The organism is Clostridium rectalis, assembly GCF_900626095.1.
GTDB lineage: Bacteria > Bacillota > Clostridia > Clostridiales > Clostridiaceae > Clostridium_AS > Clostridium_AS rectalis.
The window spans coordinates 173,014-288,356 of the sequence record NZ_UYZZ01000004.1 but is presented as its reverse complement, the minus strand read 5'-3'; the positions used below and the strand labels follow the sequence as shown (position 1 = coordinate 288,356).

Below are 115,343 nucleotides of genomic sequence, written 5' to 3'. Positions count from 1 at the left end.
AATAAATAATATAAGGACCAAAATAAATGATCCTTATATTACCTTTAAATTATTTTCTAAGAGATTTTGGTTCCTTTGGCTGATAGAAACTTAAAGTACAAGCTGAAGCTGATGTTGACTTAGCCATAGTCTTGCAAACTTTTGCAACCTCTTTCATTACCTTGTTTTTCATGTAATTCCCTCCTTAATCCTTATATAATTTTTAATATAACTGTTTTTATAGCAGTTATACTATATATTACAAAGGAATTTTTCTACTTTCGTATTATAATTATAATTTAAGTAGAAGTTACCTTTGAAAACATAACTAATCCCCATAAAATATATAACATTAATCCCTATTACTTTTAAAAAACTCCCTTTACTTCTTAGTGAATCCCCATTCACCACAATATCTATAACACTTTTTTAAACTGGAATATAATATATCAAAAAAACTACTCATACTCTTTTTTTAAGATAATATGTGCTACTGGGCTTAAAGTAAATGCTTGCCATGCAATACCCAAATACATACACTGAACAATGTTTAGCATATTATGGTTTTTATATTTATATCCTATAAAAATTAATACAATTATAAATAATGAAAAAATATTAATTAAATTAAAAGATGATTTTTTTAAGCTTTCTCTAATTTCAATATTGGTAATTGGTTTTTCTTTACTATCTACTGGTACAAATTTATAAATCATAAAGTATGCAAATGCTAAAACAATTGTGCTTATAACAATTATGCTAATTATACTCATGTTATAAAGAAGATATTTTACAATAAGACCAAATCCAATAGCTATAATAGCCCCTACAATTATACATATAATAGGCGAAGATGCATGTACACCTCCTGAGCGTTTTCTAAACATTGCAATAACAAAAGTTACAACTAAAGACTCTACTAATACTTTAAATATAAGTCCAAAAACTATAACCCATAACAATGCTAAAGTAGTTTGAATTAAATTAAATGCCCCATATACTATAACTTCTTTGTTGTCCTCATCTAAATTCAACTTTTTAGCTACAACGCAGCCTATTTTTTCCGAAATTCTTTCAACCAATGACACTTTCATCCCTCTTTTTATTTTTATATATTGAAACATAAAATATTAAAATTATTAAAGCAAATAAAATTAAAGATGGTATAAAATTTAGCACCTTCGTCAAAGAATTATTTAGCATTGATTCAATATCTAATTTTAATATGCTTTCCAATATAAAGAAATTAACCAGTTCACAAATTGATAATATAGTTGCGGCAAATAATGAAGCTGTAATTGATTGTATTACTGGTATTTTGTTTAATGTGGCAATTATTAAAATGCAAATTATTATATTTATAATAGTATGTACACCATAATGTATTGGTAACATCCTTATTATATAAATACACATTGCAAGAACCATACTTGAAGTACAATAAGTTTTTTTATCAATATTCTTTTTAGCAAATAAATACCCAGTTAAGACAAATAAAAAAGATTCTGGAATAGTTCGTGTAAAAAATTCCATTAATGATATTTTTAGCATATTATTGTTCCTTTCAATATTTTACTTCTAAGTAATTGTATTTATATCTTAATTATACCATTATTTTAGCAAAAAGAAACCATTTTGGTAAATTTTTTGAATTTTTTTGTAATAGTTTTATTTAAATATAAAAAATCAATATTTATCTATAGTTTTTATATATTGGTTTTATTTCATTATACTACAAAATATGTGCAATTTAAATTTTATGTAATTTTTTAATTATCTAAAATTTTTCCCAAATTAAAAAGCTATCCCAATTTTTTATTGAGATAGCTTTTTAAATAAATTTTACTAATTTTTATCTACATCATAATATTATGCCATCATAGCTTCTATTTTATTTCTTAATGAATATAGTATTAATCCACATAATATGGATATGCATGCTATTCCTCCAAAAATACTTAAAGCTCCTAAGCTTCCTACATAAGATGCTAGATATCCTGCTAATATATTAGCTATACCATTACTTGATAGCCATACCCCCATAAGTAAAGAAGCATACTTAGGTGGTGCTATCTTACTTACCATTGAAAGTCCTATAGGAGATAAACAAAGCTCCCCTAATGTATGAAAGAAATATGTCCCTACAAGCCATATCATATTGGCTTTTACAGTAACATCATCTCCCGCATTTCCTCTCTGCAATACTGCTCCAACCATAAGTAAAAATCCTACTCCAAGTAGTATCATACCTAATGACATTTTTTTAGGTATACTTAAATCCCCTTCTGGTCTATTAGCTAACTTTAACCATAATATTGACATTATTGGTCCCAAAGAAACTATAAAAAACGGATTTAATGATTGAAACCATGATACTGCAAGTTCCTTCCCAAATATATCTCTATTTATAAAATCCTTAGTATATATTGTAAGAGAACTTCCTGCCTGTTCAAATCCAGTCCAAAATACTATAACAAATAAAGTAATTATAATTATAACCGCAGTTCTCTTTTTTTCTTGTAATGTTAGAGGTTTATTATTATCTTCTTTTAATTTTCCATTAGAATCTACTACAGTATGTTTTCCTATATCTCCAAGATACTTTTGTGATAATGCCATAAAAATAATCTGGCTTAATATCATACCAATTCCTGCAGCTAGAAATCCATATTTAAACCCATACTGCATTATTTCTCCCGCCTTTTTAACTGCAAAAATATTTTCAGCTAAAGTACCACAAACTAATGGCGCTAAAAAGGCTCCTACATTTATACCCATATAAAATATTGTAAAGGCTGAATCTTTTCTCTTATCACCATCTGAATAAAGTTTACCTACAAGTGTAGAAATATTAGGCTTGAAAAATCCATTACCTATTACAAGTAAAAACAAACCGATAAATAAAAATGTTTTCGTCTGCTGAGCAAATAATGCAAACTGTCCTAATGCCATTATTGTGGCACCTACAACTATTGCCTTTCTTTGTCCCAAGAATCTATCAGATATGTATCCTCCTATTAGTGGAGTAATATAGGTAAGTCCTGTATACCAACCATAAATTAGAGCTGCTGTTGCTGGATCAAATGCTAATCCACCTCTTACAAATTCTGTAGTTAAATAAAGTATAAGTAAAGCTCTCATTCCATAGTAGCTAAATCTTTCCCACATTTCTGTAAGAAACAACATATACAATCCTGGTGGATGTTTTTCCTTTGACGCTTCATTTTTTTCAATTTTATGCATCATTTCATCTTCATTATTTTTAACTTGCATACTAACCCTCTTCCTTGTATTTAAGTGTCAAAGCTATTGTACCATTTTGTTGGTATTTTGACAAGGTAACATTTTCTTTAACATATTATGCAATTTTTCACCCATATCCCCTTCATAGTACTAATCTCAACAGTTATACTCTTACATTATTTTATATTTAAACTATGTAATTTAAAAAATTCAATTATTTTTAACAAAATTCACTGTTTATTTCCACAATATCTTTCATACCTTATATTAAAATTTTACTCATTTAATGTACTATAGTGTAAATTTGAAAATATTATAGCCACAAATTATATATAATGAAACAATTACTTCATTTTAACAGTCTTTAGTGGATTTTAGTATATCCCTAATCTCCTCTAATAATAATTCTTCCCTATTTTTCTTCTCTTCTTCTATTTTTTCCTCTTTCTTTTTAAAAGTATTTATAGCTTTTATAAATAAAAATATAGAAAAAGATATAATGGTAAAATCAACAACGGATTGTATAAACTGACCATATTTTATAGCCACCTCTGATCCATTCTTAATTCCTATAACTATCTTTAAATTAGTAAAATCTATTCCCCCTATTAAAACTCCCACAGCAGGCATTATAATATCATTTACCAATGAGGAAACTATTTTTGAAAAAGCCCCTCCTATAACCACACCTATTGCTAAATCAATAGCATTTCCTTTTACTGCAAAGTCCTTAAATTCACAAGCAATTTTTTTAAACAATAAAATCAACTCCTATCTTATAAATTTTACTTTTACAAACTAAAAATATTTTCCCCATATATTTTACTAATAAACTAAATATAAATCATTTAAAAGACTCACCATAAAAAAATAAAGCACTAACAATTAGGCAGCGCCCTATGTACTTAATAGGGTACTTACTACAAGTAAAGTGCTTAAAAAGATATTTTATTTTACAAAATTTCTATATCATCATATTTTCCAAACTCTTTTAATATATCCTCTATTATATTGTGTTCTAAATTTCTAAAATTTCTTGATCCACATATAAACCTTAATGTAAGAACTATTTTTCCATCTTTTAAAGAGGTATACACAGTATGAGAGAGATTTTCATAATATATAGGGTGTGTCTTTGAAGCTATTCCTAGGGCTTCCTTAGCTTTATCTTCTATATTACCAAGCTCTTTGAAGGCGCTGTCCAAAATTATTTTTTTAGCCCTTTGCCAGTTACTCTTAGTTGTAACTGGTATATCTATTTCATTCCAAGTATAAGGAAATGTATTGGTTTCATTTACTGCTTCTGTAGTAAGTAATTTTATATTAGGTATATGAGTAAGTCTTCCTGTACTTTGACCATAGGTTTTATTTGCCTCTGTAACCTCTATTATAGTAGTATAAAACCATTCGATTTCAAGTACATCCCCTATATTATCACCTATCTTAATTCTATCTCCCACTTCAAAAGGTTTATGGGAGTTAATTATTATCCACCCTAAAAAATTTGATACTAAATCCTTAAATGCAAATGCCATTCCTGCTGAAAAAAGACCTAAGAATGTTAAAATATCCTTTGATTCATAAATCCATATAGGGATTATAATAATAATAAAAAATATATTTTCTACAAATGAAGTTATTTTTTTTAATTTTATGGTTCTTTTAGAAGTTAAATCTGCCTTATCAATATAACCAAATATTACTTTATTTCCCCAATGTATAAATATAAACAATCCTATTGTTAATAACAATTTAGGTAATACATCTATATGTTTAAATTGCAAACTAATGTTTTGAAAAACATATGTAACTTTCATAAAAAAATCTTTCATATAAAGTCACCTTTCATATATTACTTTTATATCATTCTAATTCTTCTATCTCAAATTTATCAAATTCTATCTCCTCCACGAAATTATCCTTATTAAATGAAGTTTTAGCTCTTCTATTGAATTCATCTAAATTAGTTGGTAACCAATATGGCTTTGATATATCAAATTGTTCACATATTTCTATAATACATCTTTTCAAATTTTCCTGATAATTTTCTCCTTCATGAGAATTTGATACCATATCTTTTATTATTTTATTATCTTTAATTAACTTACCCCATATTTTAAGCATTTTTTACCTCCAACCTTATATATTTAATATGTGAAACCATATAAATATATCTAGAATATTTTATATCAATCTAACTTTAATTAATATAAATATATATTTATTTTTGTAGTTTTGCAAATATATATTTCATTAAAGAATAATTTTAATTTTACCAAGTATTTAAAAAATAATTTCTAAGCTTTATAAGTATGGTTCTCAAGTTCCTTAGTTTTTATAAAATCAAAAAACCCTATAAGAATAAATCTTATAGGGTATATAGTACAAATTTATATACTATCTTCTGAATCCTCTGTTGTTCTGTTGTTTTCTTGCTCTTCTACAATCAGGACATCTTACTGGATCATTTTCAAATCCTTTTTCTTTGTAGAATTCCTGTTCTCCTTCAGTGAATACGAATTCTTTTCCGCAGTCTTTACATAATATAGTCTTATCTGCCATTTCAACATTCCTCCTTAAAATTAAGATTTAAAATTTGATTCACATAACGTTCCAAAATAAGAGGGAATGTTGTTCATCATATTAAATCTTTTCATAAACATTTAATTTTTATTACTTAACAACTATAACATATACTTAAATAATAATCAATAGAAAAACTCTAAATTCCTAAGCATTTTTATAATTATAGCTTTTATCTTCTTTAGGTGCGAAATACTGATAAAAATAACATTTAAGTCTTCCATTATAAAGCTTTCTATTTTTATCAGACTTTTTACCAAAACATTTCTCAAAATTTTCATAAGAGGTAATAACAAAATAGGACCAATCATTTAGCTTCTTAAATGTGTTCCCCATAGTTTTATATAGGTTTTCAACTTCGTTAAGCTGCCCTATTCTTTCACCATATGGAGGATTAGTTATTATATATCCTCTTTTCTTCTTAGATGAAAAGTCCGCTACATCTAATTTTTGAAATGCTATATAATCTTCTACCCCTGCTTTTTTAGCATTTTCTCTTGCTGTTTTTACTACCTTTCCACTAATATCTGAAGCAAGTATTCTAAACTCTTTATCATTTATAGAATTTCTAGCAAATTTTCTAATATCTTGCCATAAATCTTGTGGAATAATATCCCATTGTTCTGAAACAAAGCTTCTATTTAATCCTGGAGCAATATTTTTACCAATCATTGCTGCCTCAATTGCTATTGTACCTGAACCACAAAATGGATCTGCAAGTAAATTACCTGGTTCCCATTTACTTAAAAGTACTAGAGCCGCAGCTAAAGTTTCTTTCATAGGTGCTATACCTGCCATTTCTCTATATCCTCTTTTATGTAATCCAGTTCCTGAAGTATCTAAAGTTAAAGTTACTGTATCCTTTAAAATTCCTACTTCTATCTTATATTCAACACCATTTTCTGGGAATAAATCTCTTCTATATTTCCTTTTCATAGCATCTACTACTGCTTTTTTTACAATAGATTGACAATCTGGTACACTATACAACTTAGATTTCACAGATTTACCTGTTACATGCATAAAACCCGTTATAGGTATAATGTCTCCCCACTCCACAGCTAAAGTTCCTTGAAACAAATCCTCAAAACTCTCCGCTTTAAACTCAGCCATTTTAATAAGTACTCTATCTGCAGTTCTAAGCCACATATTACATGTAACAATATCCATCTCATCACCTTTAAAGGTAACTTTTCCATTTTCTATTTTCAATTCTTCATATCCTAGTTCTTTAAGTTCATTTGCTACAACCTTCTCAAGACCAAAAGTTGCAGTGGCAATTAAAGTATATTCCATATATATTCTCTCCCGTACAATTTTAATTTCTATTCTATAGTATATCTTATTTCTGTTATTTTAGGCTATAAAAAATGAAAAAAGTTATCAACTAATTATACGCTAATAACTTTTTATACTCTATTTTAATTAACTTTTTCTATATTCTTTAATATGCTATCTTTAAAAAATATGCCTATTAAAACTATTACCACTATTATTATAGTCGCAATAAGTACTATTGATTTATTACCTAATGCTATATTATGCCCATAATAACAGGATAAAGTTAAAGCTGGTATTCTTCCAAGGGTTGAATATAGCATATAATCTTTAAATGATATTTCAGATAGTGCACATAAAAAAATCATAGCATCCTTAGGCATTCCAGGTAAAAGATATAGAAGGAAAACCACTAAATTTAATTTCTTTGAATTTAAGGTTTTTTCTAAGGAGTTCTTAATTTTTACTGGAACAACTTTATTAACTAATTTACTTCTATATTTTTTTGTCACTAAAAATAATATAGTAGCTCCCATATCTATTCCAATTATGGAAACCAAAGTTGCTTGCCAAGTGCCAAATGCATATCCTCCTACGGCTTGAATTACCTCACCTGGTATGAAAAATATCACAACTTGAAGTACTTGCATTATTCCAAAAACCACTATAGCTAATGGACCAAAGGATAGTAAATACTCTTTAAATTGATCCTGATTTTTTAATAAACTAAAAACATATTCAATTTCATATCTATACAAATAACATAATGCACCTACGAAAGCTAATATTACAGTCAAAATAATAATACTTTTATACTTTTTTAAAGTTTCCTCTAATCTTTCCATATTCCCTCACCTATCGTATAAAATTTATTCTCTATGTATATAATTTACTATATGACTCTTAATTACTTCATATTAAATTCTTAAAATTTTATTAAATCTTTATTAATTATTTATAATAAAAGACTGCGGATAATTTTTATTTATCTGCAGCCCTATAATATAAAGCAATTAAGCAACCTATTTCCTAATTAGATTTATTAGTGGTAATAATTTTAAATAATTTATGATCATATCCTTTGAGGGCTTATTATTACTATTATTATATTCCATAGGTACAGATGCAGTGGTATTTTCAACAAATATTACACCATCAAAACACTCACTAGGAACTATTCCCGCAAAACTATATGCTGGTGTAGTCTCACTATATGCCGCTCCAATAGCATGCACTCCCTGAGGTTTTAACAGCCATTCCTTAATATGTTTGTCCTTTGAAGCATTTTTAAAATCCATGAAAAATATTGGCGTATTAGCTTCCTTTAAAATCGAAGAAAATGTATTTGGAAAATCCTCAGTTATATTAAAATTTTTCATAGAAGTACTATCTCCCAATGGTAGAGCTCTAAATCCGCCTTTATTAAACTCCTGGCCTATAATATACATATCATCTTTAAACATATTTCTAAGATGTCCCCCCATGGGGTTATAACCATTTATTTTAGTACTTACATGACCATTATGTGCCCAAAGCATTATCTTATCATTACCAAATTGCTTTTCATAATCTAATATCCATTTAACATTTTCCGCCATAGATATATCTCTGTAATTTACATAGGAACCACCATTTCTTGTTACATACTGTAAATTTATAAACTTATATATTGTATCTAAATTCTTTTGTACAATCTCATATTCACTTTTAGAAGATTTTTTTATATATTTATCTTTATTACTTTGGAATATTTTCATTAGACCTTCTAAAGTATCTTTAAGGTTTTTTACTTCTTCATCTTTTAATATAAATGCATTGTCACATTTTATAAAAGCCTGGTTAAATTTTTCTACCCCTTGTATATCAACAATCCCTAAATATTCCAAAACCTTTTTTTTATCTATTTGTATAGTTTGTATGTCAAATCCATAAAATTTAATTTTTTTCTTATGCTGAGGATTCTCATTATATTTTCTCATCCAATTAACCATATCTAAAACTTCTTCAGTAGTCCACACCCAATATAATAATTGCTTTACCGCACCCTTTGCAGTTCCTTTTCCATTCAATATGTAATCATTTACTACCCTAGCATCGCCAAATCCTGCTTCCATGGCAAATAATGTGTATCCCATTTCCTCCACTAAAAATTCAAACATTCTATGCTTTGCCTGAAAAAATTCTTTTGTACCATGGGTAGCTTCCCCTACTGAAACTATTTTTTTATTTTTCAATATATTTTTTAAAGGTAACAAATCCTCAAAACCATTTTCAGCTTGTACTGTTTTTAATGGAATAATATTTTCCTTCAAATTAAGTTTTTTACTATCCTTAGCCTTTACCACATTAGGATTTATAAGAATACTAACGGTAAAAATTCCCACTATTCATTATTATACACTATTTCTAAAAAATTTATATAATCCTAATATATGTTTTATTAATATATCATAGTAAAAATAGTAATATTTTATCACATTATTTTTAAATTTAGTCCTACTCTAATATCAAATGATTATTAAACTCACATGGAGTCTATTTATGAAAATCCCTCTCTAAATCTTATATTTAGAAAAAATTATCTAGGGTCGCGCCAACAGATATCCCCATATATAACAGATGTGAATGCTACTTATAATAGCCAAAAGATAAAAAGACTTGGATAATATTTTTATCCAAGTCTTTGTTTATTTAACTGCTTTTTGAACTCTAACTTCTTTCCCCTTTATATTCTTTTTATGAAGACTTCTTATGACTAAATTCCCTTTTCCATTAAGAATATCTACATAAGAATGGGTATCATTAACATCAATTATTCCAATATCCTCAGCGTAAACACCGTCTATATTACTAATGGCACCTACAATATCTCCTGGTCTTATCTTTTTTTTCTTCCCTGCGCTTATATATATTTTAGTAATTTCATTATCTAATTTATTATTTTTTAATTTTGGTTTAACCTTATGTTTTAATTTATATTCGAAATCTTTTTTACCCTCTTGTACCTGAATTTCTGAAGGAGTATCTTTTTTAACCATATCATGACCAATATACTCTTTTATATTTTTCAAAAATTTAAGCTCATAATTATATGCAAAAGTTATAGCCTTTCCTTCATTTCCTGCACGACCTGTTCTTCCAATTCTGTGTACATAGCTCTCTTTCTCCATAGGAACCTCATAATTAATTACATGAGTTATATTTTCAATATGAATTCCTCTAGCTGCAACATCTGTAGCAACTAAAAACTGAAACTCTCCCTCTTTAAATCTTTTCATAGTCTCTAATCTATCCCTTTGGTCCATACCACCATGAATAGCTTCACAAGAAAACTTACTCTTTTTCATATTATTTAATAAAGTATCTACAGCATCTTTGGTATTACAAAATAAGATACAACTATTAGGACTTTCAGTATATATTATCTTTTTTAAAAGCTGAAACTTACTATCCTTTTCAACTTCATAATACATTTCTTCAATAGTATCTGTAGTAACATTTTCAGGGTGAATTTCTATTTTACTTGGATTTACCATATATTTTTTACAAAGCCTTTCAATTTCCTCAGGCATAGTTGCAGAAAATAACATAGTTACTCTATTTTTAGGCAAAGCATTTATTATGTCCTTTACCTGATCGATAAATCCCATATTTAACATTTCATCTGCCTCATCTAAAATAAAATATTTTATTTTCTCTAAATCTAAATTACCCCTTTTAATATGATCAAAAGTTCTACCAGGAGTTCCAACTACTATATGAACTCTTTGTTTCAACTCACTTTTTTGTAAATTCATAGGCTGTTTCCCAAAAACAGCAGCACATCTTATTTTTTTAAATCTACCTATTTTAAAAATATCCTCTTTTATCTGCACTGCAAGCTCTCTAGTTGGAGTAAGAATTAATACCTGAGGCTTCTTTTCCTCAACATCTATTTTTTCACAAACTGGAATTCCAAAGGCTGCTGTCTTTCCGCTACCAGTTTGAGATTTTACTATAACATCCTTATTTTCAAGTACAAAAGGAATAACCTCTTCCTGAACCTTTGAAGGGTTAATATACCCTAGCCCCTTTAAAGACTTTAATATTTCGTTACTTAATTTAAAATGTTCAAAATTTAATTTACTCATACCTAATCATCCTCATATATTATTTTTGACCCATACCTAGCATCTTTAATATTCAATTCCTTTAGAGGTCAGGGATAAAAAGTTAATAGGTTATAGGTAACAATTTCTAAGGTTTTATAAAATAATACTCCCTTTAAAACCTTAGAACTCTATTTATCTTCTGTTTATATTCTATATACTCTCTGTTTAAATTTTAAATAATCCTCTTTAAAATCAAACTATATAATAGTAACATACAAAAATATAAAAAACTACTTATATAAAATTATTGTAAAAAAGTTGTTTAAAGTAGGGTTTAGAACCATACTTTAAAGGAAAAAGTAATAACTATACACTAAAATAGCTGAAATTTTTATACTCTGCCATACTAATAAAAATATTTTTGAAATTATTATTTATAGTTTAAAATATTTTTATTAATATTATTTTTTTAAAATATATAGTTTACCGTTTCTGGGTTTTAAAAACCAGTCTCCTGTAAATCCTTTATTTATAAGAATCTTTCTCATTTCATATAATGCTCCTGCATGGCTTACAATAAGAATGTTAGAATCTTTCTCATTTTCTAATATATAATCTATAAAATAATTAATTCTCTTTAAACTTTCTAATCTGCCCTCCGGTTGAGAAGCATGATTTCTACCCCACGCTACTCTACTTAATAAAGACCAAGCATAATAGGGTAGTGGAATAGCTAACTTTATTACCGCCATAGCTGGAATTTCCACCAATTTGTCTGAAATAATTATTTCTCCATCATATAAAGTTTTAGCTGTAATAATAGCCCTAGGTAAGCTACTACAATAGCATTTATCCCAACTTTCATTTATAATAATTTCATTTTTTATAACTTCAGCCTTATCATATTCCCTATTATATTCCCTATACTCATCTGAAGTCATAAAATTTTTCCTTAATAAATCAACTTTAAAATGCCTTATTAATCCTATTCTCATATTTTTCACAGCTCCATATATTAGTATATATTTTCCTATATACTATATGTTTTACCCAATTTTATTTAATATTCTCTATAAATATTAAATAAAAATTCATTGAACTAACCATATAATTACTTTTCTAAAATTTTCAATTATATATTATATTAAAATAAGTCTTTGCCCTTAGTCCTAACAATATTTCTTTATTTAATATAAAATCTTTAAATAACCAATGTATTTTACATTTGTTTCAATATAAAATTCCAATTTAAAAATATTTAATTATAATTTTATCTTAATAAAATTATATTGCAAAATTTTTCAAAAACTTGTACAATAATGTTATAATATGTTATAACATGTTTTAACATTAATTTATAAATTATTAATATATGGTTATAACATGAATTTGAGGAGGAAATGTGGTGAAAAAATTTACATTAAAAGCTATTTGCTGCTTTATCTCAATTATTATGTGTACAACTATACTGGGCTGTGGAAAATCAAAGGATACTGCAACTAATACTAAAAAAGAAGTTAAGGAAAATGTTGAAGAAACTAAAGTAGTAAAAAGTAAAGATAATCTTTGTCAGATTACTGTTCCTAAATCTTATACAACTGAAAATCTTCAAAACCCACAAGCTACTATTCAATTAGCAGATAAACTTAAAGAAAAATGTGTACTTGCAATATCTGAATCAAAAAAAGATTTTGCATCATCCTTTACATTAGATAAGTATTTTAATTTGCTAACTACAGAAATGAAAAAATCTGTTAAAAATTCAAAAGTAACTAATGCAAAAGACATTAAAATTAATGGAAATAAATCAAAGCAATATGAATTTTCTGGAGAAATAGGTGAAATAAAAATTAAATATAATATTGCTTTAATTGAGGGTAAAAAGGGCTTTTACCAAATCACTACATGGACAAGCCAAAGTAAATTTGATAAAAGCAAAGCTGAATTAGATAAAATTATAAATAGTTTTAAAGAACTTTAAAGAATAAGGAACCATTAAAACATGGTTCCTTATTTTTATTCTGTATATTTATATAAATAATAGTAAATCACTCTATATTTTTTAAAAAATATATTGCAAGTTGTGTTCTATCCCTTAATTGTAATTTTTCAAGCAAATTCGTTACATAATTTCTAATAGTACCTTCGCTTAAATAAAGCTTTTTTGAAATTTCCCTATTGGATAATCCTTGCCCTATTAGTTTTAGTACTTGAAATTCCCTTTCTGTTAGAAGTATTTTTTCTTCAGTTTTTTTATTTTCTCCTATCATACCCATTATTGAATTTAGAATTTCACTTTGAAATACTCCATTACCATTATAAACTGTTCTAATACTATTTATAATATTATCTGATGATTGATTTTTAAGTATATATCCCTCAGCTCCATTTTTTATTGCCTGAGCTATATATTCATCATCTTTAAAGGTAGTTAATATAATAACTTTAATACTCGGATTTTCCTTTTTTATTTCTTTTGTGGCCAAAACTCCATCTAAAATTGGCATTCTTACATCCATAAGTACTATATCAGCCTCATTTTTTCTACAAAACTCTATTGCCTCATTACCATTAGATACTGTGCCAATAACCTTAATATCTCCTTCAAGCTCTAAAATTAATTTAAGACTGTCTCTTATCAACCCATCATCATCAGCTATTACAATCTTCAAAAATATTCACCTCTAACTCCCCAATTGGAATAATACATACTATTAAAAACCCCTCTTTAGAATCTATAGAAATACTCCCTCCAATATTTTTTATCCTCTCCTTCATACCACTAATACCTAACCCCTCTTTTATCTCATTGCACCCTACTCCATTATCCTTTATATATAATCTTATATATTTTTCGTTTCTTTCTAAATTTATATAAATTTTTTCTGCATTAGAGTATTTTGAAGCGTTTGTTAATGATTCTTTAATGTTTGTAGCTATAATTTCCATTATATTTGAAGGAATATTATTAAAATCTCCTCTGTAATTAAAATTAACCTTACAATAATTAAAGTTTTCTATTATTTTATTTATATAATTTATTCCAGTAGTCTCTAAGGATTTTATATTATACACCGTCTCTTTTAATAGACTTAAAGCCTTAGAAAGCTCTTCAATAGATTTGTCCAATAACTCATAAGACTTTTCTTGATTTATATTTTTTAGTTTAGATGCTGCTTGTAATTGCATATAAATACCTGCAATATTATGCCCTACTTTATCATGTATTTCTCTTGCTATTCTGTTTCTTTCTCTTACTTCTGTTAAATGTTCTATCTTTATATATGAATTAATAAGCCTATTTTTTGTTCCTTCTAACTCATAAGTTATTCTTCTTTCAGAATCATATAATCTCTTATATTTTTTCTGTTCTTTTATATATTTACTGTAAGTATATCCATAAAAAATTACTATAAAAAATAACAGTGTATAAATTGGTATCTCTTCTATATTTAAATTTATAACAAAAGGTATTATTAAGAATAAACCACTATATTCCTCCCTCTTTATTAATTCATAAGAACAAATGCATAAAAAAACACTAAATTCCTTTATATAATAACTTATAAAAATTATTATTAAAGATTCTAAATATATAACTGCTTTAGATTTTACATATCTTTCTATTAAGATATCCATAATCATTGCTATTAATATAGAAGCAATAAAAAAGTAAGATATATTCCATTTTATTATACCTATTGCAATTATAAAAGCATAGAAACCCAATTTAAATAATTTTTCCAAAATATTCCCACCCTTTACCCTGGTTTTAATTTTTAACGAAAACTAGAAGTATATATATTATAAGGTTGCTAAAAGCCTAATACAAATAAATAAACCTTTCTAATTAAAATAGTGAAGAAAAAAAATTTCTGCACTATTTTAACTATACTTTAAATTATTATATCTTCTTTTCTCCAGCAGGCTAATAGAAGAAATACTATTGTAAAAAGAGATAATATTGATATTTCTGGCAATATATTGTATAAGCTATTATTATACATAAGTTTATTTACAGCCCTTAACATCCAGGTTATAGGAATAAAATTAGAAATTTTCTGTAGTATTTCTGGCATAATCTCTATTGGCCAAAAGCACCCTCCTAGCATTGCCATTGGAGTAATTGTAATGTTTGAAATGGTAGAAACAGTCCTTAAATCCTTTGAATTACTGCATAAAAATAATGCAAAGGATACAATAAACACAGAATAAAACATAAACAATAAAAAAGTTTCAAAAAGAGAGGGGATTTGCATTTTTAATATCCCTATAATAAAAGCAAATATCACTATAATTTGTAATAATAAAACTACTAAGAAACTTAATAAATTTTGAATAGTATACTTTTTAGGACTAACTGGTGCTGTAAATATTCTATAATATATTTTACTTTGTTTGTCTTTCAAAACTATAGAAGTAATATTAACACCTAGCATTAACATATTAAATGCCAAAAATCCCAAGGAAAAAGATATATTTTTCTTACTTACTAAAGTATTATTAGTATTTTTATTTTGTACATTAAGTATTCCTTCATTATATTTATCAATTGCTTTATAAAAAGTATCCTCATCTCCTTTAGAAGATATCGCTATAGTTTTTGCAGAATTTACAAAACTCTCCATGCTGTATTTAGGGGCTTTAGAAGCATTAGTTCCATTTATAAAAAAACCTTTTATTTTTACATCCTGTCCCCTTATTATATCCTTAGTAAAATTCTTTGGAATTTCAATTATATAGTCATTTTTTAAATTTAATAAAAAATCTTTTATTTCAGACTGATCTATATAATTTATTTTATTTTCCTTCTCTATTTGGTTTATAAAAGCTTCTGTAAGTTTAGTATTATCATTGTCTATAACTCCAATAGAAATTTTAGCCTCTCCATTATTAAATGAAATAAGAATTATAATAAGAATTATAGGAAAGATGACCATAAATATAAAATTAGATTTAGATTTAAATATTCTTTTTAAATTATTCATAAAAATAACCATTAAATTGCTCTCCTTTTTTCAGCTATTAAAGATACTCCTAAACACAAAGCTGTTCCAATCCACATAGCTAAAATATTTGAAATAATTATTTCATTATTGCCACCATATATAGAATTAAACATTGCATTATGCGCCATGCCATTGGGTATAAATCTAATTATTTTGTCATAAAAATTACTATTTATAGGAAATTTAACATATCCCCCAGAAACTAAAGTACAAGCCACAATAAATATATTCAAAATATCTGCAGATTTATCATCTTTTCTAACTAATGTGCCTACTGCCATACCTATAAAATTAGTAAATACAGACATACTAAATATAATAAATATTATTAAAGCTATATCCTTACCATAATTAGCTTTAAAAATATACTTTGCAATAAACATTAGTAATAGCCCTTCTAAAAACACTGTAACTATAGATGAAGTAATATATCCAATTAAAATATCTATTCCTTTTGTTGGCGTATTTTTAACCCTTATTCCCTCCTCTTCGTATATCTCTCTTATAGAATACCTTCCATAAAGGGATCCATACATAAGGGTCATAACTAACATAGTTACTGAATAGTAGTCTATAGCCTTTGGTATTTTTCCATGAATATCTATAGAAGAATCCACTATACTATTTTTATCTACTATAGCTCCACCCTTTGCACCCATAGTATAAGAAGCATACATTGTATTAGCTCCATTTACAAATCCATTTAAAACATTTTTAACTATTTCTTTTTGAATAGTGTCTCTCTCACTATATAAGAATATATTAGATTTTTTACCACTTAAAATATTTGCTAAAGTCCCCTTATCTATAAATATAAAACTACTTCTTTCATCTACTGCTATAAAATTTAACCCTTCTTCCTTACTATTTACCTTTTTTACTTCTATTAAATCCTTTAATTTATTTGAAGTTATATAACTCTCAAAGTTATTAGAAAGCTCTCCTTCATCCTTAATACAATAATACACCTTTGACCTTTTTATATTTCCAGGTGTAAAATCACTTTTTAAAGCTGTTCCTAAAATTAATATCAAAATCACAGGAAGTAGTAACATATTAATTAAGCTTTTCTTGTTTCTAAGATTTATTTTTAATTTATAAAATATAATATATATAATTTTCATAAATATATCTCCTAATCCCTTAATTTTCTACCTGTAAGTGTTAAAAAAACTCCTTCTAAAGTTGGCTTATCCACATTTATTTTATTTATATCCACATTATTGTTTACAATTACATCTATAATTGCTCCTAAATTTCTACTATTATTCTTTGATACTACTTCTAAGAATTTTTCATTTACTATACAGTCCTTTACCCCCTGTATCTTTTTTATACTATCTACTATAGTGTAATTCATTCCAGAAAGTTCCATAGTTATTTTATCTTCAGTTGAAATTAGGGACTTTAATTCTTCATTTGTCCCTCTTGCAATTATTTTCCCTTTATCCATTATTACTATTTCATCACATATTTCTTCTATCTCTTCCATGTAGTGAGATGTATATATTACTGTTGATCCCATTTTATTTAGTTTTTTTACAGATGATAAAATGTGTTTTCTAGACTGTGGATCTATTCCAACGGTAGGCTCATCCATAATTATTAACTTAGGTTTATGAACTATAGCACAAGCTATATTAAGCCTTCTTCTCATTCCTCCAGAATATTGCTGAGGATAGCTCTCTTTCCTATCCCATAACCCTGTAAATTCTAAAGCATCCTTTACACTGTTTTTTAGATTTTCGCCTTTAAGGCCATATAGTCTTCCAAAGAAGGTCACATTTTCATATGCCTTTAAATCATCAAATAAAGCAACCTCTTGTGGCACAATTCCTATCTTAGACTTTATCTCCATCTCATACTTATATAACTCCTTGCCAAAAACGAATATTTTACCAGAATCTATTTTAGAAAGTGCCATTATTGTATTTATGGTAGTAGTCTTACCTGCACCATTAGGACCCAAAAGTCCAACTATTTTTCCCTCTTTTATAGCTAAATTAACATTATCAACAGCTAGAAAATCACCATACCTTTTCACTAAGTTTTTTATTTCAAGTATCATAAAATCCCTTCTTTCACTTTAAAATAAAATATCTTTTCTTCTCTATGATAATAGATTACTAAAATTAACCTTTTCTTTGTAGTGATAAAAATAACAACTGTATAGTGACATTTATCATATTAAATTACTTTATTTTCATATAATATGTACAAAAATAGAGGAACCTTAAACTCATGATTCCTCTTTATAACTATATATATTTAATTCTAGCTTTAAATAAAAAACTATTCTCTATTATGAGAATAGTTTTTTATACTACTTAACGGAAGCATCCTTTTTTCTCCTTTAAAAATACATACACCCATGAAATATATAATAAGTTTTTAATCTGTTATTACTCTTCCCCTCTTATATTTTCTATTATATTTTCTCTGTTTATTTTTCTTAGCGGTATATAAGTAGAAGCTAAAGATATTATAATTACTCCAACTACCGCAGTTAGTATTTCCTTTTTAGGAATTGCCCATTGAAACTCTCTTATGTCTGTCATTATTTTAAATAATCTATAGGAAAGTGCTGTTCCAATAATGCCTCCATATATAGATGCAATTATGCCATAATATATTCCTTCAAGACATACCATCTTAGTCATCTTGCTTTTATTCATTCCTACGGCTCTTAGCATAGCTAATTCTCTTTTTCTTAGAATCAAATTAGTACTTATAGTATTTATAATATTTAATGCTCCAATTAAGCTTATTACCACTACAAAACCATATAAACATATATTTACGGCTATAGCTCCATCTCTATTCTTTTTAGATTCCTCCATATGGTCAATATAATTATATCTAGGATCTTTCTCACTTAAAACTTTTAAATAACTTGCAACACTGTCTTTATTTGCACCTTCCTTTAGCTGGATAAATACTGTGCTAATATTACTATTTCCAATGATATTTTTATAAATCTTTTCTGAAGTTATAAGACTTACTGACTCATTAAAATTATATTCATGGTCTAAAACTCCTTTATCTAAAATTCCTAAAACTTTAACTTTTTTAATTTTAGATATATCTATTTTATTACTATCACCTAATTTATCATCAATTATATCAATATAATCTCCAACTTTATAATCTGTTGTATCCATAATAATGGGTTTATGGGTAGCATCATCAATTAATTTACTAGTTTTTAAAAGTATTACTCCATTTTCATTATTTAATTTTTCTATATCTACAGCTCCTTCTTTAATATATTTTTTTAGCTCGGGTAATACCTTATCTCCATACGAAATTATATTATTATTACGAAAACAAAACTTACCATCTTTTTTTTCTTCATTTATAAATGGCATTGCTTTAAACATTCTCGGATTTACTTTTTCCTCAGGTACTAAAATACACCTTGATTCTTTCCTAACTGCGTATGTTTTTTCAACCTCTTTAAATTTTTGAATATCATTTAAAACAGATAAACTTATTTCCTTTTGTGGTTGCCCATACTTCCATAAAACAAAATCTTTTAAGTCCTTCTCTTGTGCTGCTCCAAATTTGTAAACATAGGTTGCAAAACTTCCAAAAACCACATAAAGTACTATACTTATAATTAAAGAAAATACAGTAATTCTAAATTTCTTTCTATTCCTCTTAAGGTTTTTATAAGCAATTTCTCCTTCAATACCAAAGATTTTATTTGCTAGTCTAGATTTTTTTACTTTCTTTATATTTTCCTTTTTAAAACTTCCCGCATTTCTAACTGCCTCTAGTGGAGACACTTTAGCTGCCTTTCTGGCAGGGCCTATAACTGATAAATAAATTGTTATTAACCCAATTAAAGCACTTATTATAAAAACTACAGGAGATAAAACTACCTTAATCTCATTTCTTAGCAATACTCCCAATATACGAATTACTACTTCCATAGCCAAAATTCCACTTAAAAGTCCCAAAGGAATACCTATTAAACTTAAAATAAAAGCCTCCTTTAAAACCAAACCCTTTATTTGATTAGGTGCTGCTCCTGTACATCTAAGTATACCAAATTGCGAAACTCTCTCTAAAACCGATATATTAAATATATTATAAATAACTGCTGCAGTACTTATAATAATTAAAACAACTATAAACACAACTACAGATGTTAATCCTCTATTTAAAGATTCATTTATGCTTTCTGCATAAAATCTTAAAAGCCCTTCATTGTATTCGATATTATAGTTATATTTTCCATTTTGATTCACTATTTTCTTAAGTTCTAGATTATTAGCTATTCTTTCACACTTTTCATGAACACCTTTTGGAGAAACCATCTTTGTAAATACACTATATTTAAATTCATTTAATATATTAAATTCATTTAAAAAAGTTATTCCTTTTGTATTGTAGCCTCCCGGATATGAAATAGATAACTCATATGTACCTACTATTTTATATTCCTTTTCTCCCTTTTTATTAAATATATCTTTTTCAATAATTTCTTTATTTTTGCTTTTAGTTTTATTAACCTCTTTTTCACCTACAACCAATTTAATTTTATCTCCTATTTTAGGTTTTAAAGGTAAATAATCAAGAGCCCAATACTCTAATAATATTTCATTTTCATTTCTAGGAAGTCTACCATCCTTTAATTTAATAGGTAGCATTTCAAAAGCCCTATTGTCATAACCTTCTATATTTAAATATCGATACATAGGTGCTTTAGGATTTACAACTCTTTCCTCTTCTTTTACATTAGAAAGTATTCCAGAGCCCTCATCACTTACTACCGCAATTTTTTCTATTTCCACATTGTTATTTAATTTGTTAACTAAATCATTATTAAGTTCCATAAACTTTGCATGATAGTGGCCTTTTGCTTTTATAGCACTTTCTATATATTGTCCCCTTATACTTACAAGCATAGTCCCTATAGCACTAATTAATGCAACTGCAAGAACTATACCTAGTATAGTAAGTATAGTTCTTTTTTTCTGCCCTTTTAAATATCTAAAAGTGATAGTGTTATACTTTTTCATCTCTTAATCACCTCATCTTTAACCACACACCCATCCTCTATAGTTATTATTCTATCTGCCTGAGATGCAATATTTAAGTCATGAGTTATGATTATTAATGTTTGATGATATTTTTGAACAGAAAATCTAAGTAAATCTATTATTTCCTTACTATTCTTACTGTCTAAGTTCCCTGTTGGCTCATCTGCTAATATTATTGCAGGTTTATATGAAAGTGCTCTTCCAATAGATACCCTTTGTTGTTGTCCTCCTGAAAGCTCCGATGGTAAATGATTTTTCCTATCTTTAAGACCTAAAATATTTAATAACTCATCCTTATATTTTTTATCAACTTTCTTATTATCTAAAAGTATTGGAAGAGTTATATTCTCCTCTGCTGTAAGTACAGGTATTAAATTATAAAACTGAAATATAAATCCTACCTTTCTCCTCCTAAAAACAGCAAGTTCTTTTTCATTTAGCTTGTATATATTTTCTTTATCAATTATTACTTTTCCCGAAGTAGGCTTATCCACTCCACCTAACAAATGTAATAAAGTGCTTTTACCTGAGCCACTTGCCCCTACTACTGCTACAAATTCTCCTTCATTAATAGATATATTTACATTCTTTAAAGCTTCAACTTTTGTATCTCCAAACCCATAACTTTTACATAAATCTATTGTTTTTAAAACTTCCATTACCATTTCCTCCCTATTGACTATTAAGTGATTCTACCCATGTAAAATTTAGTTATTCTTGTGATAACTCCTCTTTTAATCTGAATCCTAAAAAAACTTATCCAGTGGATATCAACCCTTTTTTCCCATGTAAAAAGGATAAAAGTGCTACAGATGATAGCCCTCAGATAAACTATTTTATATTAATTATAAAACCTAAAACTTACTAGGAGGTGTTTTTTATCTTACTATTTAGTAAGAAAGACCTATGATAATTAAAATACAATAGATAAGTCTTTGATGTAGCTGATTTTAAACCATATTTATTTCAATATTGAAATAAATAAAATGGAAATAAAAAATTTGTTTTGAAATGTTAATATATAATATCTTTATATAAATTAACTTTATTTTAATAACAACTATAAACAAATATACGCAGGGCTATTTCCATCCCTGCGTACAAAGTCTAAGTTATAACTTTAATTTTAATCCTTATTATAACAATCAATATTACATTTATTACAACAAGAATTTTTAGAACAAACCATAAAATATCTACTAGTTTTTATAGTGGCAATTGATGTGTTATTATTTAGATTTGGATCTGGCGTTGTTGACATTACTTTTGCGGTATTTATTATATTAGTTGTACATTTACATTTTGTATCTGATGACACTACCTTACCTCTTATTAAAATAGTTCTTGAAGACATAACTTTTAATGTTCCTATAACAACACTTCCTGTCCATGGATTAAAGGTTACTCCTCCATTTATTGAAAATTCTGGTCTTATAATTTCAGGCGGAATAATATCCATTAAAACAACATTTTCTGCATCTGCCGGTCCTGTATTTGATACTACAATTTTATAGGTTAATATTTCTCCTGTTACTACTGGATTTGGACTTCCTATTTTTATAACTGAAATATCTGCTAATGCATTAACTTCTGTATCCACTGTAGTTTCATTATTGTCCAAATCAGGATCTGGCGTTGATGAAATTACAGCAGCATTATTGGTTATAATTCCTGTAGCTGATGGTGACACTGTCCCTCTTATTAAAATAGTTTTTGTTTCGCTAGCTGGTATTGTTCCTATAATATAAATTATTGGCCATGGATTAAAGGTCACTCCTCCATCTATTGAAAACTCTGCTCCTATAATATCAGGTGGAATGGCATCATCCAAAACAACATTTTGGGCATCTGCTGGTCCTGCATTTGATACATCAATTGTATAAGTTAATATTTCTCCTGTTAATACTGGGTTTGGAATTCCTGTTTTTATAACTGAAATATCTGCTAATGCATTAACTCCTGTACCCACTGTAGTTTCATTATTATCCAAATCAGGATCTGGTGTTGATGAAATTACACTTGCAGTATTACTTATAGTTCCTATAGACGACGGTGACACTGTTCCTCTTATTAAAATAGTTCTTGTTTCACCAGCTGGTAATGTTCCTATAATATATATTGTTGTCCATGGATTAAAGTTTGCTCCTCCATCTATTGAAAATTCTGCTCCTATGATATCAGGTGATATGGCATCATCCAAAACAACATTTTGGGCATCTGCTGGTCCTGCATTTGATACATCAATTGTATAAGTTAATATTTCCCCTGTTACTACTGGATTTGGAGTTCCTGTTTTTATAACTGAAATATCTGCTAATGCATTAACTTCTGTATCCACTGTAGTTTCATTATTATCCAGATCAGGATCTGGTGTTGATGAAGTTATATTGGCAGTATTAGATATAGTTCCTGTAGCTGATTGAGACACTGTTCCTCTTATCAATATAGTTTTTGTTTCACCAGCTAGTATTGTTCCTATATCAAAACTTCCTGACCATGGATCAAAGTTTGCTCCCCCATCTATTGAAAACTCTGCTCCTATAATATCAGATGAAATGAAATCCATTAAAACAACATCCTGAGCATTTGATGGACCTGCATTGAATACATTAATTGTATAAGTCAATATTTCTCCTGGTATTACTGGATTGGGAGCCGATGTTTTTGTAATTGAAACATCTGCAGATGGTACAACTTCCACATCTACTGTAGATGTATTATTGCTTGGATTAGGATCTTGCGTTGCTGAGCTTACCTCTGCAGTATTACTTATAATCCCTGTAACTAATGGTGACACTGTTCCTCTTATTAAAATGTTTCTTGTTTCACCAGATAGTAATGTTCCTATATCCAGACTTCCCGGCCATGGATTAAAATTTGCTCCTCCGTCTGTTGAGAATTCCGCTCCTGTTATTTCAGGTGGTATATTATCCGTTAAAATAACATTTTGGGCATCTGCGGGTCCAAAATTTGATACTTTGATGGAGTAAACTACCATTTCCTCTGGAGTTATCGGATTCATATCTACAGATTTATAAACCCCAACATCTGCTACTTGAGTAGACTCATTAACCTCTATAACCGCTGTTGATGTATTATTACTTAAATTAGGGTCTAATGTTGTTGATGTTACATCTACAGTATTAGTTATAAAGCCTGGACCTACTGGAGCTACTGTTCCTCTTATTATAATAGTTCTTATTTCATCATTTAATAATGTTCCAAGATTAAAACTTCCTGTCCATGGATTAAAGGTTATTCCTCCATCTGTTGAGAATTCTGCTCCTGTTATTTCAGGTGGAATAACATCACTTAAAGTAACATCTTCAGCAAGGGATGGTCCAAAGTTTGATACATCAATTGTATAGGTCAAAGTCTCTCCTGATACTACTGGATTTGGACTTCCTGTTTTTATAACTGAAATATCAGCTAAAGCATTAACTTCTATATCTACTGTTGATGTGTTGTTATCCGGATTAGGATCTGGTGTTGTTGATGTTACATTTGCAGTATTAGATATAATGCCTATTGCTGATGCCGCTACTGTCCCTCTTATTAAAATAGAGCTTGTTTCACCATCTAATAATGTTCCTATATTAAAACTTCCTGGCCATGGATTAAAGGTTACCCCTCCATCTACTGAGAATTCTGCCCCTACAATTTCAGGTGGAATAGCATCCGTTAAAACCACATTTTCAGCATCTGCTGGTCCTGCATTTGATACTTTAATTGTATAAGTTAATATCTCTCCTGGAAATGCTGGATTTAAATCAGATGTTTTTATAACACTAATATCCGCTGTATTAATTTCGGTATCCACTGTTGACATATTATTATCCAAGTTGGGGTCAGGTGTAGATGAAATTACCCCTGCGGTATTACTTATAATACCTATTGCCGATGGTGACACTGTTCCTCTTATTAAAACAGTTCTTGTTTCTCCATTTGATAATGTTCCTATATCAAAACTTCCTGGCCATGGACTAAAGGTTATTCCTCCATCTGTTGAAAATTCTGCTCCAATGATTTCAGGTGGAATGACATCATCCAAAACAACATTCTGGGCATCTGCTGGCCCTGCATTTATTACATCAATTGTATAGGTTAATGTTTCTCCTTGATTTACTGGATTTGGACTTGCCGTTTTCACAACTGAAATATCCGCTAATGCATTAACCTGTGTAAATACTATTGATGTATTATTATTTAGATCTGGATCCGGTGTTGATGAAATTACATTTGCAACATTACTTATAATCCCTGTAGCAAATGATTCTACTATTCCTCTTATTAAAATAGTTATTGTTTTACCAGCTAATAATGTTCCTATATCATAAATCGTTGGCCATGGATTAAAGGTTGCTCCTCCATCTATGGAGAATTCTGGTGCTTTTATAGTAGGTGGAACTTCATCATCTAAAACAACATTTTCAGCATCTGATGGTCCTGCATTCACCACATCAATTTTATAAGTTAATACTTCTCCTGGTATTACTGGATCTGGGTCTGCTGTTTTAACTACAAATATATCTGCCACTGGATCTATTTGTAAATAATAATCTTCAACTTCTCCATCTGATGCTGGTCCTATACTCCTCGTATCCTCAGCCGTTTGTGAAGAATTTTGATTTATTAGCTCATCTGTTGTAACTCTAACCCTTACAAAGGTATGATCTGGTTTCAAATTAACACCTACAGGTACTGTAAAGTTTAATACTACTTGCTGCACCCCTGGATCTGATGGTACTACTACAACTGGTGTAGCCTCATTTCCCTGGAATACACCATTTTTATTAAAATCTATCCATCCATATACATTTCCTGGTAATCCTGTGTTATTTACTACATCTACTGTTAAAGAGTAGGTGGTATCTGTTACTAATAACGGCGTAAGTGGTAAAGTAGTACCATCATCTTGTATCCCCTGTAGTATATCATCTCCTGTAGCATCTGTAGTTAAATTTGCATAAGCATCATTTTCAGCTGTTACTTGAGTTCCTAAAGTTAATTGGTTTATTATTTGATGTCTAGGTCCATTGTTAGCAAGTAGTGTATTATAATTATCTACTCCCGTTCCTGAAGTTGGATCAGGAGCATCACCAAAATCTATTTCAATTAATGAATTATGACACATAGCCCCATCATTTATACTGGTTGGTACAGCCTGAGAAAACCTTTCACCAGTTGCGTTGTTTCCTGAAATTATTATACGGTAGACTCTCCCTGTAGCATTGTTTATAGCATATAAAGTTCCTGATGCATCTATAAAGGTAGCTCCATAGGAAGATACCCCTGGTACCCCTACTGTTGTTAAATTAGTAACATTACCATTAAAGGGATTTACCCTTACTGCAATTCCATCAAAAGTTACACCATATAATTGCCCATCAATTGGATTCCATGACCAATCAGATACACTGATAGGGGTTATTGGTACAGAATTTAAAACTTGACCAAAAGTAGCAGAGTTTTGATTTAAATCAACCTGATAAAAAGTTGCTGTATCATTTATATATATATACAAATTACCTTGATTATCTATATCCCCTGTTGTATAAAATACATTTGGTAATCCCGTAATAGCACCAAAATTTGTTCTACTGCCATCCCTTGAAATTCTTGTTAAATTATTGGTAGTACCAATCGTACCATATATCATATTATCTAAAACATTATATGCTATAGGATTTATCCTAACTCCCATATCTGGATTTATTATATTGTATTTACCTGTTACTAAATTTACTTCTACAAATTCGCTATTTGCAGCTGAGGGTGGTACAGCCACTTGATATCCAATGGGCCTACAAGTAAAAGTTTCCGGATTATCATGACCATAATTTCTACCATTAATGGTAGAGTTATTATCTATTTGGGTTTGAGTTACATTTATTGTTTGTGTTCTAAAAGTACTGGAATTTGTAAACCCTGCTGGTTGCCCAAAATTTGTTGGTGGACAAGTAGCGCCTGGATTTATAGCAGTTTCATAAACAGTATAGTTCCCTGCTAAATTAAGATTTGAAAAGATATATACTCCAGATGCATTGGTTTGAACAGTTGTACATACCCCGTTAGGATCACGTATAACCACATAGGCATTAGGTATTCCTGGTTCCCCTGGATTCAATGTACCATTATTATTTAAGTCATCAAAAACTACTCCTCTAATTGTTGCAGCCATAAAATTTCCTCCATTCTCATATTTTTAAATTATTTAATTCAAATTTTACATATATAGTTTTAGTGTTAAATTTACTTATTTGATATTACTCTTCAGTAATATATGATATGGGAAATTTTACTTTATGACATATAAATATAGACATAACCTACATATTAATATATAAAATCATTTCTTAAATCAATTATCAAATAATGGGAAAAATAATAAATTCCAATTATTTAGAATAATTATCATAACATTGGACATAACTAAAATTATTCATGTATTGTACTTCTTTATATTTTAACAATATTAAAAAACCATGGATTTAGTGTACCCCTATCCATGGTTTTTCTATATTTCTTTATTTAAATACTATTTCAATTGATTATGATTATAATAGTATTTAATACTATCTTAATCATAAATTAAGATTTAAAGTGAACAATACTATACTTATTTATAAATTCCCTATTATATAAAATTAATAATTATCTTAAGTATTACTTAGATAAAGAATTTATAGGAACCCACTGCTGTTTAACTCCTCTGGCTATTAAATACCAACCTTTATGCTCTGCATATATATCTACAACATCACCTTTTTTTAATGTCGCCACAACTGGTGATATCTTATCTGGATAACTTCTAACTTGTAAAGAAGATACATTTACCTTATATCTTTTTTTTATAGGGCTTGCATTTGAATTAACCTGTGGAGCCTTTTCTTTTATATAAGCTGACCTAATCCATTGCTGTTTAACTCCTCTAGCTATTAAAGACCACCACACACCGTCATACTCATATGTCTTATACACATCTATTACTTCACCATGGTTTAATGTTCTTACCACTGATGCTGCATAACATGGCGCATTTCTTATAACTTGAGGCTCTGTTATAACCACATACCTACTTCTTATAGGTGTAGCATACTTAGATGCTGGCTCTACATAAGGACATGATATAATTCTTTTTGCCCCATAGAAATTATACATCTTTGCAACCCTTACCTGATCTCCTGGTTCTGGTGAATGTATTATCTGTCCATCACCTACATAAATCGCCACATGTCCTAAGTGTGCCTCTGGAAAAACTAAATCTCCCGGTTGCAAATTATTTCTTGACACTGGGCTTCCTACTTCATATTGTTGATAACTAGTTCTTGGCAAATATATTCCTGCACAATTTTTATATACATATTGAACAAATCCTGAACAATCAAACCCACTTGGTGTATTTCCATTGTCTGCATATGGTACCCCAATAAACTGCATAGCATAGTCTACAATATCTTGTTTACTTGCTGCTTTAACTTGTCCAACATTTAGTGTTAAAACCATAAAGACACCCAATAAGATACTTAATATAGCTGTCCTCTTTTTCATGTTTTCTCCTCCTATATTATATTTATTTTGATAAATACTCTATAATTATTACATTCTTTACATTTAATAGAAATCCTTCTTTTTAATTTTTACTTTTTATACATTTTATGCATTTTAAATATGATTTATTAAAAATTAAACTTCTGTCTCACTTTAACAAAATACAATAATTGAAATTTTTTAAATGGCTCAAGCCATTGATATTTAAAAATATCAATGGCTTCTTAAATAAATTTACTTAAGTTTTATGTTAAATTTTAAATCATATCTAAACTCCACATTGTTAAAGTCACTTGTAACTATAGTATACTTTTCATTTGAATCTAATGATTGGAATACTTTTATAAATTTATCATTACCTTTAAAAATTTCTTTATTTTCACAATTTAATTTATCCATAGCGTTCATCAATTCTTTTTTATCTTATCTATAAAATTGGACTCATTAATTTTCATAGTTTCCCCCTTTTACATACCCCTCCTCATATAATTTTCAAATAAGAAGCTTTTCATAACCTTATACGAATATACTTAAGTCTTTCTGACAATATATTTAAAATAAATATTCACAAAAACATAAAACAGCTATTTAAACTGCCCCACGGTCTAAATCCCCAAATTTAAACTAATACTTTATAAAATATACAATTTTATATATAATATAATTGTAATTCATTTATTAATAATTTTTTAAAATAATTAAGATTAGGAAAGTAACATTAAAATAGATGAAGTTAAAATATACTTCATCTATTTTAATGTACAATATAGACATATTATGATTATTACTTTACATTGATTTAATAACTTATTTATATGAAAATTATTCTTAATATTTAATACTACATCTAAAATTCATTTAAGGTTTATAAAAACCTATAAACCTTAAATTTTTTGTATGAATAAAAAAGGAGATAGCTATAATGGCAAGAATTTTAAGGGATTTTAAACTATTGGTGAAAAAAGGTTTTTTACATATATTCGGAGCCAACTTTATAAATAAAATTATAAATTTTGGAATAGCTATAGTTTTACCTAGGATTATAAGTCGTAATTTATTTGGTGATTTTACCTATGCTCAAACTATATTAAATACATTTTTATTATTACAAGGCCTTGGAACTGTTCCTGCTATTTTACAATACTGTAGTGAAACAAAAGATGAGTTGAAAAAAATATCCTATTTAAAATACGGAGTGAAAATAGGTATTATAAGCAATTTATGTATATGCTTTTTTATAGTTCTATTTTCCATATTCGGTAACCTATCCATAGAAGGGAGTAGGAAAATTTTATTATACTTAAGTATATTCCCAATTTTTTCTATAGTTTTTGAAGATATACAAGTATATTTAAGAGTTTTATTTCAGAACAAAAAATTTTCTATACTTAGTACCACAAATACACTACTATATTTTTTAGGAACCATACTTTTAGGGTTATTGTTTAGTATATCTGGTATAATTTCTGCTAAATATATCTCATACACATTATCCATTATATTAGGAATAGCCTTTATAAAGGAATATATAGTGAATTTTTTTAAGGTTGATTATCCTAATAAAGATGAGAAAAAAAACTTTTTAAAATTTTCTATAATAGCATCAATTACTAATGCAATTTCACAATTGCTTTTTCAACTAGATATACTTTTAATCGGTAATCTGATTAAAGATACATCTATTATCGCTACATATAAAATTGCTACCTTACTTCCTATGAATATGTTATTTTTACCGTCATCTATTATGATCTTCGTTTATCCATATTTCGCAAAAAATAGTAACGACAAAAATTGGATTAAAGAAAAATATATTAAATTACAAAAATATCTTTTATTTATAAATGGGTTTATTAGTACTTTTTGTATTTTATTTGCCCCATTTATCATAAAAATAGTATTCGGTAATGGATATTTAGACTCTGTAAATGCTTTTAGGATTTTATGGATTGGATATTTTATAGCAGGTACCTTTAGAATCCCTAGTGGAAATATACTATTTAACATCAAAAAAACTAAAGTTAATTTTTATAATTCAATTATTACAGGCGTTTTAAACATAATATTAGATATTGTTTTAATCCTAAACTTTGGGTATAACGGAGCTGCAATAGCTACAGTAATCTCATTTGCAATTTCATCAATTATCTCTAATGTATATTTACATAAATATCTAAAATAATAATTTAACCTTTATATAATTACATTAAGTATATCTAAGTTATATTTAGTAAATACAATCTAATTAATCTAATAATAAAAATCTAAAAATAATATAAACATATAACATAGATGATCAAAAATCTATGTTATATGTTTATTTTTTAAATATTTCTATACTATTACCTTTAAAAAAGTAATTACAAATTTACTTCCTTTATTTTTTTCACTAGTTACTACTATGGTTCCACCTTGACTTTCCACAATTAATTTAGTTAGTGCAAGACCTATCCCTATACTTTCAGCTTCTAAAGAATTGCTTCCCTTATAAAATCTTTTAAATATATGAGGTAAATCTTTTTTATCTATGCCCTCACCATTATCCTCAATAGTTACTCTGCTAAATAAAGGAGTTTCAGAAATACCTATCTTTATTTCCCCTCCTTTTTTAGTATGTTCAATACAATTTTTTATAATATTTAATATTGCCTCAGTAGTCCATTGTTTATCAACATATAAAATCACACTATCTAAGTCCCCGTTTATAATTATATTTTGGTTTTTTTCCTCTGATTTATATTTTAAACTTTCTAAAGCATCTTTTATACACTCTACGGCTAAAATACTCTTCCTTTGGAAATTTATGGCTCCTGCTTCAAGTCTTGCAATCTTTAATAAATTTATAATAAGCCACTCCATCCTATCTAATTGTGAGGAGCTTTTTTCCAAAAAATCTATCCTAATATACTCTTCCATATCCTTTCTTGTAAGTAATAGTTCATTAATTGTAACCAAAGAAGTTAGTGGTGTTTTTAATTGGTGAGATATATCTGATAAAATATTTTTCAAAAAAATTTTTTCCTGCTTTAATTTATAAAAACCTAATTTAAGTCTATTAGACATTAAATTAAAATTATGGGCTAATATTGAGAAATCTCCCTCTTTATTCTCCGGTAAAACCACACTATAGTCATCATCCATAACTTTTTCTGAAGCAAAAGATATCTCCCTTACTTTATAAAACATTTTTTTATACTCAAAAAAAACCACATATAAAATGCATAATACCCCTATTAAAATTGTTAATAAATATTTTAATTTAAATTCCTTATAAAATTCTTTTAAAAGTGGATTAGAATTTCTATTCATATCTTCATAATATCCATACTCACTTAATACCTTTTTTCCTTTAACTATCTGTTCCTTATTTGCACCTTTAGTTATATAACTTACAATTTCTCCTTCTAATTCTGGGTGAGCTAATAATATCTTGCCCATTATAGCGGAGTTTTGATTTACTATATTATCATTCAAATTATAGAATTCACAATAAAAAAACATATATATAATTCCCAAAAATATACTTTGAATTATTAAAAGTTTTATAATTATACTTTTCATTTCAGGATTTTTTACAATTGAATTCATAAAAATACTCCTTCCAAATTTTATATCTATTAACCTTTAAAAACATAATATAACTTCATGACTTCTAACCCTATTTTTTCATAATAAATAAGTATAAATACTAAAGTTATATTACTTTATAATTCCATTTATATCCTAGTCCTCTATATGTAATAATATATTTTGGATTAGCCTTATCATCCTCAATTTTTTCTCTTAACCTTCTAATGTATACCGAAAGGGTATTATCATCTACAAATTCGCCTTCAGTATCCCACAGTCCTTCCAATATAATATTTCTGCTTAATATCTGCTTAGGACTTTTCATCAAAATTAAAAGGAGTTTATATTCAAGTGCTGTAAGGATTATTTCTTTATTATCCTTTTCTACCTTTCCTTGAAGAGTTTGCACCCTTATACTTCCAGAACTTAATACACTTAAATCCTTTAATAACTTTTTATTACGTCTAAGTATAGCTTTTATTCGTGATACTAATTCCTTTATCCTAAAAGGTTTTGTGATATAATCATCCGCCCCTATATCAAGACCTATAACCACATTAGCTTCTTCATCACAAGCAGTTAAAAAAATTATTGGCACTTCAGAGTTTCTCCTTATCTCTTTGCAAAAATCATATCCATTTCCATCTGGAAGCATTACATCTAAAATTATTAAATCAAAGCTATCTTTTTCTATACTTTCTTTAGCTTTTTTTATACTATTAGCACACTTTACGTTAAAACCCTCATCTTTTAAAGTATATTCCACACTATATGCCAAAATATTATCATCTTCAACTAGCAATATACTATTCATAAAATATCCCCCTTAATATATAAAACATTTTAAATAAAAATAAATTACCTTTTATATCAATATTTATTATACAATATATTTAAAATAAATTTTAAATCTTATAAGGAAGATTTTCCAAAAGGTATGTTTATAAATATAGAAAATCCCGCTATTCTTTAAGATATAAAAATTATAATGGTGATAAATATGATGCCTCTAAATATAAGATTTAAATTCATCCAGATATATTTTAAGTATAAAAACCCAGTAGATTATATTAAATCTACTGGGTTTTTTATACTATATTTATTTTGCTAAACCTTCCCAATGCTCATATGCCAAATTTAATTCCACCAAAGATATTGATCTATCCTTTGCCATAATGGCCCCTTTTAACCTAGCAATACTTGCACTTAGCTCATTCATTTCATCTCTTTCTGAGCTGAACTGTATTCTTTTCTCTACTTTATTCCATGCATAATTAAGCTTATTTGCATTCTCACTAGCCAAACTCCACTCTTCCTTATTGACATTATCCATAACCACTCTAATAAGCCCTATTACATCATCATCTGTAGTAATAGGTTTTTTTAAGTAATTTCCACTTAACATAACTACAATAAATAAAGCCAATATAATGATGGGAGTAAATTTAAGACAAAATTTTTTCATTTTACAATCACCTGCCTTTAACATGGACCTTTATACTCTCCGTCATTAGTGGTTTTCTTAATGCAATCATCATATTTATCAATATAAAGATTTCCCGCCTTATCTACAGTAGCTAAAAAAACTTCCTCTGATGATTTTATATTTTGTTTTTTTAACTCTTTCTTTAACCATTTCTTATTTTTATTAAAATACTTTAAATTTTCTTCAATAATGATACCATCATAAATTAGTTCAGTACTTATATAATTAGGTTCCACAGTTTTATCAATGTCATTAGGAGTTAATGGTTGAAATTCAGCCTTTTTAAGTATTGATATTTGTCCATTAGGCTCTATAATTGCAAATTCTACTTGGTTTAAATCAAATATATCTTTATTTCTTAATAACTGTAATATGTCTGAAGCTCTATACTTCATTCTTTTCAATGATTGCTCCATTATTTTACCATTCACAATTATAACTGTAGGCTCCCCATCTATATATTTTGCTGCTCCCCTAAATTTTATAGTAATTAACTCCATTAAATAACCAAGTACTGCCCAGCTAATAAGGGCAACCCAATGAGGCCAAGCTCTACTAGATAAATCTGTACTTAAAGTACTTGCAGTAGATCCTATAGTGATTCCTAAAACATATTCAAAAAAGGTCAACTGACTTATTTGCTGCTTTCCTAAAACTCTTGCAAATATTAAAAGTGAAAAGAAACCTATTATAGATCTAACTGCCACCACTAATCCTTCACTCAAATCCGCACCCCCTTCTTATATATGCACTCTTATTATGCTTCTAAATATCTAATTTATACCAAGTATAATATATAATGAATAATTCCCCCTTTTCTACGGGATACTAATATTGTAAATTAAAATTTAGGAGGGGTAATTATGTCTGTAAAAAAAACTACAAAAACTATAAATCAAGAAGCTGAGGCTTCAACTAATAATAGTAAAAATGCTAAAAATGGTTATATGAATAGAGGAAACTCAAGTAAACAGTACGCAGAAAACGGAACAAGAAATAAGAGCTAGTACAATTTTTGCTATTTTTCCATTATAGTGATATACTATATACATACAATTGTATTATTTAATATTGGCCAGTAAAATATTTAAGGTTATTCTATATTTTAATAATATGGACATTAAATGTTGCACCACCTTTAGATAAGGTGGTTTTATCTTATTATATTTTATTTTAATGTTCGTCCTATATATTTACAGTTCATTTAAAATAATACTAATTAAGATGGAGTTTTTTTGGTTCTATAAAATAAACCTGCCCTTAAATATCATAAAGATATTTACTCTCCACCAAACTTTAGTTTAATGAATCCAATAGCTTACCACAATTTAAATAACCTAAATAACCTAAATCATAAATTGCTTCTCTAAATATTAAGGGAAGTCTTATAATGTTGCACTTAAAACAATTGCTTGGTGTATGGGCTATGATATAAATAATTATATAAAGGAGAATAAATACATGAGAAAGAATTACAAAATGCAAAAAACCATATCAATGAAACGTTTTATTTCAGAATTAGGTGAAGATTTTTCCAAGGATATGAAGGAAAGATTACTAGAGTTAGAAATAAGATGTGTACTAACAAGAAAAGAGCAAAAGCATATTCTTGATATAAAACATGTAGAACACACCCAATATGATTGTCCTTCTACTTCAGAAGAACCATCAGATACGGGTAAAAAAGAATATGCCTATGGTAGATTTATAGTTATGGAAGGAAATTTATACTTTGCGGAAAGTTGTATCCAAAATGATACTGTAATGCAATCTCCAGTAGTAGATAAAATTTATAGTTCTCTAGATAGCCAATGTGTATTATGTGAAGAAGATATTAACTGTAAAAAAATAGATGATACAAATATTGATTTTGTTATAGATTCACTATTAGATGCATGTCCAAATGTTTCTCAACGCTATATAGATATTATGGAAGACGTACTTTCACGTGCAGAAAGCAAGTTTCAAAATACAACTAAATATAAAAAAGTTTATTATTGAATGTGTCTGTAATGGTCTACTGGCTTATTTCCCTTCTACTATAATAAATTAACCATTCATAGAAATAATCTCACCTTTCAAAATATTACACTACTGATAACAATCCAGTATGACCTATAAAATAAAAGCACTGGATTTTCCCAGTGCTTTATGACCTCTATGATAAAAACATTTTCATATCATCATCTACATTTGTTATTCCGCCTATTTTAAAATTGTCCACCAAAACTTTAGTTACATTTGGGGATAAAAATGCCGGAAGAGTAGGCCCTAAGTGAATGTTTTTAACTCCTAAGTGTAATAATGCAAGAAGTACAATGACAGCTTTTTGTTCATACCACGCAATATTATAAGCTATTGGTAATTCATTAATATCCTCTAACTTAAATATTTCCTTTAACTTTAATGCTATTAACACTAAAGAATATGAGTCATTACACTGACCTGCATCAAGTACTCTTGGTATTCCTCCAATATCCCCTAAATTTAATTTGTTATACTTATACTTTGCACACCCTGCCGTAAGAATAACAGTATCTTTTGGAAGCTTTTTAACAAATTCTGTGTAATAGTTTCTATCTTTAGCCCTTCCATCACATCCAGCCATAACAAAAAACTTTCTTATAGCTCCACTTTTTACTGCTTCTACAACCTTATCAGCTAACGCAAATACCTGATTATGTGCAAATCCACCTACAATTTCTCCTTTTTCTATTTCAACTGGAGGTAAAGATTTTTTAGCATGATTTATTATTTGAGAAAAATCTTTCTCTTTTTTTTCATTAGCATCTATATGCTTTACTCCATCAAATCCTACAACGCCTGTAGTATAAATTCTATTCTTATATGACTCTTTTGGGGGAACTAAACAATTTGTTGTCATAAGTATTGGTCCATTGAATTTTTCAAATTCTTCTGTTTGTTTCCACCATGCATTCCCATAATTTCCCGCAAAATGTGGATACTTTTTAAATGCTGGATAGTAATGGGCAGGTAACATTTCACTATGAGTATAAACATCTACTCCAGTTCCTTTTGTCTGCTCTAATAACTGATATAAATCCTGTAAATCATGCCCACTTATTAATATACCTGGATTATTTCTAACTCCTATATTAACCTTGGTAATTTCGGGGTGACCATAACTTTCAGTATTGGCTTTATCCAATAAAGCCATAGCGTCCACTCCAAACTTACCAGTTTGTAATGTTAATGCAACTAAATCATCTATATTTAAAGTATCATCTAAAGTAGCTTTTAATGCTTTATGCATAAATCCATTTATCAACTCATTATTGTATCCTAAATTATTTGCATGTTCACAATATGCAGCCAATCCCTTCACTCCATAAGTTATAAGTTCTCTTAAAGATCTTATATCCTCATTTTCTGTTGCTAATACACCTACAGTTTCTGCTTTTGAATTAAACTCTTCAATATTATCTGCAAACCATAATGCTGCATCAGGTAGTTTATATTCCTCCTCTTTTTTCAATCCAACAGTTGAAAGCATTTTCTTTAACCAGTTTTCATTTGAGTTTGAAGGCTTTATATTTACTCCTGATTTAATAATTTGATTTTTTAGTTCTTCTCTTAAATTTAAACCTTTTTTGATTTTTTTTATAAAAACATTTCTATTAAAATTAGCATTAGTTATAGTAGCAAATAATCCCTCAGTAATAAAATTATCTACTTCTTTATTTATAATACCAACTTCTCTTCCTTTTACACTATAAACACATATCCCTTTTATTATATATATTAATAAATCTTGTGCTTTTGATAAATCCTCAGTCTTTCCACAAACCCCTCTTATTGTACAGCCTTTACATCCAGCTGCCTCTTGACATTGATAACAAAACATACCCATATTTTATTCCTCCTAAAATAAATACTTTGTTTTTTCATTTTCACAATTTAAATTATACTAATTTCATATACATTAAACAGTAACAATGGTTACTAAATTTAAAATTATTATATAATCCTACTTGACAATACATAGTAGTAAAGATATAGTTATATACATACTATTATGCAATACAAAGTAGGTGATTAAATGTCAGATACAACTCAGATATTAAAAGGATTATTAGAAGGCTGTATTTTAAAATTAATACGTACTAATGAAACTTATGGATACGAAATATGTGAAAAGTTAATTCACTATGGATTTGAAAAAATATCAGAGGGAAGTGTGTACCCTATACTAATTAGACTTGAAAAGAAAAAATTGATTTACTCCATTATGAAAAAATCTCCATTTGGACCCATGAGAAAATATTATTATATTACTGAAGAAGGCTCTAAAAAATTAGATGATTTTATAGTTTCTTGGAATATAATAAAAAAAAACATAGATAATGTATTGGAGGGATAAAAATGCTTTACATATGGAAACTTAAAAAAATCAGATTAAAAGAAGAAAAAAGATTAAATAATACTAATTTACATCTATACAAGAGTATAAATAAGTATATTCACAATAGCCAATTAAAACCCTTAGAAAAAGAAGAAATTCTTCAACAAATTATGGATATGATGCTACAGGCTCAAATTGAAAATACATCTATAAGCTTAATAATAGGTAAAGATTATAAAAAATTTTGTGAATCAATCATTCTAGAGTCTAATCTTGACAAAGGAAAAATCTCTATTATTTTTGATTTCATAAAAAGATATCTAATGTACACCACTATTCTTTTAATATCCATGGCAGCATTTAATAATATAACATCCCCATTTTATAACTTTACTATTGATATTAATAATTTTCTTATTGCAAATGTTATTTCCATAATTATTATTCCTGCTTCTAAAAAAGAAAGACAAAAAACTTCCTTTATATCCTCTTTCAAAGAAAGATTGTATATGATAAATCAAGGTTTGGGAAATAATACCTCATGTACTTGCTCTATGATTTTTATATTAATTTTTTCTATATTGTTAAATGAAAATATATTAAACTTAAATCTTTTAAATTATAAATTATCTTTAGCCCCAAGCATACCTTATATAGGTTTAATATTTATCCTTATTAGCACAATTAAAATTTTAAAAGTTTTTTATAGTAAGGGGTAAGAAAATATACAAATATAATTACATAATAATAAAAATATTTATTGATTAATAAGGAGAAGATTTTATGAATATTATTACCAGTGAATTAACCCGCCTATTAAACTATATTTTCACACTAACTGGTGACTTAGGAATCGCCATAATTTTATTGACTATCCTAGTAAGATTATTAATTTTACCTATAACATTAAAACAAAAGATAAGTCTTAGGCAGCAGCAGTTGTTATCAAAAAAAATTGAAGAGTTAAAATCAAAATATAAAAATAACAAAAGAAAATTTGAAATAGAAGTTCAAAAGTATTATAGGCAAAGTGCTAAAAGTATGTTGGGATGCTTTGTAGGTTTATTGCAATTACCAATAATATCTTCATTATATTTTGTAATTATCCGTATGCCTGTGGAAGTAGGAACTATTATAATCCCCTGGGTAACTAATATTAAAATGCCTGATAAATACTTTATAATTCCAATAATATTTTTATTAATCTCCTTAAGTCCAAACTTACTTTCCTGCATTAAATACTTAAAAATAGCGGATCAGGCTAAACTTCAAAAATCAAACCTTATATTTATGAGTATTTTTAATATATTAATAACAATAAAAGCACCAGTTGCCTTAGGAATATATCTTATAACTTCCAGTACATTTTCTTTATTTGAAGAAATAGCCTATAGGTTATATGTGAAAAATAAATGTCTAAATTAATATTTATCCCTTAAAAATTATTGAAAAATCCTCATACTATTTGTAAATAAAGGTAAATACACAAAAATAAAGTGTGGCCTCAATCCACACTTTAAAATTTATTTTTATTTAATGTATAAATCTATATATAGTTAAAGCTTTTTTATAGTAATTTAGAGCCTGTATTTTTCATATCCTCACATTCATTATAAAACTTTTCAATATAATCTTTATTTATGCTTCCTTCAATAATCTTATACTTTTTAGATTTTTGCTTATATTCATCTATTACTAAAATGGTAATATAATTTTTATTTTGTATTGTTACCCTAATCAATGTGCCATCTCTTTCTTGAATACTTAACTTAAAAGCATCAACATTTCTATAAGGTATTCTAAATTTATACTCTAAAAGTTTAAGACTCTTAAAATAACTCATTAATTCATTGATTTTGTCTTCACTCTTAACTACTTTTCTATTAGTACCTTTACATATCTCTATATCCTGAATTTCATTATTAAAATACTTATTTAAAATTAATTTATTAAAAGAACCACTTTTAGGATAGTAATTGTATATTATAATAATTAAAAGCACAGCAGCCATAGTAATTAGAAATTTTTTCAAGTTAGCCACCCTCTAAAATTAATATATTACTTTATACTATTCAACTTATTTAAGTAAATTGCTCTACTATATAATTCTTAATAAATTCATAACAAATATATATAATAATAAATAAAGATTTAAAAATACAATCAATATTTATCTATTATTAACAAACCTAATTTCCCCAAAATTATATTGACCTAAACAGAATCCCTTTTAGTTTTATAATTCTTATAGTCTTCTACATGAGCATAATTTAATCCTACAGTTCTTTCATCTTTTTTTAGTTCTCTAAAGAATGACACCATAGCTGTGGCAATGATTAATACCACCGGAAAGGCCCCTACAATGGAAACAGTCTGAAATGCTTGTAATGGACCATCTACAAGTAGCAATGCTGCTGGTAAAATAGATAAAGCAAATGCCCAGAACAGCCTATTCCATCTTGCTGGTTCCTCATCTGATCTAATTTCTTTAGTAGTTACTGTAGCAATGGTATATGATGCTGAATCAAATGTGGTTGCCATAAATACAACCGCCACAAATATAAATAAAGCTACTGCCAAGTTGCCTAATGGAAGAGTCTGCAATGAATCTATAATTGTATTAGGAGCTCCTTGTTCAACTAAAAGCTTACTTACAGGTAATATATTATTCAAATCTAAATACATACTATAGTTACCCAAAATTATAAAAAATACTGCACATCCTAAACTTCCATATCCTAAAGATCCTAATATTATATTCTTAAATGTTCTCCCTCTTGAAACCTTAGCAATAAATAGTCCCATAAATGGTGAGTATACTATCCACCAAGCCCAATAAAAAACTGTCCATTTTTCTGGAAAGCCTGACCCTATAACTGGATCTAGCCATGTAGACATCCTTATAAAGTTTTGTGCTAAAATCCCTACGGAAGTAGTTCCCATTTTTAATATAAAAACAGTAGGTCCTGCCATAAAAACAAAAAGCAAGAGAATTATCATACCTACTACATTTATATCACTTAAAACCTTAATTCCTTTTTTAAGACCACTATAAGCACTGCATGCAAAAATACAGGTAATAATAATAAGTACAGCCATATTTAAACTAAAGGAATTAGGGATTCCTGTAAGTCTGCTAATCCCTGTGGCCGCAAGTGGTGTACCTAAGCCCAAAGTGGTACCTGCTCCTGCCAAAAGTCCTACAATAAAAAACACATCAATTATTTTTCCCAATATTCCGTCAACTTTATTCCCTAATACTCCTCTACAAACTTCACTAATTTTTAATACAGGCTTTTTTCTTACAAAGTATGAATACCCTAATGGTAATGCACACACTGTATATATAGCCCATGCCATTGGTCCCCAATGGAACATCCCATAAGTTGCAGCAACTTCTGCAGCTTTCCAAGTTCCCGGCTGAATTCCAAGTGGAGGTGCTTTATAATAATAAGCCCATTCAATAACTCCCCAATACATAATACTTGATCCTATACCAGAGCAAAATAGCATAGCTGCCCAACTAAAAGTAGAGAATTGTGGTTTTTCCTTAGGATCCCCTAACATTATTTTTCCGTACTTTCCAAAAGCCACCCATAAAAGCATTATAAATGCTATTATACCAAACCAAATGTATACAAACCCTAAATTATTAGTTGAAAACCCAAAGGCTTTATTTATAATATTTTCTCCCTTTTCAGGGAATAAAACTAAAGGGACAGATATTAATAAAATAATCCCCACAGCTGCTATAAATGTTTGTTTATCTAATGAACTTTTTAACTTCTTTACTTTATTACTCAAACCTTACCTCCCATTTTGATAAAATCTTTTACTTAATTCCTATTTATATGATCTCTTGTAATTTTATGATAAAATAAACCATTCCTTATACTGGATATGGTTATACCTTATACTTCTATTATCCTTTTGTAAAAATAATATTTATTCAAATGTTATTATTTTTATATGACATATTAAATGTGAAATAAATGAATCTAATTGATTATTTTCAAGAAAAATTACTGATATGAATGTTAGGCATCCTTACGGATTCATATATGAGCTATGTTAAAACCTTTGTAATTTAAGTCTTGTACACATTATAATAAACCGATTTTAATTTTCTATATAATTATAATACTACTACACCTCCAGACCCTTTACGAAACTATGAATTATTAACATTTTAACATATATATGAAACTTATCCAAATTAAATTATGTGTTTTATTTAGAATTTTCAATCATTTTTACTCAATTCAGTAGATTAACGTCTTTTATTGTAAAAAAAGCTTCAAAATCTTTTAAATTCATACATAAAACTCTTCTTTCCAATAGTAAAAGGTAAATTAAATGAATAATTTACCTTTTACTATTATTTATACTATCCTTCAATTACAATTTAGACATATGGGAAAAAATTTTTAGTTTTAAATCTACATACCATACTTTCTTTGATATTTATATTAACATTTTTAGTTAGAAACCATATTCCCCTTAGAATCAAATTTAAAATCCTTATAATATATACCATTATAAAAGCTACTTAATGTTTTATCCTCTTTAATATTGTTGCCTATCAAAAATAAAACCTTTAATCCCTTTAAATTATTAAGTGGATTTACATCAGTTATTTTATTATTTGAAAGGGTAAGAAAATCCAATCTATATAATTTAGATAAAGGAGTAATATCACTAATATTATTATCACTTAAAGATATGGATTTTAGGTTATATAATCCACCTAGAGGAGTAATATCAGAAATACTATTTTCTCTTAATTGTAAATTCTCTAATTTAGTTAATGATCTTAATTTACTAATGTCTAAAATTTTATTTTCACTTAAATCTAAAATTTTTAAGCTACCTAGATTAGTTAAACTACTAATATCTCTAATATTATTTTGTTCTAGAGACAAATTTTCCAATTTCGAAAGTTTACTTAATGCACTAATATCTGAAATTTCATTTATACCTAAATATAAAGCCTGTAAATTTAAAAGCTCTCCTAAGAAAGATATATCTTTAATGCCGCAATCTACTGCATTAAGCGTTTGTAATTTACTTAAATTTTTCAGTGGTAAAATATTTTTTACTCTTGTTCCACCCATCCAAAGTCCCACTAAATTTCTCAACTGTTCTATGCCTTGTATGTCTTTTATATTATAATTAACTAAGCATAGATTTGTTATTTTATCCACATCCTTTTGGTACAACGTTCCCGCAGTCTTTTTTATTTTATTCCTTACTGCCTTTTCTAAATTTTTATCAATAAATGTTACAACTGCATTTTCACTTTGATTTCTAATAGTAAAATTTATACTTTTACTATTTTTAAGTTTAATATTATTTTTAGAATAAATATTGTCACCAACAGTTAAAGTGTATTTGTCTCCTACTTTATAACCATTTTCCGGTATACCTACCACTATACTTTTTTTATCTTCTCCTAACTTCATTTTACAATTTAAATATTTACCACTATTATTTTTTATTTTAATCTCATTTTTAGTAAGTTCATTAAACTGTATCTCTTTATTAAATTTAATTGTCCAATTCTTATCCTTATTTACAACATAATTATCTTGAAAAGCCTGTACCTTAATATTACAAAAAATTATTGTAAAGATAAGAGTAGTTACTATTACTTTAAATCTTTTAATCATTGTTAACCTCCTCTTTATATATTGTAATTTATTACCTATATGATTAAATTTCTATAAAATACAACTAACTCCTTTAAAACTAATACTTTAACTTAAACAAAACTTTAAAATTTAGTATCATATCTTACAATAATATATCGAATTTATTTTTATTTCTTTTAATCAGTAATATATTAAATCCCATATAAAAGGAGAGACTACATTTACTAATCTCTCCTCTTACATTATTAAATAACTTAGTTAAAATTAAATTTAATCCTATCTAACCCGCATTATATAATGAAGCATAAATTCCTTCTTTATTTATTAATTTTTCGTGACTTCCTTTTTCCTCTATACCCTCTGGTGTTAACACAATTATTTCATCTGCATTTTTTATTGTAGAAAGCCTATGAGCAACTATTAATGTAGTTCTTCCCTTGGCTAATTCCTCTAATGACTTTTGTATCATAAGTTCCGTAGCATTATCTAAAGCCGATGTTGCTTCATCTAATATTAATATTTTAGGGTTTTTCAAAAAAGCCCTTGCTATAGATAATCTTTGCTTTTGCCCCCCAGATAGTTTTAATCCTTTTTCTCCTACATAAGTATTATATTTTTCTGGTAAACTCATTATATAATCGTGTATATTGGCACTTTTAGCTGCCTTAATTATCTCTTTTTCAGTAGCATCAGGCTTACCATAAAGAATATTCTCTAAAATAGTGCCAGTAAATAAGAATACATCTTGCTGTACTATTCCTATATTTTTTCTTAAAGATTCTCTTTTTATAGTAGATATATCTATTCCATCTATAGTAATTTTCCCTGAATCAATTTCATAAAACCTTGGGATAAGATTACACAAAGTAGTCTTTCCGCCACCTGAAGGTCCTACTAATGCTATGGTTTTTCCAGCCTCTATATTAAGATTTATTCCATTTAATACTCTTTTTTCTTCATCATCATATTTAAAACTTACATTTTTAAATGCAATATCTCCCTTAAAACCATCTACATTAATAGCTCCTATAGAGTCTTTTTCCTCTTCTTCACTCATAATTTCACAAAATCTTTTAAATCCTGTCATACCTGATTGTAACTGCTCAACAAAATTAATAAGTCTTTTTATAGGATTCATAAACATACTTATATACAAAAGATAAGCTACATAATCACCTAAATTAATTTTACCTAGGTAAGTAAAATATCCTCCCAAAAATAATACGACTAAGTTTAAGAAATCAACTATAAAATTCATTCCTGAAAAAAACTCTGCCATAGCTTTATATGCATATTCCCTTGCCTCTTTAAAATTATTATTATCTTTTTCAAACTTTTCTATTTCATAGTCTGAGCTAACAAAAGCCTTAGAAACTCTTGATCCTGCTATAGAATTTTCAAGCGATGCGTTTACTTCCCCTATTTTTACTCTTGTTTCTGTAAAAGCATTTGCCATTTTCACTCTCTTTTTTATGGCAAATATAATAAGTATAGGTATAAAAGCAAAAGTAATTATAGTTAATGGAATATTTATTGTACATAATACTATAAATGAACCAATAAGCATTACCACTGATATAAATAAATCCTCTGGTCCATGGTGAGCTAACTCTGATATATCCATTAAGTCATTAACAATCCTCGACATTATTACTCCAGTTTTATTTTCATCAAAAAATGTGAAGGGTAGTTTTTGAAGATGTTTAAAAATATCTCTTCTCATGTCCCCCTGCATTCTTACGCCTACCACATGTCCCCAATACTGGAGAAAATAATTTAATCCCTTCTTTATTAAATATATAAAAAGTAAAACTACACTCCATATAATTAGAAACTTCAAATTTTTATTTGGTACATAATCATTAATTATACTTCTAGTTATCATTGGATAAAACAAATCACAAATAGATACAAAAAATGCACAAATCAAATCTAAAATAAACAGCTTTTTATGAGGTTTATAATATTTCATAAAATCCCTTACCACTACATACATTCCTCCTTATACTATGACTTTGAAATTTAAATTATATATTTCTACTATTGTTTAGTATACCATATCAGTACATTATTTCATCTATATTTTTATACTTTAATTACAACATATAAAATTAATATTTATACGCTTACTCAAAATTCTAATATAAAATTTATGTCTTAATAATAATCTCTATGAAAAACATGTGATTAAAATAATGTAACGCAAAAGCTGCCCTAAATTTAATTTAGGACAGCTTTCACTTAAAACTTACTACGGTTTTAAACTTATATATCTATAGAAATTTTTATGGAGACTTATTTAATTTATTTTGTTATTCTTATTATGTGCAATTTGTTACTTTAATTATTCTTATTTAATAAACAGTTTTTCCCTGAACTATAGTATTTAAAACATTAAAATCTTTATCAAATATAATTAAATCTGCATCTTTCCCTATATCAATACTTCCCTTTTTGTCATCTATTTTTAAAGCCTTTGCTGGATTTAAAGAGGCCATAGACACTGCTTCCCATAAAAATAAATCTGTACTTTCATAAATATTTTTAACTGCTTTATTTAAAGTTAAAATACTTCCAGCTAAAGTATTATTTCGTAATCTAGCAGAGCCATCCTTTACTATAACCTCTTGTCCTCCTAAACTCCATAATCCATCCTCCATGCCACCAGCTTGCATACAATCAGTTATGAGAATTATTTTATCCTTTCCCTTTATTTTATTTAAAATATTAAAAACAGCTTCATGTACATGTATCTTATCTGCTATAAGTTCGCACTCTATATCACTATTAAATATAGCTCCTATAATTCCTGGTTTTCTATGATTTAATGGGGTCATGGCATTAAAAATATGAGTAGAATGACTTAATCCATCTTCTATAGCCTCAATTGCCTCTTCATAAGTAGCATCTGAATGTCCAATAGACAAAATAATATCTGTTTTCTCTTTTATTTCTTTAATAAAGTCATGGTTTTCATCTTTCTCTGGAGCCAATGTTATAATTTTTATAACATCCTTAAATCCCTCTATAAATTTAAAACTAGGTTTTATAATATAATCAGGTTTTTGAGCACCTTTATACTTTTCATTTATAAAAGGTCCTTCTACATGAGCACCTAAAACTTTAGCCCCACCTAAATTAATCTGCATACTTTCCTTGATTACTGTTAAAGCATTATATATACGATCCTTGCTCATGGTCATAGTTGTAGGTAAAAAAGCAGTAACTCCATTTTTCTTTATGGTATTGCTTATTACTTTCAAACTCTCTAGACTTCCATCCATGGTATCTCTCCCACCAGAACCATGGATATGCAAATCTATAAATCCAGGTGAAATAAAATTTCCATTAGCATTTAATATTTCCTCTAATTGAAATTTACCTAAATCATCTTCATTAGCTATTTGTAATATCTTTTCTCCAAAAATCAACAGCTTATTATGTACTATTCCCTCCTTTGTTATAATCTTACCATTTATTATTCCTCTCAAAATACTCACCTCTAAAAATAACTATTCTATGTTCTCTAAATATTTTTATTTTTGGTTTTAAAAATGCCCAATAAATAACTATTGTATACTTTTTAATACCTCATATACTATCCCATTGCAATTACTTAGTTCTTCCTTTGCTTTTTCTGCGCTCATACCAGTTTTAATCATTATAATTGCTATCTTAGGATTGTACTCACATTGTTTTAATATTTTATCTACAATTACTAACTTCTCTCCTGTTGCTAATTGAACTATCTCTTTAACCCTATTTTCAAGTTTTTTGTTTATAGGCTTTACACTAACCATTAAATTTGAATAAGTTTTGCCAAGCTTTATCATGGAGGTAGTGCTAAGCATATTTAGAACCATCTTTTGAGCTGTTCCCGCTTTCATTCTAGTAGAGCCCATTATAACTTCTGCCCCTACATCAACACATATACTTATATGGGATACTCTCTTTATTTTACCTTCATCACTACACATAATCCCAATAGTTTTACATCCTATTTTATTGCCATATTCCAAAGCACTTTTTACATATGGAGTATTCCCACTAGCACTTATTCCTACTAATATATCTCCTTTTTTTACTCCCCTTTTCTTTATATCCTCTACGGCCAATTCTTCATTGTCTTCTGTGTGTTCAAGCCAACCACTTACAGCCTTTTCTCCTCCAGAGATAATACCTTGAATCATAGAATCATCTACTCCAAAGGTAGGTGGACATTCCGATGCATCAATAACTCCAAGCTTTCCACTAGTACCACTACCTATATAAAACATTCTCCCATTTTTTTTTAAAGCATCTACAATAATCTCTACTGAATCTTTTATATTTTCAAGTTCTTTTTCCACAGCATAAGCTATTTTTTTATCCTCATCATTTATTTTCTTCAGTATTTGTAAAGTACTTATACTATCTAAATCCATTGTATTAAGATTTCTTTTACTCATATCCCCATCCTCTTTCTATAAAAAATTATCTTAATATTATTTCATATTTATATATATCGCTCCTATAAATAGCCTTTGTGTATTCTATAGGAATTTCATTTTCAAGATAAGTGGTCCTCCTAAATAAAAGGGCCGGTGCATTCTCTTCCTGATTCAAAAGAGATGATTCATATTCATTAAGTAATATAGGTTCTATAGTTTGTTTAGCTTGTTTTAAATAATAATTATACTTGTCCCTAAACGTACTATATAAGGACTTATCTGTAATAGTTTCCTCAGTCAAATCCATACATAAATTATGAGGAATCCAAACTGTTTCTATTGCTACAGGTTCTCCAGCACCTCTTCTTAATCTATTTATCTCAATAACTTTATTTTCTCCTATAGGCATACATAACACTGATTTTATCTGTTTTGTAGCATCCTTTATTTGAAAAGATAATATTTGAGTATCAGTATCTAGTCCCTTATCTCTCATTTCTTCAGTGAATCCTCTTAACTGTGATATCTGTTGATTTCTCTTAGGCTTGGACACAAAAGTTCCTTTACCCTGTTCTCTATATAGTAGTCCCTCATTTACCAAAGACATTATAGCTTTGTTTACAGTCATTCTACTTACTTCTTGAAACTCACATAATTCTCTTTCTGTAGGTATGGCATCACCTGGGTTTAACTCCTCATTTTCTATCATTTCCTGCAAAATTTCTTTAATCTGATGGTGTAGCGGTAGTGGACTATTCTTACTCGCTTTTTTCAATTTAAAAGCCTCCCTTATAACTGAGTTTATATACTAAATATATTTATATTGTTTTAACATAACTGTATACAATATACAACTATGTATGTTATTATATCATTATATTGTTAGGTTGTATATACAAATATATTTAGTTTAAAAAAGTTACTAAAATATTGTGTTTATCTAGATATAATATTTTAGATGGGTATTTAATTTGGGACTTTAGGGGGTATATTATATGAAAAATTTATGGCTTACTAACTATGAAGTTGTAAAAGCATTTAATAATAATGTATTATTAGTTAAACAAAACAATGTTGAAAAAATACTTTTTGGAAAAGGCTTAGGCTTTGGTAAACATTCTGGCGATATAATAAATAAAAAATCAAAAATCGATAAAATATTCACTATAGAAAACAAAGAAAATTTTCACAACTTTAAACAACTTATTACAAATATAGATAGCAATATTATAGGATTATGTGAAGAGGTAATTCTTTTAATTTCTAATGAATTGAAAGAACCAATAAATGAAAAAATACATATCTCTTTAACAGATCATATATCCTTTACTCTAAAAAGGCTTATGGCAAATGATGAGATAGAAAATCCCTTTCTTATTGAAACAGAAACCTTATATAAAAAAGAATTTGAGATTGCCAAAAAAGCTGTTAAGATGATTGAGAATCGATTAAGCATAAATATTCCAGATGGAGAAATCGGTTTTATTGCACTACACATTCACTCTGCAAGAAATCAAGGTAAACTATCCAATACCTTAAAATATACTTTTTTGTGTAACACCATAATAGAATTTATAGAAGATGAATTAAATATAGAAATCGATAAAGAATCCTTAGATTACGTTCGTTTTATAACTCACATTAGATTTGCAGTAGAAAGAATATTAAAAAATAACTCAATCAAAAATGATCTTTTAAATACAATTAAAAATCAATATACTAGTACTTTCAATCTTGCAAAACAAGTAAGTAACATAATAGAAAAGGAACTTTACGTAAATGTAGTGGATGACGAAACTGCATATATTGCTATGCATATACAAAAATTTATAAATGCAGCACAATAAAAAAAGCTGTTGACAAATTATTTTGTCAACAGCTTTGAGTTGTATATACAACTCAAATATTTAAATGAAAGGGTTTATCTGATAACTATTAATTCTAATGCTCCCATCTTTTCAAAGTGGTAATATAAAGCATGTATGTCTCTAGATAACAACTTCTAAGGTTTAGAGGGAGTAAAAACCCCCTTTAAGCAAAAACTCTTTTTGTCTATTTCATTTTATAGGTAAATATAGTATCTTTTCCTGAAATTACCTCTATATCTGTTTTATAATTAATATCTTTAAGATTATCCCTATTAGTAACTAATACAGGTGTAATTAAAGAATATCCCGCCTCTTTTATAAATTGCCTATCTATCTTTATTATAGGTTCCCCTACTTTAACTTTGTTTCCTTCGCTTGTTAATCTCTGAAAGCCTTTTCCACTCAATTTAACTGTATCTATCCCAATATGAACTAAAACTTCTGCTCCATTATCAGTAGTAATACCAAAAGCGTGATTGGTTTTAAATATTAATGATAAAGTTCCCTCTATAGGTGAAACTATTACATCATCAAAGCATTCAATAGCCACTCCATCTCCAGCTAGTTTATTTGCAAAAACTTCATCCGGAACTTTTGATAAATTTATAACTTTTCCAGATACAGGAGCTATCATAGCATAAGTTTTCTTAAAGAAATCCAACATAAAAATCCTCCTATTCAATTCCACATTCAATTTAAATTCTTAATATCATATTATCCGACTTATACGACAAAAAAGGCATAAGCCCTAAAACTTATGCCTGATCTAACAGTTACACGTTTTCTTATTATAATAAGTATATATGTATAAAATATATTTGTCAATATTCAAAATATAATCAATTTTATAAAAAATATATTGACATCTTTTTTTAAAGTGTTATAATTAAATTAGGTTATCAGCGTGTAACCATGTTAATTTGGGCAAAAGCTGAAAAGGTTATCCTTTTCGGCTTTTTTTATTTTGTTTATTTATAATAACTTATGAGCGTACGGCATTTGTTATTATAAGTTGTTAATAAATAAATTTTATAAGGGGGATTAAATATGTCCAATGGTACTGGTAATAAGATTTTAGCTAAATTACAACGATTAGGAAAATCTCTTATGACGCCTATAGCTGTATTACCTGCTGCTGCGCTTCTTAATAGACTAGGTGATAAAGACGTATTAAACTTAGCTTGGATGCATAATGCCGGTAATGCTATAACTAAACCTCAAAACTTGGCTATCATATTTGCTATAGGTATAGCTATAGGATTAGCTGAGGAAAATAACGGTGTAGCTGCCGTAGCAGCAATAGTAGGTTACTTTGTAATGTATGAAGTTGCTGGATTCAATCCAAAAACTTTAAATATGGGTGTATTACAAGGATTTATTGTAGGTATTTTAGCCGGTTATTTATATAACAAGTTTAAAGATATAAAACTCCCCGACTTTCTGGGATTCTTTGGTGGCAAACGTTTTGTTCCAATAGTTACTTCATTTTACAGCTTAATTATTGGACTTTTCTTATATTATGTATGGCCACTATGTCAAAATACTGTAAACGCTTTTGGAAACACTATGGCTGCAGCTGGAACATTAGGCTCCGCTTTATTCGGATTATTTAATAGATTACTTATTCCATTTGGTCTTCATCAAGTTCTTAACCCAATATTCTGGACTCAATTTGGTCAATTTACAGATGCTTCTGGTCAAATTATAACTGGTGATATGGCTAGATTCTATGCTCATGATCCAACTGCTGGAATTTACATGACTGGTTTCTTCCCAATAATGATGTTTGCCCTTCCTGCAGCATGTTTTGCTATGATAACTGCTGCTAAAAAGGAAAATAAAAAAGCTGTTACAGGCCTTTTAATAAGTATGGCTGCAACATCATTTTTAACAGGAGTAACTGAACCAATAGAATTTTCATTTATGTTTTTATCACCTTTATTATATGGTATTCACGCACTACTTACTGCAAGCTCCTTGGCAATTACCACCGCCCTGGGCATTAGGATGGGATTTGGATTCTCTGCAGGATTTACTGATTATTTATTAAGCTTTGGAATAGCATCTAAACCATTATTGCTACTTTTAATATGTATAATATATGGAGTAATTTACTACTTTGTATTCTTATTCTTTATCAAAAAGTTTAATATTCCAACTCCAGGTAGAGAAGACGATGCACCACCATCAGAAAATATAAATAACGCTAAAAATTCAGATCTTACCGAAAGAGCATCAAATATTTTAGATGCTATTGGCGGAAAAGAAAATATAGATTCTCTAGACGCTTGTGTAACTAGAATAAGATTGTCAGCTAAGAATCCTCAGCTAATTAACGAAGCTAAATTAAAAAAACTTGGTGCTAGCGGAGTTATGAAGCTTGGAGATAAAAATTTTCAAATAGTTGTTGGCACTATTGCCGACCCATTAGTAACCCATATGAAGTCATTAATAAAAACCCAAAATTAAGTTTCCCTCATGAAAAGCAGAGATATAATTGAATATCAACTATATCTCTGCTTATTATTTAAATTAGTTTATTTTTTCCCATAGAGTAGGAGCATTTATAGGTTCCCATCCTATAAGAGAAGTATGTTCCTGTATGCATCTGTAATTTACTCCCTTATAACTTACAATATCTAAAACCTTATATGAAGTATTAGGTTTCCACTCTCTTTCATCATCCTCAAACTTACTTTGCGCTGATATAACTTTACTCCAATCACTACTTCCTAATGAATTTACTGCTCTAACCTGATAACTATGGATAGATCCTGGTTTAAGATTAATATGTTTATAAGGATTACTAACATTTATTATTAATTTATTATCAACTTTTAAATCATAGCTAGTTGCTCCCGGAACTGAGTTCCATGTTATATTAATTTGTGATTTACCTACCGCTCTTCCCTTTAACCCTGTTGGCACTGCTGGCTTTTCAGTTACTGGGGGTTGTTTAAAGTTATCAAAATATTCCCTATAACTCGTAGAAAATTCATAACCACTTTTTGCATCCCAATTTATTGACCATGTCATTAATCCTTTAAAATTAGGGTATCCATTATTATTTACAAGATTATATTTTCCTCCATAAGGAATGCCTTTCATAAGATAATCTAAAGCCTTTTTCATTTCATTAGGTTTGATATAACCACCGCTAGGTGCTGCAGATGGACAAGCTGGTAAACCTATTAAAACTTGTTCTTGCCTTAAAGGTGGAAATACATTATCCTTATCTCCTGCCACAGGAAACCCTTGTAAAAGCATCTCCGCCATAGCAACTTCATAATCCGCTGTACCTTGTGTATAATTATTTCCATCAAGTGCTGTATTTCCTCCCGCGTTATAATGCTGTACATGAATATAAGTAAGTTTATCCCTTAACCCATGTATTATAGGCAAATAAGCTCCCCAATTTCCTGCATAAGCCACATATCCACCTTGTACATATGCTGTTTCAGGAGCCATACTCAAAATAAAATCCGGGCCGTAGTGATTGCATATAGACCTTACAGCAGAAATAAGATTTACAATTTGAGGAGTTTTAGGATTTTTAAAGTCCTTATCATTATTAATTAGATTTATACCAGATTCAAGATCTATATCTATACCATCAAATCCATATTTATCAATTAACGATATCATAGAATCTATAAAATTATTTTTTGCTTTTTCATCAGGTAATAATACTACACCATTTTGTCCACCAATAGAAAGTACAACTTTCTTTCCAATGCTATTAAGATATGAAATATCCTCCTTAAACTGCTCTTCTGTTCCTATTTCTGGAGAAAACTCTATAGTAGCTCTATCCCCTATAGATTCTCCAAAGGCTACATTTATAACATCCCAATTAGTAGACACATCCTTTAGTCTAATTATTCCAGTACCATTATCAAAGTTATGCCAATATCCTACTAATATTTTGTCAGAAGAATTTGGATTAAAAGCTGCGCAAGTACTAGGCACAAATAAAAATACCAAGATAAATATTAAAGAGATTGGAAATATTTTTTTAAACACCCTTTTCATTTTTCTAATCTCCCTTCATAATTAATACTTCCATACTAATACATAAGATACTACCCATTAAATTATTACAATTATTTTTTTACAAAAAATAAAAAGCCTTATGCATTACTTACATAAGACTTTTAAATCTATATTTATGCCGCTAATTTTAAAAATTTATCCATAGAAATTGAGTATTGTGTTTCTATAGCCAGTTTTTTCTCTTCTACAAATCCAACCTTTTTAAAAACTCTTCTAGATCTTTCATTTTTAAAATTAATCTTCGCAATTACTTCCTCTGATCTCCACTTAAAAAAAGCATGTTTTAATCCTTCTACTATTGCATGTGAGCCTAAACCTTGTCCCCATTTTTCTCTATCTCCAATTACTATAACCATTTCTGCTCCAGTTTGTTTAGGTACACCTACAGGTTCATCCTCCCGACAATTAAGATATCCTACAAATTTACTATCTACTAATATAGTATACAAATGGAGAATTATTTCTGGGTTTATATTCTAATTTAGTTTAAACTTCAGTAAAAAAAAGTCACTAAATATTTATATACCAATTAATTTTACGAAATAATAAATTTAAAAGTTCTTGGTTGTAATTATCAAATAATTATTCTCTAAATTTTGTAAATGGTTTTATTATTAAAAGAGAAGCTTATAAGTTAAAATATAGATTTTCATATATGAATCCAAGCTCTATTTTGCAGGGATAATTAATGTGAAAATCCATATTATTAAAAAATGAACAGGATAAGAACTATATTTTATTATTTTATTAATTTTAAAATCATATTTTTCGAGACACAATATTAATGGAAATGAAAGAACAGAAACACTTTGTATAGCATAATAATCATATTCCATAATGCCAAAAATAGTAATGAAAATTTGCATGAAAAATATTACATATTTATTCTTAAACACATGAAAAATTACTATAAAAGATACTCCATAAATTCCATATTCAACATTTATAACATGTGCTAAAATGAATAAGAAGAATATCATTATGTACTTAATAAAATTATTATATTTTAATTCATATAATTTTAACACGAATAATCCTATTAGAAGACCAAAACATACATTTAAGTAGTCTAATTTAAACAACAAATAATAAGGAAATTGAGAAACTATTGCAACTATCAGCAATCGTAAAGCATATAATTTAAAATTTTGTGTATACTTAAACCCCTTTGCTATGCCATATGCAAATAATGGAAAAGACAGCCTCCCTATTACGTTAAATCTTTCAATATCAGGCAAATAAATTTGACATATATGATCTAGTAGCATTGTTAAAAAAGCAATAACATTTATCATAATACCAATCCTTTTAAATTTTATCTTTAAATACTTTGAATTAAAGAAAGTTATTTTACTAAGAACATAAATTCTTCTAGTCTTTTAGAAATTATGTGCTACGAAATAAGAAAGCAACTAAATTCTTAGATAATTTTAAGGACCCAGAGACTTACATTTGCTGCTAAAGAACTATAAGTGTATTTTTCTCGTAATCAAAACAACAAGAATTAAATTCCATGCTGTCTATCTTATTTTTATCATTAAAGTTGTAAATTTCTAATATAGACTTAGTTTTATCCTCTATAAATTCATCTTTAAATGCAATAAAGTTTTCGTCAATAATATGGACACTCCATCCTTTGTAACTAAATATTTTATCCCTGGTAATAATATCATATATATTGATAAATTCATTATTTTGGATAAATCCATAAAACATTCCATTATAATATTTTATATTATCATAAAAACCTTCTACTGTAATTGTTTTTATCTTATGAGATTCAACATCATAAATCTTTATATCTGTTCTACCTTTTTGAAATGATTGAATTGAATAAATAATTTTACCTTTATAATATCCAATAATTCTTAACCCTTCATGTAAATCACAAGTCTGAATAATATTTTTTTTATGTATTGGTATACCATGTTTTACATTATCTAAAAATTCACTTACCTTACATATAATCAAGTTCTCTAAGCTATCATGCTCCTCCTTAAACTCACCTTTTTGTTTCTGTTCCTCCCAAAATTGTCTTTTTTCAAAATTTCCAATTCTTCCTGTTTTAAACATAATATATTCACCTTTTTGAAAAGGACATATCTGATCCGATCTTAAAATAGTATCTATAGCCCCAATTAAATCAGGTATTTTATAAACCCTCTTTTCAACTGAATCAATTAACAAAGCTTTATAGAAAAATGGTTTTCCAAAACTATATTGAGTATGTGGGAGTAAAAATAGAGCATATCTATCATTAACACCTATTAATCTGCTATCTAATGATAATCTATGAAAACCCCCTTCCTTTTCAACTTCAAATTCAGTACTAAATTCACTAATGTAGCAACTTTTTAAATTATTACAATCCACTTTATATATTTTAACAACATATTTAGAGTTGAATTCATAGATATTTGCATAGTACATGACTTCAGTTGAATTAATACATGAAAATAATTTAATAGGTTTATCAAATTTAATCTTATCTATTTTTTGGTTTTTATAATTAAATTTAACAATATTTTTATTCTCACCTTGTTTTAGAAATAACATATTACGATCACCAAAAAAATTTATTACGCCTATTTCTCCCTTAACTTCTTTACCTATATTAATAACATTTACCATAGATACCCTCCTTGCTTATATTAAAATAAATTAATAAAGTTATCATTTCATCGTATTTACTTTTGCTTGCAATTTAAAACAAACCTCATTGATAAAAAATTACTTTATTTCATTTTTTAATGAGGTTTGTTATTAAAGTTAACAACTAATGTATATAAAATTATTTATTAATTATAATATTTATTATCTTCATAAAAAAAATATATGTCCTCCATTTTTTGCTCTGTCATGAAGATGGTAATGTTTATAATATCCATGAGCACCACCTCCATGAATTTCAGGGCCCACTGGAGTAAAATTCATGCCAAGCCCCGCCGTCCCCGGAAACTGTTCTTTAAGAGCCCAGTATGCTACATCATAAGCATCATCTTCTTTTACACACATTATATCTTTGTTATTTCTTGCCCTTGATTTAGCTTGCTGATAACTTATAGCTGGGCCAACTAAAACATCTCTTTTTCCCCAATCAATATAGGCTTCAAAATAACGCTGTTTTCTTTGACTTGTTAACTCATCAGCTACTGATGATGCTATAGCATATGTAGCATTACTAATAATCATCAATAACCCTAATTCGCCTAACTTTTCTAAGACTTGTGCTCCCAAAATTTCAAGCAATGGTACAGCGGCTGGTGCCTGTGCTTTAACCTTATCGTCATCTTGGATTTTATATTCTTTTTTTGTATCCTTATCAATGATAGTTGCTGAAACTATTCCTGGTTTTTCAGGATTCCTTAATTCATGAATTTCAACCTCATAATTTTTTACTTTATTTTCACTAAAAAGTAAAGAATACACCATGTTTTTAGGCTTTTCAATTGACTTCATAGTAACTTTATTTGTTTTTTTATCAAAAATAGCATGAAGTTCATCACCCTTATACTCACCAACAACTTCACATATATTTTTATCATTTTTTATTACTTTAATATTACCTTTTTTTGATGTCTTTGCAAAAACAAATGACCCACTGAAAAAAGAAAAAGATAAACAAAAGGTCATTAATAAAGATAAAAATTGTTTAAATAACTTTTTATTGTTTTTCATAAACTTGATTCCCCTTTTTATTTAAATAATGTTATTTACACTCACAAACCCTTCACCAAATGTAGAATTTTTACCTATTCCTCCTAAATGTTTTGACATACGTTTCAAAGCATTGTATATATATTCATATGCATAGTTTTCTTGCCCACTAAGCATAAATATTTTTGGATTCTCTAGTATTAATGCAATTACTGCTGAAATATATGGAGTTGCAAAAGATGTACCACTACAATACTCATATCCATTATTGACTGTAGTCGATAATATATTAGTCCCTGGGGCGCTAAAGTCCACTTTCCCCCTCGGTGATGTTTCTCCAATTCTATACTTTGAATCAACTGCTGTAACTGAAATTACCTTATCATAAGAAGCCGGATATCCCACTTCCTGACCGTATGAGTTATAAGTTGAGGCAACAACTAAAATACCTGAATCAATTGCTTTTTTAACTGAATTGTATAATACCGGCTTGTCTTTAAGTATCCCAAAACTCATGTTAATTATTTGAATTTTATTTTCTATACACCAATCAATTCCTTTTGCAATATCATTAATATCCCCTTCCCCATACTTATCTAAAACCTTCACAGGATATATTTCAGCATATGGTGCTATACCAACAATACCAATGCTGTTATTTTGGGCACCAATTACTCCAGCTACAAGGGTACCATGTCCATTGTCATCTATAGGTAATTCTTTTGGATTAATTACGTTATAACCATGTTTTATATTAAGTCCAAAATCAGGATGATTAAATTTAATACCACTGTCCAATATAGCAATTTTTATACCTTTCCCAGTAAATTTGCTTCTTAAATCATCTTTAATTATAGATTTGACCCCCCAAGGAATATACTGACACTTTTTAAGGTCACTAATATTTATTTTATCTTCATAGTGTACACGTCCAAAATAAACATAGGTTAATATACAAAGTATTAGATAAGGTATTACAACAAAACTATATTTTTTCATTTAGTATGACCTTCTTCCTTTACCTTTATGTATATTAGTTATTTTTGATAGATATCTATCTACATATTACTGTTAATATTTACACGTTCTAGAACAACGTAATATTATCATATTTTTTTTACACATTCAACATATTATTTAATAAATACATATTTTTTCAAAATACATCATTTAATTACATATTTTTATAGTAACACCTTTAATTTTGAAGTATACCTAGACCAATATAATGAAAGGTATAAAAGTTTTCCTCCCCAAGTCATATCTGCTTTAATTTTCCATTTATTTTCTTCAACTCTTTTATAAGCCAGTTACATATTTTTTTGATAAAATTCTTTCTAAGGAACCATATTCAAACCCATAAGTTTCTGCTCCTGTCATTGGTTAATACCTATTCTATACTTTAGATTGTGACCATGCTGTATGCACATAAAAAAAGCCTTATGCATTACTTACATAAGACTTCTAAATCTATATTTATGCCGCTAATTTTAAAAATTTAGCCATAGAAATTGAGTATTGTGTTTCTATAGCCAGTTTTTTCTCTTCTACAAATCCAACCTTTTTAAAAACTCTTCTAGATCTTTCATTTTTAAAATTAATCTTCGCAATTACTTCCTCTGATCTCCACTTAAAAAAAGCATGTTTTAATCCTTCTACTATTGCATGTGAGCCTAAACCTTGTCCCCATTTTTCTCTATCTCCAATTACTATAACCATTTCTGCTCCATTTTGTTTAGGTACAAGTCTTAAGAATCCTACAGGCTCATCTTCCTCAGTAGTTATCATAAAAAAACTTCCATTTTGATTAAACAAATGAGTAAGAATAGGCATATTTACCCTTTGTATAACTTGTTTAATGCTTTTTCCCACGTTTTGTCTTTCGTTTAAATATTCAGTCACTTTATCATCTTCTAACCAATGAACAATTTTCCATGCATCAGACTGAAATACTTCCTGTCTCAGCTCTATACTACTTCCTTCCATTAACACTCTCCTCCGTAAACATAATAATAAAATCATATATTAAAAATATATGATTTTTTAATTTAACTATTTGAAAAAATTTGTAAAATTTATGCCCATAAAAAATTATAGTTATGTTTACACATAAATTTTATAAATTCCAATAAAATAAAAAGCCTATTATAGACCTTTTTACATATCTATATATAGGTTTTGTTAAATCCATTGTAAATTATACCAATATATTTTATTTTATACAAATGTTGTAGGGAAGTTTTAATAAGCATTACTTGATATAGTTAAGGTTTACATAAAAATAAAGAAGAAAAGTTGACTTTTACTTGTTAATTCTCCTATTTCATTATGTACTTCTTGTTTTTTCGTTATATTTCTTCAATTAAATTGTAAATATTGCATTTAATTAAAAGCCTCACAAAAATAATTTTTAGGGAAATCAGTAATTTGTCTCTTTCCCTCTTTACAATGACCATTTGTGATATTAAACTATACTTTTACAACTTTTGTAATATTGTACGGAATTCTTAATTATTAATCATAAATTTTGTAATATTTTTAATCTACTATTTATTTATAGAACTTAACTTTGAAAGGACTGAATTCCATGAAAAAATCTACCCTTAGTACAAAAAGAAATAAAAAAATTATCTTTACATCTATTATTATTTTATTTTCAATATTTTTTACCATGTATAAAAAAAGTTATAATCACGAATTAGAGAATAAAATATATAATTTTATGTTAAGTAAAAATAATAGAATTAAAGCTTATAACCAAGCTGTTTCTTTAAACAATGGTGACTCTAGTAATACCTGTGTATACTTTATTTGCGAAGTTTTAAGACTTAATAACGTAAAGATAAACAATAATATTTGCAATACAACTCAAATTCTAGATATAATGAAAAGAGAAGGTTTTAAAAAAGAAAGAGATTATAAGAAATTAAAACCTGGTAATATATGTTTTACAACAGATGAATCATTAAATAAAAACGGAATACCAACCCATACATATATATTTATGGGTTGGTATAAAGAAGGCCAATATGATTATGCATACATATGCGATAATCAGGCTAAAGATTATGATAATAAAATATATCATTTAAGAAACATAAAGAAAGCTATGAATAAAAATGGTCTTATTAAAGAACCTTTTAGCTTCTTTCTTTATAGAAGATAATAATGGAGGCCTATAAAATGAGTAATTATAATGTACTCGTGGTAGATGATGAAAAGGAAATTAGAGATGCTATTGAAGTTTATTTTAGAAGTACAGAAAATATAAACATTATTAAAGCAAGTGATGGTCTAGAGGCTCTAGATGCCTTAAATAAAAATAAAATTCATGTAATACTACTTGATATAATGATGCCTAAACTTGATGGCATAAGAACATGCATAAAAATAAGAGAAAACAAAAACATACCTATAATAATGCTATCTGCTAAAAGTGAAGATACAGATAAAATTCTTGGGCTCAATATTGGGGCTGATGACTATATTACCAAACCATTTAATCCCCTTGAACTAATTGCTAGGGTAAAATCACAAATTAGGAGATATGTAGATTTTGGTAATGCAGTACAGAAAACATCAGATGATTTTGTGGTTATTGACGATATAATTGTAAATAAATCTAGCCATATTGTTACCTTAGGAGGTAAGGAAATAAAATTAACCCCTATAGAATATGATATATTACTCCTCCTTGCAGAAAACAGGGGTAGAGTATTTCCTTCCAATGAAATATATGAACGAGTTTGGAATGAACCTGCCTTCAAAAGTGAAAATACAGTATCTGTCCATATAAGAAGATTGAGAAAAAAACTAGAAATAAACCCCAAAAATCCTAGATATATAAAAGTTGTGTGGGGAGTTGGTTACAAAATTGAAAAATAAGTATATGGATAGTTGTAAAACAAAGGTTTTATATATATTAGAAAAAGCTACATTAATTATGCTACTTTCAATAGTTATTCTTCTTTTTGCATGCTATAAAAATTTATTAAATATGAAACATCAATATGATTATATTACTACTTTAGAGTCAAAAGTTTCATATCAAACAAAGCAAATTAATGACATAGAAAAATATAACTCAGATATGTTCAGCATCCATTGGATAGATTATACTATTTGGCTAAAACAATGTGCAACATTAGGAAATACATATATTTATAACTACACAAATTACTTAAATATGATATCCATAAAATCCCAAGATGAATTAGACGTTATTAGTAAAAAAATTAAAATCACTAAGGGCAACAAAAACTATAACAAACTTGTAAAATTTATAGTAATAGATAAAAGAAGAGGTACTTTTTTAACTAATGACATGGAAAATATAAATACTATTAAAAAAAATATTAGCAGCTTTTTAAATACAGATGATGCCTTATATAATTATGTTTTTAGTAAGGGCAAATGGTTTAACATAACTTATAATACAGACACAGCTCCTTTATATACTAATAAAATTAAAGATCCAAAAAATTTTATACAAGCCTATTGGTTTCCTAAAAATTATATTTATTCAAAAGATGACAATATACTTTTAAAAGATATTCTTCAAAGCTTTAATAAGGAAATTGAAAATGAATTAAATATAAATAAAAAAGGTATTTCACATGTACAGCAAAACATTAAAGGAAATAAAATAAAACTAACATACTCTATAGCTATAATTATTATTATACTAATAGTCTTATTATCTTTAGGAAAAACAAGGTTATTAACAGGGGTTAAAAATTCATACCTAGTCAAATTATTAATTAGTATAAATAACTGGTTTGACAATAGAAAGGCTTTATTTAAAATAACTTTTTATATTTTATCGTCTTCCCTTTTTCTTATTCTACTATATATAATGTTTAATATGAAAAAGTCTAATCCCTATCTTAGTTTTATATGTATAATATATGTTTTTCTCATACTACCTAAAATATTTATATTTTCTAAACAGCTTGATAAAGTAATAAATGGAGCAGACCAAATAACCAATGGTAACTTAGATTATACTATAGATGAAAATGGAGACAAATCCCTTAAAAGACTGGCTAAAAATATTAACAAATTAAATAAGGGTTTTAAAATATCAATTGAAGATCAAATAAAAAATGAAAGATTAAAAAGTGAGTTAATAGCCAATGTATCTCATGATTTAAAGACACCCCTTACCTCAATAATAAACTATACAGATATATTATTAAGAGAAGATATTTCTGAAAAAGAAAAAGAAGATTTCATAAAAATTTTAAATAAAAAAAGTTTAAAATTAAAATCTCTAATAGAAAATCTTTTTGAAATATCAAAAATGAGTAGCGGTAAATTACAATTAAACAAAAGTAATGTAGATATATTAGAACTAGTAAATCAGTCTATAGCAGAGTACTCTGACACAGAATTATATACAGATAAAAATTTAGCCTTTGTAGTTAGAACTTTTAAAGATAATATTCAAATTGATTTAGATGGAAATAGAATGTCTCGAGTTTTTGAAAACCTAATAAATAATGCTCTAAAATATTCAGTAAAAAACACAAGAGTATTTGTAGAAATAGACTCCATTCCTAAAGGTATTAAACTTTCCTTTAAAAACACATCCTTTACTGCTCTTGACTTCGATAAAGAGGAGATATTTGAAAGATTTACTAGGGGCGATGCTTCACGAAACTCAAATATATCTGGCAATGGATTAGGATTAGCCATAGCTAAAAGCATAATAGAGCTTCACGGTGGTATAATGTATATTGATTTTGATGGAGATTTATTTAAATGCATAATAGAGTTATATTACTAAAAATAATAGAAACTTAAAAAATTTTAAACTATTAAAATAACTTTATAACTTACAAATAAAATTTAAAAAAACAAAATATAAAAAGAATGGTTATTAAAACAAACAACCATTCTTTTTATGAATATACTAATGCGGCAATAATAGTTATCTATTTTGCTTCATTTATAAACTCTTTTCTTTGGAATAAATAATAGACTTTCATAAAAATTTTTTCTATACATATTAAAGAGGATAGAGCTAGTAAAAATAATACTGGAAAATTATATCTTTGTTGCCCTTCAAATACAAAACTTATTAATATGAAAAAAGAAATATTTATAACTGGAATGGATACTAAATAGTCTATTTTTTTACCTTTCTTAAATACAGAAGTAATTATATCTTTTATATTTAAGAATATAAATATAAAAGATATCAGGCTTATTATATAAATTTCCTTGGAAAAAGCCTTTCTTAAAAATTCACTTTTTAAAAAACTTGTATACTTATTCTCCTCTATACTGTTCATTCCCCAAGCATAGATATCCCCTGCACCATTAAAAAATGTATTTTTTATTCTAATTAGACCTAATTTTAAAAATTGTATTGGATGATTTTTTATCCACTTTTTACCTTCTTTTTTAAATATTTTATCTAATGCGGGACTCAACATTACCTGATCTATTTCATTTTTTGTTGAATCTTTATATGCAAAATTATTATTTATAAGTTTTTCTTTAAAATCTAAAGAAACGTCTATATCTTTTATAGCCATCCAAGCTCCATTTTTATTATTACTATTATTATTTATAAAAAGTACATATCCCCCATTATGAGATACAGGAATTATTAAATTAAATTTTTTATAATTCCTATAAGTCCATGGTAAAACTACTATACACATGAAAATAAAAGATATATTAAACAATTTACCTGCCTCTTTTATGTTCTTATGCTTTAACCACATAATTACCGCAATAATAATAGGATAACATAAAAAAAATGGTTTAGTTAAAGCAGCAAGTCCAATAAAAATTCCAATAACAATATATCTAATTTTATAATTAAAAGTACATAACTGAAAATATATAATACATGCAAATAAAAATGTTATTAACACTTCTGAACCCAATACATTATTATAAGCAATATAGTTAGGAATAAAGGCTATTATTATGTAAGGTAGATATACCTTTTTTACACTTTTACATAATTTTAAAAGTATAAGTAATATAATTATTAACGTAACAGATGATATTATCACATTGAATAATTTTCCAAAAAATATATCATTAGATCCTATTAATCTATAAAAATATCCTAATGCAAAGGGGTATCCCATAGGTTGAAACGCTGTAGGTTTTTCTAAATAAAAATGCCCATTTCCCAAAAATATATTTGTAGCTATAGACTGATATTTTTCAAAATCAGATAAGGGATTGCATGGTATCTTTAATATAAAAAATATTCTACATAAAATTGCTAAAATAGTAATTAAAGAAAAATATATTCTATCTTTCATCTTTATACTTAATTTCTTAAAAAATCCAGACTGAATTTCCATTATAAAAATTCCTCCAAATAAACACTTTATTTTATTTTATACTATAAAATAACATATTACAAACAATGGTATACCACTCCTTTTTATATTAAAACCGACTATTACTTTAAATAATAGTCGGTTTTAATATTATAATTAATTATTATAGTAAAGACTTTCTGATGGATACTCTGCATCACATGTTATATCTATACCGAGTTTTCTAAAGGTCTGTTCATCATTAACAGTTAAAATTGTAGTAGAATGTGCTTGACATCCCTTTAACATTGTCAATTTTTCCATAGCCACCTGTGCTGTTGGATTAGTAGCTGCGCAAATGCTAAGTGCTATTAATATTTCTTCACAATTTAAGGCTGTGTTTTTACTTCCTAAGGTTTTTGCCTTTAAATTTATAATAGGTTCAAGAATAACTGGAGAAAGAAGATATATATCATCAGATATTTTTGCAAGATGTTTTACGGCATTTAAAATTACAGCGGCTGTAGCATCCATAACTAAAGAACTTTTTCCAGTAAGTATAGTACCATCCTGAAGTTCTATTGCCACTGCTGGACATACTTCATTTTTATTTGATTCTTCTTTTAATTTAGCCGATCTTTTCCTTGCTGGTAAAACAACCTTCCTATCTTTTTCTTTTAAATTAAGTTCTTCCATTATAAGTTTTACCCTTTGAAAAGTTTCCTTATCCACATAACCTTTTTTATATTCACAATTTGTTTTGAAGTATCTTCTTATTATTTCCTGTCTAGATGCCTCTTTAACTACTTCATCATCTATAATACCAAAGCCAACCCTATTAACTCCCATATCTGTTGGTGATTCATATATTGATTCTTTTCCTGTTATTTTTTCTATAATTCTCTTTAAAACAGGAAACATCTCAATATCACGATTATAATTTACTGACATTTTATTGTAAGCATCTAAATGGAATGAATCAATCATATTTACATCTTTAAGATCTGCTGTGGCAGCTTCGTATGCTATATTTAATGGGTGTTTTAAAGGTACATTCCACACTGGAAATGTTTCAAATTTTGAGTATCCTGCAATTTTGCCTCTTTTATATTCATGATATAGTTGACTAAGACAAGTTGCTAATTTTCCACTTCCTGGACCCGGTGCAGTTACAACTACTATAGGCTTTGTAGTTTCAATATATGGGTTAGCTCCATACCCTTCATCACTTACTATCGTATCCACATCCGTAGGATATCCTTTAGTAGCCTTATGCTTATATACCTTTATACCTCTACGTTCAAGCTTATTTATAAATACAGTTGTAGCAGGCTGTCCATCATATCTAGTAATTACAACACTATTTACATCAAGTTCATAAGTTCTCAAATCGTCAATTAATCTTAAAACATCCATGTCATAAGTAATACCAAAGTCGCCTCTTATTTTGTTTCTTTCTATATCCCCTGCATATACACAGATAACTATTTCAACCTTTTCTCTTAGTCTATGTAGGAGTTTTATTTTCGCATTTTCATCAAATCCAGGCAAAACCCTTTTAGCATGAAGGTCAAATAAGAGTTTTCCTCCAAATTCTAAATACAATTTGTCAAAATTATTAACTCTCTCTAAGATATACTTCGATTGTTCTTCTAGATATTTCTTATGGTCAAATCCTATCTTCATCTTTTACTCCTCACTATACAAAATCATTATTTACCAAGTTTTTATCCAAAATGTTCCCTAAAATATTTTGATTAAACATGGTTTCACAATTTTCTATTATTGCACAATTTCTATGTAAAGTAAATACGCTTATAACTTATCTTTAATAAATAGGGGGTATGAAATTCAGGTAGTATATCCAAATTTTATATCCCCTAAATAAAGGCTTTGTCATGCTTTACACAGTAAAAACCGTATGCATTACTGCATACGGTTTTTGTTGGGGGCAAATTTTTATTTAAATGGAATGTGTGTTTTCTACTTTAACTAAAGTTTCTTGTTCTTTTCTAACTGACATACGAACAAATGGTACATATATTATTATACTAACTACTAAACAGATAAGAGCTGTAATTCCACCTCTTATTGAGTTTGTTGATATAATTGCGCCTAAAATTGGTGGTGTTGTCCAGTGTGCCATAACTACAACTTTAGGTGCAAATCCAATAGCAGTTAATGTATATGCAATAAATCCAGAAGCTAAAGGTGCTAATAAAAATGGTATGAAATAAATTGGATTTAAAATTATCGGCATACCAAATATAACGGGTTCATTGATATTAAACATTCCTGGTCCAACACTTAGGTTTGCAATAGTTTTTTGTGACTTGCTCTTTTTACCAACTAAGAATATAGCAATAAGTAACGCTATGGTAACTCCTGATCCTCCCATATTTACATAAGAATCTAAGAACTGGCTGTTTACTATATGCTCTGCAGCAACTCCATTTTTTAATGCTCTTACATTTGCTTCTGTTAATGGTAATAAAACTGCATTTATAATTGGTGCAAGTATATTTGAACCATGTAGTCCAAAGAACCATAGGAATTGTTGTGCTAACACTAGAACTAATAAACCACCTAAACTTCCCATAACTCCCTGAAGTGGAGCTTGTAACATAGTAAATAAAGCTTGATGTAAATCAATTACTCCCAATGCTGCAAAAATCTGTTTAACTCCTGCTACAATAGCTAAAACTATAATGGATGGTAATAATGCTGCGAAAGATTTTGCTACTGCTGGTGGAACCCCTTCTGGCATTTTAATAATCAATTTAGGATTTCCAGATAGCTTAACAAATATTTCTGTAGCAACTAAAGCAACTATAAGTGCAACAAATAGTCCTCGACCACCTAAGAACGTAAGTGGTATCGCTCCATCCTCTGTTTGTTTATATAAAATTAATAATGCCGCTAGAGATACAATTCCTGCTGATAATGCATCCTTGTCATAAGATCTAGCTAAATGATAAGATATTGTAAATACAACTAATAATGACATTATGGCAAAAGTACCATTCCAGATACCACCACCAAAATCCTTCCAATTAGCAGGCAATAGCCAACTCATAAAATCTTGATACCTTTTCCATCCTAAGTTATTAAATAATGTTGCAAAAGCCCCCGCCATAATAATTGGAGTAATTGTGGCAAAGCCATCACGAATAGCAACCAAATGTCTTTGTGAACCTATCTTAGCTGCTATTGGAACAAAATGCTCTTCCATCCAATCAAAGAACTTTTTCATGCTTTAATCCTCCCCTTTTAATATTTATAAATTTATAAGCAATTAATTAATAATGCACTAATTTAAAAGAATCATTTAAAGCCTTTTTATATAACTTTTTTAAATTGAGGTAAATAGTCTTTATGTGCTACCATAAGCTCATCTACTAAATTCTTAGCAAGCTTATCTGATTGAACTAAAGGATTAACTGTTAAAGCCAATATTGCCTTTTCATAATCTCCATTTACTGCAGCATCCACAACTAATCTTTCAAAAGTTTTTATCTGTTGAATAAGTCCATTTATTCCTACTGGTAACTCACCGAATGCAATAGGTTTAGGCCCATCTTTTGTTATAATACATGAAACTTCAACACAAGATTCTTTTGGGAGATTTACTATAGCCCCATTGTTTCTTGTATTTACAGGTTGTATGTCTCTTTTGTCATTGTATATTGAACATATTAACCTACATGCTGCATCACTATAGTAGGCTCCTCCCCTTTTTTCTAATTCTAAAGGTTTAACATCTAAAGTTTCATCCTTATAAAGTTTAAACAAATCTTCCTCTACTTTTTTTACAACCTCTGCTCTTGTTTCTCCTTTAGAAAATTCTTTCAATTCTTCTTCTAACATGTCCCTTGTTTGAAAATAATACTTATGATAAGGGCATGGCATCATACCTAATGCTTTTATAAAATCCTTATCCCAAGTAAAATCAGATATATTTTTAACTATCTGTCCTACTTTTCCACTAGCTAATAAATCCATTAACTTTTCAGTTACTTTTATACCATCTACATATGCATCTTTACCAAACACCATATGATTCAACCCTATAAAATCCATTCTAAGTCTTTTATGTTCCACTCCTAATACCTTTGCTGCTGCCTTCTCCATACCAATAGGTACATTACAAAGTCCCACAACTTTTTTATTTTTACCATATTTTAATAAAGCTTCTGTAACCATCCCTGCTGGATTAGTAAAATTTATCATCCATGCATTAGGACATAATCTACTCATATCCTTATCTATATCTAAAATAACTGGAATCGTTCTTAATGCCTTAAACATTCCTCCTGCACCATTAGTTTCTTGTCCTATAACTCCATGGTTTAAAGGAATTCTTTCATCCTTGATTCTTGCATCTAATAGACCAACCCTTATCTGAGTGGTAACAAAATCAGCATCCTTTAATGCCTCTTTTCTATCTAAAGTTAAATTTATTTTCATAGGTACTCCAGCTTTTTTTACCATTCTTTTAGCTAGGCTCCCTACTATCTGTAATTTTTCCTTTCCTTCCTCTATATCAACTAACCATAATTCTCTAACTGGCAATTCATCATACCTTTTTATAAACCCCTCAACTAATTCAGGAGTATAACTAGATCCTCCCCCTATTGTCACTATTTTTATGCCTTTCTCCATTGAACATACCTCCTAAGTTTCTACTTTGTATGTGCACTATTATATATAGCAAACATCGTGCCAATATCTTTCCAACCTTAAACCCCCCTATCCACATACTATATACAGTTACACACTTTATTCACACACTGTGTAAAATAACTGCACACTTTCAAAAATTACCTTATTTTACACACAAATTTACACAATTAAAAAAAATAAAAAACTGCTAATAAAACAGTTTTTTATTTTTATTTCTACTTTCTTATATACATATAATACGCCCCTTTAGCTGGTGAAACCTTATCATCTACAAAAGAATCAACTTTTACATTTTCTTTTAAATATTTTTCGAAAGCTTGTCTAACTACAGCAGATTTTTTTATAACCCCTCCAACTAATCCTATTAAACAAGTATTAAACTTTAGTTTTTTATACACATTTTCTGTACTCTTAGCTATGGCAATTCCCTCTTGTAATAATATTTCTTTTGATAATCTATCACCTTTATCAGCAAGTTTAGAAACTATAGGAGTTAAACTTGCAACTTCATCCTTTGTAGATGAGTATACAAAACTTGTAATTTCAGAAACTGAGGATATATTAAGTTTCTCCATTATGGCTTTAGTAAGAGCTGATTTTTCTAATAAGTAATCTTCTTCGTATATCATATTTTTTATAGCTTCTATAGCTATTTTATATCCACTGCCTTCATCACCAAGAAGATGTCCCCAACCTCCACATTTACAGGATTTATCTTTATTTATCCCAAAAGCAATAGAACCAGTTCCTGCAATAGTTAAAATACCATCCTCACCTTTTAATATAGCCCTTAATGCTAATTCTCCATCATTCATCACTACAGAATCAAGTGCCAGTTTATCTTTAATTTCCTTCTCTATTATCCTAGAATTATCCCCAACTTCTGAACCTGCTACTCCTAAATACAATGCTTTTAAGTTTTCCTTCCCCAAATTATTTACTATTTCTTCTATAGAATCTATAATATTTTTTAAAGCCTCATCCTTACCATTTAGTAAATTCCCAAAACCCCTTAAGGAAGACATAATCATCTCTCCCTCTAAATCATAAGCAACAGCCTCTGTTTTTGTACCTCCTCCATCTACTCCAATAACATACAACATATCATTCATTCCCCTTTTCTAATATATTAATAAAAAGATAGTATTCTCCCATCTTTTTTTACTATATATTTAAATATTATACTTAAAATTATAATTTCCTTTTAAATATTTGGAAATTATATAAAATAAATTCTTAACTGACATAATATTTAAATTTTATAACATATATTAACACAACCTACTTAAATAATAAAAATGATATATTATATTTAGCTACTAACACTCGCATTCCTTTATATCATCTTTGATAATTTCAAATAATGACTCTCCCTCTAATTCTACAACCCTTTGGGCCTGATTAATTTTTACCATCTCAAATAATTGTCTCGCTACTCTGCCATTACCATAGTTTTTATCTCTATTTATATATGTCTTATAGAAATTTTCTTCTAACAAAATCTTTGCTTCCCTTGATAATTTATATTTCTCTTTCTCACAAAATATTTTAAATATCTCCATTAATTCCTTCTCATTATAATCCTCAAACTCTATTTCGTATCCGATTCTACTTTTAAGTCCAGGATTAACATTCATTAAGTCAGCCATTTCATCAGTATATCCAGCCATAATTACTACAAACTTATCTCTATTGTCTTCCATTTCTTTTATCAATATTGCTAATGCCTCTTTACCAAACCCATCAGCCTCTCCCTGTCCCTTACTAGCCAAAGAGTAAGCCTCATCAATAAATAAAACTCCACCATATGCTTCTTTAATTTTTTCTAATGTTTTAGTAGCAGTTTGTCCTACATATCCTGAAATTAAATCTTCACTTGTAACCTCTATTAAATGTCCTTTTTTTAACACGCCTATAGCCTTTAACATTCTACTAACTATTCGTGCCACAGTAGTCTTACCTGTGCCTGGATTTCCCTTAAATACCATATGTAAATTAACACCATTTGTTTTAACTCCCATGTTCTCCTTTTTTTTGTTAACCTTAACAAGTTTTATAAGATTGTCTATTACTTTTTTAACTTTATTAAGTCCTATTAAGTCTTCCAGTTCTTTTTGTATCTGGTCTAAGTCATCTCCAAATAAGTTTTCAATATCTATATTAAAATCCTTAGGTTCTAAGGTACTTAATTCCTCTTCCGTAAGGTTTTGTCCACCTAATCTAAAAGCTCTCTCCCTAATAGCTGCTTCAATTAAATTTCTTACTGATCTTCCATTTGCAAAATTTTCATCAAACATTTCATTACTTATTGCCTTTATAAATGCTCTTTCCCCATGAGAACACATTCTATAATAATTCATTTTAGCTATTTCTCTAGCAATTAGTAACAGCTCCTCTTCAGTATAATTTTCAAAATCTACTTCAATGCTTATTCTACTTTTCAACCCTGGATTAGATTTTAAAAAATCTTTCATTTGATTTTTATACCCTGCAACTATTACTATAAATTTATCTCTTTTATCCTCCATTGCCTTTAACAATGTATCTATAGCCTCTTTACCAAAGTCATTAGAACTATCTTTAGGGTATAATGTATAAGCCTCGTCTATAAATAGAATTCCGCCCATAGCACTATCTATAACTTTAGAAGTTTTTGTTGCTGTTTGTCCTATATACCCCTCTACTAAATCACTTCTATCCACCTCAACTACATGTCCTTTTTCTAAAATACCCAAATTATAAAATATACTCCCTAATAATCTAGCAACTGTCGTTTTACCTGTACCTGGATTACCTGAAAACATAAAGTGATAACATTGAGAAATATTATCTTTAATACCTAATCTTTTACTTCTTTCTTTTTCAAATTGAATTAGTTTTACAATTTTATTCACTTCGTTTTTTACATTTTTAAGTCCTATTAAATTATTCAATTTCTCTAGAGAATCTTTTAAAGATTCATCGTCTTTTATACTAGACTCCGTATTTCTTTCTACCGTATCATTACTTTTATAATAACTTTTTTTATTGACCTTATTTATTAATTCATCAGCCTTGATTATATAAATAGAATTTGGATACTTAATTCTCATTTTTTTGCAAACCTTAATACATTCAGACTCCTGTCCCATCATATAATATACTTTAGCCCTAAGATATTCTAATTCATCATTTCTTAACTTTTTATTATCCTTTTTAAGTAATTCTATAGCTTGATTATATTCATTGCATCCCATTAAATATCTTACTACTAATTTTACAGAATCCACTGTGATTTCACCGCTTTTATTAACAATTTGAATATGATCTTTAGCTTTATTATAATCACCTAATTCTATCAACATATTTGCCATTAATAAATTAGCGGTATAATTTTCTGGAACTGTTTGTATTATTTCTTTTAAAATAGCAAATGCATTTTCAATATCTTTTTTAAAATAATATAATTTTCCCTGGATCACTTTATATTCTGGATTATTTCCATCTAGATATAATGCCTGATTTAAATATTGATTAGCCTTTACATAATCACCTGAATTTATATATATATCTGAGATAATAATATATAATTCCGGATGATCAGGACATTTTTTTAAAGCCTCTAAAAGTATTTCTAAAGCTTTATTATTTAATCCTTTTTTTATATATTCATTTATCATATCCTTAAATTTTTCTAAACTTTCAACATTATATAAGTCTAAATAATTCATGGGTACCTCCAAATATTTTAATAATTTTATATTTATTTTCACATATAAAAACTATGCAAAATTCATCATTCTATTTTGCATAGTTTTATTTGTTTAAAATATTAATCCCTTGTTGAACCTGCTAACATTTCAATAACAAACCTCCAACAACCAACAATCACCATGAATATAACACCAATACTTTTAGTTACTATTAATGAACTATAATCAAAGACTGTCTTCTCCCCAAACAAACTATTTCTATTTAACCTCCATTGAGGTCTCATGCATAAATAAGCTATTCCAGCAATTATAGCAACAGCTAAAAATTTAAATATAAACTTATTGGCAGCCAAAAACATAACGGCAGGTACAGCAAATAATGAAATTTTACTCTTGTCAAATTTCTTCTTTAATGACTCTTCCCCCCATGCGATTTTATCATTTAATTCCGAATCATTATTATATTTTTGGGCTTTTTTCATATTGCTAATCATTTCCTTAGTATCCTCTTCTGATACATTATAATAATATCCGTCACTATGTTTATAACAACATTCTAATCCTTTAAAATAATAGCAATCAGCTAACATTTTTTTAAACCCTTCATTAGAGGGATTGTTTTTTATAAGTTCCTCAAATATAGATATTGCACTATCATACTCATCTGTATTTGCATAAACATTTGCCAATAATAATTTATTGTAATCCGAGTTAGGATTTAATACATTAGCTTTATCAGCACAATCTCTTGCTTTATCAAATTCATTATAATCCAAATAAAAGTTGCCGAACTCACAATAATATGTATCATTGTTAGGAGTTATATTTATTGCTCGTTTATAAGCATCTTCTGCCTCTGTTGGACTCTTCCATAAAGTATAAGCATAAGCTAAAGTTATCCATGTTTTACTATTATTCACCTCAATTTCTGTTGCTTTTCTTGCAATCACTATTGCATCTGCGGGTTTATTTGAAATTATTAAGTCCCATGCAGTATCAATAAGCTCCTGTACACTAGTACAATTTGTATTATATTCTCTACTTTCAGTATTTTTTTCATTGTCATCAAAACTTTCACTTAAACTTACGTCATATTCTTTTCTCTTGCTTTCATTTAGTAGAATTTTTTCTGCCTCTGCAATCATTTCTACTTTTCTCTCAGCATCCTGTCTTCTATTTAAATCTGGAGCATTAGTTCTTCCCATCCATTTTCTTTGTAAAATTTTTAACTCTTTCCTTAATTCATCACCCTTTAAACTTTTTTCAATGTTAAGTTCTTCATAATAATTAATCATTCTATTAACCCCTAATCTACATTTATTTCTGATATTTTTTCAGTTTTGTATAATACCTCATCCTTGGACAAATTAGATTTTCTTTCTATATACATTTCACCTAAATCCTCATTACTTATTAAATCAATAACCCTTACATGAACTATAGAGTTAGAATCATAAGAAATAATCACATTAATAGGAGAACCCTTGGGACTGTTTCTTAATTTTAGAGTTGCTGTTCCTATTATATTCACATATTCTAATTCCTCATCTTCACCTTCAGTAATTTTTAATTTAATTTGATCTTGTCCATCAAAAGAAGTATAAAACTCCCTTTCTGCTTCTGCAGGTAAAGGGGTATTTTTTTCTAAGATTATGCAATTTTCATCCTCTCCTAAATTATTAATAGCCACTATTCCTAAACTATGAGAATTCACATCCGTTATTTTATGATTTATTTTTTTATCATCATTTTTTAGATCTTTATTAAATATATATCCTTGATAAGCCGCTCCAATAGCTACTACCTCATCAGGATTCACTTCACTAGATGGTTTAATTCCAATAGTTTTTTCAATTACTTCTGATACTCTATTTACTCTTGTAGAACCACCCACCAATAGTATTTTATCTATTTTATCTGATATTCCTGATTCATCAATAACATTATTCATAATAAAAATAGTCCTATCTAAAAGAGGCTCTATCATTTCATTAAATAAATCTCTTGTTATATCTACCTTCAATGCCTTTCCTTGGGATACTACAGTTATACTAGATTTTAATCTACTAGATAACATTTTTTTGCACATTTCCGCCTTTTCCCTGAGATCCTGAATTGCTATATCATCATCATACAAGTCCACCTGATGCTCTTCTTCAAATTTATTTATAACATACTCTATAATCTTGTTATCAAAATCAAATCCACCTAAATTTTTATCTCCTCCCGTTGCCTTTATTACTATTTCCCCTTCTGTTATCTTCATTATTGTTACATCAAAAGTTCCCCCACCTAAATCATAAACTACAACATTTTGAGCTCCAGCCTTGCTAGTTATTCCATATGCTAGCGCTGCCGCCGTGGGTTCATTTATTATGCTTACTACATCTAAACCAGCAATTGCCCCAGCATCTTGAGTTGCCTTTCTTTGCGCATCATCAAAATAAGCTGGAACCGTTATTACTGCCTGTCCTACCTTCTTTCCTAAATAATTCTCCACATCTTCCTTAATTCTTTTTATTATTAATGCTGATAGCTCTTCTGTAGTAAATTCTTCTCCATCTTCCCTTGTAAATTTATAATTTTCATTTCCTAATTGTCTTTTAACAAACTGTACAACATTATATGGATCTGAAATAGAGTTCATTTTAGCTATACTCCCTATTACTGGAGTATTATCCTCAAATAAAATTACAGACGGTGTTATACGATCTCCTTCTCTATTTAAAAACATTTGCGGATTTCCATCCTTATCAATATATGCCGCTGCTGAATTTGTTGTACCTAAGTCAATACCAATTATCATAAATTTGCCTCCATAAAATATTATTATTCAATTATTTTATCTACAATTTTTATTATTATATTTAATAAAATAAATACAGTTTCAGGTGAAAAATTATTATCCACTAATATTGAACTTTTTGCATTTATTTTATTATCTCTTATATAGAAAGTAACAGCTCTATATTCAGTATTTAATGCATTAATAAAACTTATAACATTAACTATATTTTCCTCATCAACTCCTATAATGTCCTTACAATAAATATCCACGTACTCATCTTTTTTATCAAATATAATATCAAATTTTATTTTTGTATTATTTATGTTCTCAATTATGTGAACTTTAAATGCATTTTCATTTTCAAATATACTTTCTTCCTCTAATCCAATTTTTTTGCTCAACATATAATCTATAAATTTATTAAAATTATTCATTATTAACTCCTCCATTAAAACTATGGTTTATTTCTATTATTTTTTCTATTATTCCACCACTGCCTTGCCCTTGGATAATATTTATTAAATTTATTTAAAATTGTCCTTCCACTAGATACTATTCTTAATGGCCTTTTTAAATTTGTTATAGCGTTTCTAACTGATTCAATATCCTTAGTTACCTCAGCAGTTTTAATTATCATCTTGTCTGATTTTTTCCCTATATTGCTATTCATACACCAATCATTAATTGTGGTAGACTTTTGTTTAGATAACTCAAATATTTTTTTAATTTTAGTTCCCATATCTGTTTCCGAATATATATTATTAAACTTTTCAAATTTAATTCTAGTACTATCCATCTTTTCTAATGTTGATATTTGAGTCTGATCAAATTTAAGTATACCATTGCCCAAGTTATGTTTAATCTCCTTTAGTTTAGTGGAACCTTCATTTATATCAATTGCAGCCCACTTTGATGCCTTATTTGTAATCTTATTAGATAATGATTCCGACATAATATCTGATGAACGACTTATAGCACCTGTTACTTTTATAGGATCAACACTATTAAGCATTACCCTTAAATTTGAAATTAATTCTACAGTTTCGTTACTTGCCCCTAAATCTTTTGCAACATGTTCCATATCTTTAAACAATATTTCCACTTCATTTTTTTCATCACCAGAGCTTTGTTCTATTTCTTCTACCTCTAAATTCTCATCTAATTCATCTATACTTTCATCTATACTCTCATCTTCTGCTAACTCTTTTTCATCAAAATCTTCTTCTAATTCTCCTTCAAAGTTTGTATCTCCTTCTATTTCCTCTAAGTTAAAATCATTTCCTTCTGTTTCATCTATTTCTTCTGCCTCTAGATTCTCATCTAACTCATCTATACTCTCATCTTCTACTAACTTTTCTTCATCAAAATCTTCTTCTAATTCTTCTTCAAAGTTTGTATCTCCTTCTATTTCCTCTAAGTTAAAATCATTTCCTTCTGTTTCATTTATTTCTTCTGCCTCTAGATTCTCATCTAACTCATCTATACTTTCATCTTCTACTAACTTTTCTTCATCAAAATCTTCTTCTAATTCTTCTTGAAAGTTTGTATCTCCGTCTATTTCCTCTAAGTTAAAATCATTTCCTTCTGTTTCATCTATTTCTTCTGCCTCTAGATTCTCATCTAACTCATCTATACTCTCATCTTCTGCTAACTCTTTTTCATCAAAATCTTCTTCTAATTCTCCTTCAAAGTTTGTATCTCCTTCTATTTCCTCTAAGTTAAAATCATTTCCTTCTGTTTCATCTATTTCTTCTGCCTCTAGATTCTCATCTAACTCATCTATACTCTCATCTTCTACTAACTTTTCTTCATCAAAATCTTCTTCTAATTCTTCTTCAAAGTTTGTATCTCCTTCTATTTCCTCTAAGTTAAAATCATTTCCTTCTGTTTCATTTATTTCTTCTGCCTCTAGATTCTCATCTAACTCATCTATACTTTCATCTTCTACTAACTTTTCTTCATCAAAATCTTCTTCTAATTCTTCTTGAAAGTTTGTATCTCCTTCTATTTCCTCTAAGTTAAAATCATTTCCTTCTGTTTCATCTATTTCTTCTGCCTCTAGATTCTCATCTAACTCATCTATACTCTCATCTTCTGCTAACTCTTTTTCATCAAAATCTTCTTCTAATTCTCCTTCAAAGTTTGTATCTCCTTCTATTTCCTCTAAGTTAAAATCATTTCCTTCTGTTTCATCTATTTCTTCTGCCTCTAGATTCTCATCTAACTCATCTATACTCTCATCTTCTACTAACTTTTCTTCATCAAAATCTTCTTCTAATTCTTCTTCAAAGTTTGTATCTCCTTCTATTTCCTCTAAGTTAAAATCATTTCCTTCTGTTTCATTTATTTCTTCTGCCTCTAGATTCTCATCTAACTCATCTATACTTTCATCTTCTACTAACTTTTCTTCATCAAAATCTTCTTCTAATTCTTCTTGAAAGTTTGTATCTCCTTCTATTTCCTCTAAGTTAAAATCATTTCCTTCTGTTTCATCTATTTCTTCTGCCTCTAGATTCTCATCTAACTCATCTATACTCTCATCTTCTGCTAACTCTTTTTCATCAAAATCTTCTTCTAATTCTCCTTCAAAGTTTGTATCTCCTTCTATTTCCTCTAAGTTAAAATCATTTCCTTCTGTTTCATCTATTTCTTCTGCCTCTAGATTCTCATCTAACTCATCTATACTCTCATCTTCTACTAACTTTTCTTCATCAAAATCTTCTTCTAATTCTTCTTCAAAGTTTGTATCTCCTTCTATTTCCTCTAAATTAAAATCATTTCCTTCTGTTTCATCTATTTCTTCTGCCTCTAAATTCTCATCTAACTCATCTATACTCTCATCTTCTGCTAACTTTTCTTCATCAAAATCTTCTTCTAATTCTCCTTCAAAGTTTGTATCTCCTTCTATTTCCTCTAAGTTAAAATCATTTCCTTCTGTTTCATCTATTTCTTCTGCCTCTAGATTCTCATCTAACTCATCTATTTCTTCTGCCTCTAGATTCTCATCTAATTCATCTATACTTTCATCTATACTTTCATCTTCTACTAACTTTTCTTCATCAAAATCCTCAAATTCCTCTTCTATTTCTTTATTCTCAATATCTTTTGCTTCACTTAAGATATCATCATTCTCTAATATTTCGTCAAAATCTTCTTCTAAATCGTTATCATTTTTATCATCCTCTTTAAATTCTTCAACCTCATTATCCTTTTTATTTTCAGAATTCTTTCCTTCAATATCAACCTTATCATTATTCTCATAATCTTTCTCTATTCCATATTCTCTGTCATTCTCACTTATTGTATCTTTAAATTCCAACTCATTAATTTCATCCATTAATAATTTCCCCCATGCATTTTATTAGCATAAGAAATATATTCCACAATTTTTTCTTTTTGTCTAGCTATAGTTAAATTAGTATAACTTAATAAATTTCCTACATAACAAATTTTTTCATTATTATTAGCCTTATATTTATACTTTCTTTCTAACTTATTTATAAATTTTTCTATTTCATTACTATTTAATCTTTCATTTAATTGTCTTACATGAGATTTATATAAAACTTGTCCATTAACAGATTTTATACCTTCTATAAACCCCCCACAATTGCATTTATCTACACAATAAGCACAACCTTGATGTTTTTCATTTCTCTTTGAAAAATTATTAGATAAGCATTCTAATTTACTTCTTATTGAATCCAATACTTCTCTTCTTTTATACCTATAATCTTCCTCTACTAATGGTAATTTTACTAATTTGGGTCTATTATCTCCCTCAGAGTATACTGCTGCAAAACCTCTGCTTAAACTACTTAAATATTGTATTTGCTCATCTGTCATATTCATAGCCTTACCTACTGCAAGTCTGTCTTCCTCCATAACTGTTCTATGTATTATTTTTAGATTCGTATTTTTAAGTGTATCCGGTGCCAACTTAGTTGGTATTTGATCTGCTATTAGAATTCCTTGCCCAAAACTTCTTATTTCCGCTAACATATTGCAAAAAAATTCAACTGCCTTAGCTCTTGTTCCTTCCCCTTCAGAAACATTTTTTAATAGCCTATGAGCTTCCTCTATTACAATTAAATGTTCGAAATCTTTTTTCCCATCAACTAAGCTTTTTCTATATTCATATATTTGAACTAATAGTATTCCTATAACAAATGCCTTTATATCATCATCGCCTAAGTCTTCCAGCTCTATAATCGTAGGTCGCTTCAATAGCTTTTCAACAGAAATAGATTTATATGTATTAAGCATTGCACCTTTTCCGCCAATTCTTAATGAATTAATCCTAGCTTGAAGAGAAGCCTTTACATTTAATTGTATCTCTTTTCCATAATTCAACCTATCAGTAACAACCTCTATTTTATAATATAAGTCATCTAAAGTGGGATAATCACTTCTACAATATATATTCTCTCCCGTAAGTACATCCCATCCCCTATCTTTATATATTTCATAAACACTGTCTTCCAATACATACGGCATTGGTGGATATAACTCAAAACTAGCTTTAAAAGTAGACAGTAAGTAATCAATGTGCGTCTGTAAGGATACATTTCCTATTACCTCAAAAGGGTTTATCCTATACGGTATAGAATCATTTGTCTCCGCTCCTAAGGTAAATAAACTTAACTCCTCAAATCCATTAATATTTTTTAATTCCCAATACTCTCTTTTAGCAGACTCTATAACTAGAAAAGGAATATTATTTTCTCTCCAAAGAGTTCTTAAAATACTTTTTGATGTATTGGTTTTACCTCCTCCTGTTATACCAATTATTAAACCATGCCTGGAAAAATCTTTAATATTAAACTTATATTTATTTTGTAAAACATCATTCCCATTAGTTATATTTCCAATAACAAATTCACCTTTATGCATTCTATCAGCTACTTCAAACTCAACAAAATTATTAATATAATATCCTGGAAATTCCTCCCTTGGAAGTTGGAAATAAATAGCCAAAACATCACTGCTTAATATATTTTGATATTTATATTTATAACAATCACATTGAAAATTATTATCCTCTAACCAAGCTCCTAGAGGGTGATCCTCAATATTTGGCATATCATCCTTGATAAATTTTAATCCATCTATAAAAATATTATCCATATCCAAATCTATAGTTCTTATAGGTTCTGGGAAAGAATCTTCTCCTGAATATACACCTTTTATTAGATTTTTTAGTTTATGATAAACGTTATATCCATCAGCAATGAAATATGAATTACTTCTCCACAACCCCCTGGCCATACCTTGTGAAAACATTAATTCTAAGTTTTTCATACCCTTAAAATACCTTTCACTATTAAAGTTTATAGATTCTATTACCTTGTTTCCTAAATTACCTCCGGAAATACTTTCCTTCATGGATTTATTAATATCCCCCAAGAAACCCAAAATCCTTCTATACGTAAGATTACTTTGAATATTACTCATACCTTTAGCTACCACAAGGTATGCCCAACTCTCACCCAACATACCTTTACATAGTTTCTCTATCTGACTTACATCATTATTGTTAATTTTCTTTAAGGTAGGTATTCCTGTTACTATTCCTACATTATTTCCCTTATTATTAAGTTTATTATAAAAATCTTTGTCCCACTCAATATCTATAAACGGATATGAAGCTGTTAGTGATGTTTTTAACAAATCAATTTGTTCTCTGTTAGTTCCATAATATACCTCTATTCCTTCTTTGGAACCTAATATCCCAAATGCAATATCTATATTATATTTATTAAGGGCATTTAATATATCACCCATTAATGTTTCAACACTCATAGTATACTTATACTTCCAGAAATCACTTAATCCTCGGATTTTTACAAATTCCATAGAATTTATATCTTCAAATTCAGGGAAAACTATTTTATTCTCCCTGTCAAGAAAACTCTTTGAAATAAAATCATTTTCTATATTTATATTTCCTTCTGATAATACTCTATTAAACACTATTATATTTTCACTTCCTTTGTTTATTACTTTTTAGAACTACTTTTAAGTGGTTTAATTATTGAAATGTAAATAATAAGTATTATAAATATGATAAATATCACAAAGTTCTTTATCCTCGTAAAAAGTCCACTCCAATTATAAAATATTAATTTATATATAAACCTTATAATATATAAAATTATCCCCAATATTATAATAGGGTGTGTTGCATAATTAGCCTTAATATATGTTTCTGTGGTTTTATTGTATATTTTTCTAGCCACAATGGTTCCATTATTAAGTTTTTTACCATATATCAAAACTTCGTTATTATTAGCAATATTACCCCTACCTATTTTCCCATAAAAAATTATATCTTGTCCTTTTTCACTCTCCTCATCATTAACACCCCACCCGCTATATACTTGAAAAAAATTACTATAATTTGATGGTGTATAGCTAGTCCATTGAGTTAAACATCTATAAACTTTAGTTATCATAAAAGTTCTAACTTCTTTTTCACAAAAATTTTTTATTATTCCCTCTGCAATGGGTTGTATTTTTTTTCCAGTATCTGCTTTAAACTTTTTCGATGAGAATTCTTTTTTACTATATTCCTTATAACTATCTTCAATATTTTGTTGTTTCTTATTAGATTTAGTATAATCCTCTTTAACGTTATAGTACTGTGAATATGGATCTTCCATATTTTGATTATTTACCTTAACCTCTTCTTTTTTATATACTTCATCAGACTGATTTATTTTTCTTAAAAAATTATTACACTTTTCACACCTTATATAGGTATCACTATATATTTTGGAATTGTTACAATTTATACATTTTTTGGACATAATCCACCTCTTTGTTCTATCACCCTTTATATATAATTTTTATTAATATATTTAATAAATAAGAAAATATTATGATGATAATTGTAATATTATGCATATTCATGGTAATTATATCATGATTTATAGTTTTTATTCAATATATGGTAAAGCATTATACATTTTCTATGTTTTATTTTAATAACCAATTTATCTTAAAACAATTCCTACTAAATAATTTATATTATGTACATAGAAACTAAAAAAATAAACAATACCCTATTTAAACATAGAAAAATCTATATTTTTTCAGAGTATAGTTTATTTTTAATTTGATAATTTATATCTTTATTGAGCTTTTACTATTAATTCTGCAGTTTCCTTCTTTATATATCTATTATTTTTAAATATATATACAGATACTATTACACTTATTCCTTCAGAAACAGCTGTAGCTAACCATATACCAGTTTCACCTATTACAGAAGTCATTATAAACAAAGTTAATGTTATAATAAAAAATCCTCTCCCAATAGATATAATAGTTGCATATTTAGGTTTTGCTATAGCTGCAAAATACCCGGATATTAAAATATTATAACCCACTATTATAAAGGACAATGAAAATATTCTTAATGCCTTTATAGAATATTTAAATAGTTCAGCATTTGCTGCTTTATCCATAAATACTTGAACAATATTTGGTGCAAACACATTCACTATAGTAAATATTAAAACAGAGATATAGGCTATAGTTTTAGCACTCATATTAAATAAAGACTTAATAGATTCTTTATCTTCTCTTCCATAATAAAAACTGCATAAAGGCTGCATTCCTTGGGTAATACCAATCATAGTCATTAAAACCAGTAAGTTTATATATGAAATAATAGTATAAGTTATAATACCTTTATCTCCTATATTTAATAATATAGTTTGATTAAATATATAAATAACTACTCCTGTTGAAAATTCCGTTAAACTATCTGGTAGTCCTATTGACAGTACTTCTTTAATAACAGAAAATTCAAACTTACATTTTACAAATTTTAATTTAGATTTCTTTTTATTAAAATGCACAATATATATAAGTGTAGCTACAACCTGAGATATACCGGTAGCATAGGCTGCCCCCTGTATCCCCCAATTAAACTTAATTACAAATAGATAATCAAGGACTACATTTACAATAGCAGAGGAAACCACCCCTACTATAGCTAAATAAGGAAATCCATCAGTTTTTGTAAAAACTTCTAAACAGTATGATGTTATAAAAAATCCATTGAATATAACTATTATTTTTAAATACTGTTTTACGTATCCCAAAGTTGAATTATTAGCTCCTAAAAAAATGGCTATTTTATCTAAATAAAATAAAGTTAAAATTGCTATTACAGCTGCCACAACTACCATTGCAATAAAATTAATTGTAAATATTTCATTAGCTTTTTTTGACTCCCTCTTACCTAATGCAATAGCAACAAGAGTTGATGCCCCTGTAGCAAAAAATACTGATATAGCAAAAATAAAATTTACAAATGGCATAGCAATATTTACTGCTGCAATAGCTGTAGTTCCTACTCCCCAACTAACAAATATTCCGTCTACCATAGTATATAAAGAATATACCCACATTGCCGTAACAGATGGAATTAAATATTTTACAAATTTTTTTTTCATGTCATTCTTAATCGCATTTGAATTCATGAATATCACTCCTTCATAAAAATTATAAACCTTGGTATAATACTAATGTCAAATGAATAAACGTTAGAAAATTGTAACTCCCTGTAAATAATATTTTTAGGAGGTTTTATGAAGGAGTATTATAAAATTGGAGAAATATCAAAAATATATGGAATTTCTCGAGATTCCTTAATGTATTATGAAAGACTTGGTATATTAAAACCCACAAGGGATATAAATGGGTATAGACTTTATACAATGAATGACATTTGGAAACTAAACTTAATTAAGGAACTTAGAACTTTTGATTTTTCAATGGAAAAGATAAAGGAGTATATAGACAATAGAACTATAAAAGCCACTGAGACTACATTAACTAAAGAAATATATCTAATAGATAAGAAAATTGAAGAACTTAAGTTATTAAAAAATAATATTTTGAAAAGGCTTAAAAATATTAATGATGCAAAAACATTAAGCTATATTACTCAGGTTAGATTAACCTATATAGAAGAACGAAAGGCTCTGAAACTTAATGGTTACATATCTCGTGACGAAGAAGTAGACTTTTTATTAAAAAAACTTCAGAAAAAATATGAGGATAAATTTTACCTTTTAGGTAATACAAAAGTAGGTGCCATATATAACTATCACAGTCTAAAAAAGATATTTATAATGAATACAAATCCGTATTTTGTTTTTTAGATGATAATGAAGTTAACTATAATTTAATATTGGAGGCATCCTATTATGCAACAATATCTTACAAGGGATCCTACTTAAAGAATAAAAAGTATTTGAATATGCTATTTTCATTTATTGAAGAAAATAATTACAAAATTTTATCTGATCCTATAGAAATATATAAAATAGATATTCATGAGACTAGCTTAAAAGAGGAATTTATTACTGAAATACAAATTCCTATAAAAAGATAAATTAGTGAAGGATTTTATAAATTTACCTTCACTAATTAAAACTTTTCCTCTACAATTTTTATACATTTAAAACCAACTTATTTGTTCTCTCTTGTATTGGTTTTGGTAGGATAATATTATATCATTCATTTTATATAATACACCCAATTTTTCACACTCATTTTTAAAAATAAAAGTAAGCTTTTTTGAATTTGTTGATGCATATTCATATCTATTACCAAATGTATTTTTATATTTGGGTACCAATTTTCTATAAGGAAATAATTTTTGCAATTGTTCATAATAATAGTCTCTTTGATTTTGTCTAAGAGTCACACCCATTTTATAAGCAAAAACAAACTTGGCTCCACATTCATAAGCTTTTTTAACTATATCTATAATGTTCTCTTCATTATCATTTATAAAGGGCAATATTGGCATAAGTAAAATCCCCGTAAAAACACCATTGCTTGAAAGTTTATTTATTGCTTCAAACCTTTCTGAGGATACACACACATTTGGTTCAATTTTTTTACACAAATCATCCTCAAAAGTAGTAATAGTCATCTTTGCAATAACCGGTGAATGTTTCTTTATTTTTTTTAATATATCAATATCTCTTGTTATTAAATTGCTTTTAGTAGCTATAGCCGCTCCAAAATTAAAAGTATTTATTTCATCTAATGCTTTTCTTGTCAGCATTAAATCTTTTTCAAATGGGTTATATGGATCACTCATTGCTCCTGTACCTATAACCCCTGTTCTTCTTTTCCCCTTTAATTCCTTATGAATAATTTCAATAGCATTTTCCTTTGCCCTTACCTTATTAAAATCATTTATACAATAGCATTCACTTCTAGAATCACAATAAATGCATCCATGACAGCAACCCTTATAGATATTCATATTATAGTTTACACCAAACCATGGGTTATCTTTCGTATAATTAGAGATTATAGTTTTTGCAGGAATATAATACATTCTTATTTATCCTTTCATCCTTATTATAACTCCTTTTTATTTACTAAATATTATACCCCATTTAATTTATAACTTTTACATGAAAGTAGTTTTTTAAGTAAATCCTAGTTAAATTTTAAATTTATTTACTATCAGGTCCAAAGTATTAGCTATATTTTTTAAACTTTCTGCAGTACCTGCTATATTTTTTATAGATGCTTCCTGTTCTTCCACAGTTGCAGATACCTCCTCTGTTGATGCCGCAGCCTCTTGTGCTATACAAGATATCCCCTCTATAGAGCTTACAACTTCCTCTTTATCTGAATCTACTTTTTTAACATTCAAAACTAACAATTCTATTTGTTTTACTATACTTTTAATAGAACCTATAATATTGTCAAATGCTTCTTTAGATATATTCATAGCGCCATCTACTTCTTCTACTACATTTTTAGATAAATCCATATTTTCCTTAGTCCTATTAATTTCAATTTGTATCTCCTGTACTATCTTTTCTATTTCTTTAGTAGAAGATGCTGTTTCTTCAGCTAATTTTCTGATTTCTTCTGCAACAACCGCAAACCCCTTACCAGCCTCTCCTGCTCTAGCTGCTTCTATAGCTGCATTTAAAGCAAGTAGATTAGTCTGTTCTGCAATAGATTGAATAGAATTTATTATTTCTCCTATAAAACTAGATTTATTTGCTAACATTTCTACATTAGTTCCTAGCTGCTCAAATACTTTATTGCTTTCATTAAACTTTTCTATAGTCTGCTCCATAGTTTTTATACCATTTTCGCTATCTTCTTTTGTTTCTAAAGAATATTTTTTAACTAAATCCGCACTTTCATCAGTAACTTTAATTTTCTCTGCTAAACTTATCAATCTTTCAGACCCATTTTGAGCATCCTTCGCTTGGTCACTAGCCCCCTGGGCCAATTCATCTACAGTCATTGAAATAGCTTCTATGGACTGAACTGTCTCTCCTGTAGATAGATCTATTGACTGTGAATATTTCAATACATCCCTCGAAGAATTCTTTAATTCTCCTATAATATTTTTTAATTCCTCTCTTAATTGAATAACTGCCCTTCCTATAACTCCTATTTCATCTTTATATTCCTTTACATACTCATAATCATCATTATACAATAAGTCTAATTTTTTAGTTTTATTTACTAATTCAGTTATCTTTAATATAGGATCAGATATTTTTTTAGCTGAATATATTGCAAAAAGTATTGCAACTATTAAACATGCAAATGTAACTGATATAAAACTAATAATTATGCTATTTAACGGTTTTTTAAATTCAGATATAGGTACTGCAAATCCTATTGACCATTTCGAAGAAGGTATTATAACTCTTGTGAATACTTTTTTTACATTGTCAAAATCCTTCAAAATTAAGGTATTATTATTCTTAGAATCTAAATACGCTAATTTTTCTAACCCTTTATTCATTACCTGCTTAACATTGTAACTTTTCCCATCTTTAGGTTGGAAATCTTTATTTTCATGTACTATAAAATTATTACCTTCATCTAACAAATAACCATAACTTTTTTCTACAGGTGTAGCCTGCTCTACAGATTTTTTAATACTATCTATAGTTATATCCATAGCTAGTACTCCAATAACTTTACTTTCTTTTACAATAGGCCTGGCTATAGTTATTATCATTTTCTTTGTGTTAGGATCAAGATATGGAGATAAATATGTAACTCCATTTTTTTTAACTGTTTCTTTATACCACTGTCTTTCAGTACAATCATAGTTTTCTGTAGGGGTAACTCCTTCAATAGATCTAAACTCTTTATTACTAAATCCTGCATAAATACTTACAATATCATCATTATCTTTAGCTTGTACTCTAAAATTATCTTCTAAATATTTTTTATCATATTTATTATTGTACTGTACATCTAGTGTGATAGCGTCTAACAATTTAGTCTTTTTAGATAACCATCCATCTATTTTTTCAGAGTACTTTTCAGAAGCAATACTAATTTTACTAGTAGTTTCCTTCATTATAGCCTTATAAGAAAAATAATAACTTATAGAGGAGCTTAAACCGATACTTATTATACAGACAATAGATATAATACATATTATTTTGGATCTTATACTTTTCATATAAATACACTCCTATCTTTATATATTGCGTCTTTAATTAAATATATCGTAAACTTTTAGAAACTATATATAATATATTTACCTTTTTAATAAACATATTTTTTAGGTTTAGAGGTAAACTTATTAAATGCTAGAAGTGTCTATGTAAAAACTTAATTTTTCTTTACTGCAACTAAAAAAAAATATGAGAAATATTAAAGTTGTAGTCATCAGATAAAGCTACTCTTATTTATAAACAAAAATACCACAGCATTTACTGTGGCTAATCTTTTTTTAATAACTTTATTAACTCTTCTTTTGATAATTTGCTTAAATCATTGCTATTTTTAAGTTCTCCAGTTATAACACTATGTACTAACTCTTTTTTTTGATCTTGTAAGTCTACTATCTTTTCCTCTATGGTTTCCCTCGCGATTAATTTTATTACCTGTACTTTATTCTTTTGACCAATTCTATGTGCTCTGTCCGCAGCTTGGGCTTCCACCGCTGGATTCCACCAAGGATCAAAATGAATAACTAAACTTGCAGAAGTTAAGTTTAATCCTGTCCCACCTGCCTTTAGAGAAATTAAAAAAACTTTTATGTTTTTATCACTATTAAATTCATTTACTCGTCTAATTCTTTCTTTAGATGGGGTAGATCCATCTAAATAAAAAAATTTTATTCTATTTTTATCTAAAGCCTCACCTATCTTATTTAATGCCGAAGTAAATTGAGAAAAAACTAATATTTTACTCTCAGAAATTATCCCTTTATTTATTAAATCAATGGCAAACTTTAATTTACCACTACCACCTTTATATTCTTGTAAAACTAAAGAAGGATCTAAACATATCTCTCTTAATTTTGTCAAATAGGAAAAGAACTCTATCTTATGCTGAGATTTATCCTTTATTTTTTCCCATATACCTTTTAAATAAGAATTATATACAAATCTTTGTTCCTCTGTCATTTCAACCAGTATTTTTTTTTCTATTTTATCTGGCAGATCCTTTGCAACCTGTTTTTTAGTTCTTCTTAAAATAAATGGCTTAATAAGTAGCTTTAAATCTTTCAAATTATCATTGCCTTTATATATAAATTTTTCTTCAAAAGTTTTATTAGAATACAAATATCCTGGCATTATAAAATCAAATATAGACCAAAGCTCTATTAAATTATTTTCAATAGGAGTACCTGTTAATGCAAATTTAATATCTGCCTTAATCTCTTTCACCGACATTGTATTTTGAGCCTTAGGATTTTTTATATTTTGAGCCTCGTCAATAATACAATAATCAAACTTAACGTTATTATAAGCCCGAATATTGTTTCTTAGTGTTCCATAGGTGGTCAAAACAACATCATATTCCTTTAAATTATCTAATATAATTTCTTTATTGACTTTAGACCCATGAATAATTCCTAATTTTAAAGTTGGTGCAAATTTTTCTATTTCTTTTTCCCAGTTATATATCAAAGATGTAGGAGTTATAATAAGGGAATTTTTACCTTTTTCAGATAAAATAAAAGCTATAGTTTGAATTGTTTTTCCAAGCCCCATTTCGTCTGCTAAAATACCTCCAAACCCAAATTTACTTAAATTTTTAAACCAGGAGAAACCCGTAATTTGGTATTCTCTAAGTTTAGCATTTAAACTCTTTGGAATAATTACTTTAGCATTACCTTTATATTCTATTGATTTTTCTATATCCTTTAATATATCAATTCCACTATATATTTTAAATTTATTTTTCTTTACACTTTCCATCAAATATACAATTTTAGTTTTATGGATTTTAAATGAGTTATCCTCAATACTATTATCTATATTTAACATCTGGACTAAATTAAACAAATTTTTTATCCCAGGCTCTTGAAAATCTATAAATCCATTATCCTTAGTTTTATAAAATTTATTCCCACACTTATAGCTTTTAAATACACTATTTAATTCCTCATTTTCAATATCCCCAATACTATAATGAAATATAAAATCTTCTCTTTCCTTAAAAATACCTAATCTTATAGATTCAGAGCTATATATTTTAATATGATCTAAACCTTTCCCTAGAATAACAGTACCTAATGAATTTATGTTTTCTTTTTTTCTAATTAATAATTCAAATAATTTCTCATCTCCTCCAATAAATATAAGTCTATCCTTACTTCGTATAAAGTTGTACTTTTCAAGCTTCATTAAAATTTTTTCTTCCTCATAAAAATTTCTAAAACTCTCTTCCTTATTATCTTGTTTTGTTAATATATTAATCTTTTTATCATAATAAATAACAAATGCATTGCAATATATGTTAGAGTCTTCCTTATAAATAATAATCTCTAATTGTAACCAATTAGAGACAAACCTCTTTACTCCTTCAGTGACTGTAATATCCTTCGAGATATCACCTAAAAAAGAAATTATTTTACTATAATTATCTATAGTTTTATTGTATGAAACTTCTCCCTTTTCTTTAAGTTCATTGTACAAAGGTATATACTTTTCAAGCTGATTTTTTGAAGGTAAATATATATTATCATTAAAAAAATATACTTTCTCATTTACACATATAGGAAACTTTTTATGAGTAGTTAATATAAAAGTTTTCTCTCTTTCTTTTAATGTAAAACTAATGGGTAAATCTTCTTTTAGAATTATAGGTTTATATTCAATAGCCTCATACTTAAAAATTATTTTTTTCCCTATAATACATTGTAAAAACTCACATAATTCATTAGAATGAATTATTAACGTTTTACCTAGGGTTTTAATATTCTTAAACTCATCAAAATATTTTGTTAAATAGTCTATTATCCCCATATCCTCTGAGGAAATCATATTATAATTATGATTATAGGTAAATCTATTACTGAAAAAAATATTATTTTTATTATGAAAGTCTTTAATAAAACTTTTTAAATTTTTAATCAAATATTTTTGTTTAATTCCTATCCAAAATTCTAATTCATAATTTATTTTACTCTTCCATGCTTTACATGTAATTTTAACATCTAGATTTACTAAAGACTTTTCTGCAGTTTTTTTATATATTTTTGTATTTTCTGATCTTTTCTTATGAAGTAGTAAACCTAAAAATTTATATGAAGTAGCTGTTAAATGTTCACACATAAACAGTTTTTTGCTCATAGATAGCTCTTTAAAAGTATTACAATTACAGCTTACACTACTTATCTCTTTAGAAAATATATCTATTTTTATATGAGTTTTATACTTCTCATAGTTTACATTATCTAATACATCCCCATATACATGATAAATTTTATCTATTTTCTTACCTTTTATATTTGAAACCAACCCTTTTTTTAAAATTTTTTCCCCTCTTGCTCTCATCAAAACAGATGATGTATTGAAAAATAACTCTTCTAATTCACTTAAATTCAATTTAATCACCACTTCTCAATGATATATTTTATAGAATAATACATTATATCATAAGATCAATTTATACTAAAATTTTACTTCATAGCATTTTCCTATCCATTTACCTGTAGAAAATTCTCTGCATCTTACAATAACTTTATCCTCAAGAACTTCTACCACTAATCCCTGACTTAACTCTATTGGAGCATATCCATCTCCCTCTGTCATAATATAGTTTATAGCTCCAGTATTAAACATAGCAAAATCTTTTTTATACATAGTTTTCTCATTATCTAGATTATAATGAGAATGACCACTAAAAAATATAACTTGTGGGTACATTTTTAATATAGCATATAGTTCTTCATAATTTTCTATACCAGCCCAAGCATTGCTTCCAAACACTGTATTACTGAAAGGCTGATGTAGAAATACAAATATAGGTTTCTTTTTACTCTCATTTTCTTTTATAGTATTTTTAAGCCAATTCAATTGGCAGGTAGAAAGGATTGCATCTCCATTATTTTCTGGAGCTAAAACTATAAAATGATACCCTTTTATCCATTTGTCATAATATAGGGCAGACATTTTTGTTTCACGCACAAAAGTATTTTCAAGTTCTTTATTGTTAAAACCTTTAGAATAATATTCGTGATTGCCCATAGCTATAAGAATCTTTGAGTCTTTCCTCTTATTTGCATTTAGTATTCTCATAAAACTTTTATATTCAGCTTCATTCCCACTATTTGTAGAATCTCCAACTATAGATAAAGCATCGTAATCTGGGCATAACTCGAATAAATCAATCAGTGCATTTTTAAATTTTTCTTCTGCTAATAAATTTGCTCCAATATGGATATCACTTATTACAGGAAAAACTATTTTAGCATTTTTGAATTCATCTGTCTTTACTTTTACTTGCATTTTCCGTAGCGAAGAAGTTGCTATTAACATAATAATTGTAGAAAAAACTATTACAACTCCACTTTTAAATTTCCTCTTCATAATAATTATCCTCACTTAAAATATTAGTTAATTTATTTTTCCCATTGTGAGGATAAATTATTTTAAATATTACACATTAAAATAATTTGTAATATCCCTCGGAGTATTAAAAATTATATCATTTCCTACATCATCAAATTTTTCAGCAAATCTACAGTGCCCAAACTTCATGTTTATCTTTTTAGCAGCACAATAGTCCACCATTGCATCACCAATGTAAATTGCTTTATTTACATCTACATTTGCCTTTTCTAAAGCCTTTAATAATGGTTCTGGATTTGGTTTGTGGCTTAATGTATCTTCTTTACATATCCATATTTTAAAATATTTTAACAAACCCTCTTCCGTAAAATCACTTCTTAATTGATTTTGGGTTTTTGATGTAACAATTGCTAGAGAATATTTTTTATTTAATTTATTAAGCATTTCTTTTACTCCATTAAAAACATAATTATAATGTCTATATTTATCAACTTCCTCCTCCCAATACCTCCACACTTTAGGTATTTCTTCTTCTTTAACTCCTATATCTTTTAATGCTTCATCACCTGGTATACCCATATATTTCCTTAAATCTTCTAGTTCATATTCTTTATTATAAAATTTTTTTATAGCATTTCTTAATCCAATCATATTTGACATTGCAGTTTCTATTAAAGTTCCATCTATATCAAAGATTATCCACTTAATCATTTTTACCTCCAATGCTTTTAATTACTTTACATGGATTCCCTGCAACTACGCAATTATCCGGTATAGATTTTGTAACCACACTTCCTGCACCAATTACACAATTATCCCCTATGGTTACGCCTGGGAGTATGCAGGAATTTCCTCCTATCCATACATTATCTCCTATACTTACTGGATTAGCATAAGTCCTATAAGGTCCTCCATTTTCTATATTCCCAACTCTTTCATAACTATCTAGAGGATGAGAGGCTGTATATATCTGTACATTAGGTCCTATTAAACCATTCTTTCCGATTTTAATTTTATTACAGTCCAATAAAGTACAATTGAAATTTATAAATGTATTTTCCCCTATATATATATTTTCTCCATAATCACAATAAAAAGGCTTCTCGATCCAAACACCCTTTCCTTTAAACCCTAATAAATTTTCTAAGGTTTTTCCCCTTTTAACCATTTCATTGGATTTACAATTATTAAATATATCTAATAAATTCCTAGCTTTGTGATATACTTTTATTAATTCCTCATCTCTTGAATTATAAAATTCTCCCCTTAACATCTTTTCTTTTTCTGACATATCTCCACCTCAAATCTTTATTATAAATTTTATAAACCTTACAGTTAAAGTATTACATATATATTAATTATTTTCCAATAAATTCTTAAATTCAAAACTCTATTTATATGATATTTATCACAATAAAAATAGAACTATTAATATATACACTTTATATTTATACAGGCATAAAATATGGGTTAAAAAATAAAGATAACCTTAATATTATTTAAGTTTATCTTTATTTATTAATCCCATAATTTTTTTATATTTAAAATATAATTTTTAACAAAACACCTCTTATTAGTAAGAATACTTTCTATATGTTTATAAACCTCTTCATTGCTTTCTTTAACCTCTAATATGTCTATAAGTTTATAGGTTATTTCTTTAAAATATTTTTTTAACTCTACTACATCGTACTCATAATCTTTATATATAGGGGAATCAATAGGTAAATTTATTGTAATTTGCTTAATCCCTTTATCCATAAGTTTTGAAAAAAGTACATATGCTGATAAATTAAAATAAAGATTTTTATATCCTATATCTAATTTATAATAATCTATATAATTTTTTTCAAAAGTCTCAAAACTTTTATTAATATTAACTGATGTTAAATATATAATATGACAAGAAATTATATCTATATATTCTCTTTTATTATTCACCAATCTGTATCCTCTATTAAATATTATTAATGAAGCAATTTTAAATTCACTTCATTTAAAACTCTACTCTTACTAATTTAACATAAAAGCTGTGAAATTGACTAGCGAACATGAAATATTTATTTTATCGCAATAATTATTTCACTATATTTCTTACATTGTATTGGACATTTTCTATATTAAATTTTGCATATGTAAAATCTCCGTCTTTTAAATGCCAAATACCTTCTCCATAAGTAGGATATTTTATACCATTGACTTCTTTATAATTTTTAACTGGTGTACTCCACTTAACGTTCTTATACAAACCGTCTTCATCTATTAAATATCTATCATTTGTTTCTACATTAATTAAAGCTCCCTCTTCATTAAAATGTACATATGCAGAAACCTTATTATTATGATCTTCAATAAAGCATTTTACTACATTATCACTTACACTCTCCCAAGTTATTCTATCATCTATTAGTGCTCCAGGTGAAAATATTAGTATATCATCAAGTAAAGTTATCAAAGCTGCCTGATTCATTTTTTCCCCAATTTCATCTACTACTTTAAATAAAGAGGCCGCTTTAATTACCATACTCCCTTTGCCTTTTATATATGAATCCATTCCTATTAAAGGCATTCCCATAACTCTCCCCTGTATATAAAATATTCTAGTATAATCTTTATAAAAATTATATTGATTAGCCTTTACCTGCATCCATGGCTTGTTTATTCCTTGTTTCATTTCTCCACTAATGGATACATTAATATTTCTAACCTTTGGTTTGCCCACGGCTCCAACATAATTTAAATACTTTTGCACTTGAATTGGAAGCTTTTTTATATGTTCCATTTTTAAAATTTCTTCTGATCTTTTACTCTTATTCAAATATACTAAAACCTTTTTATCATATTCTTTTTTCATCTTAATTTTACCATAAGATATAATTACAAATAAAATAAACACAATGATAATTGTTATCCTAATCACTTTATCCATTAAGTTCTCCCTTCATTTTTACCATATTTTTATAAATTTTTTCTATTCCTTTATTCATAGCTTCTAATTCTTCTGCTGTAACTTTATTAAACAAATTCATAATAAAATTTATATCTTTATCTTGTCTCTCTTCCCAAAACTGTGTATTTTTTTCTGTTATGCCTAATCTAAGAACCCTTTGATCACTTTTGTCCTTTTTAATTTCTATAAATCCCTTTTGTTCTAATTTTAATGCTAACTGCTTTACATTTTGATGAGAACTTCCAAATTTTTTGGAAACTTCAGATATAGTAGGTTTATATTCTTTAAAGCTTCCTATAATCACCAAAATCATCCACTGTTTTGTTGTTATTCCCTCTAAATGTAAATCCCCTATGTTTTGTAATTTATTTGCTAAAAAAAATATTCCTCCAAATATATTAATTTTTTTATTAATATTTTCCATTTATTTCCCTCCATATTAAATTGACAGATAGGTAATATGTTACCTATTAATATAATATATTATCTTTTTAATTATTGTCAATAATTTTTTACATATTAAAAATGTTAATGATTCTATAACCATTAACATTTTTATTCCATAACTATTATCTTTTTACTTACATCTTCTTAAAACCTGTAATATTAGGCTAATCTAAAAAATCTTTTATTTAATTTTTAACTTTTCTTTTAATCTTTTTCCAAACTCTTTATCTGCCTTAGAAAAGTTTTCAATGGCTCTTAATTGAATTTTTAAATTAACTTCCCACATATCTGCTGCAATATTATCCACTAAAGTATTTTTGTCCTTTTCTGTCATAGCTCTAAATCGATCTCCTGCTTGAGAAAAATCATCACTTTTATCAATAGTTTCTCTTACTAATTTCCCCTGAGCATAAATAGGATCTTCCTTTACCTTAGGGGCATCTAAAGGTCTATTATCATTTAGAGTATTAGGCTTATAATTTATGCTTCCTTTATTATAAATATATCGCATAGCACCATCCTGAGTATTGTTATTAACCTCTACCATTGGCCTATTTATTGGTAACTGTTGAAAATTAGCTCCTATTCTATGCCTTTGAGTATCTTTATAAGAAAAACTTCTCCCTTGCAAAAGTTTATCATTAGACAATTGAACTCCTGGCACTATATTAGAGGGACAAAATGCAACCTGTTCTATTTCTCCAAAAAAATTTTTAGGATTTTCATTCAAAGTCATTTTACCTACTTCTATTAATGGAAATTTGTCTTCCGGCCATACCTTTGTAGCATCTAATGGATCAAATAATAAATTTTTTGCCTCTTCCATCTCCATTATCTGTACATTTAATAGGTATTCAACCTTTCCTCCATTTTCTATAGTGTCATATAAATCCCTAGTAGCCACATCTGGATCTAAACCTGCTAAAATTTCTGCCTCTTGCCTATTTATAGTTTTAACTCCCAAAGTGGGTTTCCAATGATATTTAATAAATACTCTATGTCCATTTTCGTTTATCCAAACATAAGTATTAACGCCAAATCCCTCAATAGTTCTATAACTTTTTATTGTACCTAGGTCAGAGAATAAAAAAGTCATCATATTAGTTGACTCAGGGCTACTTGATATAAAATCCCAAAATCTATTTTTATCTGTTACATTATTAGTTGGTGAAGGTTTAAAAGCATGAACCATATCCGGAAACTTCATAGCATCTCTTATAAAAAATACAGGAATATGATTTCCTACTATATCCAAATTACCCTCCGATGTATAAAATTTAGTGGCAAATCCTCTAGGGTCTCTTAATGTATCTGCCGATCCTTTTGAGCCAATGACCGTAGAAAATCTAACCGTTACTGGTGTCTTAGTTCCTACGCCATTAAATACCTTAGCCCTTGTATATTTCCTCATGCACTTAGTTACCTTGAAATATCCTTTTGCTCCTGCACCTTTGGCATGTACCACTCTTTCAGGAATTCTTTCCCTATCAAAACTTGATAGTTTTTCGATTAAATCTAAATCTTCCATTAAAACTGGACCGTTTTTCCCAACAGTTAATGAGTTTGCATCATCCCTAACAGGTGTTCCCTGATTACTTGTCAGATACCTTCCATCTTCTTTACACTTGCCCATACAATCCTCCATTATATAATTATCAATAACTATTATATAAATCATACCTATACTTTGTTACTTAACAAGTCTATCTTTATACTAAAAAATAGAAAGGGTATTAAAAATCAACTAAGATTTTTAATACCCTTAAATATTTATATTAATGTCCGCAGCCATGATGATTGCATGTATGATTACTTGGAAACTCTTTAAGAACTCCACTTTTTAACATGTCTAAATTCTCTTTTATAGTACCTTCTGCTGCCTTAAAAACCTTCACTCCCATGGAATTTAATTTCATAATAGCGCCTGCACCAATTCCTCCAACTATTACAGCATCTACATTTTCGCCAGATAAAGCCTTTATAGGTTGGCATTTCCCATGCTCATGGTTTAAGTCTCCATTTCCTACTACCTTAATATCATTATTTTCTAAATTAACTATTACAAATGATGGTGCACTTCCAAAATGTCCATATGGAATACTTTCCAATCCTTCATTATTTTTAACTGGAAAACAAATTTTCATAAACAATTCCTCCTTCAATATTCTTTTATAAGTACATTTTTTATGAATACATTTTTTAAAACAATCTAAATTATTACTATCTTTTATTAGACCTTTTTCTAATTTATTTTTATATGATTCATCTTTATGAATTATATTTTCTATAAACGCTATAGATTCCTTAAATGTTTCATTATTTATATCATAAATAATGTGATATCCTAGCTTATATCCAATAATTAAATTAGCATCTTTTAATACCCTTATATGCTGTGATACAGCTGCTTCTGTTATATTTAAATGTTTAGCAATACCTTTAGCACATATACTCTTATCACAAATTAGATTTAATATATTTATTCTGTTTTCATCACCAATAGCCTTAAAAACATCTATATATTTATTCATAGAAAACTCCATATAATTTAATTAAGCAATTACTTAACTAAATTATATATCTATATTGTTATATAGTCAACAAGATAATATATTTTTACTAATACTTTTTCATTTACATAATTATTATCAATTGTTTGTAAAATACTTATTTGTAATATATTATAATAGTAGTATGTTTTTTAAAATTAATAAGGGGGGAATAATTTTGAGTAAAAATTTCTATAATAATTATAAAGATAATGATCCTATATCCACCATTAATAATATTAGAAATATTCTTAGTAACCAAGGTATATTGCCTATAGAAGCTAATTGGTTTAACTCAGTTGATGGTTTTTATTCAGTTAATTTAAAACTACCTAGTTTAGATATATTTACAAACGGAAAAGGTGTAACTAATGAATATGCATTGGCTAGTGCTTATGGTGAGTTCATGGAAAGATTACAAAATCAAATGATATATAGAGGCAGATTCGACTTCTCTTATGACACAGAAAATTATAAAGACTTTATATATTCGCCGGATGAAGTATATTTAGATATTGAAAATATTTTAAATGGTGAATTTAATGGTTATAAAGTATATCTTCCTCCTGAAGAAAAACCAAAAATAAATTATGATGTAATTAATAAATGGCAATGCATTAATAATTTTAATCTTTCTTCAAAAATATTGGGTATACCATTTTATAGCTTAAAAGAGGACACTTTATATTATGTACCCCTTTCTATTTCAGATTTTTACTATTCTACAAACGGTATGTGCGCTGGTAATACTACGGAAGAAGCACTAGTTGAGGGTTTATGTGAGATTTTTGAAAGATATGTTAAATTTAAAATTTTAGATGATTTTATAGTGCCTCCTAATATCCCTATAGAATATATAAAAGAATTTAAAATTCCATATAATATGATCCAGGAGTTTGAAGATGTAAGTAATTTTAAAATAATTGTTAAAGATTGTTCCTTAGGAAAGGGGTTACCTGTTGTTGCTGTAGCAGTTGTTGATACTATTAACCAAAAATACTTTTGGAGTTTCGGCTCTCACCCAGTTTTTGAAATAGCATTAACAAGAACTTTAACAGAACTGTTACAAGGCAAAGATGTACATAATATTGACAGTTTAATGGACTTTAAATACCTTAATAAATCAATTAAGAATACATCAAATAAGCTAAATGCCTTCATTGATGGAACTGGTTATTTTCCAGTTCAATGTTTTTCTAATAACTCTAGTTATGAGTTTAGTGAGTATAAAGATATGAGAAATAAAAGTAATAAGGACTTATTTAAGTATACTATAGATATATTGAAAACCATGGATTATGATCTTTTATTAAGAGACGTATCCTTTATGGGATTTCCAAGTTTCCAAATAATTATTCCTACTATGAGTGAAGTTATAACCACCGAAGAAATTGATTTTGAAACATTAACTAATAGAGCTAACATAAAAAAAATATTGAAAAATTTAAATTCTGCATCCTTTGAAGAGTTACAACTAGTGATTGATTATATAGAAAAATTCAACTACAATAATAATGACTCTTTGACTTCCTTTTTAAATCTACCTTTTACAGACATGTTTTCATGGCACAATCTGAGAACAGATTTATTTATATCTGCTGCATATTATAAAATGGGAAACTTAGAAAAATCCCATACTGCAATGAATAGATTTATAAATGAAATGGGGCCAAGCATTGGTACTGCTCTTAATACCTATTATAAATGTATTAGAGATTCAATAGGAGCTAAAATAGATAACCTATCTGAGGAAAGAACTAAAGAATATCTAAACATATTTTATGATATAGAAACACTAGAGTCCGTTATAGAACAATTAGGAAAACCAGATGAGATTTTCAGTTGGTTTGGTGACTTAAATTGTTTCCATTGTAATAACTGTAATTTTAATGATACTTGTCATTATACTAAGTTAGAAAAGCTTCATAAAACGGTGAAAAATCTTTATTTTAAAAACCATATAAATCAATTAGATAATAAATCTTATTTTCTTTAGTATAAATACAAATTATATCTTAGTATTATATTTACAATAAAATAACATAAATGGTTAACGCTAATATTAAAAATTATATGTAATTAATCCACAAAATTTAAAGACTCTATACACAATATGTGCATAGAGTCCTTTTTATATACAGTAAAATTAAATATTCCAACTATTAATTTGTTTCATATACATCCATTTAGCAAATAAGTAATATATTATTTGTAAAATTAAATATATACCTGCAATAAATATAAAATACTTCATATATAAAAGTCCCACAGATTTCACTGCAAATACAGCATGTAAAGTTGCCACTAAAAGTGGTAGGAAAAACATTGTAAAACTCTGAAAGCTAACTATACTTTTAATTTCTCCTTGTGTAACACCTATCTTTCTAAGACCTATAAATTCCTGTTTATCTTTTTGTATCTCATTAAACATTTTAAAATATAATATGCTCCCAGTTGCAATAAAAAATATTATTGCAACAAAAGTTCCTATAAATAAAAGTACAGATAAAACTCTTATTAATCCTGCTGCACTAGTTACTCTTTCTGTAAAAAACATTTCTTTACCTTTAGTAACCTGCCTTTGTATTTCTGTTACTGCATTATAGGATTTTAAATTGTGCTTAATGTTATATCCATAATAAACAGACTTACTTTTATTTGAGGTGCTACTTAAAAGTTTTTGAAAATCAATATTACTTACAATCACAGTATTTGTATTTTTATTGTCCGCATTTATAATTCCGCCTTTTAAATTATCTATTATACTAAAACTATTTACTAACCCATCAATATTTATATTTAACTGTTTTTGGTTTTCAAAGGGCATTTCTGTTTTCATACTAATTGTACCACCCGTTAAATCATAAGTGTATATTACTGCCTCTTTATTATTTAATTCTAGAGGTTTTCTATTATATTCTTTTGCAAGTTCATTATAACTATCCTGAGATATTATATTAAAATCAGTTTTATTAACCTTTATTCCATACCCACTATTTTTACTTTCAATCACTTTATCATTATTTTTCCCTTTTAATAATTCTATTTTATTTTTATATAATATTTCAAAATTGTGTTTTTCTAATATTTCTTCAACTTTTCCATTTGGCAAAACTTTATGAGAATTTATATCTTCCTCTATAATACCAATATCCTGTGGACAGTTTTCCTCAAGAGTAGATAAAGTTACCTTTTGTAAAGAATAAACAGAAATAGCTGATGCAAGAGTAATACCACTAAGTATTGAAGTTATAAATAGTACCTTTGCATTATCTTTTAACTTATAAATAATTTGAGATAATGTAATCATATTTATCCCTTTATAATAAACCTGTTTATTATTTTTCAGCTTATCTGTAAAAAACACACTAAATTGAGAAAATAAAAGTTTAGTTCCTATTATTACAACAATAAGTATAGGTATCATTGTGACTATAATTGCTGTTCCTGAAAATACCCCCACAATATATCCTAAAATTATAAGCACTACTCCAAGTATAGCTTTAAACTTAGAAAACTTTGGAGTTGTTTTAGGTATTCTTTCCCCTTTTAATAATTCTGCAATATTATTATTTTTAATTTTAAAACCAGTAATAAAACTTATAAAATTAAGAAGTAATAAAAAGCTAACTATAGTTATTTTTATAGCCTTAAACGATATTGAAAAAGGAATTTCCGTATTAAAATCTAAAATAACAGAAACAGCAATAAAAAACAGCTTTGAAAATAAAACACCAAAGAATAGCCCCGTTATTATAGATCCAATGGAAATTATTATATTCTCAAACATAACATATCTTCTTATTTGTCCTTTAGTTAAACCAAACATTGATAAAAGTCCAAACTCTTTTTCTCTAGATTTTAAAAAACTAGTTATAGAGTAATTTGAAAATATAAAGGTAAAAATTATTATTACAAATTCACATAAATACATCAATTTACTAGCAGCGTCACCTATAGTTTTATCACTAATACTTTTGCCGCTTAAAGCGGGATTGTAAATAAAATTTGCAAATATAAAAAATATAGTTACTACAATTACATTACTTAAATAATACATTGCGTATTTATTTAAGTTACCTTTAATATTTTTAATAGCTATATTATTAATTGTCATTTTAATCCTCCTATAACGTATAATTGTTTCTTCTACTTCCTAATAGTGAAAGAGAATCCATTATTTCTTTAAAAAATACTTGCCTATTTCCTCCATTTACAATTTCCAAAAAATATTTCCCATCCTTAATCATAACTATTCTTTTACAAAAGCTTGCAGAAAAAGGATCATGAGTTACCATCATTATAGTAGCCCCTTTTTTCTCATTTAAATTTGTTAAAGTTTCCATAACATCTTGTGATGCTTTAGAATCAAGATTTCCTGTGGGTTCATCTGCAAGTATTATAGAAGGATTATGTATAAGTGCTCTTGCACAGGCCGCTCTTTGCTGCTGTCCTCCTGAAATCTCATAAGGTTTTTTATTTAAAATATCATTAATACTTAAGAGATTTCCAATATCATCTAGTCTTTTTTCTATTCTCCTTATATTGAATCTTTCAAGCACAAGTGGTAGTATTATATTTTCCTTAATTGACAAAGAATCTAAAAGATTAAAATCTTGGAATATAAATCCTAATTCCTTTCTTCTAAAAAGAGCAATCTCCTTCTCATTTAATTTTGTAGGGTTTGTGCCATTTATAAAAAGTTCTCCTGATGTAGGTGTATCTATAGTAGCCATTATATTTAATAACGTAGTTTTACCACTACCAGAGGGACCCATTACTCCAACAAATTCCCCCTTTTTTATTTCTATACTAAATTTATCTAAAGCCTTAAATTTCATTCCGCCTTTTTTCCCGCCATATATTTTGGATATATTTTCACATTTTAATATTGACAAAACAAAAACCTCCTGTATGCTATATTATTTTTAACTATAAATTCATTATAAAAAAAATAGAGAAATCTTTGTATTGATTTCTCTTTCATTTCAGGTTTAAACATTACAAATTTGAAAGATTATATTTTAAATATGTTTTTACCTTTATAGAAAACTATATAAAATACTGTTCCTTTTCCCTCCTCTGACTCTACATATAATTCATTACCTAGCTCTGTACATATACGTTTTGCTAAATACATTCCCATACCAGTAGATTCAGCAGTTTTTCTACCATTCTTCCCTGTAAAAAAAGCATTAAATACTCTACCTAAATCCTCTTTAGGTATACCAATACCATTATCCTTTATACTTACAGTTATTTTTAATAAATCCTCTTTAATCTTTAAACTTATTGTTTTTTTATCTATTTCTTTTATAGCTGTGTATTTTATTGCATTAATTATTATTTGATTTATTACAAAATAAATCCATTTTTTATCAGTTTGAACAATTGTGCTTTTCCCTTTTATTTCTGGATAAATCTCATATATAATAAGTAATTTTCTAAAATTATTTATTGACTTTCTTAAAATATACAGTATATCTGTATCTACCACATTAAAATCATGGTTAAACTCATTTATTCTAGCATTATAAAGCATTATATTAAGCCCCTGAGATATTTTTTCATTCTCTTCATAAATACTATCAAAAACTTCTTTAAACTCGTATGTATTCTCTTCTTGAAGTATTAGATTAATTACTGATACAGGAGTTTTCATTTGATGTACCCACTGATTTATGAAGTTTGAGTAATTCTTTTGGATTTCCTCATATCTATAAATTTTACTTTCATGGCACCTATATATTTCTTTTAGTAATTTTACAAAATACTTTCCCTCTAAAGTTTTAGGCGCACTTATATTTATAATATCTTCAATAACATTTTTAGAATTTGTTGTCCTAAAAATATCCTGATAAAATAACTTTACCTTTGAATAATCATAGATTAAAAATATGGTAAATATAATTATAGAAACTAGGTATGCATATAATATATTAATTATGGGAAAATCTATTATTTTAATAAATAGTGTCAAATGCATTATTAAAATAACCAAGGATATACTAATAAAATAAATTATTATATAACCTACTCTATCTTTTAAAAAATCTAAAAATTTCATTTTATTCACCCACTCTTTACTCTACCAATTGTTAATTAACATATATCCTTGACCACGCTTTGTTTCTATTGCATTAGTAATTCCCACTTCTTCTAACCTCTTTCTAAGCCTTGTAACATTAACAGAAAGAGTATTGTCATCTATAAAATCAGTATCATTCCAAAGTATCTCAAGTAAAGTATCTCTTGAAACAATCTTATTTATATTCTTTAAAAGATATAGTAAAAGAGAAAATTCATTTTTACTAAGCTCTATTTTTTTACCCTTAAATTCCAATAAATTATTACTTGTATATAGCGTTAAGCCTGAAACCTTTAAAAAATCACTATCACTTTTAGCATAACTTCCGTATACTCTTCTTAATACACTCTTTATTTTTGCAAGTAATACGTAATAAGAAAAAGGTTTCGTTATAAAATCATCTCCACCATTATCTATGGCCATAACCTGATCCATATCTGAATCCCTAGCTGATATAAATATTATTGGAACTTTAGAATAATTTCTTATATCACTGCACCAATAAAATCCATCAAAAAAAGGAAGATTTATATCCATTAAAATTAAATCTGGCTTACACTTCAAAACTTCATCTTTTATTTTTGAAAAATCCTTGATTAAAAAAGTCCTATAGCCATATCTGCTTAAATGGTTTTCTATAAGTTTAGCCAATTTTTTATCATCTTCTATAATCAAAATACTGTACAAATTCACCACAACCTTTAAATTTATATATATATATTAATTTTACATTACTTATTATTTATTACAATATATCCTATAATCAAACCTAAATAAATCTGTAATAACGCCTATAAATATTATCTATTTCTTTTTTATTTAAAATTATAAAACCTTAATCCAAACTAATTTATAGTTTTTTTAAAAATATATAGAATATGCATTGGGTTTTGTAAACATAATTAAAATTTAACCTAATTATATAGTAACTCTACTTAAAAATACATAATTTTTGATTTTCATTTAATAACATAGAGATTTTAAATACTAATAAATTTTTAGAAAAATCCATTATAAAATTCATATATAAATCATACTGCCTATTTCAACTATTTGAAACCATTCTTATAAACATCCATTTATAACCTGTATACTCCTTAATAAAATAGCATATTCTATTGTTGTACTAAGCAATATTTAAATTAATATAAATAAATTTAATATAAGTAAGGTGATAATTATTGAAAAAAAAGTTTAAATTAAATTTATCTATTTTACTAGTTATATTGTTCATATTTAGCTCCTTTTTAGTAACTAGTAAAACTATTTTATCCTCAAATAATAATGATGTGCACCTTGTATTAGACTCAAAAACTAATGAAAGTCTTCCATCTAAATTTCGTACAACATCTAATTTATCTAATTTAGAAAAAGATAAAAATATAAATCTTAAAGGTTTAAACAAATTAAATATTTCTGGTAGCAAACAATTTTCAGAACAAAATCTTCCTATGGTAATAAAAGATATAAAAACCACACTTCCTATTACTGTAGTTGATTTAAGACAAGAATCTCATGGATTTATTAATGGATTGCCTGTAAGCTATGCTAATGCAAAAAATAACGCTAATATGGGTTTAAGTAAATCCGAAGTTTTACAAAATGAAAAAGAGCAATTAAACAGTATTAAATTAAACTCACCTATTAGCTTTTATAATGATCCAAAGAAAACTATTATTGCTAAAAAAGTTGAAAGTGAAGAGCAGCTTACTAAAAACAACTCATTATCCTATGTACGTATACCAGTTACAGACACAAAGCTGCCTACAGATGATATGGTTGACTACTTTGTAGATATGGTAAAGAATAACCCTAAAGATACCTGGTATCATTTCCACTGTAAACAGGGTATAGGAAGAACTACCACTTTTATGATCATGTACGATATGATGAAAAATGCAAAGGATGCTACTTCCGATGAAATTATACAAAGGCAACTTAAATTAGCTAATTTTGATGAAAAACATGTTAATTCTTTTTATAATAATAAAAGATATGATTTTTTACAAAACTTTTATAAATATGTAAAAGAAAATGGTAATAACTATGATGTTAAATGGAGCCAATGGATAAAAACTATTGCCTTTAAAGGCAATAGTTTTTATCCTACTACCTCCACAAAGGATAATTCCTCTACCTACATAAAAAACCCTATTGTGCCCACTTTTTTATATGTTATTAATCAAGATAATATGACTTCCAGCGAAAAAACAATGATAGCTAGTCTTCAAGGTATAGTTAATAATCATTTTTCTAAGCAAATATATACTATTAATTCAACCCATCCAGATTATAAAATATGGCTAAAAGATTTAAAAAATAATTATAATGTTAAATATAAATTTATTTCCAGCCCCTGGGAACTAATAGATATATATAAAAATTATATTAAAGGTTATGTACTATATAGTAATAAATATTTAAAAGATCCTTCTATAAATAATGCTTGTTCTCTAGCCTCATTAAATAACTCTATTGTGGTAAATGAAAACATAGAAAGTAAGATTAGACAACATGGAATAATAAATATTACTGGAGATTGTAGAAATACAGATGAAAATTGGGCCTATAATAAACTGTGGGATTCTTATTTGAATCATTCCATAGTAGTCCAATTATCCCCTGATAAAGATTCCCCTTTAAGAGATTATGCTATTATGACTAAATCTCTTATATTTTATGAAAATAATACTAATAATACCTCCCTTAGAGATAAAGTGTTTTCCTCTATGGATAAAAACTCTGTTTGTTTAGGATGGGGTCCTGATGAATTTATAAACGTAAAAACATCATCAAAACATAGTGTAAGCATGGTAGCTGCAGATTGGTCTTATAATTTAACCGTTTTAAGTGCCTTTCCATCCAATCCTATATCCCAAAAGCCTATATCAAGCCCATACAAAAAAAATGTACATTATGTAACATTTATTATGTCAGATGGAGATAACCAACAGTGGAATTTAGGTACTAATTATAGTTCACCAAAATGGTATGGTTCTAACTATAGAGGTAACTTCAATCTTGGATGGTCATTAAGTCCTTCACTATATTATTTAGCTCCTACTGTTTTAAAATTATACTATGAAAACGCTATAAAAGACTATTTTATAGTTTCTCCTTCAGGAAACGGATATATGTACCCTAGTAAATATAATAAAAATAATCTGATTTTATATATTGACAAATTGAATGATTATATGAAAAAGGTAGATCAAAAATATGTAACCATTATAGATGATGCTTCCTTTTATGACAAAGAACTTTGGAACAAATTCACCTGTAAATCCCATATACAAGGGTTGTTTTATCTTGACTTTCATAAACACAATAACTATAAAGGAGAAATCTTTTGGTCTAATAGTAAACCTATAGCTTCATGTAGAGATTTACTATGGAACAACTTAGAAAGTGAAGATGAACTAGTTAAAAACATTAATAATAGGGTTGCCTCTGGACAAATAGGTAATCAAAATCCTAACTCTTATACATTCGTATATGTTCATGTATGGAGCAATGGTTTAAATAATATTTCAAATGTTATAGAAAAGTTAAATAAAAATTCTAAAGTGCAAGTAGTAACACCTAAAGTATTTATGGAATTAATATCTAAAAACGTTAAACATTGATTTAACACCTAAAGCTAGTATTTCATACCTATTTTATCTTAAAATAACTAGGCTGCTTATTAATAACTTATTTTTTATCTACTTGAAAGCTAGTAATTGAAAGTTCCCTTATAAACAGCCTTTTATTTATAAACATAAAATTTTTATTTGTTTTAAAAACTTGTTTTCCCTCTTTCTTAAAAACTAAAATATTAAATTTTTATACCTCACTATACAGATTCACATATAATTTTTTATTAGAATCAATTTCAGCGTAAAACACTTCTTCAGGTTTCACTTTATATGACTTACGCAATTCTTTTTTTAGCCAATCTTCACTTATTTTTGTATATGGCAGTATATTATTATTAATCTTTCCATCAACAATTACTGCAAATGTAAGACCCTCATCTGGTACATTTAATTTCATTTCCTCTATAGTTGGTGGTCTTGCATTACTTTTAGGAATAACCGAAATTTGACCTCCTGGTTCTAAAATAGCATAATTTACATCAGAAAGCTTATTATATCCCTGTATTCGTAACATAGATAATAGTGTATATATATTTAAATGATTTCTTTTTAACTCATCTTTTTTCAGTTTTCCCTCTGCTATTATTACACTAGGCATGCCATCTATTCCATAGAATTTATTGTTTAAGGACAGCTTAGATATAATAATTATACCTATAGCCAAAATAACCACTCCCAAAGCTGTCTTAAATAAATCCTTGTTTACAAGGGGTTGAGAAATAACATTTGAAATTATAAAAAGTATAGCAATATCATAAGGAGTAAACTGAGCTAAGGATTTTTTACCTATGAAATTACATATTAACCATGTACTTAGTATCATTACAAAACATCTTACTATATAAACAAATAAAGCCTGCATTTCAAAACTCCTTTTTCTAAAATATTTAAATTAATACTATGGATTAGGTGACACGGAAGTTATATTTTTAAATATTAAAACACAAGCTTTTCCTTCTCTCTCTACACCATAACTATCCTTTGTATTAATTGCCCCTCTTAGTCTAGCAAAAGCAATTCTTAATAAGGAGTAATCCTGATCCGCATATTTAATAGCAATTAAAACTTGAGCTTTATTCCACTTCTCTTCAACTTTACTTAATGTTTCATCAGCCTTATCCCATTGATCCTTGGAGGAATATAAAACTACCTGTTCTATCATATTAGGAAAGTTTGGTTTACCTGAATAAAACATTACATATTGAGCTATAAAAAGTGATATAAAAGAAACCCCTAGTATAAGGATAAGTATCACAGTAACTTTTTTTTGCTTCATATCCATTACCTCCCTAAACAATAGTATTTGTTTTTAATTATTTTTTATGCCAAAATCATTACCAGTTATATCTTATTTTCTTCTACTTATCATAAAATAACAGTAAAGCTTTTAAATTTTTATATAAAAGATATTAAAAGCTTATTAAATTTATTATATAAATTTTATTTTATACTTAAAAAGAAAACTAAAAAAGAGCTTCCCACTAGCATAAAATTGCTCCTTTTGAAAGCCCTTTAAAATTATTATGATATAAACTATTTTATACATTTAAAACTGCATATTATAGAAAATTTATTTTCTTTATAATCCGCAGTTATGTTTCCATGCATCTTCTCCATTAAACACTTTGCGATAGGAAGACCAAGTCCTACCCCCTGTCCCTTTCTCACCTTATCCGCCATAAAAAATCTATCAAATATATATGGGACATCTTCTTTTTTTGTTCTTTTGCTTATATTAGAAATTATAAAAATAACTTTATCATTACACTCCTTTAAGTTTATCTCAATGTCTTTGTCAGCATATTTTAATACATTAGAAACTAAATTTTCTATTATTCTTTCTAAGCTATCTTTATGACCAATTATAAAAGTTGGTTTGTCCAAGATATTTATCCTAGGTATAATTCCTTTACTTTCAAAGGCTTCATAAAATGATAAGATTTCATCTGATACTATTTTAGTTATGTTTAACTTTGTCATATGTAAATCATAATCTTCGCTTTCTATTGAAGATAGCTGAAAAAAATCATTTATAAGTACATTCAACTTATTAGTTTTATTTTTAAGTATAGTTAAAGCTTCCTTTTTATCTATTTGATTATTTTCAAGTAACTTTAAATATCCTATAATAGAAGTTAGTGGGGTCCTTAAATCGTGAGACATATTAGCTATTCCCTCTTTTAGTTTATTTTCAAATACTACTTTTTCTTGTTCATTTCTTTTATAATGCTCAAAGTATTCATTAATCCTTAAAGCAAGTTTTTCTATATCTTTATCCCATATTTCTGTATTAATTTTTTTGCATGTGTTCTTTTCCTTAAACTCTGAAATCTGATTTGTAATATTTCGTATTTCTTTTTTATACCCTAATAATTTAACACACATAAGTATTGACACTATAAACATAAGAATTATAAATAAAATTATAGCTAATAAATACATTCTCCTTCTTCTCCCACTTTGTATTATAGTTTTTTATATTAATTATTTAATATCCTCACCCTTTACATATAATATACTTACCACAGTTGTTATTATAAAAGTTAAGACTGATGAAATTATTCCCCCTATAATTATAGATTTAGGAGCAAATCTAGTAATGGCCCCTCCCCCAATTATAAATGGGAGTAGCCTTAATATAGATAAGATAGGTGATTTTAAATTTAATAATGAAAAGCATAATATAAATAAAATTGGTGATGTAGCTGTAACCAAACTACTCTTTGTTATAATAGCAACCATAGAAACTATAGATATTGTTGCTACATTATACATTATTCCAATAATAATTACTCTAATTAAATATAAAATAGTGCTTTTATTTAAAACTTCACAAAATCCGTAATTAATAGAAACATATATAGCCAAAATTGTAATGTATATAAATTCTAGAAATAAAAAACACATTATAAACACAGTTATTTTACTTAGAATAATTTCACTTCTTTTATATCCAAAAATAAAACTATTACTCATATTCCTTTTTAAATCTTTACAAATAAACTCCCCCGCTAATAAAGAGAATAAAAAACTTGTAAACAAAATACGCTGAAAAGCATAACTTATAGAATAAACACCGTTTATAAGTGCCGGATGCATACTTTTAACATTAGAATCAAAACTATTTATTAATAAAAGCGAGGTTAATACTGCCAAAATAATCATTATAATAAAATACTTACTTTTTTTTAGTTTATATAGTTCTCCTCTAATTAAATTACTCATTTTTATCTCCTCCAACTAACTTAGCAAAATAATCTTCTAACGCTTCATCCATCTTCATTATTTCCTTAACACCTATACTATGTTTAGCCAAAGTTAGAGTAATTTTTTCTCCATCAAATTCATCATATATTCTTATAGTATTATCTTTAAAAACTTCATAATCTTTTATTTTGAGTTCATTTTCTAAAATAATTGAAACATTGGAGCAATTATTTATTTTCAAATGAAGGTATCTTCTACATTTCTTAGAAAGTTCACTTGAGGTAGTTTCTTCAATTAATTTTCCATTATTTATAAAACCATATTTATTGGCTAGAAGAGTAAGTTCTGATAATATATGACTTGATATTAAAATAGTTGTCCCTCTTTCTTTATTTATTTTTAATAATATTTCTCTTATTTCTTTAATACAAATAGGATCTAACCCATTTATAGGCTCATCTAAAATTAAAAGTTCCGGATCATTTAAAAGTGCCATAGCAATTCCTAGACGCTGCCTCATTCCTAATGAAAAATTTTTAACTTTCTTTTTCTCCAGGTTCTTAAGTGATACTAAATTTAATACTTTATCAATGCAATTAGTCCCAGGAATCCCCCTTTGAATTTTCATTAGAAAAAGATTTTCTCTTGCAGTCATATTAAGATATAGATTTGGAGATTCTATTAGTGCACCGATTCTCTTTCTTTGTTTTATAATATCTTTTTCTTCAGTGGTCCCAAATAATTCAATTTGTCCTTCATCAGGTATAACAAGTCCTGTAATAGCTTTAAGCATAGTGGTTTTACCAGCACCATTTTTGCCTATAAATCCATATATATCCCCCTTCTTAACCTTAATAGAAACATTATTTAATACTTTTTTCTTTCTATATGTTTTTGTAATATTATTAGTTCTAATTATATAATCCATATTTAATTTATTTCCTCCTCTTATAAGCTATGTCTTTATAATAAGGAATACTTTATAAGAAAACTTTACTAAAACCTTTCAAAAGTATTAAATATTTAAAATAACTATTTTCTTAACCTATATCCCATTGCCCAAATTGTTTCTATATAGTCTTCTCCCCCCCTACTTACTTTAGATAATTTATTTCTTAATCTACTTACATGTACATTTACAGTATTATCATCCCCTAAGAATTCTTCTCCCCACACACTTTCAAATATATTGGCCTTACTATAAACCTTATTTGGATTAGTTAATAATAACTCTAACACTTGAAATTCTCTAGCTGTTAATATAACTAAACTATCTGATACTCTTACCTCTTTACTTTCCTTATTTAAAATAATATCTTTATATGTTAAAACATCCTCTTTTATTAACTCATCTGAAGAAAATTCTAAATACCTTCTTAAATTAGAATTAACTCTTGCAACTACTTCATCCGGATCAAAAGGCTTACAAATAAAATCATCTGCGCCTTTTTCTAGTAATTCTACTTTTGTTTTTTTATTTGTCTTTGCGCTAATAATAATAATAGGTGCCTTTGTTATTCTTCTTATTCTTGATATAACCTCTTCCCCCGTAAGTCCTGGAATCATTAAATCAAGTAAAATCATATGCCAAATTTCATTTTCTACATGCATTAAAGCCTCCGTACCTGAAAAAGCTCCTTTACAAATATATCCTTCATTTTGAAAAATATTTAAAAGTAGTCTATTTATATCTAAATCATCCTCAACTACCAAAATCTTAGATTTTTTATCCATAGTTTATCCCTTCTTTTCTATAAAAATATCTTAATTTTAAGACAAATCTTTTTATAAAGTTTTTAGATTCTTCTTCAAAAATTTATTCATATTTTATAAAATAAATCTATAAAAACAGATGTAAATTATAAAAACATATTATATTTTATATGTATATTGCCATATTAATATATTAGCATAAAATGTTTCACCTCTCCTTTTAAAATATTTCTTTATGTTAAATAATCCTTAATATAAAGCTTATAAAATTAAAAAATATAAGACTATTTATCAAAATAAGTCCATTTAAAATTTAATAAGTTTAATTTTAGGCAAAAAAATATACCCCTCTAAGGGTAATTTTAAAAGCACATATTGTAAATTAAATACACACAAAATATCTATATATTTTAAATATTTACTATACGCAATCATCTATATTCCTCTTATAAATAGCTTTTGTTACAAAATAAGCCTCACAACTAAATATAAAGGATAATAATTATACTAAAAACCACTTAATGCTCTTAGGTTCTTTCTCCTCTAAAAAGTTCATTGAATTATTCCAGTCACCTTTCATTGCATAAAGAACACTAATTATTTGGTTAAATTCATATCTACTTTTCCTGTTATCTTTATAATAAGTTATAATCTTGTCAATCTTATGAATATCTTGTTGATTATCAAATACTTCAGCCATTTTTTTAAGTTCATGAATTTTTTCCATTCCTTTTGGTACCATTTCTTTAAGAAACTTAATCATTTGTAATCTTGTAAATTCATACACATCATAAGACCAAGGTTTTTTTATCATTTCAACATCATAATTAATTTCATTAATAACCCTTATTCTAGATCTAAAAAAACGGTCAACCCATTGTATTTGGGGCAATTTTGAATGAATTTTCTTTGGATATGGTCCTATCCATACTAAATAAGTAGACCATAATGGAACTATATAAATAGGTTCCTTAGTAATTAATCTAATTCTTTTTATCATAGATATTAAAAAGCTAGGTATACTTGGAATAGTTATATTAGCAGCTAATAATGTTGCAGTAAAATCAATACAGTGAAAGAGTACTTTACCATTATTTTTTCTTAATTTCAAAAAATTTGATATCCATTCTGTATCATATGCATCATCTACATAACCCCTGTTATCATATACATCTATAACTATCGTATCATATTTGGATTTAATTAAATCATAACCTTTTCTAAAGTCGGTATAATAAACATTAATATTATTATATTTTGAATTTATTTGTTTATAACTACTATCTATCTCAAAACCCATACCCCTGGCAGGCATATTCCAATTATTTAATATTTGATTAAAAGCTCCAGAAGCATGTCCAATAGACAAAACATCATTGCAATCCGCCGTAGCTATTGCCCAAGCTAAATAGTCCCAATAGTCAAATGTTAACATCTTATCAGTTATTATAGAATGAGTTGCATTTGTAATTTTTCCACTCTCTTCATCAATTAGTCTTATTTCGTTATCTATTATTTCCCACATCTCTCCAGACAATTCTTATCTACTCCTTTAAATATAACTTTCTTCATAAGTTAATTTTAGCAATTCATTTAAACTTATTTTT

94 protein-coding genes and 1 pseudogene (1 of these 95 running past the window's edge) are annotated in these 115,343 nt (G+C 27.4%); 16 read left to right on the top strand and 79 right to left on the bottom strand.

Annotated elements, in window-relative coordinates:
• Positions 1–49 precede the first annotated feature (49 nt).
• The 13 genes from EJL03_RS08515 to EJL03_RS08455 all read right to left on the bottom strand — a co-directional run bounded on the left by EJL03_RS08515 (position 50) and on the right by EJL03_RS08455 (position 12,169).
• On the bottom strand, positions 50–172 hold the full coding sequence (locus EJL03_RS08515; RefSeq protein ID WP_125153540.1) for a cyclic lactone autoinducer peptide: 123 nt from the start codon (positions 170–172) through the stop codon (positions 50–52).
• A gap of 265 nt (positions 173–437) precedes the next feature.
• On the bottom strand, positions 438–1,067 hold the full coding sequence (locus EJL03_RS08510; protein ID WP_164509044.1) for an accessory gene regulator ArgB-like protein: 630 nt from the start codon (positions 1,065–1,067) through the stop codon (positions 438–440).
• A complete protein-coding gene (locus EJL03_RS08505; RefSeq protein WP_125153538.1) occupies positions 1,054–1,530 on the bottom strand; it encodes a hypothetical protein in 477 nt (158 codons plus the stop codon). Before EJL03_RS08505 ends, EJL03_RS08510 begins: the two co-directional genes overlap by 14 nt.
• Positions 1,531–1,848: 318 nt before the next feature.
• Positions 1,849–3,252, bottom strand: coding sequence for a peptide MFS transporter (locus EJL03_RS08500; RefSeq protein ID WP_125153537.1), 1,404 nt, complete (start codon positions 3,250–3,252; stop codon positions 1,849–1,851).
• A gap of 324 nt (positions 3,253–3,576) precedes the next feature.
• Complete coding sequence (gene mscL / locus EJL03_RS08495; RefSeq protein ID WP_279222066.1) at positions 3,577–3,981, bottom strand: large-conductance mechanosensitive channel protein MscL; 405 nt, start codon at positions 3,979–3,981, stop codon at positions 3,577–3,579.
• Positions 3,982–4,175: 194 nt separating this feature from the next.
• On the bottom strand, positions 4,176–5,054 hold the full coding sequence (locus tag EJL03_RS08490) for a mechanosensitive ion channel family protein (RefSeq protein ID WP_243108682.1): 879 nt from the start codon (positions 5,052–5,054) through the stop codon (positions 4,176–4,178).
• A 31-nt stretch (positions 5,055–5,085) separates the two neighbouring features.
• Positions 5,086–5,346, bottom strand: coding sequence for a hypothetical protein (locus tag EJL03_RS08485; protein WP_125153536.1), 261 nt, complete (start codon positions 5,344–5,346; stop codon positions 5,086–5,088).
• A gap of 273 nt (positions 5,347–5,619) precedes the next feature.
• Positions 5,620–5,784 carry a zinc-ribbon domain-containing protein gene (locus EJL03_RS08480; RefSeq protein WP_125153535.1) on the bottom strand — a complete coding sequence of 55 codons (165 nt, stop codon included), beginning with the start codon at positions 5,782–5,784 and terminating at the stop codon, positions 5,620–5,622.
• Between the two features lie 168 nt (positions 5,785–5,952).
• The gene (locus EJL03_RS08475; RefSeq protein WP_125153534.1) at positions 5,953–7,101 is read right to left on the bottom strand and encodes a THUMP domain-containing class I SAM-dependent RNA methyltransferase; all 1,149 of its coding nucleotides are present in this window, start codon (positions 7,099–7,101) and stop codon (positions 5,953–5,955) included.
• Positions 7,102–7,226: 125 nt separating this feature from the next.
• Entirely contained in the window at positions 7,227–7,928 is a 702-nt protein-coding gene (locus tag EJL03_RS08470) for a TVP38/TMEM64 family protein (protein WP_125153533.1), read from the bottom strand.
• Positions 7,929–8,105: 177 nt separating this feature from the next.
• Positions 8,106–9,467: an erythromycin esterase family protein gene (locus tag EJL03_RS08465; protein WP_125153532.1), complete on the bottom strand. Its 1,362-nt coding sequence runs from the start codon at positions 9,465–9,467 to the stop codon at positions 8,106–8,108.
• A gap of 303 nt (positions 9,468–9,770) precedes the next feature.
• Complete coding sequence (locus tag EJL03_RS08460) at positions 9,771–11,213, bottom strand: DEAD/DEAH box helicase (protein ID WP_125153531.1); 1,443 nt, start codon at positions 11,211–11,213, stop codon at positions 9,771–9,773.
• A gap of 422 nt (positions 11,214–11,635) precedes the next feature.
• A complete protein-coding gene (locus EJL03_RS08455; RefSeq protein WP_125153530.1) occupies positions 11,636–12,169 on the bottom strand; it encodes a histidine phosphatase family protein in 534 nt (177 codons plus the stop codon).
• A gap of 410 nt (positions 12,170–12,579) precedes the next feature.
• Here EJL03_RS08455 and EJL03_RS08450 point away from each other — a divergent pair, with 410 nt between their 5' ends.
• The gene (locus EJL03_RS08450; RefSeq protein ID WP_125153529.1) at positions 12,580–13,155 is read left to right on the top strand and encodes a PsbP-related protein; all 576 of its coding nucleotides are present in this window, start codon (positions 12,580–12,582) and stop codon (positions 13,153–13,155) included.
• Positions 13,156–13,222: 67 nt separating this feature from the next.
• Here the strand turns inward: EJL03_RS08450 and EJL03_RS08445 are convergent, their stop codons facing one another.
• The 10 genes from EJL03_RS08445 to EJL03_RS16055 all read right to left on the bottom strand — a co-directional run bounded on the left by EJL03_RS08445 (position 13,223) and on the right by EJL03_RS16055 (position 29,181).
• Entirely contained in the window at positions 13,223–13,846 is a 624-nt protein-coding gene (locus EJL03_RS08445; RefSeq protein WP_125153528.1) for a response regulator transcription factor, read from the bottom strand.
• Positions 13,827–14,921 (bottom strand): sensor histidine kinase, encoded by a 1,095-nt coding sequence (locus EJL03_RS08440; protein WP_125153527.1) that lies wholly within the window; start codon positions 14,919–14,921, stop codon positions 13,827–13,829. The genes EJL03_RS08445 and EJL03_RS08440 overlap by 20 nt, the downstream gene beginning before the upstream one ends.
• 149 nt (positions 14,922–15,070) lie before the next feature.
• Entirely contained in the window at positions 15,071–16,162 is a 1,092-nt protein-coding gene (locus tag EJL03_RS08435; RefSeq protein ID WP_243108681.1) for an ABC transporter permease, read from the bottom strand.
• Positions 16,163–16,173: 11 nt separating this feature from the next.
• Positions 16,174–17,307, bottom strand: a complete 1,134-nt coding sequence (locus EJL03_RS08430; RefSeq protein ID WP_125153525.1) for an ABC transporter permease — start codon at positions 17,305–17,307, stop codon at positions 16,174–16,176.
• 11 nt (positions 17,308–17,318) lie between these two features.
• Positions 17,319–18,251, bottom strand: a complete 933-nt coding sequence (locus EJL03_RS08425; RefSeq protein ID WP_125153524.1) for an ABC transporter ATP-binding protein — start codon at positions 18,249–18,251, stop codon at positions 17,319–17,321.
• Between the two features lie 334 nt (positions 18,252–18,585).
• Positions 18,586–21,210: an ABC transporter permease gene (locus EJL03_RS08420; RefSeq protein ID WP_125153523.1), complete on the bottom strand. Its 2,625-nt coding sequence runs from the start codon at positions 21,208–21,210 to the stop codon at positions 18,586–18,588.
• Positions 21,207–21,890, bottom strand: coding sequence for an ABC transporter ATP-binding protein (locus EJL03_RS08415; protein WP_125153522.1), 684 nt, complete (start codon positions 21,888–21,890; stop codon positions 21,207–21,209). Before EJL03_RS08415 ends, EJL03_RS08420 begins: the two co-directional genes overlap by 4 nt.
• 467 nt (positions 21,891–22,357) lie before the next feature.
• Complete coding sequence (locus EJL03_RS08410) at positions 22,358–27,412, bottom strand: DUF6923 family protein (protein ID WP_125153521.1); 5,055 nt, start codon at positions 27,410–27,412, stop codon at positions 22,358–22,360.
• Positions 27,413–27,897: 485 nt separating this feature from the next.
• On the bottom strand, positions 27,898–28,782 hold the full coding sequence (locus EJL03_RS16060) for an NlpC/P60 family protein (protein WP_164509043.1): 885 nt from the start codon (positions 28,780–28,782) through the stop codon (positions 27,898–27,900).
• Between the two features lie 234 nt (positions 28,783–29,016).
• On the bottom strand, positions 29,017–29,181 hold the full coding sequence (locus tag EJL03_RS16055) for a hypothetical protein (RefSeq protein ID WP_164509042.1): 165 nt from the start codon (positions 29,179–29,181) through the stop codon (positions 29,017–29,019).
• Between the two features lie 523 nt (positions 29,182–29,704).
• Between EJL03_RS16055 and EJL03_RS08400 the strand changes: the two genes are divergently transcribed.
• On the top strand, positions 29,705–30,964 hold the full coding sequence (locus EJL03_RS08400; RefSeq protein ID WP_125153520.1) for an oligosaccharide flippase family protein: 1,260 nt from the start codon (positions 29,705–29,707) through the stop codon (positions 30,962–30,964).
• Positions 30,965–31,116: 152 nt separating this feature from the next.
• Here EJL03_RS08400 and EJL03_RS08395 read toward each other — a convergent pair whose 3' ends face one another.
• The 4 genes from EJL03_RS08395 to EJL03_RS08380 form a co-directional block, all read right to left on the bottom strand.
• Positions 31,117–32,370 (bottom strand): sensor histidine kinase, encoded by a 1,254-nt coding sequence (locus EJL03_RS08395; RefSeq protein ID WP_125153519.1) that lies wholly within the window; start codon positions 32,368–32,370, stop codon positions 31,117–31,119.
• A gap of 106 nt (positions 32,371–32,476) precedes the next feature.
• Positions 32,477–33,166, bottom strand: a complete 690-nt coding sequence (locus EJL03_RS08390; RefSeq protein ID WP_125153518.1) for a response regulator transcription factor — start codon at positions 33,164–33,166, stop codon at positions 32,477–32,479.
• 285 nt (positions 33,167–33,451) lie between these two features.
• On the bottom strand, positions 33,452–33,817 hold the full coding sequence (locus EJL03_RS08385; protein ID WP_243108680.1) for a DUF4363 family protein: 366 nt from the start codon (positions 33,815–33,817) through the stop codon (positions 33,452–33,454).
• A gap of 17 nt (positions 33,818–33,834) precedes the next feature.
• Positions 33,835–34,563, bottom strand: a complete 729-nt coding sequence (locus EJL03_RS08380; protein ID WP_125153516.1) for a DUF421 domain-containing protein — start codon at positions 34,561–34,563, stop codon at positions 33,835–33,837.
• A 138-nt stretch (positions 34,564–34,701) separates the two neighbouring features.
• On the opposite strand from EJL03_RS08380, the gene EJL03_RS16050 reads away from it, so the two are divergent.
• Together EJL03_RS16050 and EJL03_RS08375 are read left to right on the top strand one after the other, a co-directional pair.
• Entirely contained in the window at positions 34,702–34,845 is a 144-nt protein-coding gene (locus EJL03_RS16050) for a hypothetical protein (protein WP_164509041.1), read from the top strand.
• Between the two features lie 454 nt (positions 34,846–35,299).
• Complete coding sequence (locus tag EJL03_RS08375; RefSeq protein WP_125153515.1) at positions 35,300–35,839, top strand: hypothetical protein; 540 nt, start codon at positions 35,300–35,302, stop codon at positions 35,837–35,839.
• Positions 35,840–35,996: 157 nt separating this feature from the next.
• On the opposite strand, the gene hcp is transcribed toward EJL03_RS08375, so the two are convergent.
• Entirely contained in the window at positions 35,997–37,709 is a 1,713-nt protein-coding gene (gene hcp / locus EJL03_RS08370; RefSeq protein WP_125153514.1) for a hydroxylamine reductase, read from the bottom strand.
• Between the two features lie 189 nt (positions 37,710–37,898).
• On the opposite strand from hcp, the gene EJL03_RS08365 reads away from it, so the two are divergent.
• The 3 genes from EJL03_RS08365 to EJL03_RS08355 all read left to right on the top strand — a co-directional run bounded on the left by EJL03_RS08365 (position 37,899) and on the right by EJL03_RS08355 (position 39,626).
• Entirely contained in the window at positions 37,899–38,219 is a 321-nt protein-coding gene (locus EJL03_RS08365) for a PadR family transcriptional regulator (RefSeq protein ID WP_125153513.1), read from the top strand.
• 2 nt (positions 38,220–38,221) lie between these two features.
• Positions 38,222–38,920: a DUF1048 domain-containing protein gene (locus tag EJL03_RS08360; RefSeq protein WP_125153512.1), complete on the top strand. Its 699-nt coding sequence runs from the start codon at positions 38,222–38,224 to the stop codon at positions 38,918–38,920.
• Positions 38,921–38,984: 64 nt separating this feature from the next.
• Complete coding sequence (locus EJL03_RS08355; protein ID WP_125153511.1) at positions 38,985–39,626, top strand: YidC/Oxa1 family membrane protein insertase; 642 nt, start codon at positions 38,985–38,987, stop codon at positions 39,624–39,626.
• Between the two features lie 142 nt (positions 39,627–39,768).
• Here the strand turns inward: EJL03_RS08355 and EJL03_RS08350 are convergent, their stop codons facing one another.
• The 7 genes from EJL03_RS08350 to EJL03_RS08320 form a co-directional block, all read right to left on the bottom strand.
• Positions 39,769–40,233 (bottom strand): hypothetical protein, encoded by a 465-nt coding sequence (locus tag EJL03_RS08350; RefSeq protein ID WP_125153510.1) that lies wholly within the window; start codon positions 40,231–40,233, stop codon positions 39,769–39,771.
• Between the two features lie 182 nt (positions 40,234–40,415).
• The gene (locus tag EJL03_RS08345) at positions 40,416–42,005 is read right to left on the bottom strand and encodes a BCCT family transporter (RefSeq protein WP_125153509.1); all 1,590 of its coding nucleotides are present in this window, start codon (positions 42,003–42,005) and stop codon (positions 40,416–40,418) included.
• Between the two features lie 674 nt (positions 42,006–42,679).
• The gene (locus EJL03_RS08340; protein WP_125153508.1) at positions 42,680–43,870 is read right to left on the bottom strand and encodes a leucine-rich repeat domain-containing protein; all 1,191 of its coding nucleotides are present in this window, start codon (positions 43,868–43,870) and stop codon (positions 42,680–42,682) included.
• 262 nt (positions 43,871–44,132) lie between these two features.
• On the bottom strand, positions 44,133–45,839 hold the full coding sequence (locus EJL03_RS08335; RefSeq protein WP_125153507.1) for an ABC transporter ATP-binding protein: 1,707 nt from the start codon (positions 45,837–45,839) through the stop codon (positions 44,133–44,135).
• Positions 45,840–46,206: 367 nt separating this feature from the next.
• Positions 46,207–47,343, bottom strand: coding sequence for an N-acetylglucosamine-6-phosphate deacetylase (nagA, locus tag EJL03_RS08330; RefSeq protein ID WP_125153506.1), 1,137 nt, complete (start codon positions 47,341–47,343; stop codon positions 46,207–46,209).
• Between the two features lie 78 nt (positions 47,344–47,421).
• Complete coding sequence (gene murQ, locus EJL03_RS08325; protein ID WP_125153505.1) at positions 47,422–48,300, bottom strand: N-acetylmuramic acid 6-phosphate etherase; 879 nt, start codon at positions 48,298–48,300, stop codon at positions 47,422–47,424.
• Between the two features lie 25 nt (positions 48,301–48,325).
• Positions 48,326–49,057 (bottom strand): GntR family transcriptional regulator, encoded by a 732-nt coding sequence (locus EJL03_RS08320; protein ID WP_125153504.1) that lies wholly within the window; start codon positions 49,055–49,057, stop codon positions 48,326–48,328.
• Positions 49,058–49,277: 220 nt separating this feature from the next.
• Here EJL03_RS08320 and glcT point away from each other — a divergent pair, with 220 nt between their 5' ends.
• Entirely contained in the window at positions 49,278–50,129 is an 852-nt protein-coding gene (gene glcT, locus EJL03_RS08315) for a glucose PTS transporter transcription antiterminator GlcT (protein WP_125153503.1), read from the top strand.
• A 205-nt stretch (positions 50,130–50,334) separates the two neighbouring features.
• Here glcT and EJL03_RS08310 read toward each other — a convergent pair whose 3' ends face one another.
• On the bottom strand, positions 50,335–50,814 hold the full coding sequence (locus tag EJL03_RS08310) for a PTS sugar transporter subunit IIA (RefSeq protein WP_125153502.1): 480 nt from the start codon (positions 50,812–50,814) through the stop codon (positions 50,335–50,337).
• A 383-nt stretch (positions 50,815–51,197) separates the two neighbouring features.
• Between EJL03_RS08310 and EJL03_RS08305 the strand changes: the two genes are divergently transcribed.
• The gene (locus EJL03_RS08305) at positions 51,198–52,619 is read left to right on the top strand and encodes a PTS transporter subunit EIIC (RefSeq protein WP_125153501.1); all 1,422 of its coding nucleotides are present in this window, start codon (positions 51,198–51,200) and stop codon (positions 52,617–52,619) included.
• 63 nt (positions 52,620–52,682) lie between these two features.
• Here EJL03_RS08305 and EJL03_RS08300 read toward each other — a convergent pair whose 3' ends face one another.
• The 7 genes and pseudogenes from EJL03_RS08300 to EJL03_RS08270 all read right to left on the bottom strand — a co-directional run bounded on the left by EJL03_RS08300 (position 52,683) and on the right by EJL03_RS08270 (position 59,846).
• A complete protein-coding gene (locus EJL03_RS08300; RefSeq protein WP_125153500.1) occupies positions 52,683–54,182 on the bottom strand; it encodes a glycosyl hydrolase family 18 protein in 1,500 nt (499 codons plus the stop codon).
• 134 nt (positions 54,183–54,316) lie between these two features.
• Positions 54,317–54,676 (bottom strand): annotated as a pseudogene (locus EJL03_RS08295) (GNAT family N-acetyltransferase); the annotation flags it as partial.
• A 195-nt stretch (positions 54,677–54,871) separates the two neighbouring features.
• Positions 54,872–55,498, bottom strand: coding sequence for a TraX family protein (locus EJL03_RS08290; RefSeq protein WP_125153498.1), 627 nt, complete (start codon positions 55,496–55,498; stop codon positions 54,872–54,874).
• Positions 55,499–55,661: 163 nt separating this feature from the next.
• Complete coding sequence (locus EJL03_RS08285; RefSeq protein WP_125153497.1) at positions 55,662–56,834, bottom strand: hypothetical protein; 1,173 nt, start codon at positions 56,832–56,834, stop codon at positions 55,662–55,664.
• 189 nt (positions 56,835–57,023) lie between these two features.
• Positions 57,024–57,881 carry a hypothetical protein gene (locus tag EJL03_RS08280; RefSeq protein ID WP_125153496.1) on the bottom strand — a complete coding sequence of 286 codons (858 nt, stop codon included), beginning with the start codon at positions 57,879–57,881 and terminating at the stop codon, positions 57,024–57,026.
• A gap of 21 nt (positions 57,882–57,902) precedes the next feature.
• Entirely contained in the window at positions 57,903–58,859 is a 957-nt protein-coding gene (locus EJL03_RS08275) for a S8 family peptidase (protein WP_125153495.1), read from the bottom strand.
• Between the two features lie 477 nt (positions 58,860–59,336).
• Complete coding sequence (locus EJL03_RS08270) at positions 59,337–59,846, bottom strand: GNAT family N-acetyltransferase (RefSeq protein WP_125153494.1); 510 nt, start codon at positions 59,844–59,846, stop codon at positions 59,337–59,339.
• A 736-nt stretch (positions 59,847–60,582) separates the two neighbouring features.
• On the opposite strand from EJL03_RS08270, the gene EJL03_RS08265 reads away from it, so the two are divergent.
• The 3 genes from EJL03_RS08265 to EJL03_RS08255 are packed head-to-tail and all read left to right on the top strand — an operon-like array spanning position 60,583 to position 63,648.
• A complete protein-coding gene (locus EJL03_RS08265; RefSeq protein WP_243108679.1) occupies positions 60,583–61,026 on the top strand; it encodes a hypothetical protein in 444 nt (147 codons plus the stop codon).
• Between the two features lie 17 nt (positions 61,027–61,043).
• Entirely contained in the window at positions 61,044–61,745 is a 702-nt protein-coding gene (locus tag EJL03_RS08260; protein WP_125153492.1) for a response regulator transcription factor, read from the top strand.
• Positions 61,735–63,648: a sensor histidine kinase gene (locus tag EJL03_RS08255; protein WP_243108678.1), complete on the top strand. Its 1,914-nt coding sequence runs from the start codon at positions 61,735–61,737 to the stop codon at positions 63,646–63,648. The genes EJL03_RS08260 and EJL03_RS08255 overlap by 11 nt, the downstream gene beginning before the upstream one ends.
• Positions 63,649–63,796: 148 nt before the next feature.
• Here EJL03_RS08255 and EJL03_RS08250 read toward each other — a convergent pair whose 3' ends face one another.
• From EJL03_RS08250 to EJL03_RS08190, 13 genes are all read right to left on the bottom strand, one after another.
• A complete protein-coding gene (locus tag EJL03_RS08250; RefSeq protein ID WP_125153491.1) occupies positions 63,797–65,191 on the bottom strand; it encodes a glycosyltransferase family 39 protein in 1,395 nt (464 codons plus the stop codon).
• Positions 65,192–65,326: 135 nt separating this feature from the next.
• Positions 65,327–66,835, bottom strand: coding sequence for a DUF1846 domain-containing protein (locus EJL03_RS08245; protein WP_125153490.1), 1,509 nt, complete (start codon positions 66,833–66,835; stop codon positions 65,327–65,329).
• A gap of 277 nt (positions 66,836–67,112) precedes the next feature.
• Complete coding sequence (locus EJL03_RS08240; protein ID WP_125153489.1) at positions 67,113–68,402, bottom strand: PTS sugar transporter subunit IIC; 1,290 nt, start codon at positions 68,400–68,402, stop codon at positions 67,113–67,115.
• 86 nt (positions 68,403–68,488) lie between these two features.
• On the bottom strand, positions 68,489–69,811 hold the full coding sequence (locus EJL03_RS08235; protein ID WP_125153488.1) for a 6-phospho-beta-glucosidase: 1,323 nt from the start codon (positions 69,809–69,811) through the stop codon (positions 68,489–68,491).
• Positions 69,812–70,047: 236 nt separating this feature from the next.
• Complete coding sequence (locus EJL03_RS08230) at positions 70,048–70,935, bottom strand: N-acetylglucosamine kinase (RefSeq protein ID WP_125153487.1); 888 nt, start codon at positions 70,933–70,935, stop codon at positions 70,048–70,050.
• Between the two features lie 216 nt (positions 70,936–71,151).
• Positions 71,152–73,542: an AAA family ATPase gene (locus tag EJL03_RS08225; RefSeq protein ID WP_125153486.1), complete on the bottom strand. Its 2,391-nt coding sequence runs from the start codon at positions 73,540–73,542 to the stop codon at positions 71,152–71,154.
• A gap of 101 nt (positions 73,543–73,643) precedes the next feature.
• A complete protein-coding gene (locus tag EJL03_RS08220; protein ID WP_125153485.1) occupies positions 73,644–74,819 on the bottom strand; it encodes a tetratricopeptide repeat protein in 1,176 nt (391 codons plus the stop codon).
• Positions 74,820–74,830: 11 nt separating this feature from the next.
• Positions 74,831–76,330: an Hsp70 family protein gene (locus EJL03_RS08215; RefSeq protein ID WP_125153484.1), complete on the bottom strand. Its 1,500-nt coding sequence runs from the start codon at positions 76,328–76,330 to the stop codon at positions 74,831–74,833.
• A 23-nt stretch (positions 76,331–76,353) separates the two neighbouring features.
• Positions 76,354–76,746, bottom strand: a complete 393-nt coding sequence (locus tag EJL03_RS08210; RefSeq protein WP_164509040.1) for a YbjN domain-containing protein — start codon at positions 76,744–76,746, stop codon at positions 76,354–76,356.
• A 20-nt stretch (positions 76,747–76,766) separates the two neighbouring features.
• Positions 76,767–79,649, bottom strand: a complete 2,883-nt coding sequence (locus EJL03_RS08205) for a midas domain-containing protein (RefSeq protein WP_125153482.1) — start codon at positions 79,647–79,649, stop codon at positions 76,767–76,769.
• Positions 79,649–82,285 (bottom strand): ATP-binding protein, encoded by a 2,637-nt coding sequence (locus EJL03_RS08200; protein WP_125153481.1) that lies wholly within the window; start codon positions 82,283–82,285, stop codon positions 79,649–79,651. Before EJL03_RS08200 ends, EJL03_RS08205 begins: the two co-directional genes overlap by 1 nt.
• A gap of 26 nt (positions 82,286–82,311) precedes the next feature.
• Positions 82,312–83,121: a hypothetical protein gene (locus EJL03_RS08195; protein ID WP_125153480.1), complete on the bottom strand. Its 810-nt coding sequence runs from the start codon at positions 83,119–83,121 to the stop codon at positions 82,312–82,314.
• A gap of 324 nt (positions 83,122–83,445) precedes the next feature.
• The gene (locus tag EJL03_RS08190; protein ID WP_125153479.1) at positions 83,446–84,804 is read right to left on the bottom strand and encodes an MATE family efflux transporter; all 1,359 of its coding nucleotides are present in this window, start codon (positions 84,802–84,804) and stop codon (positions 83,446–83,448) included.
• A gap of 108 nt (positions 84,805–84,912) precedes the next feature.
• Here EJL03_RS08190 and EJL03_RS08185 point away from each other — a divergent pair, with 108 nt between their 5' ends.
• Entirely contained in the window at positions 84,913–85,488 is a 576-nt protein-coding gene (locus EJL03_RS08185; protein ID WP_243108677.1) for a MerR family transcriptional regulator, read from the top strand.
• Positions 85,452–85,721 carry a GyrI-like domain-containing protein gene (locus EJL03_RS16445; RefSeq protein WP_243108691.1) on the top strand — a complete coding sequence of 90 codons (270 nt, stop codon included), beginning with the start codon at positions 85,452–85,454 and terminating at the stop codon, positions 85,719–85,721. Before EJL03_RS08185 ends, EJL03_RS16445 begins: the two co-directional genes overlap by 37 nt.
• A gap of 66 nt (positions 85,722–85,787) precedes the next feature.
• Here EJL03_RS16445 and EJL03_RS08180 read toward each other — a convergent pair whose 3' ends face one another.
• The 11 genes from EJL03_RS08180 to EJL03_RS16720 all read right to left on the bottom strand — a co-directional run bounded on the left by EJL03_RS08180 (position 85,788) and on the right by EJL03_RS16720 (position 99,072).
• Entirely contained in the window at positions 85,788–86,687 is a 900-nt protein-coding gene (locus EJL03_RS08180; protein ID WP_341472422.1) for an SPL family radical SAM protein, read from the bottom strand.
• Positions 86,688–86,789: 102 nt separating this feature from the next.
• On the bottom strand, positions 86,790–88,796 hold the full coding sequence (locus EJL03_RS08175) for a methyl-accepting chemotaxis protein (RefSeq protein WP_125153477.1): 2,007 nt from the start codon (positions 88,794–88,796) through the stop codon (positions 86,790–86,792).
• 262 nt (positions 88,797–89,058) lie between these two features.
• Entirely contained in the window at positions 89,059–92,178 is a 3,120-nt protein-coding gene (locus EJL03_RS08170) for a DEAD/DEAH box helicase (protein ID WP_125153476.1), read from the bottom strand.
• Positions 92,179–92,244: 66 nt separating this feature from the next.
• Entirely contained in the window at positions 92,245–93,162 is a 918-nt protein-coding gene (locus EJL03_RS08165; protein WP_125153475.1) for a metallophosphoesterase family protein, read from the bottom strand.
• Positions 93,163–93,231: 69 nt separating this feature from the next.
• A complete protein-coding gene (locus EJL03_RS08160; protein ID WP_125153474.1) occupies positions 93,232–93,855 on the bottom strand; it encodes an HAD family hydrolase in 624 nt (207 codons plus the stop codon).
• The gene (locus tag EJL03_RS08155; protein WP_125153473.1) at positions 93,848–94,435 is read right to left on the bottom strand and encodes a sugar O-acetyltransferase; all 588 of its coding nucleotides are present in this window, start codon (positions 94,433–94,435) and stop codon (positions 93,848–93,850) included. Before EJL03_RS08155 ends, EJL03_RS08160 begins: the two co-directional genes overlap by 8 nt.
• Positions 94,436–94,662: 227 nt before the next feature.
• Positions 94,663–95,085, bottom strand: a complete 423-nt coding sequence (locus tag EJL03_RS08150; protein ID WP_125153472.1) for a hypothetical protein — start codon at positions 95,083–95,085, stop codon at positions 94,663–94,665.
• Between the two features lie 136 nt (positions 95,086–95,221).
• On the bottom strand, positions 95,222–96,073 hold the full coding sequence (locus tag EJL03_RS08145) for a DUF6544 family protein (RefSeq protein ID WP_125153471.1): 852 nt from the start codon (positions 96,071–96,073) through the stop codon (positions 95,222–95,224).
• Positions 96,066–96,518 (bottom strand): MarR family winged helix-turn-helix transcriptional regulator, encoded by a 453-nt coding sequence (locus EJL03_RS08140; protein WP_125153470.1) that lies wholly within the window; start codon positions 96,516–96,518, stop codon positions 96,066–96,068. The genes EJL03_RS08145 and EJL03_RS08140 overlap by 8 nt, the downstream gene beginning before the upstream one ends.
• A 204-nt stretch (positions 96,519–96,722) precedes the next feature.
• On the bottom strand, positions 96,723–98,174 hold the full coding sequence (locus tag EJL03_RS08135) for a catalase (protein ID WP_125153469.1): 1,452 nt from the start codon (positions 98,172–98,174) through the stop codon (positions 96,723–96,725).
• A gap of 142 nt (positions 98,175–98,316) precedes the next feature.
• Positions 98,317–99,072, bottom strand: a complete 756-nt coding sequence (locus EJL03_RS16720) for a metalloregulator ArsR/SmtB family transcription factor (protein ID WP_125153468.1) — start codon at positions 99,070–99,072, stop codon at positions 98,317–98,319.
• 196 nt (positions 99,073–99,268) lie between these two features.
• Between EJL03_RS16720 and EJL03_RS08125 the strand changes: the two genes are divergently transcribed.
• Positions 99,269–101,086, top strand: coding sequence for a YcaO-like family protein (locus tag EJL03_RS08125; RefSeq protein ID WP_164509039.1), 1,818 nt, complete (start codon positions 99,269–99,271; stop codon positions 101,084–101,086).
• Between the two features lie 150 nt (positions 101,087–101,236).
• Here the strand turns inward: EJL03_RS08125 and EJL03_RS08120 are convergent, their stop codons facing one another.
• From EJL03_RS08120 to EJL03_RS08105, 4 genes are all read right to left on the bottom strand, one after another.
• Positions 101,237–103,207 carry an FtsX-like permease family protein gene (locus tag EJL03_RS08120; protein ID WP_125153466.1) on the bottom strand — a complete coding sequence of 657 codons (1,971 nt, stop codon included), beginning with the start codon at positions 103,205–103,207 and terminating at the stop codon, positions 101,237–101,239.
• A 10-nt stretch (positions 103,208–103,217) separates the two neighbouring features.
• Positions 103,218–103,988, bottom strand: a complete 771-nt coding sequence (locus EJL03_RS08115; RefSeq protein ID WP_125153465.1) for an ABC transporter ATP-binding protein — start codon at positions 103,986–103,988, stop codon at positions 103,218–103,220.
• A gap of 119 nt (positions 103,989–104,107) precedes the next feature.
• Positions 104,108–105,157 (bottom strand): sensor histidine kinase, encoded by a 1,050-nt coding sequence (locus EJL03_RS08110; protein ID WP_125153464.1) that lies wholly within the window; start codon positions 105,155–105,157, stop codon positions 104,108–104,110.
• A 21-nt stretch (positions 105,158–105,178) separates the two neighbouring features.
• Positions 105,179–105,865 (bottom strand): response regulator transcription factor, encoded by a 687-nt coding sequence (locus EJL03_RS08105; RefSeq protein ID WP_164509038.1) that lies wholly within the window; start codon positions 105,863–105,865, stop codon positions 105,179–105,181.
• A gap of 494 nt (positions 105,866–106,359) precedes the next feature.
• Between EJL03_RS08105 and EJL03_RS08100 the strand changes: the two genes are divergently transcribed.
• A complete protein-coding gene (locus EJL03_RS08100) occupies positions 106,360–108,804 on the top strand; it encodes a GxGYxYP domain-containing protein (protein WP_125153462.1) in 2,445 nt (814 codons plus the stop codon).
• A gap of 199 nt (positions 108,805–109,003) precedes the next feature.
• Here EJL03_RS08100 and EJL03_RS08095 read toward each other — a convergent pair whose 3' ends face one another.
• The 8 genes from EJL03_RS08095 to EJL03_RS08060 all read right to left on the bottom strand — a co-directional run.
• Positions 109,004–109,678 carry a DUF421 domain-containing protein gene (locus EJL03_RS08095; RefSeq protein ID WP_125153461.1) on the bottom strand — a complete coding sequence of 225 codons (675 nt, stop codon included), beginning with the start codon at positions 109,676–109,678 and terminating at the stop codon, positions 109,004–109,006.
• A 36-nt stretch (positions 109,679–109,714) separates the two neighbouring features.
• Positions 109,715–110,092: a DUF4363 family protein gene (locus tag EJL03_RS08090; protein ID WP_164509037.1), complete on the bottom strand. Its 378-nt coding sequence runs from the start codon at positions 110,090–110,092 to the stop codon at positions 109,715–109,717.
• A gap of 257 nt (positions 110,093–110,349) precedes the next feature.
• Entirely contained in the window at positions 110,350–111,258 is a 909-nt protein-coding gene (locus EJL03_RS08085) for a sensor histidine kinase (RefSeq protein WP_125153459.1), read from the bottom strand.
• Positions 111,259–111,300: 42 nt separating this feature from the next.
• Positions 111,301–112,041 carry an ABC transporter permease gene (locus EJL03_RS08080; protein WP_125153458.1) on the bottom strand — a complete coding sequence of 247 codons (741 nt, stop codon included), beginning with the start codon at positions 112,039–112,041 and terminating at the stop codon, positions 111,301–111,303.
• The gene (locus EJL03_RS08075; protein WP_125153457.1) at positions 112,034–112,951 is read right to left on the bottom strand and encodes an ATP-binding cassette domain-containing protein; all 918 of its coding nucleotides are present in this window, start codon (positions 112,949–112,951) and stop codon (positions 112,034–112,036) included. Before EJL03_RS08075 ends, EJL03_RS08080 begins: the two co-directional genes overlap by 8 nt.
• Positions 112,952–113,055: 104 nt before the next feature.
• A complete protein-coding gene (locus EJL03_RS08070) occupies positions 113,056–113,757 on the bottom strand; it encodes a response regulator transcription factor (RefSeq protein ID WP_125153456.1) in 702 nt (233 codons plus the stop codon).
• Positions 113,758–114,238: 481 nt separating this feature from the next.
• Positions 114,239–115,273 carry a hypothetical protein gene (locus EJL03_RS08065; RefSeq protein WP_125153455.1) on the bottom strand — a complete coding sequence of 345 codons (1,035 nt, stop codon included), beginning with the start codon at positions 115,271–115,273 and terminating at the stop codon, positions 114,239–114,241.
• 15 nt (positions 115,274–115,288) lie between these two features.
• A protein-coding gene (locus EJL03_RS08060; RefSeq protein ID WP_125153454.1) for a radical SAM/SPASM domain-containing protein crosses the window boundary here: on the bottom strand, positions 115,289–115,343 show its 3' portion. 1,259 nt of this gene lie beyond the right edge of the window; the window shows 55 of its 1,314 coding nt (coding positions 1,260–1,314); its start codon lies beyond the right edge, outside the window; its stop codon occupies positions 115,289–115,291.

Coding starts and splice junctions, on each gene's coding strand:
- EJL03_RS08225 (WP_125153486.1), bottom strand. CDS start 73,542: ATGAATTATTTAGACTTATATAATGTTGAAAGTTTAGAAAAATTTAAG.
- glcT (WP_125153503.1), top strand. CDS start 49,278: ATGAAAAATTTATGGCTTACTAACTATGAAGTTGTAAAAGCATTTAAT.
- EJL03_RS08160 (WP_125153474.1), bottom strand. CDS start 93,855: ATGATTAAGTGGATAATCTTTGATATAGATGGAACTTTAATAGAAACT.
- EJL03_RS08245 (WP_125153490.1), bottom strand. CDS start 66,835: ATGAAGATAGGATTTGACCATAAGAAATATCTAGAAGAACAATCGAAG.
- EJL03_RS16720 (WP_125153468.1), bottom strand. CDS start 99,072: ATGAATAAATATATAGATGTTTTTAAGGCTATTGGTGATGAAAACAGA.
- EJL03_RS08090 (WP_164509037.1), bottom strand. CDS start 110,092: ATGAAGCAAAAAAAAGTTACTGTGATACTTATCCTTATACTAGGGGTT.
- EJL03_RS08435 (WP_243108681.1), bottom strand. CDS start 16,162: ATGAATAATTTAAAAAGAATATTTAAATCTAAATCTAATTTTATATTT.
- EJL03_RS08475 (WP_125153534.1), bottom strand. CDS start 7,101: ATGGAATATACTTTAATTGCCACTGCAACTTTTGGTCTTGAGAAGGTT.
- hcp (WP_125153514.1), bottom strand. CDS start 37,709: ATGGGTATGTTTTGTTATCAATGTCAAGAGGCAGCTGGATGTAAAGGC.
- EJL03_RS08185 (WP_243108677.1), top strand. CDS start 84,913: ATGAAGGAGTATTATAAAATTGGAGAAATATCAAAAATATATGGAATT.
- murQ (WP_125153505.1), bottom strand. CDS start 48,300: ATGAGTAAAAGAAATCTTAATACAATGGATTTAGATAGTATAAGTACT.
- EJL03_RS08270 (WP_125153494.1), bottom strand. CDS start 59,846: ATGGAAGGAAGTAGTATAGAGCTGAGACAGGAAGTATTTCAGTCTGAT.
- EJL03_RS08110 (WP_125153464.1), bottom strand. CDS start 105,157: ATGAAATTTTTAGATTTTTTAAAAGATAGAGTAGGTTATATAATAATT.
- EJL03_RS08215 (WP_125153484.1), bottom strand. CDS start 76,330: ATGATAATTGGTATTGACTTAGGTACAACAAATTCAGCAGCGGCATAT.
- EJL03_RS08095 (WP_125153461.1), bottom strand. CDS start 109,678: ATGCAGGCTTTATTTGTTTATATAGTAAGATGTTTTGTAATGATACTA.
- EJL03_RS08375 (WP_125153515.1), top strand. CDS start 35,300: ATGAGAAAGAATTACAAAATGCAAAAAACCATATCAATGAAACGTTTT.
- EJL03_RS08305 (WP_125153501.1), top strand. CDS start 51,198: ATGTCCAATGGTACTGGTAATAAGATTTTAGCTAAATTACAACGATTA.
- EJL03_RS08480 (WP_125153535.1), bottom strand. CDS start 5,784: ATGGCAGATAAGACTATATTATGTAAAGACTGCGGAAAAGAATTCGTA.
- EJL03_RS08470 (WP_125153533.1), bottom strand. CDS start 7,928: ATGGAAAGATTAGAGGAAACTTTAAAAAAGTATAAAAGTATTATTATT.
- EJL03_RS08135 (WP_125153469.1), bottom strand. CDS start 98,174: ATGGGCAAGTGTAAAGAAGATGGAAGGTATCTGACAAGTAATCAGGGA.
- EJL03_RS08310 (WP_125153502.1), bottom strand. CDS start 50,814: ATGTTGGATTTCTTTAAGAAAACTTATGCTATGATAGCTCCTGTATCT.
- EJL03_RS08265 (WP_243108679.1), top strand. CDS start 60,583: ATGTTAAGTAAAAATAATAGAATTAAAGCTTATAACCAAGCTGTTTCT.
- EJL03_RS08285 (WP_125153497.1), bottom strand. CDS start 56,834: ATGGTAAATGTTATTAATATAGGTAAAGAAGTTAAGGGAGAAATAGGC.
- EJL03_RS08425 (WP_125153524.1), bottom strand. CDS start 18,251: ATGATACTTGAAATAAAAAACTTAGTGAAAAGGTATGGTGATTTTCTA.
- EJL03_RS08075 (WP_125153457.1), bottom strand. CDS start 112,951: ATGGATTATATAATTAGAACTAATAATATTACAAAAACATATAGAAAG.
- EJL03_RS08235 (WP_125153488.1), bottom strand. CDS start 69,811: ATGGAGAAAGGCATAAAAATAGTGACAATAGGGGGAGGATCTAGTTAT.
- EJL03_RS08410 (WP_125153521.1), bottom strand. CDS start 27,412: ATGGCTGCAACAATTAGAGGAGTAGTTTTTGATGACTTAAATAATAAT.
- EJL03_RS08420 (WP_125153523.1), bottom strand. CDS start 21,210: ATGAAAAAGTATAACACTATCACTTTTAGATATTTAAAAGGGCAGAAA.
- EJL03_RS08240 (WP_125153489.1), bottom strand. CDS start 68,402: ATGAAAAAGTTCTTTGATTGGATGGAAGAGCATTTTGTTCCAATAGCA.
- EJL03_RS08070 (WP_125153456.1), bottom strand. CDS start 113,757: ATGGATAAAAAATCTAAGATTTTGGTAGTTGAGGATGATTTAGATATA.
- EJL03_RS08140 (WP_125153470.1), bottom strand. CDS start 96,518: ATGGAAAATATTAATAAAAAAATTAATATATTTGGAGGAATATTTTTT.
- EJL03_RS08360 (WP_125153512.1), top strand. CDS start 38,222: ATGCTTTACATATGGAAACTTAAAAAAATCAGATTAAAAGAAGAAAAA.
- EJL03_RS08280 (WP_125153496.1), bottom strand. CDS start 57,881: ATGAAAAACAATAAAAAGTTATTTAAACAATTTTTATCTTTATTAATG.
- EJL03_RS08145 (WP_125153471.1), bottom strand. CDS start 96,073: ATGGATAAAGTGATTAGGATAACAATTATCATTGTGTTTATTTTATTT.
- EJL03_RS08290 (WP_125153498.1), bottom strand. CDS start 55,498: ATGATAAATGTTATTGCTTTTTTAACAATGCTACTAGATCATATATGT.
- EJL03_RS08205 (WP_125153482.1), bottom strand. CDS start 79,649: ATGGATGAAATTAATGAGTTGGAATTTAAAGATACAATAAGTGAGAAT.
- EJL03_RS08400 (WP_125153520.1), top strand. CDS start 29,705: ATGGCAAGAATTTTAAGGGATTTTAAACTATTGGTGAAAAAAGGTTTT.
- EJL03_RS08365 (WP_125153513.1), top strand. CDS start 37,899: ATGTCAGATACAACTCAGATATTAAAAGGATTATTAGAAGGCTGTATT.
- EJL03_RS08385 (WP_243108680.1), bottom strand. CDS start 33,817: ATGAAAAAATTTTGTCTTAAATTTACTCCCATCATTATATTGGCTTTA.
- EJL03_RS16050 (WP_164509041.1), top strand. CDS start 34,702: ATGTCTGTAAAAAAAACTACAAAAACTATAAATCAAGAAGCTGAGGCT.
- EJL03_RS08460 (WP_125153531.1), bottom strand. CDS start 11,213: ATGAGTAAATTAAATTTTGAACATTTTAAATTAAGTAACGAAATATTA.
- EJL03_RS08355 (WP_125153511.1), top strand. CDS start 38,985: ATGAATATTATTACCAGTGAATTAACCCGCCTATTAAACTATATTTTC.
- EJL03_RS08275 (WP_125153495.1), bottom strand. CDS start 58,859: ATGAAAAAATATAGTTTTGTTGTAATACCTTATCTAATACTTTGTATA.
- EJL03_RS08195 (WP_125153480.1), bottom strand. CDS start 83,121: ATGTCCAAAAAATGTATAAATTGTAACAATTCCAAAATATATAGTGAT.
- EJL03_RS08085 (WP_125153459.1), bottom strand. CDS start 111,258: ATGTATTTATTAGCTATAATTTTATTTATAATTCTTATGTTTATAGTG.
- EJL03_RS08485 (WP_125153536.1), bottom strand. CDS start 5,346: ATGCTTAAAATATGGGGTAAGTTAATTAAAGATAATAAAATAATAAAA.
- EJL03_RS08490 (WP_243108682.1), bottom strand. CDS start 5,054: ATGAAAGATTTTTTTATGAAAGTTACATATGTTTTTCAAAACATTAGT.
- EJL03_RS08190 (WP_125153479.1), bottom strand. CDS start 84,804: ATGAATTCAAATGCGATTAAGAATGACATGAAAAAAAAATTTGTAAAA.
- EJL03_RS08395 (WP_125153519.1), bottom strand. CDS start 32,370: ATGAATTCAATTGTAAAAAATCCTGAAATGAAAAGTATAATTATAAAA.
- EJL03_RS08230 (WP_125153487.1), bottom strand. CDS start 70,935: ATGTTGTATGTTATTGGAGTAGATGGAGGAGGTACAAAAACAGAGGCT.
- EJL03_RS08250 (WP_125153491.1), bottom strand. CDS start 65,191: ATGGAAATTCAGTCTGGATTTTTTAAGAAATTAAGTATAAAGATGAAA.
- EJL03_RS08080 (WP_125153458.1), bottom strand. CDS start 112,041: ATGAGTAATTTAATTAGAGGAGAACTATATAAACTAAAAAAAAGTAAG.
- EJL03_RS08165 (WP_125153475.1), bottom strand. CDS start 93,162: ATGAAGAGGAAATTTAAAAGTGGAGTTGTAATAGTTTTTTCTACAATT.
- EJL03_RS08155 (WP_125153473.1), bottom strand. CDS start 94,435: ATGTCAGAAAAAGAAAAGATGTTAAGGGGAGAATTTTATAATTCAAGA.
- EJL03_RS08390 (WP_125153518.1), bottom strand. CDS start 33,166: ATGAATAGTATATTGCTAGTTGAAGATGATAATATTTTGGCATATAGT.
- EJL03_RS08430 (WP_125153525.1), bottom strand. CDS start 17,307: ATGAAAATTATATATATTATATTTTATAAATTAAAAATAAATCTTAGA.
- EJL03_RS16055 (WP_164509042.1), bottom strand. CDS start 29,181: ATGGATAAATTAAATTGTGAAAATAAAGAAATTTTTAAAGGTAATGAT.
- EJL03_RS08120 (WP_125153466.1), bottom strand. CDS start 103,207: ATGACAATTAATAATATAGCTATTAAAAATATTAAAGGTAACTTAAAT.
- EJL03_RS08515 (WP_125153540.1), bottom strand. CDS start 172: ATGAAAAACAAGGTAATGAAAGAGGTTGCAAAAGTTTGCAAGACTATG.
- EJL03_RS08500 (WP_125153537.1), bottom strand. CDS start 3,252: ATGCAAGTTAAAAATAATGAAGATGAAATGATGCATAAAATTGAAAAA.
- EJL03_RS08415 (WP_125153522.1), bottom strand. CDS start 21,890: ATGGAAGTTTTAAAAACAATAGATTTATGTAAAAGTTATGGGTTTGGA.
- EJL03_RS08505 (WP_125153538.1), bottom strand. CDS start 1,530: ATGCTAAAAATATCATTAATGGAATTTTTTACACGAACTATTCCAGAA.
- EJL03_RS08340 (WP_125153508.1), bottom strand. CDS start 43,870: ATGATTAAAAGATTTAAAGTAATAGTAACTACTCTTATCTTTACAATA.
- EJL03_RS08455 (WP_125153530.1), bottom strand. CDS start 12,169: ATGAGAATAGGATTAATAAGGCATTTTAAAGTTGATTTATTAAGGAAA.
- EJL03_RS08175 (WP_125153477.1), bottom strand. CDS start 88,796: ATGAAAAGTATAAGATCCAAAATAATATGTATTATATCTATTGTCTGT.
- EJL03_RS08300 (WP_125153500.1), bottom strand. CDS start 54,182: ATGAAAAGGGTGTTTAAAAAAATATTTCCAATCTCTTTAATATTTATC.
- EJL03_RS08220 (WP_125153485.1), bottom strand. CDS start 74,819: ATGATTAATTATTATGAAGAACTTAACATTGAAAAAAGTTTAAAGGGT.
- EJL03_RS16060 (WP_164509043.1), bottom strand. CDS start 28,782: ATGAAAAAGAGGACAGCTATATTAAGTATCTTATTGGGTGTCTTTATG.
- EJL03_RS08260 (WP_125153492.1), top strand. CDS start 61,044: ATGAGTAATTATAATGTACTCGTGGTAGATGATGAAAAGGAAATTAGA.
- EJL03_RS08210 (WP_164509040.1), bottom strand. CDS start 76,746: ATGAATAATTTTAATAAATTTATAGATTATATGTTGAGCAAAAAAATT.